A 115,343-nucleotide genomic window follows, 5' to 3' on the forward strand; every position below is an offset into this window, starting at 1 on the left:
GCCGGGTCTGTTGACAATAGGTTTTCCATTGGTTATTGCTTTTGCTCCATTATTGTTCGGAATGAACAAATTGGCCATTGCGGAAATGTTGGGAGGCTACATGGCCGGTGTAACAGTTTCCGGAGTGTTATGGGCAATTTTTCAGAACAATGCTGGTGGTGCCTGGGACAATGCTAAGAAGTCTTTTGAAGCCGGTGTTGAAATTAATGGGGAAATGACCTATAAAGGTTCAGAAGCTCATAAGGCAGCTGTAACTGGTGATACTGTCGGTGATCCATTTAAAGATACTTCTGGACCGTCAATGAATATCTTGATTAAATTAACCTGTTTGATCGGCTTGGTCATTGCGCCAATCTTAGGCGGACATACAGAAGATGGAGTTGCTATGGTGAACAATACAAAAGAAGTGACAATAGAAATGAATGTTGAAAGTGAACAATTGGCAGAGGCCATTGTGACTTATGCTACAACTGTTGATGGGGAATTGGTTACGGAAGAAGTTGTTTACAACGGAACTAAGAGCGAAGTCGAAGAAAAGCTGAAGGCATTTGAAAAGGCTGCCATTGAGAAGAAGGGTACGGCAACCGAAGTAACTATTGAAAAAGTGGAGGTCAATAAACGATAATTTACCGCTTTATATATAAAACCATCAGCCTAGCTGATGGTTTTTTTGTTTTTAAAACTATTCTAGTTTAAATGTAATTGGTATGGCAAATGAAACCTTTACGGCAGAGCCTCTTTGTTTACCTGGTGTCATTTTAGGTAGTTTAGATAAAATTCTTACGGCTTCTTTTTCTAGTACATCGTGCGGACCTCTTTTTTGAATGGCGCCAATACTACCGTCATTGTTGATCAAGAATTGAGTATTCACCCTGCCTTGAATTCCCATTTCTTGAGCTAGCTCTGGGTAGCGGAAGTTTTTACGAATGTGTTTTTGCATCATTTCATTGAAGCAGGCGCGTTTGTCTTCTGCGCTTTCACAACCAGGAAATATAGGAACCTCTTCAATAGTTGTCCAAATTACTTTTACTTCTTCTGGTTCTTCAATAACTTCAAAATCAGAGGGGTCTACAATTTCCGTGTCGGTATCAACTTCACTTGCAATAACCTCAGTTTCGATTATGGGTTCATCATCTTCTATGATCTCTATTTCAATAGGTAATACCTTTGGTTTTGGCGGTGGGGCTGCCTTTAATTCAAAAATAGGAGCATCTTCATCAATAGAATCGTCAACCTTGTTTAAGGCTACATCTATAGTGTTGATAGGGTCAAATGTTCTCCATTCTAAGGCGGTGTATACCATGGCTAGCACTAATAAGAGTCCTATTACGAAGAATGTTCCGCTTTTTTTGTTTAGATCTTTTTGTGGATTCTTTTTTGGTCTCATAATCTTTCATTTTTTTTTGACTTGTGTGAACAAGACAGGTTATTTTTCCTTTTACTTGTTTAAAAGTATAGCATAGGTGTTGCCGCTAAAATGAGCAATGAGCTAACCCTTGTTTTGAATGAGTGAACGGTCTAAAAAAAATATTTTCAAAAGTTTAATGGCTTTGATTGGCTGGTAAATTGATAATTCTTGAAATAAATATTTTAAAGGTTGTTGAAAGACCGTAATTTTAACGCCATGGGTATTTTTAAGAAAGATAAACTTCAGATCATCAACTTTCAGTCGTATGGGAGTGCTACTCGTTTGTATGTAAGGGGTAGAGCGATTGAAGATGAAAATATCGATTTGGATCAGAAAGGGATTTTCAATTTAATGAAGAATACCTGGAAACGTTTTGAGACCGATGAAATTAAAAATGCACCAATAAAGATTACTTTTTCAAATGGTAACACGGTGCAAGGTATTACTGATAATGATGGGTATTATTTAATTGATGAGAATATTGAAGGACTGCAAAATTTGGCAAATGAAGAAGGTTGGGTCAAATTTGAGTTGTCATTTAGTAATACCAAATTAAAAAGGGAGATTCTTTTACAGAACAGGTTTCCTGGAGAAATGCTAATACCCAGTGCTAATGCAAAATTTGGGGTAATCAGTGATATAGATGATACCATTTTGCATACCGGTGTAGTATCTTCTTTAAAATGGAAGGTTATTATAAATACCATGTTCAAAAGGGCTACAAAACGTTCTCAATTGGAAGGAGCTTCGGATTTTTATACAAAATTGCATTTAGGCAAATCTGGAGATGAAGCCAACCCTATTTTTTACGTAAGCCATAGCCCATGGAACTTATACAGGTATTTGGAACTCTTTTTAAAGACTAACAATTTCCCTAAAGGTCCGGTTCTTTTACGAAGTATGGCAAGTTTTAAAATGCGAAAGAAGAGTGATGAAAAACCGCAAAAACAAAAGGAAATCAGCAATTTGCTCATGTCTTATCCCAATTTGCCATTTATTTTAATTGGTGATAGTGGTGAAAAAGATGGTGATATCTATCAAGAAATATCAACTCTATTTCCGGGCAGGATAAAAGCTATTTATTTGCGTAGCGTAAATCATTCCAAACGTATGGCACGAATAGAAAATCTCTTTGCGGATTTTAAGGATATTCCATTTTTAATGGTCAATAAAACCGAGGAAGCTATACAGCACGCCAAGAAAAACGGATTTATATAAGGTTTAATTCTTTATATTCTTGATCGGGTTCCATCTGGTGTCATCAAAATCATTTAGAGCATTGATCAATTGAAAGCTTTTAAAATGTTGTAAATCGGCCGTTGAAATTCTTTTTTCCGTTATTTTATTTTCATCTAATAACCTAGCTCTACAAGTGCCTTCAAGTAAAGGGGTAGAAGGGGTTACAATATGTTCGCCATCGGTCAGTAGAATGTTAGCGTAAGAGGCATCGGTAATAAATCCGTTTTTAACGATCAAAACATCATCACATTGGTCACGTAGCTTAAAAAGGTTGTTCAATTTTTTACGATTGTTTCTTTTAACGGCGTATGAAATAGTATCATCATTAACCAATTGAAGAGAGGTGGCTATGCTATTTTCATATTCGGAAATAGAAAAACGGGTACCGTGCTGTTTATAGCCAATACGTAACTTGTATTTTAATGTATTGTCTAAGTTGGTAAGGTGAATACCATCAAATAAAGAATAGGTAGGGTGGGTTTTATATTGTTGCATGTAAGAAGCTCTAAATCTAGCTTCGTGGTATTGTTCGTTTTTAATTTCACTATTTTCTATACAAACAGATTCAAATAATGGGTACATATATTTTTTCTAAAAGTTCGTGATATTCTTCTTCCATTTCGCTAAGGTGGGTTATACCGCCACCACTTTTGTAGAAAAGCGTATCGTTAATTTTTTCAATAAATCGAATGCTGACCGCACTATCGATTTGCTGTCCGTCGAAAACCCCAAAAATTCCCGTGTAAAATCCACGTGGTGTTATTTCTGCCTTTGAGATAATTTCCAAAGTTTTCTTTTTAGGAGCTCCACTAATTGATCCTGCGGGTAATGTTTTTAATAGTAATGTGGCAAATTCGTCTTTCCAGTGTTTAGGGAGCTCTCCCTGTATTTCCGTGCTGGTCTGTAGTAGTTCTTGATCTCCTTTTTTAATTTTATCTACATACCTAAATTTATTTACCCTAACCTTTTTTGCGATCATAGAAAGATCGTTTCTAATTAGATCAACAATGGTGTTATGCTCGTACAGCTCTTTTTTATTGGATAACAACAACTCTTTGGCATTGGATATATTGCTGTTGATCGTACCTTTCATTGGATAAGAGAATATGTTGTCCTCCTTTATTTTAAGATAACACTCAGGTGAAAAAACAACAAATTTATCTTTATATAAAAGCTTATATGGCGCATGCGCTTTTTGGTAAATCTCCTTTAATTCTAACGGGGTGTCAAGCGCCGTTGGAAAGGTAAGGTTTAATAAAAAGCTATTACCTGTTTTTAACTCATGTTTTACTGATGAAAAAGCATGCTTGTAAATTTCTTCTGAAACCAATGTTGGTTTTAGGTCAAAATTTAATTTTTCTAAAGATGAAGTAGCTAGATTTACATCATTACCGTTACCCTTTATATTGAAAATGATATTTTCGTTAGCAGCTTCTTCATACGTAAAAACCTGTTTCGTTGTTTTGTCAAAATCTATGATAAATAAAAAGGGAACTCCATCTTGAAGAAAGCGGGTAACTTTATGTTCAAAATTTTCCAATGGTTTCGGGCTTTGCAAAAATGAACCTAAAATAGACCGTTGATTTGAGCGTCAATTTTATTGAGAATACTTCCTAAATCTTCAGGGTTGTCCACAAAATCCAAATCATCTACATCAATGATCAATAAATTGCCTTTGTTGTAGCCATGTATCCAAGCTTCGTAACGTTCGTTCAACCTGCTCAAATAGTCAATGGAAATGGTATTTTCATATTCCCTGCCTCTCTTATGAATTTGTTTTACCAAATTAGGTATAGAGCTGCGTAGGTAAATTAGAAGGTCTGGTGGGTCTACCAGGCTTTCCATTAGATCAAATAAACTAGAGTAATTTTGAAAATCCCTATTGGTCATAAGGCCCATAGCGTGTAAGTTGGGCGCAAAAATATGTGCATCCTCGTAAATGGTCCTATCCTGTATAATTTCTTTACCGCTTTCCTTGATCTGTAAAATTTGGCGGTATCTACTATTTAAAAAGTAAATCTGGAGGTTAAAGCTCCAACGTTCCATTTGATTATAAAAATCATCTAAATAAGGGTTCTCTACTACATCTTCAAAATGAGCTTCCCAATTATAATGTTTTGCAAGTAATCTGGTTAGGGTCGTTTTTCCTGCACCGATATTTCCGGCAACTGCTATGTGCATAGAATTAAATTGATTAATGGTTGTGTTCTTGTTCCCAAGAAGAATTCGATGGTACAAGATACAAGATAACAACAGGAAGTAAAAACATATTTGTTGTATGGCATAAAAAAAATGAAAGCAACGTAATTATTAACATACTTCAATTAAACCAAAAGCCAAAATTGGTGTCATACAAGCATTCTAATACGTACACATGAAGATATATAAGTGGTTTTTGAGTTTTATAATTCTTTGTATGGGCATAAACTTGCATGCACAGGATTTTCAAGGAAAAGCGGTATACCAGAGTAAAACTCAGGTAAATTTTGATTTTGGAAACCGAAATATACCAGAGGACCGAAAAAAGGAGATGATGGAGCGTATTAAAAAGGCAAACGAGAAAACCTTTATACTCAGCTTTGATAAAACAGCATCTATTTATAAAGAAGAGGAGAAATTAGAGCAACCTGGAGAAAGAGGTGGTGGTCGTGGACCGCGGTTTGGAGCTATGGCCGGTACAGATGGCGATTTATATAAAAATATAAAAGAGCAAAGGTATTTGATAAAGAACGAGCTTTTAGGAAAGATTTTCTTGATCGATGATGAGTTAGAGACCTTGGAGTGGAAAATGGGTAGCGAGTCTAGAAAAATAGGAAATTATACGGCGTTCAAGGCAACGGCAACAAAGACTATAAAGCGACCCAATATGAGTGCCATTTTTAGAAGACCGGGTAGAGGTGGGCAAGATAATGAAGAGAAGGAGAAAGAAGCTGAATTTACCATTAAAGAAGTAGAGATCGTTGCGTGGTATACTCCTGAAATCCCTATAAATCAAGGTCCTGGCCTGTATTGGGGTTTGCCGGGGTTAATATTGGCGGTGAACGATGATATCACCACAATTGTGTGTTCGGAGATTACAATGAATCCTTCTGAGAAAATGGAAATAAAAGCACCTAGCAAAGGAAAAAAGGTCAGCCAGGCAGAGTATGATGAAATTTCTCAAGAAAAGATGAAAGAAATGCGAGAGAATTTCAGGAATAGAGGTGGTCGTGGTGGCGGTAGGCCAAACTAATAAAAGTGCTTTTTAATTCATTTCAATTTATACCTTTTACATGAGAAACAAAGTGCTTTTAACACTAGTGCTAGTGGTGACGTCTACTGTTGCCTTGGCCCAAGAAATTTCATTGTCCGGTACGGTTAAGGATAGTTTAGGGGTTGGTGTAGATATGGCCAACGTCATTGCGATCAACACGGCTACACAGGGTTTGGAGTCTTACGGCATAACCAACCATGCAGGGCTGTTTAAATTGAAGTTGAAAACTGGTGAGCAATACACGGTTAAAGTGAGTTATCTTGGTTTTAAACCGGAGTCGTTTACTTTTACCGCTGGGCAGAATGATGCGATAAAGGATATTGTTTTACAAGAGCAAGCGGCACAATTAGATGAGGTAGATGTTACTTATGAAATGCCGGTTTCGGTAAAAGGGGATACTATTGTGTATGATACGGATGCCTTCGTATCCGGTACCGAAAAAAAATTAAAAGATGTACTTGAGAACCTTCCCGGTATTGAAATTAACGATGACGGCCAAATTGAGGTAGAAGGTAAGACCGTGAGCAAGGTCATGGTAGAGGGCAAAGACTTTTTTGATGGCGATAGTAAATTGGCGGTAGAAAATATTCCAGCCAATGCTTTGAGTAAGGTAGAGGTGTTGCGTAATTTTAATGAGGTTTCACAAATGAAGGGACTCACCAATGACGATGATAATGTGGCCTTGAATATTAAACTAAAAGAAGGGAAGAAGAATTTTTGGTTTGGGGAGTTAACTGCCGGTTATGGTCCAGATGATAGGTATTTGGCCCATCCGAAATTGTTTTATTACAGTCCTAAATACAGTATCAATATTATCACAGACCTTAATAATATTGGTGAAGTACCTTTTACCCGTAATGATTATAGGAATTTTACCGGAGGATTCAGAAATCTAAATTCAAGAGGAGGTAGTTCTATTTCTACGGGGGCAGATGGCTTAGGGCTTTCGTCTACCCAGAATAATAGGGCAAATGATATTGACACAAAATTTGCCGCCGCAAATTTTAGCTATGCACCCATGGAGGGTTTAGATTTAAGTGGCTTCGGTATTTATTCGTACACCGGTACCATTTTAAAATCAGAAGGAGTTACATCTTACATAGCCAGTAATGATGTGGAAAGTACTACATCAAATACAGATCAAACAATACATTTGGGTCTGGCTAAATTAAGTGCCAAATATCAGCCAAATGATAGTTTTCAGTTAGATTATGACGCATTATTAAAACAATCTTATGATACTGAAGAAGTAAACGTTCTGTCTATTTCATCTATAACGGATGAGATCGCAGAGGTGAAGAAACAAAAACCGTTATCGGTAAATCAAAATCTGAACATTTACTATACTTTGAGCGATAAGAATATTTTTGCCGTAGAGGCGCAATATTTGTATCAAGATGAAGATCCATTTTATGAAGCAATTAGAAATGAGTTTGCTTTTGTAGATATTTTTCCGGTAGATGAGAACCAAGAGTTGTATAACATTAATCAGGCAAAACAAGTAGTCACCAATAAGGTAGACGCAAAAGTGGATTATTACAGGGTTCTGGGTAGTAAAAGTAATATTAATTTGACTTTGGGTACCACACAGAGCAATCAAAACTTTAATTCGAACATATTTCAGATTTTAGATAATGAAGATGTTTTAAATTTGAATGGCAATGATTTTGGTAATGACGTTGCCTTTCATGTTTCAGATGTTTATGCCGGCTTACACTATAAAGTTATTTCTGGAATTTTCACGTTTAACCCGGGTATTACCTTACATCAGTTTAATGTAAAAAATGAGCAATTGGGTAGTGTGGTCAAGGATAATTTAACGTCATTGTTGCCAGATGTATATATAAACGCCCAGCTTAAAAAGTCAGAAAACTTACGATTTAATTATCAAGTAACCCGTTCGTTTACAGATGTCAGCAATTTTGCTCAGGGTTATGTGTTGAACAACTATAATTCCCTGTACAGTGGTAACCGGGATCTGGAAAGTGCGTTGAATCATAATGTGTCGTTGAATTTTTTCAGTTTCAATATGTTCAACTTCACAAATATTTTTGCCAACGTGGCATACACTAAACGAATAGACGCCTTAAAAAGCGGAGTGAACATTGTTGGTATCAACAGGGTCAGTAGTACCATCAACTCTAATTTCGATGATGAATCTTTTACGGCAAACGGAAAATATGAGCGTACTTTTGGTAAGATAAAGGCATCTGTACAAGGTAATTTAGGTTGGTCTACCACCAATAACCTTGTTGATGATGAGCAGCGAACCTCAAATTCTTTGACACAGAATTATACGGGCGCGCTTTCCACGAATTTTAAAAATGCCACTAACTTGGAGTTGGGGTATAGGTACACCGTAAATAATTATGAAAATGGTGATTTGGAAACTACGTTTTATACCAGCAGACCCTATGCCCGTTTTGATGCCAGTTTTTTAAAGAACTTTATTTTCACCGTAGATTATGATTATTATAATTATACGGATAAGGAAGATACCATAACCAATACCTATAGTTTTTTAGAGTCTAATTTAACCTATCAAAAGAAAGATAGCCGTTGGGAATATGGTATTAAGGGAACCAATTTATTGAATACCACTACATTGAATAGGGATAGTACCAATGAACTTTACTTTAGTACACAGGCGTATTTTGTACAACCTAGGTATGTGCTATTTTCTGTAAAATATGATATATAATATTTGATGATTCTAGCAGGATAAAGAGCCTTAATTTTAATTGGGTCAATAAATAACATCATATTAAGATAAGGAACAGAACATTTTTTCTATTTTTGCATCTGAATTAAAAAAAAGAGGAGGGATTTGACTGATTGCAACCTCTGTTTTAGCCTTAGGGTATAAAGCGAAAAAAATGCTAAAGCAGTTGATGTAGATACCTATCGCATCATACTTCTTTTCGGCATTCATACAAATCCCTCCATAGAATAAAAAGTTTGTTATGCCATATTTATTTACATCAGAATCTGTTAGTGAAGGCCATCCGGATAAAGTTGCGGATCAGATCAGTGACGCCTTATTAGATCATTTTCTTGCTTTTGACCCAGAAAGTAAAGTTGCTTGTGAGACCTTGGTAACTACCGGCCAGGTAGTTTTAGCGGGAGAGGTAAAAAGTGATACCTATTTAGATGTACAGAACATTGCCCGTGAAGTCATCAATAAAATAGGATATACCAAGGGTGAATACCAGTTTAGCGGAGATTCTTGTGGAGTTATTTCATTGATCCATGAGCAGTCTCAAGACATTAACCAAGGTGTAGACCGTGGAGCAAAGGAAGAGCAAGGGGCTGGTGATCAAGGTATGATGTTTGGCTATGCAACCAGTGAGACCGAAAATTACATGCCTTTGGCGTTAGATATTTCACACAAGATTCTGCATACCCTGGCAGAACTGCGTAGAGAGGGTAAAGAGATTTCATATTTAAGGCCAGATGCTAAAGCTCAGGTTACTTTGGAATATTCAGATGCCAATGAGCCACAGCGTATAGATACTATTGTAGTTTCCACACAGCATGATGCTTTTGATGCCGATGATGAAAAAATGTTAGCGAAAATAAAGTCTGATATTATATCAATTCTTATTCCAAGGGTGAAGGCACAATTGCCGGTAGAGACCCAAAAATTGTTCGATGATCAGATCAAATATCATATTAACCCAACAGGTAAATTCGTAATTGGTGGACCGCATGGTGATACCGGATTAACGGGCCGTAAAATTATTGTTGATACCTACGGAGGTAAAGGAGCTCATGGTGGTGGTGCTTTTAGCGGTAAAGATCCAAGTAAAGTGGACCGTAGTGCGGCATATGCGGCACGTCATGTGGCAAAAAATTTGGTTGCTGCAGGTGTTGCGGATGAAATTTTGGTACAAGTGAGTTATGCGATCGGTGTTGTTGAACCCACATCTATTTATGTAGATACCTACGGTACTTCTAAAGTTGGGTTAAGTGATGGTGCTATTGCTAGAAAGGTGGCTGAGTTGTTTGATATGAGACCTTTTGCCATTGAAGAAAGATTGAAGTTGAGAAATCCTATTTATTTAGAAACGGCCGCTTACGGTCATATGGGTAAACAACCAAGAACTATTACCAAGGTTTTTGAATCGCCATATAATGGTCGTATTGAAAAAGAAGTGGAATTGTTCACTTGGGAAAAACTAGACAAAGTAGCAGAGATAAAATCTGCGTTTAGCATATAAGAGTAAAGTGAAACCGTTTTGCACGGTTAGTACTTACACATCTAATGAATATAAAATGCCTCGTATTTTACGGGGCATTTTTTTGTACACTGATTTATGGAGCGATTGTAAAAACATCAAGAATATTTGGGCTGCTTTTAAGGATTGTTTTTACAGTTGTTTTTGGTGCTCAATAATTCATACAAGCCAATTAACACCTCTTCACAACAAGATTATATGGTTTTACCACAAAATCTATTTTGTAGGAAAAGTATTACATATATTTATATGGTAATTATTGGTGAATCCCCAAGTTTTGCCAAGTTAAAAGATAAAGAATATGTTAGTACTGTAAAAAAAATTATCCATGTAAATACCGGTTGAAGTCCCAAATGTCTGCTTGTATTCCGCATTGTTAAAAAGAGTCTTTGTCTTTAAAAAACCTATAAAATATAAACTTAACCTATGAATGCCATGCTTAAAATGCCCAGATTTCTATTAGCGCTTTTCATTGGTATATGCCTGCAATCGTGTGCAAAAGATACAGACCTTATTTCTGAATATGTAGTTTTAGATACCTCAAAATACGAATATCGTTCCGTAGAAATGAATCCGGAATTTAAAATTGAAAAATCTATAGAAAATTTAGAAACAGTTGTATTAATTCCTTTTTCTAATTAAATTTAGATCCAACTAAACACTATTTTAATGAAAGACCAACTACTAAAAGAGACCACCATTGAAGAATATAAAAGCGATTTTTTCACCGGCATTGTTATGCTAATGAGAAAGTTGTTTATGATTTAAATGCGTTTGCTTTTCTCAATTTCCAATGAGAAAAGTACAGTGCCTATCCACCTATCTAAACTTTATTTTAATTTTTCGTTCCCCGTAAATGTAATATTGCGGTCCAATTCGTCTTGACTTGTTCTCATTTAAAAATGATTGACAGACAGCTAAAGTTAAATTAGCAATTTTCGGTTCAATTTTATTCCGTACAGTAGTAAACTTTCTTAGTTTTAAGATTTCAAACCTTTAAGACATGTCAAAGTTTACCATCAAACAGTTTTTTACGTTCATTTTACTAGCTACAGTTCTTATTTCCTGTAGAAAAACAACACAAAAAGTAGCCGATGCCGAGGTTTCTGATACCTACGTAGAGGATAACTACACTAAAAAGGAAGTGGATATTGCCATGCGAGACGGTGTTACGTTACATACCACTATTTATTCGCCAAAAGATACTTCAAAAGAGTACCCAATTATAATGCAAAGAACCCCGTATAGTTCTCAGCCTTACGGAGCGGGTAATTTTAAAACAAAGATCGCGCCCAACATTCATATGATGCAAGACGGCTATATAGTGGTCTATCAAGATGTGCGCGGCCGTTGGTTAAGTGAAGGGCATTATGAAAATATGCGCGCCTATAATCCCAACAAAAAAACGGAGCAGGATATTGATGAAAGTTCAGATACTTATGATACTATTGAGTGGTTGGTCAATAATGTAGAGAATAATAACGGTAATGTAGGTATTTGGGGAATTTCGTATCCTGGCTTTTATTCTACCTATGCCGTGGTAGATGCGCATCCGGCTTTAAAGGCAGCATCTCCACAGGCGAGTATTGCCGATTTCTTTTTTGATGATTTCCACCATAATGGCGCCTATTTATTGAGTTATTTTAGGGCTACTTCATTGTTTGGTACACCAAGACCAGATGGGGATAAACCTATAGATACGGCATGGTATACATTGCCAGATTTACCAACTGAAGATCAGTATCAATTCTTTTTAGATGAAGGACCGTTAAAGAACTTAGATCGATTTTTTGAATACGAAACAGCCGATACCCCACGTATGGCAAAGGAGGGTGTTACCGATGATTATTTTTGGAACGAACTTAAAGAGCATCCAAATTATGATGAAATGTGGCAGAGCAAGGGCTTGATCCAGCATTTAAAAGATGTAAAGCCAACAGTGGCCACAATGGTAGTTGCGGGCGAATTTGATGCGGAAGATTTATATGGACCGTTAGAAACCTATAAGAATATAGAAAAGTACAATGCCGATAATTATAATACCTTGGTTTTTGGACCATGGGATCACGGCGGATGGGCACGTAGAAAAGGTCAGAATACTGTGGGCAATTATTATTTTGGCGATGGAATTTCTGAATTTTTCCAAGAACATATAGAAACCAAATTCTTTGATCATTTCTTAAAAGGTAATGGCGATAAGAATAGCGGTTTGCCGGAAGCCTATGTTTTTGATACCGGTAGAAAAGATTGGAAAACCTATGATACCTGGCCACCGGCAGGTGTTGTAAAAAAAGATATGTATTTATCTCCAAATCAAGAACTGACTACAGCGCCGAAAGAAGTGGAAGAAGTAAAGTTTATCAGTGATATTAAAAAGCCGGTACCTTATTCAGAAGATATTAAAACGGTATTTACACCTAGAAAATATATGACCGATGATCAGCGTTTTGCAGCTCGCCGTGGTGATGTCTTGGTGTTTGAAACTGACGTTATGCAAGAAGATTTGACCTTGGCGGGTGATATTTTGGCGAAGCTAAAAGTAGCTACTACGGGTACTGCTGCAGATTGGATCGTAAAAATCATTGACGTGCACCCAGCAGATGAACCTGCTTATGAAGGCATGCAAGACCACTTAAAAATGAGCAATTATCATTTAATGGTACGTAGTGAAGTATTGCGTGGTCGTTTTAGAAATAGTTTTGCCAACCCAGAACCGTTTGTGCCAAATGAAAAAACAGATGTAACCATTAAGTTGCAAGATGTATTCCATACCATTAAGAAAGGTCACAAATTACAGGTGCAAGTACAGAGTACTTGGTTTCCTTTAATAGATTTAAATCCGCAGACCTATGTAGATAATATTTTTGAAGCTGAGGAGTCGGACTTTAAAACCCAAACACATTCGGTGTTTACGGATTCAAGTATAGAGTTTTCTGTGTTAGAGTAGTTGTAAAGTTAATTGTTATTAAAGTGTAATTTCATATTCAATTTGGAGAATCTGGAGGAGGTAATTAAAAAATTTATTACAGAAAAGGTTAATTCTAAGTTGGATTTTGATCTTAAGGAGGTAGCAAAAATAAAGCCCTTTTTTGAAGATGAACTAACTATATTAGATAACTTAAAGGAGGTTCGTACTGAAATATGCTATTGTTTATTCTTTGGTCTGCATCAGGCGGCAATTACTTTGACTAACCATTTATTAGAAGATACTTTAAAAACTGGTTTGTTATATTCTGAATATGGAGTTAAGCTATTAGATGATCTAGCTGAAATGGATACATATTATAAAGAAGGACTCGATAAATACAGCAGTTTGGATTTAAGTAGTACCATTAATAGGTCTTGCAGTAAAGGCTTAATAACAAAATTAGAAAAAAAAATATTACACGAATTTAGAGAGCGTTTAAGAAACGGTTTTTCACACTCAGACTCTAGAAAAATTTTTAAGGATATTAAGGTGCCATTTTATTTTGGAAGTTTTGGAAAAATAGAAGAAGAACCTCTTAATTTTAAAGAGTTTAGTATTTCAGATATTCCACAATTTCAAGGACTTGCAAAATCTGAATTAGCTAAAAATCATTCCTTTGATTATTTTAATTACGTTTATGGGATTTTGAAAAGAATTGAGGATAAATTAAATACATAGGAGAAAATTACTGTAAATGTCTCCAATTGAATGAATTAAAAGCCTTGTTATTTAACTAGTTTTAATACAATAACCGATAACTAACAAAACAACAACCAAAATGAAAAAGCTAATCGTCGCAATTGCGGGTGTATTATTCCTACTGCCATTGAGTGCTACAGCTCAAAAAAACAAAAAGGAAGTTTTAAAAGATTTAGATGCAGAATTTAATACCTATAAAGCCATAGCAAATGAGCTTTGGGAAAATCCGGAGTTAGGGTATTTGGAAGAAAATAGTTCTGCTCTATTGCAAGAAACACTTGGTGCGGCAGGTTTTAAAGTAGAGAAAGGTGTAGCAGGTATACCAACGGCATTTACTGCTACTTATGGATCAGGTTCACCTGTTATAGGAATATTGGGCGAGTTTGATGCTTTGCCTGGGATGTCGCAATCTGCGGAGCCTATTAAAAAATCTAGGGTAGTAGATGCACCTGGTCAGGCTTGTGGACATCATTTATTTGGTACGGGTTCTATGGCGGCCGCTATTTCTGTTAAGAATTGGTTAGATGCTACCAAAAAATCGGGAACCATTCGGTTTTATGGAACGCCGGCAGAAGAAGGTGGATCAGGAAAAGTTTATATGGTAAGAGCGGGACTTTTTAATAATGTAGATGCTATAGTTTCTTGGCATCCGGGAGACCAAAACACCTCTAACCCAAGTACAAATTTGGCAACAATATCAGGTAAATTTACATTTAAAGGTGTTTCCTCACATGCTGCTGCCGCTCCGGAATTGGGGCGTTCGGCTTTAGATGGTGTAGAGGGAATGAATGATTTGGTGAATATGTTACGAGAGCATACTACAGAATCTACACGTATTCATTACGTAATAACCAAAGGTGGAGATGCGCCTAATATTGTACCGGAAGAAGCTCAGGTATATTACGTAGTACGCCATGCTAATAGAAAAGAAGTTAAAGCAGTTTGGGATAGAGTAGTAAAAGCGGCTGAAGGTTCTGCCATTGGTACAGAAACAGAAATGTCTTATGAAATTATAGGCGGTACGTATGACCGTTTGCCAAATGAAGTATTAGCTACTTTAATGCATAAGAATATGGAGATTGTTGGTGGAGTAAATTATACCCCAGAAGAAATTGATTTTGCCAAGGAAATTCAGAAAACATTAAAAACCCCAAAGGAAATAGAAAGTGCTGGTGAAATCAAACCAATGGTTTTTACCTACGGTAAAGCATCTGCCGATACAGGCGATGTAAGTTGGAACGCACCTTTAGCTGCAGTAAGAACGGCAACTTGGGTGCCGGGCACTCCGCCACATAGTTGGCAAGCTGTTGCAGCTGGCGGAACAGATATTGGTTATAAAGGTATGATGGTCGCAGCCAAAACTATGGCATTGACCGCAATAGATATTTTTGAAAAACCGGCTGTACTAACTAAGATAAAGGCTGAATTTAATGAAAGGAGAGGAGCCGATTTTAAATATGTAGCGTTATTAGGGGATAGAGAGCCGGCGTTAGATTATAGAAAATGATACGGACATTTTTTAAATTGTAGTTATACATTATCCTTACTTTTATTAACAGTCAAAACCAACAACCAACAACCAACAACCAACAACCAAGAACAACAACAACCAAAATGAAAAAAATAATCCTAACTGTTGCAGTCCTGCTTTTCTTGCTGCCATTTAAAACTAGGGCGCAAAAAAGCAATGCTAAAAAGCCCAATATCATTTTCATCATGTCAGATGATCATGCGTATCAGGCCATAAGCGCATATGATGATAAATTACTGCAAACACCCAATATTGATCGCTTGGCAAAAGAGGGTATGCTTTTTACCAATGCCAGCGTTACCAACTCTATTTGTGCGCCTTCTCGTGCAACCATATTAACAGGCAAGCATACACATATCAACGGGAAAGTGGATAATTATTTTCCGTTCGATACTACACAGGTGACCTTTCCTCAAATTTTTAAAAAGAACGGTTATAAAACGGCGATGTTCGGTAAGCTTCACTTTGGCAATAATCCAAAAGGGGTAGATGAGTTTATGATCTTGCCGGGTCAAGGGCACTATATTAATCCAGATTTTATAGTCACCAATGGTGATACCATAACCAAGCAAGGCTATGTTACCGATATCATAACAGATGTATCACTAGATTGGTTGAAAGAAGAAGCGTCCAATGACGAACCTTTTATGATGATGTACTTGCACAAGGCACCGCACAGACCGTGGTGGCCAAGACCGGATAAGTTTAAGGAGTTCACGAAAAAGACCTTCCCGGAGCCTGAAACGTTATTTGATGATTACAGCAATAGAGGATCGGCGGCAAAGACGGCAGAAATGAATTTGTTGACACACATGATGTATAGTCATGATAGTAAGATCAGACCGGAAACCTTAGCTAAAATGGAGGGTAAGGTTTTACCGGTAGTGGAAGAATTTCCCAATAGTTTTTACGGTCCGTATAACCGTGCAACGGCAGAACAAAAAGCATTGTATGATCCGGTGTTAGATTCCATCAACGATTTTTTCTATAACAATTGGCCAAAAATGAACGATACCGAGAAAATGAAATGGAAGTACCAGCGCTATATGCAAGATTATTTGGGTAGTATTTCTTCGGTAGATGATAATGTAGGTCGCTTGTTAGATTATTTGGATGAAAGCGGATTGGCGGAAAACACCATAGTGATCTATACCTCTGATCAAGGATTTTATTTAGGGGAGCACGGTTGGTTTGATAAGCGATTTATTTATGACGAATCGTTCAAAACTCCGTTATTAGTGCGTTGGCCCAATGTGGTTGAACCGGGAGCTGTAGAAAATGAAATGGTACAGAATTTAGACTTTGCACAGACCATGTTAGAAGCTGTAGGCATCACGCCGCCAAGTGATATGCAAGGTGAAAGTTTAATGCCCTTGTTGAAAGGCGAAAAAGAAAAATGGACTAGAGATGCCGTGTATTATCAATACTATGAATATCCATCTGTTCATATGGTAAAGCGTCACTATGGTATTGTGAATAAAGAATTTAAATTGGTGCATTTCTACTATGATGTTGATGAGTGGGAGCTGTATGACAGATTGAAGGACCCAAAGGAAATGAATAACGTCTACAACGACCCTGCCTACGCAGATACCGTTAAAAAATTAAAGAAAGATTTAATTGCACTTCGTAAAAAATATAAAGACTCCCCGGAGCAAGATCAGATGTATATAGATAAATATAAGAGCGCAGGGATGATTGAGTAGTTTTTCGTTGATTGTTTCTCGTTGTTCGTTTATAGTAAAATGTCAGTTCGAGTGCTCTTAAACTAATTTTTCTTTAGGTTAAGAGTGTATCGAGAACAGGTTTGGGACACGTGTGCTTCTCGCTACAATTTTTCCTCCCAAAAAAGGTCGTAAAAACCACTCGAAGTGACATTCGTTTTAAGGCGAAAAGGAGTTGATTTCATACTGTACTTTGTCAGTTCGAGTGCTCTTAAGCTAATTTTTCTTTAGGTTAAGAGTGTATCGAGAACAGGTTTGGGACACGTGTGCTTCTCGATACAATTTTCCTCCCAAAAAAGGTCGTAAAAACCGCTCAGAGTGACATTCGTTTTAAGGCGAAAAGGAATTGATTCCATGAAGTGCTTTGTCAGTTCGAGTGTTTTGGGCGTAGAATATCTGAGTCCTAAAAAGTATCGGTAATATTGTAATTAAACAAGTGTTCTATTGCTTTTAAGCCTTCAGAAAACTAACAACAAGACCAAGAATTATATATTTTTCATAAAATACTAGGTTTTTAAATTTTTCTGCCTTTATATTTGTAGCTCAAAGTTCACACACGTATTGAATAGTTATCAAGAAAGGTGGAGGGATTAGACCCTTTGAAACCTTAGCAACCCTTTGTTCCATACAAAGAAGGTGCTACATTCTACCCCTAGGGGAAGGATAACAGTAATCGATTTTCTCGATATTACTTTCTTATAACTTTTTGATTTTACTTACTCACATTTTTATGTGTTTAAGTTGGGCTTTTTAATTATTAAAATAATTTTTAAAAACAACAAAATCATGAGTAATCACAAATTAGCAACAAACGCATTACACGCAGGTCACGACACCACTACAAATGGAGGTACAAGGGCAGTGCCTATTTATCAAACATCATCGTATGTATTTAATGATACCGATCATGCGGCAAACTTATTTTCACTTAAAGAACTAGGGTTTATTTACACACGTTTAAACAATCCTACCAATCAAATTTTACAAGATAGATTAGCCGCTGTTGAAGGTGGTGTTGGTGCTGTGGTCTTTGCATCTGGTACTGCTGCCATTTCTACAGGTTTATTGACCTTGTTAAAAGCGGGAGATCATATTGTGGCGTCCAGCAGTTTATACGGTGGTACCTTTAATTTATTGAATGTTACACTACCAAGATTCGGTATTACGACCACCTTTGTAGATGCATCTGATCCTGAAAATTTTGGAAAAGCGGTACAGGATAATACAAGGGCTTTCTTTGTGGAATCTTTAGGTAACCCTAAATTGGATGTGTTAGATCTGAAAGCGATTTCTAAAGAATCGAAAGCAGCGGGAGTACCTTTTATAGTTGATAATACGGTAGCTACTCCTTCATTGTTAAACCCCATTGAGCACGGTGCCAACTTGGTCATTCATTCATTGACAAAATATATTGGCGGTCAAGGAACGTCCTTAGGTGGCGCAATTATAGATGCCGGTACGTTTGATTGGACCAACGGAAAATTCCCTGAATTTACGGAACCATCTGCAGGTTATCACGGTTTGGTTTATAGTGAGGCATTAGGTGCGGCAGCATTTACCTTTAAATTGATACTGGAAGGTTTACGTGATTTTGGTGGGGCATTGAGTCCGTATAACGCCTTTCAAATTATACAAGGTTTAGAGACTTTGCCGGTACGTATAAAACAACACAGTGCGAATGCATTGGAATTGGCTACTTGGTTAGAAGGAAGGAAAGAAGTGGCTTGGGTAAATTACCCAGGATTAAAGAGCAATAAATACTATGACTTGGCACAAGAATACTTGCCAAAAGGTCAAAGCGGATTGGTTACCTTTGGTATCAAAGGCGGTTTTGAAGCAGCTAAAAAGGTTACCGATGCCACTAAGATCTTTTCTTTGTTGGCCAACATTGGTGACACCAAATCATTGATCATTCACCCGGCAAGTACTACCCACCAGCAATTAACCGCAGAGCAGCAAGAAGGTGCAGGTGTAGGGCAAGATTTAATTCGTTTGTCGGTAGGTCTTGAAGATATAGAAGATTTAAAAGCAGATTTAGAGCAGGCATTTGCCAGCCTTTAATATAGTTTGCTATATAGTCAACAACCGGTCACTGAGCGTAGTCGAAGTGATCGGTGGTTTAAGAAAAAAAGAATATTGGTGGCGGCTGAGCCTAGCCGAAGTCATAGAATGTTCAAGAATATATTATTTACATGAGGTGGCTGAGCGCAGTCGAAGCTCAGCCACAAATTGATTTTGAAATAGATGTTACATCAACTACAGATTAAAAAATACAAGGCCCTAAGCGGTAGTGTTCAAGATATTCAATTATCGTATCAGGTATTTGGGAAAGCTCTTCATACAGCTCCAATAATTTTGGTGAACCATGCATTAACGGGCAATTCTAATGTTACCGGAGAAAATGGTTGGTGGTCTGCCTTGATCGGGGAAGAGAAGTGTATAGATACCAACAAGTACACTATTTTGGCATTCAACATTCCGGGCAATGGTCATGACAAGTTTGTAATAGAGAACTATAAGGATTTTGTAGCCGGTGATGTAGCTAGAATATTTTTATTGGGTCTACAACAGTTAAAGGTAGAGCGTTTGTTTGCATTGATCGGTGGATCTTTGGGTGGCGGTATCGCTTGGGAAATGGCAGCATTGCACCCAACGCTGACAGAACATTTGATTCCTGTGGCATCTGATTGGAAATCGACCGATTGGTTAATAGCCAATTGCCAAATACAGGAACAGTTTTTAGTGAATTCTAAACAACCTGTGCATGATGCCCGTATGCATGCCATGTTATGTTATAGGACTCCGGCTTCCTTTAAAGAACGGTTTAAACGAAGTACTAATGAGGAGCTTAAGGTTTTTAATGTAGAAAGTTGGTTAATGCACCATGGCGATAAGTTACAAGAGCGTTTTCAATTGTCTGCGTATAAGTTGATGAATCAATTATTAAAGACCATTGATGTTACTAGGGATGGTGATGAGAATTTTGTTAAGCTACAAAATAGCGATACCAATATTCATATTATCGGGGTAGATTCGGATATGTTCTTTACTGCCCAAGAAAACAAAGATACCTTTAAGCAATTGGCGCAGGCAAAGAGTAATGTGACCTATGGAGAAGTACAATCGTTACATGGGCATGATGCCTTTTTGATCGAGTTTGATCAGATGGAAAAATTGCTGACCGGTATTTTTAATACCAACGGTAATATCAAGAAGATCAAAATCTTAAAATTTGGTGGTAAATCGTTGAGTAATGGCGAGGGACTTGAGCGTGTATTGGATATCGTTACACAAAAGGTCAAGAACAATGAGAATATAGCCATGGTGGTTTCCGCTAGGGAAAAGGCTACGGATCAGCTAGAGGATATGCTAGAGAAAGCAGCCAAGGGAAAAGATTATAGGTCGGATTTTGAAGCGCTGGAGAAGTATCAAAAACATACCTATTCCAACGTAAATCTATCTGCCGAATTCAAGGGCTTGGCAAAGCTGTATGAAGGAGTTTCCCTGTTGGGAGATTACAGTGCCAAAATAAAAGATGAGGTGTTGGCGTATGGCGAGTTGATCTCTGCCAAACTGGTAACCAAACTATTGATCGGTAAAGGGATCAATGCCAAACTTGTAGATACTCGTGAAGTCATTAAGACCGATGATACCTTTGGTGACGCCAAGGTGCTTGAAAATGAATCCAAAGAATTGGTGCTTTTAAAATTCGCTGAAATTCCGAGTGATACGGTAGCGGTAGTTACAGGTTTCATAGCCTCTACAGTGGAGAACGAGACAACGACTTTGGGTAGGAATGGTAGTAACTATTCCGCCGCATTATTGGCTAATTTTTTAGATGCCGAAGAATTACAGAATTACACCCACGTTGATGGTATTTATACGGCAAATCCTGATTATGTGCCAGAGGCGAAAAGACTGGCGAACCTGTCTTATGAAGAAGCAAATGAGCTCGCCAATTTTGGAGCAACCATTCTACATGCCAAAACCATAATTCCCTTAATTGAGAAGAACATTCCGTTACGTATTTTAAATACCTACAATGATGATAATGAGGGTACTTTAATAAGTGCCAAATCCAGTAAAGAAGGTATAAAGTCGCTCTCGGTTATAGAAGATGTTGCCATGATTAATATAGAAGGTCGTGGCTTGTTAGGGAAAGTAGGGGTAGATGCCCGTATTTTTAAAGCCTTACAATCTAGCAATATTAGTGTGAGCATTATTTCCCAAGGATCATCCGAAAGGGGAATAGGACTTGTGGTGAAAAAGGATAAGGCAAAAAGGGCAAAGCTGGCACTGGAAAATGAGTTTAGCAACGACTTTGAATCAAAAGATGTAAATATGATTACGGTGATGGATGATGTGTCTATCATATCTATCGTAGGCCAAGATTTAAGCACTTTTCACAATCCGTTCAATGCATTGATCAAAAACCAGATCGTGCCGTTGTTGTTCAATAATACGGTATCTGGCAAGAACGTAAGTTTGGTGGTAAAGAAATCAGATTTGCATAAGGCTGTCAATGTTATGCACGGTCAGGTGTTCGGCATCAGTAAGAAAATTAATATTCTGATTTTCGGTCACGGTAATGTAGGCGGTACTTTGATAGAACAGATTTTAAAATCGGCTAAGTCCATTAAAGAGCGCAAGAAATTAGACCTAAGGGTTTTTGGAATTGCAAACTCTAAAAAGATATTGTTGAATGAAAAGGGTATTGCCAAGAATTGGAAAACACATCTGGAGCAGAAAGGAAAACCGTATAAGGTTGATGATGTCTTTGAATTTGCAAAGCGTCACCATTTGGAGAATCTTATTGTAATAGATAATACGGCAAGTAAAGATTTTGTTGCCAACTATTTTGAATTTGTAGAGCATGGTTTTGATATTGTGTCATCTAACAAAATTGCCAATACCTTGCGTTACGATTTTTATCAGTTACTGAGGGAAGAATTGCAAAAAAATCAAAAGCAATATCTGTACGAAACCAATGTAGGGGCAGGATTGCCATTGATTGATACCATTAAGTTATTACATTTGTCCGGAGAGAATATAACAAGGATAAAAGGCGTGTTCTCAGGTTCTTTAAGTTATATTTTCAATACATTCTCAGAAGTGGATGTACCTTTTTCATCGATATTGAAAGATGCAATGCAAAAAGGATTTACGGAACCAGATCCACGTGAAGATCTTTCAGGAAATGATGTTGGGCGTAAATTATTGATTTTAGCACGTGAGCTAGATTTGCATAATGAGTTTGCAGATATCAATATTGAAAACCTGATACCTAAAAAACTGCAAGATGGTGAGGTAGATTTCTTCTTACAGCATTTAGAAGTGTTGGATACCAAGTTCAATGAAATTAAGAAAAACCAAAAGCCAGATCATGTATTGCGTTATGTAGGTGATCTGCATGGCAATCTTCAGAAAGAAAAAGGAGTGTTAGATGTTAAATTGGTCTCCGTACCAAAAGAAAGTGCCCTAGGGCAAGTAAAAGGGTCGGATTCCATAATAGAGATCTATACGGAATCTTACGGTGAAAATCCGTTAGTAATACAAGGTGCAGGTGCTGGCGCAGCAGTAACCGCAAGAGGTGTCTTTGGTGATATATTGCGAATTGCGGAGAAAGGATGACTTCGGCTCCGCTCAGTCACCGCGTACCAATATTTGTTAGGTAAAAGGCTGGCAGCTGAGATAGCTGAATCCAAATTATAGTAATAAAAATAAGAAAGTTTAATGTTGGTGGCTGAGTGTATATTTGTTAGGTAAAATATTTGTGCCTGAGATACTGAATCCAAATAATAGTAATAAAAATAAGTAAGTTTAATGTTGCTGGCTGAGCGTATATTTTTTAGGTGAAAGATTTGTGCTTGAGATAGCTGAATCCAAATAATAGTAATAAAAATAAGTAATTTTAATGTTGGTGGCTGAGCGTAGCCGAAGCCAATAAATGATAATTGTATGTCAGGATTCATGTATATTTTGGAATGTTCAGACGGAAGTTATTATACTGGTAGTACAAAAGACTTAGATAAAAGAATAGTAGAGCACCAAGAAGGTAAAGGGGCTAATCATACAAGATTAAGATTACCTGTGAAGTTGGTTTATGTAGAAGAGTATTTAAGAATTGATTCTGCATTTTATAGAGAGAAACAAATACAAGGTTGGAGAAGAGAAAAGAAAGAAGCATTAATTAATGGGGAATTAGGTAAGTTGCCAGGTTTGGCAGAATGCCAAAATGATACACATTATAGATATTTTAAAGAATAATAAAATGTCAATTCGGCGGAGCTTGACGGTCAGCATAATAAAAAAGGTGGTATGTTTAAAATAGGTGGCTGAGCGTAGCCGAAGCCAAAATGGTTGAATAAAAGTAAGTAAATTGAAATAAGGTGGCTGAGCGTAGCCGAGATTAGGTGGCTGAGCGTAGCCGAAGCCAAAAAGTAAAGAAATGAAAAAGAACAACAATAAATTTGAAACGAACGCAATACGTACACAATTAAAACGAAGCGAAAATTTGGAGCATTCCGTTCCATTATATTTGACCTCTAGTTTTGTATTTGAAGACGCTGAAGATATGCGTGCTTCGTTTGCCGAGGAAAAAGATCGTAATATATACTCAAGATATTCTAACCCAAATTCATCTGAATTTATTGATAAGGTTTGTCAAATGGAAGGTGCGGAGAACGGATTTGCTTTTGCATCGGGTATGGCAGCTGTATTTTCTACATTGGCAGCATTGTTAGATAGCGGTGATCATGTGCTATCGGCAAGAAGTATTTTTGGTTCTACGCATTCGTTATTTACCAACTTTTTTCCAAAGTGGAATATTGATCACACATATTTTAAAATAGATGCCTTAGAAGAAATAGAGCGTTTAATTACTCCGAAAACAAAAATCATCTATGCGGAAACACCTACCAATCCAGGTGTTGATGTGTTGGATTTGGAGGAATTGGGTAAAATTGCCAAAAAGAATAATCTAATTTTAATCATAGATAATTGTTTTGCATCACCTTACTTACAACAGCCCATTAAATTTGGGGCGGACTTGGTCATACATTCCGGTACCAAACTAATGGATGGTCAAGGCAGGGTTTTGGCTGGTATTACCGTAGGTAGTGCAGATTTGATGGATAAGGTATATCGTTTCTCACGAATTACTGGTCCGGCACTTTCACCTTTCAATGCGTGGGTACTTTCTAAAAGTTTAGAAACACTGGCAATAAGAGTTGATAGGCATTGTGATAATGCTTTAAAGTTAGCCGAATATTTAGAAGCGAGCGATAAGGTAAATTGGGTAAAATATCCATTTTTAAAATCGCACCCTAAATATGAAATTGCAAAAAAGCAAATGAAAGCGGGTGGTTGTGTAGTAGCCTTTGAAGTTAAAGGCGGTTTAGAAGCGGGTAGGGAATTTTTCGATTCCATTAAACTATTGTCCCTTTCTGCCAATTTAGGAGATTCAAGAACTATCGTTACGCATCCGGCATCTACAACACATAGTAAATTAAGCGTAGAGGAACGTGCTGCAGTGGGCATATCAGATGGTACGGTCAGAATTTCTGTAGGTCTGGAACATATAGACGATATCATAGCGGATATTGCTCAAGCTTTAGGCTAAAGGATATTGTGATTAAAACAAAAAGCCCGGTACGTACCGGGCTTTTTGTTTGTTTTATATAAGGTGGGTTATTTTGTTAATGTCATATTATAAGTTGCACTAACGCTAGTTGTAGCACCAAAGAAATCTACAGTTTCATCCACTTCATATCGTAATGACATTTTACCATCTGTAAGTTCTGTAATGGTAAAGCCTACTTCTTCATCACCAGTGCCAAAATACAGGGTACTGCCATCTAGTCTCCATTCATCACTTTCAAAAAAGTCTTCACCGGTTTCTTCTTCAGTTGATGTTTCTCCCATAACCGTAGTGGTAATCACTGTGGTGTAAGAACCTTCACTGGTTACTATGTTAGGGTTTTCTGAAAAAGTAACTACGGTATCAAAATCTTTACCAACTGCGGTGAAAGTAGTGGGTATAGAAGTGCCGTCAAAATTAGTATCTGATCTACCATCTTTTGTTTCTAGGGCGGTCAGGTTCCAGGTACCCGTAATTTGAGATTCACTGGCGTTGGTAACAGCATCTTCATCATTAGAGCATGATAAGAACACCAAAGTAAATGCACTTAAAAGTGTAGATAATAATATTTTTTTCATGATTTGGATTTTTAGGTTGCCCAGTATTAACGCTAAAATTGTCGTCTTAAGTATTTCTTCGATATTTTATTATTTGGCTATCTTAGCATCATGCTCTCGAAAAAGACAAAATATGGTTTAAAAGCGCTTTCTTATTTAGCGGCGCAAACAGACAAGCAACCTGTTCAAATTTCAGAAATTGCTGAGAAGGAGAATATCTCCCAGAAATTCTTGGAAAGCATTTTGCTAAGTTTAAGAAAAACAGGTTTTTTAGGCTCTAAAAAAGGTAAAGGGGGCGGCTATTATCTTTTAAGGTCACCCGAAGAGATTTCAATGACCGATGTTATGAGAGTGCTTGAAGGTCCTATAGCGATGGTGCCATGTGTTAGCCTTAATTTTTATGAGACCTGCGATGATTGTCCCGATGAAAACACATGCTCCGTACATAAATTAATGTTACAAGTGCGTGATAGTGCCTTAGAGGTATATAGAAGCAATACTTTAAAGGATATCATTTCTTAGCGTTCAAAATTCATTCATTTTTTAGTTTACTGTAATTCAATATGTTGCGAAATATTAAATTTTTGCGTCCATTTGTTAATAATCTACTAAATCTATAGGGTAATGGAAATTTATCTGAATTTTTGGCGACTACTTTGAAAATATATACTATTTTTGAAAACTCTATTAAATTAGTAGGGTAATAAAAATTAAGTAAAAGATGATTGCAGATCAACTTGTTTTGAACAAAAAAGAGTCAAAGACTACCTATAAAGAAGATAAAACTTCAGAGAAGCCGCTACGTAGTATTGCAAAAGCGTTTAGTTGGAGAGTAATTGGTACGTTAGATACTTTGGTGATATCCTATATATTAACAGGTGAAATTTCTATTGCGGCTTCTATTGCCTCTATAGATTTTGTAACAAAAATGGTTCTGTATTTTTTTCACGAAAGAATCTGGAATTTAGTAAAGTGGGGTAAATAGAAAAGAAAAGGATTATGGCATTGACAGAAGCACAAGTTCAACAATTGAACGTTCAGTTTAAAGGGATACCACCTCAAGAAATTATTTCTTGGGCAGTAAAACATGCTCAGGTTCCTGTAGTAACTACTAATTTTAGACCGTACGAAGTAGCTATTTTGCATGCTGTTTCAGAGGTGAGAAAAGATATTCCTGTGGTTTGGTGCGATACGGGGTATAATACTCCTAAAACCTATAAACATGCAGAAGAGTTGACGGAAAGGTTGAATTTGAACATAAAATTATATGTACCAAAACAGACTACCGCACATAGAGATGCCGTAATGGGTATACCACAAATAGATGATCCTAGGCATGCAGAGTTTACCGAGCAGGTGAAATTGGAGCCTTTTAAAAGGGCAATGGCAGATTTTAAACCGGATGTTTGGTTTACTAACCTAAGAAAAGGGCAGACCGCACATAGGGATAGTTTGGATATATTAAGCCTAAGTAAAGATGGTGTATTAAAAGTGAGTCCGTTTTATCATTGGAACGATACTCAGCTAGATGCCTATTTGAAAAAATATGACCTACCTAACGAGCATAACTATTTTGATCCAACCAAAGTGTTGGCAAATAGGGAGTGCGGGTTACACAGTTAATCATAGGTAGTAGAAAAAATAAAGATAATTGATCTAAAAAAGTATAATGAGTAATACAAGCACGGAATTGGAGGCAACCCCTTCTTTAGACCTTTTAAAAGATACTTCTCATATAAATGCCCTTGAAAATGAGGCTATTTATATCATTAGGGAGGTTGCAGCTCAGTTTGAGAAGCCGGTACTTTTGTTTTCGGGAGGAAAAGACTCGATCACATTGGTACGTTTAGCACAGAAGGCATTTTGGCCATCAAAAATTCCTTTCCCTTTAATGCATATTGATACAGGTCATAACTTTCCTGAAACCATAGAATTTAGAGATAGATTGGTAGAGGAGTTGGGTCTGGAATTAATTGTACGTAATGTACAGGATTCTATTGATCAAGGTAAGGTGAAAGAAGAATCTGGTAGGTATTCAAGTAGAAATAGCTTGCAGACAACAACGTTGTTAGATGCCATTGAAGAATTTAAGTTCGACGCTTGTATTGGTGGAGCTCGTAGAGATGAAGAAAAGGCACGTGCAAAAGAACGTATATTTTCTGTTCGTGATGATTTTGGTCAGTGGGATGAGCGTAATCAGCGCCCAGAGTTGTTCGATATGTTGAACGGGCAAATAGAATTGGGGCAGAACGTAAGAGTGTTCCCTATTTCTAACTGGACGGAGCTAGATGTTTGGTCGTATATCAAAGAGGAGCAAATTGAAATTCCTTCCATCTATTTTGCACATAAGCGTAAAACCTTCTTAAGGGACGGTATGATCTGGTCTGCAGAAGATGGTATCGTTTTTAGGGAAGAAGATGAGGTAGTGGAAGAGCGTTTGGTGCGTTTTCGTACCGTAGGCGACATGTCTTGTACGGCAGCCGTTCTTTCAGATGCAGAAACGATCGATAAGGTAGTAGAGGAAATTAGGGATTCATCCATTTCAGAGCGTGGCGCGCGTATAGACGATAAGCGTTCAGAAGCGGCAATGGAAAAAAGAAAACAACAAGGATATTTTTAATCTGGTTGATAGTTGTTAGTTGTTCGTTGATGGTAGATCACGAATAAAACTAACAACCAACAACCGACAACGAACAACGAAATTGGAAGTACTAAAAATAGCAACAGCAGGTAGTGTAGATGACGGTAAAAGTACCTTGATTGGGAGAATATTGTATGATACAAAGTCACTGACCAGCGATAAATTAGAGGCAATAGAAAAGACCAGTAAGCAAAAGGGATATGATTATTTGGATTTCTCTTTGGCAACAGATGGTCTGGTAGCGGAACGTGAGCAAGGTATCACGATAGATGTAGCCCATATCTATTTCTCAACGGCAAAGAAAAGTTACATTATAGCAGATACACCTGGGCACGTAGAATATACGCGTAACATGGTAACTGGAGCTTCAACTTCACAAGCGGCGATCATTTTGATCGATGCACGTAAAGGGGTAATAGAGCAAACTAATAGACACTTTTTTATCAATAACCTATTACGCATAAAAGATGTAGTGGTAGCTATTAATAAGATGGATCTGGTAGACTATTCTGAAGAAACCTACAATGCAATTAAAGCTGATTTTGAGGCATTGATGGCAAAGAGAGATTATCAAGATCAGAAAATTACTTTTATTCCTGTAAGCGCGTTGAAAGGGGATAACGTAGTAAACTTGTCGGACAAGACCCCTTGGTATAAAGGGCAGTCTTTGTTAGAACATTTTGAAGCATTGGATAGAAAGGATATTTTCAATGTGGGTACACCACGTTTCCCGGTGCAATATGTTATCCGTCCAAAAACGGATGAACACCATGATTTTAGAGGATTTGCCGGTAAAGTATATGGTGGTGAATTAAGCGTAGGCGATGAGGTAGTGGCGCTTCCATCACAGACACGTTCTAAAATAAAGGATATTTATTTTCATGACAAGAAATATAAAACGGCATCAAGGAGATCATCGGTAACCATAACATTGGAAGATGAAATTAATTTGAGTCGCGGAGATATGTTAGTGAAAGCGGGTGACCTGCCAACGGTAGACAAGCAATTTACGGCAACAATTTCTTGGATGGATTCATTGCCTTTGGCAGCCGGTAATAAATATATTGTTCAACATGGTATCAATAAAGTATTGGCTAAGGTAGAGCAAGTGCACCATAAGATTGCTCCGGATTATTCTGGTATAGATGAAAAAACGGAGTCTTTGGGCATGAATGATATTGCTCAAGTGAGTTTCCGTTTAAATAAACCAATATTCTATGATCAATTTAAAAATCACAGAACAAACGGTTCATTTATATTGATCGATACAAAATCCAACAGTACCGTAGGTGCAGGATTCATAAGTTAATAAAAACATGTCAATTTTATATTGACTGTTTTTATTAAGTCTATAAAATCTATAGGCAAAATATAGTAATAATTTACATCGGTATTTATACTGAACATTTAATACTAAGCAATGCAAAGTTTTAGAACAGAATTAGAAAATCAGGTAGTTGAAAAGGATATTCTTGAATTGGAACGTAAAATTCATGAGTTTCATGGTGGCAAGCTAGATGAAGAAAAATTTAGAAGTCTTCGATTGGCACGTGGTGTTTACGGACAGCGTCAAGAAGGGGTTCAAATGATTCGTATAAAGTTGCCTTATGGTAAGGTGACCTCTAAGCAGTTGCTTCGTATTTGTGATGTATCGGACGAATATTCTACAGGTAGATTGCATATTACCACACGCCAAGATATTCAGATCCACTATGTGGATTTGAATAGAACGCCGCAGTTGTGGGCAGAATTAGAGAAAGATGAAATTACCTTAAGGGAAGCCTGTGGTAACACGGTACGTAACGTAACCGCAAGTGAAACGGCTGGTATTGATGTTGATGAACCTTTTGATGTTTCACCATATGCACACGCATTATTTCAGTATTTCCTTAGAAATCCTGTAAGTCAAGAAATGGGACGTAAGTTCAAAGTTTCTTTTTCCGCAAGTGATTCAGATACCGGTTTGTCTTATATGCATGATTTGGGCTTTATAGCCAAAATACAAAATGGTGAAATAGGTTTTAAAGTAATGCTTGGTGGCGGATTGGGTTCCCAACCACGACATGCGGATGAGTTGTATAGCTTTTTGCCTGCGGATCAAATAATTCCTTTAATGGAAACCGTGGTTCGTGTTTTTGACCGTTACGGTGAACGTAAAAGTAGAGCTAAAGCTAGAATGAAATTCTTGTTGAAAGATTTAGGTCTTGACGGATTTAAGGAGCTTTTGGCGGCAGAGAAAACGGCTGTACCTTTTGATACTTTTCCAATAGACCCAGAGGCATATCCTAAGGTAAAGGTGTCAGAATTAGAGGTTCCGGCAGTAGAGATTAGTGACGTAAAAGCTTTTGAACAGTGGAAATCTACCAACGTAATACCACAAAAACAACCAGGTTATGTTGCTTTGGGTATTAAAGTGTTATTGGGTGATTTCTATACGGATAAAGCACGTTTATTGGCAAACTTGGTGCAGAAATATGCAGCGGGTGAGTTAAGATTATCATTACGTCAAAACATTTTGATTCCTTTCGTAAAAGAAGAGAACGTAGCATTCTTTTATACTGAATTGGAAAAGTTAGGTTTTGTAGAGGCTGGTTATAATAAGGCTCTTGATATCACCGCTTGTCCAGGTACGGATACCTGTAACCTAGGAATTGCAAGTAGTACAGGAATTGCAGAGGAACTGGAAAGAGTGATAAAAACAGAATACCCAGATTATATTAATAACGATGATGTTGTTATAAAAATCAGTGGTTGTATGAATGCCTGTGGGCAGCACAATATGGCAAATATTGGTTTTCAGGGCATGTCCGTTCGTACAAAGGATAAATTGGTAGCTCCTGCGCTTCAGGTATTGTTGGGCGGTAGCAATGATGGTAACGGTAATGGTCGTTTTGCGGACAAGGTGGTAAAAGTGCCAAGTAAAAGAGGTCCGGAAGCATTGCGTTTGATCTTAAATGATTTTGATGCCAACGGTGGAGATCTATCGTTCCCGGATTATTATGCCGAAAAAGGACAAATGTATTTCTATGATTTTCTTACCCCATTATCATCAATAGATGATTTAACGCCAGAAGACTTTATAGATTGGGGTAATACGGAGCGTTATGAAAAAGCTATAGGTGTAGGTGAGTGTGCCGGTGTTGTTATCGACTTGATCGCAACATTACTTTTTGAAAGTGAAGAGAAAATTCAGAATGCACAAGAAATGTTCGATGCCGAAAAATGGTCTGCCAGTATCTATCACGCATATTCTTCTATGGTAAACTCGGCTAAGGCGATGTTGACCGCAGAAAATACAAAAGTGAATACCCACGTAAGTATCATTAAGGATTTTGATGAGAAATTTGTTGCCGATGGCAGAATTGCCGTAGCTGGCGGATTTGAAAAATTGGTACTTCAATTAAATCAGAACGAACCAACAAAAGAATTTGCACAATCTTACATAAAGGATGCGAAAGAATTTTTGGAAACTGTTGAAAAGTTCAGACAGCAAGAATTGGCAGAAGCATAGATAATGGCAAATCATTTACAACATATAAAGAAACCTAAATTGACCGTAGTTGGTGCAGGACCAGGTGATGTGGAGCTGATTACGTTAAAAGCGATCAGAACGCTGGAAAATGCCGATGTGGTTTTGTACGATGCTTTGGTGAACGAGGAGTTGCTGGATTATGCCAAGAATGCGGAATTGATTTTTGTAGGTAAACGCAAAGGATGCTATGCATATCAACAAGAGCAAATTAATGAGCTTATTGTAAGTAGGGCAAAATCTAACGGACATGTGGTGCGGTTAAAAGGAGGGGATCCTTTTGTATTTGGTCGTGGTTCGGAAGAAATGGAATATGCCGCTTCCCATGGGTTGCAAGTAGCCATGGTACCAGGCATATCGTCAAGTTTAAGTGTGCCTGCATATCAAAATATTCCGGTAACAAAAAGAGGTTCTTCAGAAAGTTTTTGGGTAATTACAGGAACTACAAAAGAGCATAAACTATCAACAGATGTTGCCTTAGCTGCAAAAAGTAGTGCTACGGTAGTCATATTGATGGGGATGTCAAAACTCCCTCAGATAGTAGAATTATTTAAGTCTGAAGGTAAATCGGAATTACCTATAGCTATAATTCAGAACGGAACACGAAAGAATGAAAAAATAGGAGTTGCGACTATAGATACCATAGTTGATGTGGTGGAGAAAGAAAAGCTTTCTAATCCTGCTATCATTATCATAGGAGAAGTAGTTAGACATCGTGAAGCGTTAGCGGAGGCAACTCATAAGTTTGCTGAAGAAAATGTCAGTTTTGTTGAAGTAAATAAAGCATAGCATATTTAGTAAAGGATAAGTATATAGAATAAGTGAAATTAAAAGAAGCTAAAAAGTAGTTGTATAGAATGATGTCAACTTTGTAGAATTACTTTTTACTAAAAAGAGAATTATGATTAAAACAGATATGCTCATTATAGGAGCGGGACCTACCGGATTGTTCACGGTATTTGAAGCAGGATTATTAAAGTTAAAAACGCATTTAATAGATGCATTGCCACAACCAGGTGGTCAGTGTTCAGAGATATATCCTAAAAAGCCTATCTATGATATTCCTGCATTTCCAGAAATTTTGGCAGGTACTTTGGTAGACAACCTTATGGAACAGATAAAGCCTTTTGAACCAGGATTTACCTTGGGAGAAAGAGCGGAAACGCTAGATAAGTTAGAAGATGGTTCTTTTGTGGTAACTACCAATAAAGGAACAAAGCACAATGCACCTGTAGTGGTAATTGCAGGTGGTCTGGGTTCTTTTGAGCCAAGAAAACCACCTATTTCTAATATTGTAAACTTTGAAGATACAGGTGTTTCCTATATGATCAAAGATCCAGAAGTATATCGCGATAAAAAAGTGGTTATTGCCGGTGGAGGTGATTCTGCCTTGGACTGGGCTATATTTTTGACCGATGTAGCGGCAGAAGTAACCTTGGTACACAGAAGGGATGAATTTAGAGGGGCATTGGATTCCGTTGAAAAAGCATCTGAACTGGCGAAATTGGGTAAAATCAAGTTGATTACCAAAGCTGAGGTAAAAGAGCTGCACGGTGAAAATGAACTTAAGGCAGTGGTTATTAAGCACACGGACAAGGAAAAAGAAGATACTTATTTAGAAGTGGATAATTTTATTCCTTTATTCGGTCTGTCTCCTAAATTAGGTCCTATAGGTGATTGGGGCTTGGAAATTCAGAAAAATGCCATTAAGGTAAATAACGCAAAAGATTACCAGACCAATATACCGGGAGTATATGCCATTGGTGATGTTAATACTTACGAAGGTAAGTTGAAATTGATACTTTCAGGTTTCCATGAAGCAGCCGTTATGTGTCAATATGCATACCAGCAGATCAATCCAGGTAAGCGCTTTGTAATGAAATATACTACTGTTGGTGGTGTTGAAGGTTTTGATGGTTCTAAGAAAGAAGCAAAGAAAGAAGTAGTGCAGAGTATCGCATAAATTATATTATTTGAGTAGTACGGCCTCCGGATGCTTTAGACGTGCGGGGGCTTTTTTTGTGACATTTTTTAAGAATTTCGTTGGCTAAAAAAACCATTGAAGTCTTGGTAAAGAGCGAGTAGTGCCGTTACTTTGCAATTCGTTCCTAATTAAATTGTATTGTTATCAAGAAAGGCGGAGGGACTAGACCCTGTGAAACCTTGGCAACCCTTTCCGTAATGGAAAAGAAGGTGCTACATTCTATCCTAATTCAAAAGGACAGATAACTAAAGAAAGAACATAATTACCTTCCTTTCCTTACTTGATATCATATATTTTAAAGCGAACAAATAATTTGTTAAGCGTAAAATGAAGGATATAAAAGAAATTTTAAAAGAGCGTATTTTAATACTGGATGGTGCCATGGGTACTATGCTTCAACGTTATAAGTTTACTGAAGAAGATTTTAGGGGAGAACGCTTTAAGGATTGGGAACATCCGTTGCAAGGTAACAATGATTTGTTGTCGTTAACGCAACCCGATGCTATAGCAGATGTTCACCGTCAGTATTTTGATGCTGGGGCAGATATTGTAGAGACCAATACCTTTTCCGGAACTACGATTGCTATGGCAGATTATTTTATGGAAGATTTGGTGTATGAGCTTAACTATGAATCTGCGCGTATTGCCAAAATGGTAGCAGATGAGTTCACTGCAAAAGAACCAAATAAACCTCGTTTTGTAGCCGGTAGTATTGGACCCACCAATAAAACGGCAAGTATGTCACCAGATGTAAATGATCCAGGTTACAGGGCTATTTCTTTTGATGAGCTACGTATTGCATATAAACAACAGGTAGAAGCTTTATTAGATGGTGGGTCGGATATTTTATTGGTAGAAACCATTTTTGACACCCTCAATGCCAAGGCGGCATTATTTGCCATAGAAGAAGTTAAAGAAGAACGAAATATAGATGTTCCCATAATGGTTAGTGGTACTATTACCGATGCATCCGGTAGAACGTTATCGGGTCAAACGGCCGAGGCATTTTTAATATCCATATCCCACATTCCTATTTTATCGGTTGGGTTTAATTGTGCTTTAGGTGCAAACCAGTTGGTACCTCATTTAGAGGTGTTGTCCACCAAAAGTGAACATGCGGTCTCAGCGCACCCCAATGCCGGTTTGCCAAATGCATTTGGAGAGTACGACGAAACTCCTGAGCAAATGGCGGAACAGATCAAAGAATACGCGGAAAAAGGATTGGTAAATATAGTTGGCGGTTGTTGCGGAACCACTCCGGAACATATTACTGCGATTGCTGAGGTGGTAGCCAAGTATGAACCTAGAAAGTTGACAGTTGTCGGTAAATAAATCGTTTTTCGTTGCTCGTTAATGGTTTATCGTGGTTTTTTAAATATGATATGGATTATAAAGAATTAGATATTTGGGTGCAGGCTAGGATGTTGGTGAAAACAGTATATGTTTTGACGAAGTCCTTTCCACAAGATGAGCAATTTTCTTTAACCTCACAGGTGAGAAGATGTGTTATATCTGTTCCTTCAAATATTGCTGAAGGTTGTGGAAGACAATCCAATAAAGAAACAATTCATTTTTTACATATTGCTAGAGGCTCCTTATTCGAGTTGGAAACCCAGTTGATTTTAGCAGGAGATTTAAATTATATTTCAGATACAGATATCGTTTTGAAAGAAATAGAAAGAGTGAAAAAGTTGTTGAACGGATTCATAAATTATCACAAGAAGTTATGAGTAAAGAGAACGAACAACGAACAACGAATAACGAACAACGTTTTCTAAAGCTTAGCGGCCTAGAACCCCTAATTGTTACCCCAGAAACGAACTTCATAAACGTTGGTGAGCGAACAAACGTTGCGGGTTCAAAAAAGTTTCTTCGTTTAGTAAAAGAGGAAAAGTTTGAAGAGGCGTTGGCAGTGGCTAGGGAGCAGGTTGAAAATGGTGCCCAGGTTATTGATATTAACATGGATGACGGATTGATCGATGGTAAACAGGCCATGGTGAAATTTTTAAACCTTGTTATATCGGAGCCGGATATTTCTCGTGTGCCAATTATGATCGACAGTTCTAAATGGGAAATCATTGAAGCTGGTCTGCAAGTTGTTCAAGGTAAATGTGTGGTAAACTCCATTAGCTTAAAAGAGGGCGAAGAGCAATTTATACACCACGCCAAACTCATAAAAAGATATGGTGCCGCGGTAATTGTTATGGCTTTTGATGAGGTAGGTCAGGCAGATAATTATGACCGTAGAATTGAAATAGCAAAACGTTCGTATGATGTTTTGGTGAACAAGGTAAATTTTGCACCAGAGGATATTATTTTTGACTTAAATATTTTTCCGGTAGCAACGGGTATGGATGAGCATAAATTAAATGCTGTCGATTTTATTGAAGCTACAAGATGGGTCCGTGAAAACTTGCCACATGCCAGTGTAAGTGGTGGCGTTAGTAATGTTTCGTTTTCATTTAGGGGCAATAACCCGGTGCGTGAGGCTATGCACTCGGTCTTCTTGTTCCACGCTATAAAAGCGGGTATGAACATGGGTATTGTAAATCCGAGTATGCTAGAGGTGTATGATGATATTCCTAAAGACTTATTGGAATATGTAGAAGATGTTATTCTAAATAGGAGGGATGATGCAACGGAGCGCTTGCTAGATTTTGCCGAATCTGTAGTTGGTAAAACCAAGGAAAGTAAAATAGATCTATCGTGGCGAGAAGAACCTTTACAAGAGCGTATTACCCGTGCCTTGGTAAAAGGTATTGATCAATATATTATTGAAGATGTTGAAGAAGCCAGGTTGGCTGCCAATAAGCCAATTGAAGTTATTGAGGGCAACTTAATGACGGGTATGAACGTGGTGGGCGATTTATTCGGTAGCGGAAAAATGTTCTTGCCGCAAGTGGTAAAATCTGCCCGAGTGATGAAGAAGGCGGTAGCTTATTTATTACCCTATATTGAAGAAGAAAAGTTATTGAATCCGCAAGTTGGAGATTCTGATAATGCCGGAAAGATTTTAATGGCAACCGTAAAGGGCGATGTTCATGATATTGGTAAAAATATTGTGGGTGTAGTATTGGCCTGTAACAATTATGAGATTGTTGATTTAGGCGTAATGGTGCCACCGGAAAAAATTATTGCGGCAGCTATTGAGCATAATGTAGATATTATAGGGCTTAGCGGATTAATTACCCCATCATTGGATGAGATGGTGCATTTGGCAAAGGAAATGGAACGTAAAGATTTCAGCATTCCGTTGTTGATCGGTGGTGCAACCACCAGTAAGGCACATACCGCGGTAAAGATTGATCCACAATATAAAGAGGCAGTAGTTCATGTAAACGATGCTTCTAGAGCGGTAACCGTGGTGGGTGATTTGTTGCAAAAAGAAACATCTACGAGCTATAAGAAAAGTATAAAAGATGATTATGATGTGTTTAGGGAAAAGTTCTTGAACCGTTCATCTAGTAAAACATATAAGCCAATTTCTGCGGCACGGAGAAATAAGTTTAAAATAGATTGGAAAACTTCTGAAATTGTAAAGCCGAACAAATTGGGTATTCAGGTGATCGAAGATTTGGATCTGAATGTTTTGGTACCCTATATAGATTGGACTCCATTTTTTAGAAGTTGGGAACTACATGGTAAATATCCTGCAATATTGACCGATGAGGTTGTTGGGGAACAAGCAACCGATTTATTCGCAGACGCTCAAGAGATGCTGAACAAGATAATTTCCGAAAAGAAATTAAAGGCTAAAGGTGTATTTGGACTGTTTCCTGCGAATTCCATTAATGACGATGATATTTTAGTCGATACTAGTTCAAGTTTAGAAGGGAATACAGGGTCGCCTAGCGGAGCCAAAACAGATGGGAACTATGCTTTCCGTACCCTTCGCCAACAATTGGAGCGTAGGGAAGGAGTCGCAGATTATGCCTTGGCGGATTTTATTGCTCCAAAAGAATCTGGGAAACAAGACTACATGGGTTGTTTCTGTGTATCCACAGGTTTTGGTACGGCAGAAATGGCGGCGCAATATGAGAAAGACCTAGATGACTATAACTCCATCATGGTAAAGGCATTGGCGGATCGTTTAGCCGAAGCATTTGCTGAATACTTGCATAAAGAAGTGAGAACAGCGCATTGGGGTTATGCCGCCAATGAAGATCTGAGCAATGAAGATTTAATCAAGGAATCTTATAAAGGTATTCGTCCTGCGCCTGGTTATCCTGCTTGTCCCGATCACTTGGAAAAATTGACCATTTGGGATGTTCTGAAAGTAAAGGAAACCATAGGTGTGGAGTTAACAGATAGTCTTGCCATGTGGCCGGCCGCATCTGTAAGCGGATATTATTTTGGTAACCCGGAAGCCCGTTACTTTGGTCTTGGTAAAATAAAACTGGATCAAGTAAAGGATTTTGCGGAACGAAAGGGGATTTCGTTTGAAGAAGCCGAGAAATGGCTTGCACCAAATATAGTGGACTAATGCGTTAGGGATTGCAGCGGCATCTTTTTCTATTTCTGAACTGTGCCAATGTTAAGTAAAAAGAGTTGATGAAATAGAAAAAATATAGCGAAAAGCCCGCCCGAACGCCCAAAGAAGAATTAAAGTAAATAAGCCTCTTGAAGGTTTGCTCATAACCAAGAGTAAAAGAATATAAAATGAAAGTTACAGACCATATCACCAATGCAAAGGGAAAAACACTTTTCTCTTTTGAGATCGTACCGCCGGTAAAGGGGAAAAATATTCAGGAATTGTACAATAATATTGATCCTTTAATGGAGTTTAACCCTCCGTTCATTGATGTGACTACATCGCGTGAAGAAACTATCTATATTAAAAAAGAAGGGCTTTTAGATAAGAAAACAACACGTATGAGACCTGGTACTGTGGGTATTTGTGCATCTATTCAACATAAATATAATGTAGATACGGTGCCTCATGTGCTTTGTGGCGGTTTCACCAAGGAGGAGACGGAATACTTGTTGGTTGATTGTCATTATTTAGGCATACAGAATGTAATGGCTTTACGTGGTGATGCCCGAAGTGAGCAAAAATATTTTGAGCCTACTGATGGAGGACACCCGTTTGCTATAGATTTGGTAAAGCAGATCCAGGATTTGAATAAAGGTAAATATTTACATGAAACCGTGGAGAGCGAGCACAGTAGTGAGTTCTGTATAGGGGTGGCGGGTTATCCGGAAAAACATTTAGAATCTCCATCATTACAATCGGACCTAAAGCGATTAAAGGAAAAGGTAGATGCCGGTGCGGATTATGTGGTTACGCAAATGTTCTTTGATAATAAAAAGTATTTTGAATTTGTAGAAGCTGCAAAGGAAATTGGAATTACCGTACCTATTATACCGGGCATTAAGCCTATTGCCGTAAAGAGGCACATGCAATTATTGCCGCAGGTGTTTAGAATAGATATGCCGCAAGATTTAATAGAAGCTGTTGATGCTTGCGCCACCAACAAAGATGTACGTAAAGTAGGTATAGAATGGGCAATTCAACAATCTAAGGAATTGAAGGCGGCAGGTGTTCCTGTATTGCATTACTATTCTATGGGGAAATCCGATAATATTAAGGCAATAGCGGAAGCACTATTTTAAAGGTTTAAAAAGTATTTAGTAGAGCGTATTACGTACAAAATGTCCGATAATGATAATACTTTGTACATAATACTTCGTACTTGATACTTATAACTATTTTTGCCTACAATGAATTTTAAGTTTCTAACCATTGTAATGCTATCGGTAAGTTTTTGCTTTGCGCAAGAAGGTACCAAGAAAAAGAAGTACACGCTTGATGCCAACCAATTCTATGGTTCCATCATACTGCACAATCCAGATATTTCGCATTTGATCACATCGCACCCGGCAGGGGTTATTTTAAGTTATAACCGCAAAACGTACGGGGAAGAAGAATGGGAAGAGTTGTATAATTATCCGGATCTGGGTTACTCTTTTATTTATCAGAATACGAACAACAGCACGTTGGGCGATAATTATGGTTTGTATGCGCACTACAATTTTTACTTTTTTAGGCGGAACATGCAATTACGCGTAGGGCAAGGTATTGCATACGCTACTAACCCGTACGATAAAGAGACCAATTTTAGAAATAATGCCTACGGCTCGGATTTTTTAAGTTCAACCTACTTAATGCTGAACTATCATAAAGAGAATATTATAAAAGGATTGGGTTTTAAGGCAGGTGTGTCCGTAATTCATTATTCCAACGCCAATTTTAGGGCACCGAATACGTCTACTAATACCTTGGCATTTAATGCCGGTTTTGTATATGATCTAGATGGTGGTGCTGAAATTGATTATGTACACAGGGGAAAAGAAAAATTGACTGAGCCATTGCGTTACAATATTGCGTTGAGAGCTGGTTTAAACGAGAGTGATGTTATTGATTCCGGTCAATATGGCTTTGTAGTGCTTTCTGCCTATGCCGATAAAAGGGTTGGAAGAAAAAGTGCTCTTCAAGTGGGAACAGATGTATACTTTTCTAATTTTTTGAAAGAGTTGATCAGGTATCAAAGTATTGCTTTTCCAGAGAATAATGTGGATGCAGATGATGATTATAAAAGGGTAGGTGTATTTGCGGGTCATGAACTGTTCATTAATGAAATGTCCGTCATTTCACAATTTGGCTACTACGTGTATTATCCGTTCGATTTTGAAGGTCGCACCTATTTGCGTGTGGGATTAAAGCGCTATTTTGGAGATAGGGTTTTTGGGGCGGTAACCTTAAAGTCTCACGGCGCAAAAGCGGAAGCGGTAGAATTTGGGATAGGAATACGATTGTAGAAATATGATGTTAGAAAATAGAAAACATAAAATAGACATTTGGACAAAAGGGATGTGCCAAACATTTTTGACCTTCACTACTATGTTTGTTTTGCTGCTCATAGGTAATTCTTGCGACTCCGAAAACGCTTCAGATTGTTTTCAGAGTACAGGTGATATGATACGAGAAGAAGTTACAGTAGCTGAATTTACGAGTATTACCGTATTTGAAAATGTGACTTTAGTTATAAAACAAGGCGACACCCAAAAAGTAGAAATAGAAACCGGTGAAAATCTTAGAAATGAGGTTTCTGCTGTTGTAGAAGATGGTCAATTATTACTGACGGATACGAACGATTGTAATTATGTAAGAGATTATGCTACCACTACGATCTACGTAACTACCCCTAATTTGACCAGTATACGTAGCAGTACAGGTTTTCCTATTAAAAGTGACGGAGTTTTGGCTTTTGATAGCTTAAGATTGTTGTCCGAAAGTTTTACGAATCCGGAAGCAGAAACAACAGATGGGGAATTTGATTTAGATTTAGAAGTGGCTTCGTTAAGTTTAACGGTTAACGGCATTGCCTATTTTAAGTTGAAAGGAACAGCGGAAAGTATGAGTATTACCATAGCTGCGGGTGATTCTAGAATTGAGGCTGAAGCATTGATCACTGATCGTGTTACCATAAACCATAGAGGTTCAAATGATATTTTAGTGAATCCGCAAGAAAGTCTTACCGGAGTATTAAGGGGTACTGGCGATTTACAAAGCTATAACCGACCAGCAACTGTTGAAGTGGAAGAATTGTATAATGGAAGATTGATTTTTGTGGAATGAATCCCATTTTAAAATATCTGAAAAATGTATTCGCTACTAAACGAGTGTTGGGAGATGACCCGACTTTGACCGGATTGGTAAAAGCAGATGCTATTTTACAAGATATGTATGCCGATAACAAATTTCCAGGATTGGCAATTACGGTTTTAAAAGAAGGAAAAACCATTTTCCAAAAAGGGTATGGGTATGCGGATTTAAATACCAAAAAATATGTAGACCCAAAATCCTCAATTTTTAGAATTGCAAGTGTATCCAAGCCTATAGCGGCTACCGCATTGGCACATATGGTGCAAGAAGGGTTGATCTCATTAGACGAATCTTTCTATACCTATCTGCCAGATTACCCCAAGAAAAAGTGGGATTTCACTATTCGTCAATTGGCTAGCCACACTGCAGGTATACGCGTGTATAAAGGCAAGGAATTCGCCTTGAACGAACCTTTTGGCATAAAGGACGGTTTGTCAATCTTTAAAAACGATCCGTTGGTATTTGAACCAGATACCGAATATTTGTACAATAGTTTTGATTGGGTAATGATTTCGGCGGCCATGCAAGAAGCAAGTGGTATTCCGTTTGAAGCATATGTGCAGGAGAAAGTATTGGATCCCTTGGGAATGAAAAACACATACATACCAAGAAGGCATCCTGATGATAACCTTAAGCAATCGGATATAGATGTGAATGCTATTGCAACATCCGAAGCACAGAACAATGTAACTGCATTTTATACCAAAAGCTTGTCCGGGTTTAGAAAAGCGACTCCCGTAGATATCTTTTATAAGCTTGCTGGTGGAGGTTATTTATCAACTTCAGAAGATATTGCAAAATTCGGGCAAGCATTTTTAGATGAGAAAATAGAAATCGAAAAAGATATTTTGAATCAATTTTTAACTGCTCAGCTAGTAAACGGTAATTCTACATACTACGGTTTAGGTTGGCAGGTAAGTGAAGATGCCAAAGGGCGTAAGTTTTTTGGGCATGTGGGTAGTGGGGTAGGTGGGTATTCCAATTTTTTCGTGTATCCAAAAGAGCAATTGGTGTTTTCAATTCTGATCAATAGTACAGACCCTAAAGTACAAGAAGATCTTAATGTTGTGATAGATTCTTTTTTTGATGAGCTTGATTCCAACTGATTTAATGTTTTTTAAAATTTAAAGAAAGGGTATATTAGTCTCGCTAACCGTGAGATTTTTAATATAGAATGAGCTTACCACCAGAAACCACCCCAGTTGAAGAGAAAAAAAAGAACATAAAATGGCTTCAACGACTTAAAGAAGAAAGTTGGGAAGCAGAATTGCTAGTTTCTGCAATTGCCATTTTTGGAACGTTTCAACTATTTGGTTTAATAGAATGGGCTACAAATAAATACATTGATCTATTACCCGTTGAGCAATACATTTATGGGTATATGATTGTTTTTTTAGGCTTGTTGGCTATTAGTATTCTGGTCTCTATGTTCGTAATTCATTTCGTTTTACGAGCGTATTGGATTGGATTAGTAGGGTTGAATTCTGTTTTTCCAGATTATAGTATTGAAGATAGTGTATACTCTAAAATTTATACCGAGAAGATTTTGTCCATACTCCCAAAGCAACAAGATACTATTCAAAAGGTAGATGAATTATGCAGTGTAATTTTTTCTTCAGCATTTACTATTCTATTGATTTACTCTTACATGTCTTTGTTTTTAAGTATTTATATGCTGATATATAATTTGTTGTTGGATTATGTGCCAAGTTATATACTGTTAATACCTTTATTTATAATTTCAGGTCTTCTTGTATTACAAATGATTTTTAGTGTCATCGGAAATTTAAAAAAGTACAAGTCTAATGTATTGGTACAAACTTGGATGTTTAAATTGGTCAAATTTACATCAATGGTTACCTATGGTCCTTTATACCGTAATTTACTGCAGGTTTCAATGGTTTTTGGGTCTAATTTTAAGAAGAAAAAGTCTTTAGTTTATCTCGTGCTATCGTTTTTTGCATCAGGCATATTTTTGACATTAGTGAAATTTCAAGATACCAACATTCCTCATTTGATTTTTCCAAAAGATCATGATGTAAATCTAATGTACTTGAGTTATTATAGTGATCAAAACCCTGATGAATCATTTTTGTTGACTCCACAAATACAGTCTGATATTATAACGGGTGAGACTGTAAAGCTGTTTATTCCCGTATTTCATCATGAACGTAATTATCAAGCTGCTACTTGCGGCGAATATCAAGAAGACGATAGTTTGTCCAATGAACAGGAAAGAGTTAAATCAAGAAAATTTTATCTTGATTGTTATGAAAAATATCATAAGGTTACCCTCAATGGTACTTTGTTAAATATTGATTTCCTAAAGAAAGACCATGCCGTTTCAGAACAATTTGGTATTGTAGGTTTTATTGACAAAGAGTTATTGAAAAAAGGTTATAATACCCTGTTGGTCACTAAAACGTTAGGTGATGTTAAAGAATTTAAATGGTCTATTCCCTTCTATTATCAGCCCAATGCACAATTAAAGTAACTTTTTAACGCTATGAGATTATCAAATTTAAATTTATTGACATGAAGGTAAAGTGTTTTTTAATTGTATTGTTTGCAATGGCCATAAACGTTTCTGCACAAGAAATTACGACGTTTACGGGCATATGGGGAATGGAGTATTATCAAGACGATAAGGAAATTACCAAGAAGGAAGTAAAAGAATTATTTTCTAGTAATGATGAAATTTATAGCGACTGGAAAAAAGCTGACACAAAAAAGAGTATCGCTACCATTGCTTTAGTCGGCGAAATAGTTGGAGTAACCTGGGGCTCGGTAGAATTATTTAACAATGACCCTTTTGTAAGTGACAGGGATAAAGCGAGAAAGGCAATTGGGCCATTGTTGGGTGGTATTGGCTCTGGTATAATTGCTATTATATTTTTGAATGGTTCTAATAAGGCAAGAAAACAAGCTATACTTGCTTATAATAAGCAATTTGATGATAAAACGGCTTTTAAACTTAGACCGGTATCTAATGAGAATGGACTAGGTATTGCACTTAGATGGTAAGAGGTTTAAAGATTTAACACAAAACCTTCACTTTTTGAGAAAGAAATTGATTTTTATAAAAAAATAAAATCCAAAACAGCCATTTTTAAATATAATTACTACATTAGCCACAGATTACAAAAGTGATGACAAAACAATATTTCTGGAACGGTTTTTATTTTTACTTCTTTTTTAAGAGAGGTACGGGACTGTTGTAGTATATTTTAAATATAAAATAGAATCTAAGTTCCGATGTACATCGGAACTTTTTTTTTGAATAAAACGGAGCAAAAGTGAGTCTAAAAATAGCCATACAGGGAATAAAGGGCAGTAACCACCATCAAGTGGCAAAAGATTGTTATGGTGATGATATTGAGTTGGTAGAATGCCTTTCTTTTGATGCTTTGGTAGATAAGTTGTTGACCAAAGAAGCGGATCAGGGTGTTATGGCCATTGAAAATTCCATTGCAGGATCTATCATTCCTAATTATGCTTTGGTAAACCATAATGACCTACACATCATTGGGGAGTATTATTTAAACATCCATCACAATTTAATGGTATTAAAAGGCCAGAAGATTGAGGATATAACAGAAGTAAGTTCACACCCAATGGCACTATTGCAGTGTAAGGAATATTTTAGACAATATCCGCATATAAAATTGGTGGAAGACGTAGATACGGCAGAGACAGCAAAGCGAATTCAAAAAGAAAAACTTAAGCATGTAGCGGCTATTGCTCCTAACGTTGCAGCAGAATTATATGGGTTGGACATCGTAGCGAACGACATACAAACCATTCAAAATAATGCTACGCGTTTTATCATTGTAAAAACAAAAAATGATGCACTGCCAGAGGCAGAGATCAGTAAGGCGTCTTTACGGTTTTTAACCGACCATAAAAGGGGTAGTTTAGCGGCAGTGCTTAATGTCATGAGCGATTGTAGATTGAATTTAACCAAAATACAGTCGTTACCGGTGATAGAAACACCTTGGAAATATGCTTTTTTTGTTGATGTAACTTTTAATGATTATGCAGATTTTACGAAGGCTAAAAGTCTATTGAACATCATGGCAGAAGACTTTAAGATTTTGGGTGAATATAAAAATGTAAGACAATGATACGTACTGCCAAAAGGTTAGATACCATACAGGAATACTACTTCTCAAAAAAATTGAGAGAAGTTCGTGGTTTAATGGCACAAGGTAAACCTATCATTAATATGGGTATTGGTAGTCCTGATCTGGCTCCGTCCCAAGAGGTTTTAAAAGCCATACAAGCAGCAGTGTTAGAGAACGGTGCGCACCAATACCAAAGTTACCAAGGCTTGCCTCAGTTAAGAGATGCCATAGCCAATTTTTATAAGAATAAATTTGGTGTTACCGCAGACCCAAATACCGAAATTTTACCTTTAATGGGGTCAAAAGAAGGTATTATGCATATAAGCCTGGCTTTTTTGAACGAGGGTGATGAGGTATTGATACCAAATCCCGGGTACCCAACATACACCTCTGTAACCAATTTGGTAGGGGCCGTGCCAAAATACTATGATTTAACCGCTGATAATGGTTGGTTTCCAGATTTGGAGGCATTGGCAAAGCAAGATTTATCAAGGGTAAAGGTAATGTGGTTAAGCTATCCTCATATGCCAACAGGTGCTACGGCAACCAAAGAGCAGTTTATAAAGATGGTGGCATTTGCCCAAGAACATGATATTTTATTGGTGAACGATAATCCATATAGTTTTGTTTTGAATGACGAACCTGCCAGTATTTTAAGCTTGCCCAATGCAAAAAAGGTGTGTTTAGAATTGAATTCTTTGAGTAAGACGTTCAACATGGCCGGTTGGCGTGTAGGTTTTGTTTTAGGTAGCGAAGAGCATATCAATGCTATTTTAAAGGTGAAGAGCAATATGGACTCCGGTATGTTCTACGGCATACAAAAAGGGGCAATTGCCGCCTTGAATAGCAGTGATGACTGGTTTAAGGAACTAAATGAAATTTATGGTAAGCGAAGAGAATTGATCTATAAGTTGGTAGACAAGCTTGGCTGTTCATATGATCGTAACGCTGTAGGCATGTTCGTTTGGGCTAAATTGCCGGCAGGTAGTGTATCATCGGAAGAGTTCATAGATGATATTTTATATAAGAAAGATCTATTTATTACGCCAGGAACCATTTTTGGGAGTAATGGTGAAGGCTATATTCGTTTTTCACTATGTATAACGGAGAATAAGATAGAAGAGGCAATTAAAAGATTTGAATAATAGGTCTTAAGACTAAAGCGTAGCTTTAAAATGAATGTATTTGTAATAGGTATCGGTTTAATAGGAGGTTCTTTGGCGAAAGACATAAAGTCGGCATTCGACAATGTTACCGTCTATGGCATAGAATCTAATGAAGCAAACTTAGCTGAAGCATTGTCTTTGGGTATTATAGATAAGAAAGCTACCTATCAAGATTTACAATTGGCAGATATGGTCATTGTAAGTATACCGGTAGATGTTATGGTTACCGAGCTTCCTGTTATATTGAATGCCGTTCATGAAGATTGTGTTGTTTTTGATGTTGGGTCTACCAAATCCATGATTTGCAAGGTGTTGGAAAATCATCCTAAGAGAAGAAATTTTTTGGCATGCCATCCCATTGCAGGAACGGAGTTTTCGGGTCCGTCTGCAGCGATCAACAATTTATTCAAAGACAAAACAAATATTATTTGTGAGGTAGAATTAACGGCATTTAAGCTCCAAGAAAGAGCGTTAAAAGTTTTTCAAGCTATTGGCATGAGAATACGTTATATGAACCCTGTTGCTCATGATAAGCATATTGCTTACGTATCGCATTTATCGCACATAAGTTCGTTCATGTTGGGTAAAACAGTGATCGAGAAAGAGAAGAACGAGCGTGATATTTTTGACATGGCCGGTAGTGGGTTTGAAAGCACGGTGCGTTTGGCAAAGAGTTCTCCTGCCATGTGGACACCTATTTTTAAACAGAATAAAGAGAATGTGGTTGAGACTTTGGAGGAGTACATTCAAAATCTAACCGCTTTTAAGGAACTGTTGTTGAAAGATGATTATGAGGGCATTTATAATGAAATGAATAATACGAATAAGATTAAAGGAATATTAAAAAGAAATACCGTTAAACAAGAAATAGAATAAGTAAAAATGGAAAATTCAAAACAAATGAGAACATGGTTGGATGATTTAAACCTTGACCATCCACTAGTAATAGCAGGGCCATGTAGTGCGGAAACCGAGGAGCAAGTGTTAGGTATAGCACACTCCCTAAAAGATACCGATGTAAACTATTACAGAGCAGGTATATGGAAACCACGTACTCGCCCAGGAAATTTTGAAGGTGTAGGAGCTTTGGGGCTTAAGTGGCTTCAAAAGGTAAAAGCTGAAACAGGTATGAAAACGGCTACCGAGGTGGCTAACCGCGCTCATGTAGAATTAGCTTTAGAGCATGATATAGATTTATTATGGATAGGGGCAAGATCAACTGTTAGTCCGTTCATCATGCAAGAATTGGCAGATGCACTTGAAGGTACAGATAAGATTGTATTGGTGAAGAATCCTGTAAATCCAGATTTAGCTTTATGGTTAGGCGGTATTGAAAGGCTACATACGGCAGGTATTAAAAAGTTGGGTGCAATTCATAGAGGATTCTCTACATATGAGAAAACCAAGTATAGAAATATACCGGAATGGCAAATGGCGATCGAATTTCAGAACAGATTTCCAGATTTACCTTTGATCAACGATCCATCTCATATCACAGGTAAAAGAGATATGATCTTTGATGTTTCTCAGACTGCTTTAGATTTGAATTTCGACGGATTAATGATCGAAACGCACCATGATCCTGATAATGCATGGAGTGATGCCGCTCAACAGGTAACTCCAGAGAAATTGGTTCAGATTATGAGAGACCTAAAAATTAGAAAAGAGAGCGATCCAGAGGCGGAATACAATTCTCAATTAAGTAACCTTAGAGCACAGATCGATGTTATTGATAACCAATTGATCGAGACTCTAGGTAAAAGAATGAAAGTTTCTGATAGTATAGGTGAACTTAAAAAGCAAAAGAACGTTGCCGTACTACAATCTAATAGATGGAACCAAATTCTGGGAGCAATGATTCTTGAAGGAGAAAGTAAGGGACTTAGTGAAGAATTTGTTCTTCGTATGTTCAAGGCTATTCACCAAGAGTCTATCAACCACCAAGAAAAGATAGTGAACGGTTAAGGTTTACATAACTTTATAAATACAAAACATCCGTAATATGCGGATGTTTTTTTATGTCTTAATTTTAATAAGTAAGAAAAATAATACATTTTAACAATATCCTTAATTATGAACCGTTAGGGGTCTAAAGAACCATTTTAACCAATCAAAAAGTATGAAGAAAGTAGTATTGTTTACGTTCATGTTAATGGCATCATTTGCTGTAAAAGCCCAATCGTATATAGGCTTTTTAACAGATAATTACAGTGTTGTCAATAGTGTGATCTCTAACCCTGCAAATATTGCAGATTCACGTTTTAAAACAGATATTAATTTAATAGGAGCTAGTGGTTTTTTAGCTAATGACTATGTAGGTGTTGGGTATTCTGATTTGGTTTCCAGTGATTTTGACTATGATACAGATGCATTATTGACCCTTTCGGATAACAATAATTTTTCTGGTAATGTAGATGTGTTAGGTCCTTCGTTTATGTTTAATGTTGGTAGAAAATCTTCTATTGCCATATTTACAAGAGCAAGAAGTTTTGTGACGGGAAATGAATTTAATGGAGAAAGTATAGATGACCTTGACGATAGTATTGATGAAAGTCAAGACTTTTTGGTAAACGAAGGTGATTTCTTTGCCGCCGGTCATGGTTGGGCAGAAGTGGGGATCACGTATGCACAAGAATTAATGAATAAAGAAGAGCATTTCTTAAAAGGTGGTCTGTCATTTAAATATTTGAAAGGATTTGGTAATGCCTATGTGGCCGGTAGAAATGTAACTATTGATTATGATGCGGATGGTGCTACATTACCGGATAATTCTACTATTGGAACTTTAGCATCTACAGGAGATCTAATTTATGGGCGTGCCGATCAGTATGATGTGGAAGACTACGATTATGAAGTGCCCGATGCTAACGGATTTGGGTTTGACCTGGGATTCGTTTATGAATGGAGACCAGATTATGAAGATTATGTGGTAACGGGTGCTGATGGAGAAAAAACCGTCATGAAAGATAAAAATAAGTATAAACTAAAATTTGGTTTGTCACTTACTGATGTTGGTGCGGTAAACTATAAAGGTAGTTTGGTAGATACCTATAATATCAATAATACCATTACACAAGACGATTATGATAATATAGAAGATTCAGATGATCTTCAAAATTTATATACGTTTACACAGACAACAGAAGATTTAAAGGCGGGTTTGCCAACGGCATTACACTTTAATGCAGATTGGAATATTAAAAATCATTTCTATTTAAATTTTAATACCGATTTATCTATGCGTTCTACTGGTGAAAACAACCTAAGAACAGCAAATGTATTTTCATTGACGCCTCGTTTTGAAAGTAAATGGTTCAGCTTCTATTTGCCTGTAAGTAGCTATCAATATAGTGGTTTACAAGTAGGGGCAGGCTTACGTGCCGGTCCTCTTTATCTTGGGTCGGGATCATTGATCTCTACATTTACAAAAAATGAAATACAAGGGGCAGATGTATATGCAGGGTTGAAAATTCCGGTATACTATGGTCAGCCAAAAGATTCAGATGGTGATGGTATTCCAAATAAAGAAGATGGTTGCCCAAAAAAGGCAGGACCAATAGAAAATAATGGTTGCCCATGGGGAGATACTGATGGCGATTCGGTATTGGATAATGAGGACCAATGTCCAGATGAGGCAGGTCCTGTAGAAAACAATGGTTGTCCTTGGGTAGATACGGATGGAGATACCTTGTTGGATAATGAAGATCAATGTGTAGATGTAGCCGGACCTGTAGAGAATAATGGATGTCCTTGGCCAGATAGTGACGGAGATTCAGTTTTTGATAAAGATGATAATTGTCCTGATGAAATGGGTACGGTAGCGAATAACGGTTGTCCAGAACCGGTTGTTACGGCTGAGGTTCAAAAGTCGTTGAACGAGTATGCAAAAACTATTTTGTTCAACACAGGAAAATCAACATTAAAGGATGAGTCAACACCTGTATTGGTTGATATCATCGGTATTTTAAACGAATATCCCAATGCAAATTTCACTATTGAAGGGCATACGGATAGTATAGGTTCAGAAGCTACCAATCAAAAATTATCAGAGAAGAGGGCACAAGCCGTATTGCAATTTTTAATTAATGGTGGTATTTCGCCATCTCGATTAACAGCAATAGGGTATGGAGAAAGCAAGCCAATTGCCACGAACATGTATAAAGATGGCAGACAGAAAAATAGACGTGTAGAAATTAACTTAGCACAGTAGTCTTAAGAAAATTAAAATGGAAAGCCCGGCATGCACCGGGCTTTTTTTATGACTATTAGTTTTATCTTTTAAAGATGTATCGGGTAATGAAAATACCTTGTCCGTCCGTATTACCGGCATCTGCTTCAACACCGCTGGTAACAAAAACGAGCTCCCATCCATTTTGTGCCATATCACTTAGTTTGGAAGAGATGAGCGCATCATTGGCTGCAATGTTTTGAAAACGAATTCCTGCAATATTATAAAAGTTAAGCAATTTGGTTTCTTCAAAGTCCTTAACTCTAATATCTCCACGTTTAGATTTGTTTCTGGTATTGTCCTCCTCGGTTTGCTCTGATGTAAACTCCTTGAAATTCCTATCTGCATTGGCATCTATAATTCGTGATCTTCCTAGTCCGCTAGGTACTATAGATTCTACACTGGTAACAACTTTGTATTCCTGTGCCGTAGATGTGGTAATAGCAGTAAAGGCAAATAGGGCAAGTAAAATGATTTTTTTCATGATGATGGTTTTTTACGTTGATTTAAAGATTGTACGGTGAAAATATAAGGTATAATGAAGAATGCAAAGAATACTACTTTATATCATTGTAAATTGATGCTTTACCATTACAATAGCTTAAAAAAAAAGACCCGATACTAAAAGCATCGGGTCTTATGATAAATACAGTTTTGTTCTATTGAATAGAGAAATCAAAAACAGATTGGTTTTCTCTACCTTGTGGAACCTGACCTTGGTAAATAAAGCAATATTCCCCTGGTTCTAACGTATCTGGAGTAACTTTAAACTTGTTACCTTCAATTTCCTCTATAGCGAAGTTAAGAGCATATTTAGGGTCAATACCACTACTGCTAGTGATCCAGCTACTTTTTCCTGTAATTACCTCTCTAAGGTTCTTCTTCTCTTTAACGGTAAGTTTAACTAAAACAAACTCGTTAGGGTTACTTGCCATTCTAAACCACCAGTTAAAAATACCGGTATCTCCACCTTGGTTGTTCTGCATATTATCAACTTCTGTAACACTTGGGTCAAAGATGAACGTAAATTCTGGTCTGCTTTGGCGAATTACATTGTTGGATTGTGTTTTAGGTAACTGAGCTTTCTTTTTAGAATTGATCAATCCAGATACTAATTTCTGCGCCACTTGGTTAGAATTTGAACCAGAGAATACACTTGGTTGTATTAATTTATCTTCACCGCTAGCATCGGCATAGTAAATACCAGTTTTAGATTTTGTGTTTTGTTTTGATTTATCCATGATCAAGGATAATATTTCAGAAGAAACCCCTGCATTTTTCATAGCGCCTAGAGCGGAAATAGAAGCATCAAATTTAACATCCGAAGTGTTTATTTTATCTATGATCATATAATCGTCGAAACCTAGTTCAACCATTTGTACTACAGATTCGTTTGTAATAGTTTCTTGGGCAGTTCCAAAAGTAATGGCTGATAAAGCTAACATCAGCAATGATTTTTTAATGAATTTCATTTTCTTGATTTTGGTTGTTATTTAATGTTATAGTTCTAAATTCAAATTTATGTTAATTTTTATATTTAAAGCAGTTACTTTGTATAAATGGAAGGATTTTTGGGTAAATGGTAGGAATTGTTTATAAATCTACGGGTAGTTGGTACACTGTTAAGGCAGAAAATGGTGATTTCTATGAATGTAGAATAAAAGGTAAGTTTAGGATCAAGGGTATAAAAAGTACGAACCCTGTTGCGGTTGGTGATCAAGTACGCTTTGAGGTGGAGACTATTGGAGATGATACCATTGGTATTATCAATGAAATAGAAGATCGTAAAAATTATATAATTCGTAAATCTGTAAACCTGTCCAAACAGACACATATCATTGCTGCCAATTTGGATCAGGTCTTTTTATTGGTGACATTGAACAATCCGCCTACATACCCAGTTTTCATAGATCGATTTCTGATCACTGCAGAAGCATATGAAATTCCGGTTGTTCTACTTTTCAATAAGGTAGATACTTATGCCCCGGAAGAATTAGATGAGATAAAGTTTTTGGCGGCCCTTTACCGCAATATTGGGTATACTTGTTTGGGTATTTCTGCGGCAACGGGCAAGAACGTTGATAAGGTGAAAGAAATGATGATCGGTAAAACATCAATGTTCTCGGGTCATTCTGGTGTTGGTAAATCTACCTTGGTCAATGCTTTGGAGCCAGAGTTGGATATTAAGACCAAACAAATTTCTCAACAACACGCACAAGGGCAACATACCACCACTTTTGCGGAAATGTTCGATTTAAGTTTTAATGCTAGAATTATAGATACGCCCGGTATTAAAGGTTTTGGTATTGTAGATATGGAAAAGGAGGAGATAGGCGATTATTTTCCAGAATTTTTTGAACTAAAACAAGATTGTAAATTCAATAATTGTATTCATGTAGACGAGCCAAAATGTGCCGTTAAAGATGCCTTGGAAACTGGTGATATAGCTTGGAGCAGGTATAACAGTTATCTGCAGATGATCAAAGGTGAAGATGAGAATTACAGGGTAGATATACACGACGATAAAAAATGAGAACAGTTATACAACGTGTTACCAAAGCTAGCGTAACGGTCAATGGCGAAAAGATAAGTGCTATTGACAATGGGCTTTTAATTTTAGTGGGTATAGAAAATGCAGATGCTCAAGATGATATTGATTGGCTTACGAACAAAATAGCAAACCTTCGTATTTTTAATGATGAAGATGGTATAATGAACAAATCGCTTGTAGATGTAAATGGTGATGTCATTGTGGTTAGCCAGTTTACTTTACATGCAAGTACTAAAAAAGGGAATCGACCTTCTTATATAAAAGCGGCAAGACCAGATGTTGCCATACCCCTGTATGAAGCCTTTATTGCTACTTTGGAATCTAAATTGGGTAAGAAAGTCGGTACCGGAGAATTCGGTGCGGATATGAAGGTTGAATTGTTGAATGATGGTCCTGTGACCATAATGATTGATACAAAAGATAAAAATTAGAATTCAATAGATTTTCTGTATTTTTTGTAAGAAATCTACTGTTTTTGTCGTTAAGGTAAAAACCAGCCTACCAAATTATATGCGCTTATCTTTTTTAATACTAATGTTCGTGGTAACTCTTGCCATGAATGCACAAGAGTACAGTTTTACGAAAATAGAGGCCTCCCTTTTAAAGAATGCAGATGCAGTTGTTCGCTTAGATGAAAGCACTGTTTTACTTAAATCTTCTGATTTTATGGAAGTTAAGTCTAAAAGGGTGGTTACCGTTTTGAATGAAAGTGGATCTAAACATATAAATGCGACAGTATTTTACGATAAAGAGAAATGGATAAAAAATCTTGAAGCCATAATACTTGATGCTAATGGTAAGGAAATAGAAAAGTTTAAAGAAAAAGATTTTATTGATCAAACGGCTACAGGTGAAGGAACTTTGTATTCTGACTCTAGAGTCAAATACCTAAAATACACACCTGTTAAATATCCATACACGGTTATTTTAACCGAAAAATACACGACATCTGACACCGCATTTATACCACGTTGGTTTTTTCTGGACGGTTATAGGCTTAGTGTCGAAAAAAGTGAATTTAAGTTGAATTTACCTTCAACCATGAAATATAGGTATAAGGAGAATAACCTAGATTCTTTTAATGTGAAACGAACGGAAAATGAGTCTGGCGTAATGTATAGTGCCGTAAATTTAAAAGCGCTAGAGTCTGAAGATTTTGATCCTGAGTTTAGAGATTTTATACCTAATGTCCAATTCGCACTAGAAAATTTTCATTTAAAAGGGGTGGACGGTCATGCTACTTCATGGAAAGAATTCGGAGGTTGGATATACAATTCTCTATTAAAGGGTCGGGGAGAACTTAGTGCTGCAACCATTCAAAAAGTACAAACTTTAGTAAGGGGAATAGATGACCCAAAAGAAAAGATAAAAATAGTATATCAATTTGTTCAAGATAACACCCGGTATATCAGTGTACAAATGGGTATAGGCGGTTGGGAGCCTATTAGTGCCATTGAAGTAGATAGGGTAAAGTATGGTGATTGTAAAGGTCTAACGAATTATACCAAGGCATTGTTAAATGTTGTTGGTGTGGAATCTTATTACACCATAGTTTATGCCGACCGTAGCATGCGAAGTTTAGATGCTGATTTTCCTTCTTTACAAGGAAATCATGTGTTCTTAAATGTGCCCTTAGAGGGTGAGGAATTGTGGTTGGAGTGCACTAGTCAAATTGTTCCCGCAAACTTTTTAGGAACTTTTACAGATAACAGAAATGTGTTAAAAGTTGGTCCAAATGGTGGTGAGATGGTAAAGTCCAGACAGTATTCGCCAGAACAAAGTAAGCAAATTACAAGCGCTAAAATTACAATTAGCGAAAGTGAGATTAAAGCACAAGTTGAAATAAAAAGTACAGGGATACAGTATAACCAAAAATACGGGTTGTCAAGTGAAAGTAAAGAAGATGTAGAGAAATATTACAAAGACTATTGGGGTTATGTTAATGATGTTCATATTCTAAACCATAATATCTTAAATAACAGGGATAATATTATCACAACAGAAAATGTTGATATTATAACATCTGGTTATTTGTCAAGGGCAGGTGACCGTCTACTTTTTGCGCCAAACATGCTAAATAGAAATGAATATGTTCCCAAAAGGAGTAAAGATAGAAAACGTGATGTTGTAATTAAAAGAGGGTATTTAGATGAAGATGAGTTCCTAATAGATTTACCGGACAACTACGGGTTAGAATCTGGTTTAACGGCAATAGACTTAAAAAATAATTTTGGAGAGTATTCAGTTAGTTTAACTAAGGTTTCAGAAAGTCAGTTCAAATACAAAAGAAGATTATTGATTAAACCTGGAGTTTTTTCAAAAACAACTTATAACGACTATCGTAATTTCAGAAAAGAAATAGCAAAATCAGATAAAAACAAGATTGTCCTACTGAAAAATAACACCAATTAAAACCATTCGATTTTTATGACTATTGACAATAATTTTAAATCCAACAAAAAAAACTATATACTGATTTCCCTAATTTTTATATCTACCTTTTTAGTAGCTCAAAACAATGATTACGGTAAGGTTTCAAAAGAAGAATTGTTACAAGACTTTAGTTCAATAGATAGCACAGCATCTGCAGCGTATTTGTATAAATACAGAAAAACGTATTTCAACTATGTTTCAGGTGTCGGTTTCAGTTTAATTACCGATGTGCATGAACGAATTAAGATTTATAATAAAGAAGGATTTGAGTATGCCACCCAAAAGATACGATTATATAAAGATGGTAATGAAATTGAGGATTTAAATAAGCTTAAGGCTAAAACATACAATCTAATAGATGATAAAATAGAGGAGACTCCATTAAAAAAAGACGGGAAATTCAAAAATGAAATATCGGAGAATATTAATGAGGAATCATTTACAATGCCAAATATAAAAGAAGGGTCCATAATAGAATATAAGTACAGTATAACTTCTCCCTTCATATACAACGTAGATGAATTTATCTTTCAGCATGATATTCCAGTGAATAAAATAGAAGCTTTTTTCGAAACTCCAGAATATTTTGTTTTTAGAATGAATGTTAAGGGATTTTTGAATGTAATGCCTAAACGAGAGCAATTTAATAAGTCGTTAGATTATACTCAGCGTGTTGCATCTGGGGGTACAACTAATGCAGGAGCTGGTCAAGGTCTTGGTAGGACTACTCAAGTAAGAGGTAATGTGAAATATGTTAGCAATGTAATTAGCTTTGATTTAAATAATATTGAACCACTTAAAGAAGAACCATTTGTAAATGAACTTAGTAACTATAGGTCAGGGGTTAAGTATGAGTTGTCTTACACACAGTTTCCTAATTCAAGTAAAGAGTTTTATTCACGTACGTGGGAAGATGTAGTTGAAACAGTATATAAGAATCCAAGTTTTGGAGATGAATTGAGAAAGACTAATTATTTTAAAGAAGATTTAGATGCAATAATTAAAAATTTAACTGATGAACAAGAGAAAATAAATACAATATTTTCATTTGTGAAATCTAAAGTTAAATGGGATCAGAGTTATGGTAAGTATACTAGAAAAGGTGTTAAACAAGCATATCAGAAGGGGGTAGGAAATACAGCAGAGATTAATTTAATGCTAACAGCTATGTTAGATTATGCAAATCTAGAAGCTAATCCTGTATTAGTGAGTACAAGGTCTAACGGGATGCCGCTTTTTCCTACTAGAGAAGGTTATAATTATATAGTGAGTAGCGTTAGCATAAATGGAGGTATTATTTTGTTAGATGCTACAAGTCAAAATAGCTTGCCTGGTGTTTTGCCAATTAGGGCTTTAAATTGGGAAGGTCGCATGATGTCAAAAAATGGTAAGTCTACAATTATAAATCTTTACCCGACCAATAAGGGATCAATTCAAACTTTTCAAAATATTATTTTAAGTGGAAATGGAACGGCTGTAGGCAAAATTAGAAATGTTTATAAGGGACATCAAGCTCTGTCTTTTAGGGATGAATACGGTAAGGATAAACAAAAATCATATTTGAATCAGTTGGTAAATAACAATGATGGAATTGAAATAAACAATTTTGAAGTAAAGAATAACAATGAACTGGATAAACTGCCCATAGAGTCTTTTGATTTTACTACGGAAAGTGAAATCGATGTAGTTTCAGATAAGATATATTTTTCACCATTGTTATTTTTAGCCACAAAAGAAAATCCTTTTAAACAAGAGAAAAGAGAATTTCCAATAGATTTTAGTTTTCCGTTTGAAAATATATCAACTACTATAATTAATCTACCAGAAGGATATAGGGTAGAATCAATTCCAGAAGCTATGGCAATAGCTTTGCCTAATGATATGGGTAATTTTAGTTATGCGATTAATAATGTTGGCAATGTTTTACAATTAAAAGTATCGAAGAAAATTAATTATCCAGTTGTACCTGCGGAATTCTACCCTAGTCTAAAAGAATATTATAGTAAAATGGTAGGGAAATTAAATGAAAAGGTAGTATTAACTAAAATATAGATTAAAACTGCTTTTAAGATGCAATTAGAATAGGTCTAATTCTTATTAAGCGAACTTTTTCCTAGAAAAATAAATCAATCTAAATGTATAAAATTATTTATTTATCACTCTTTGTTGTTACCACGTTCTTTTCTGTTAACCAGATTTTAGCTCAAGAAAAACCAGAGTTTGGAACCATTTTAAAATCAGAAAGTGAATTTACCTTTTATGAAAAAGATCCAGAGGCAACAGGTATCTATTTATCGGAATATGGTCACAATTTTTTTGATGTAAGAGATAATTACATTTGGCTAATTACCAAATACCATGCAAAAGTGAAGGTTTTAAATATGGAAGGCTTTAAAAATACGGACATTGAAATACCTTTATATCATTCAAAAAAAAGTAAGGAAAAAATAGTAAATATTAGGGCCATTACTCATTATAATGGCATGCGTATTCCCGTCAAAGCTGAAGAATTTTATGAAGAAGAGGTAAATGAAAAATGGACCCAACTAAAATTTACTTTTCCAAATGTACAAGAAGGGGCAATACTGGAGTATGAATACGAAATGCAGTCACCTTTTCATTTTAATTTTCAGGGTTGGGAGTTTCAGACCGACATTCCTAAGTTATATTCTGAATTTTATGCGGAAATACCGGGTAATTGGCTGTATAACAGAAGTATAATAGGGTCTTTGAAACTTTCAGTGGATGAATCTAGAATAATAAGTTCTTGTTTTAAGTTTCCAGGATTGAAGCAAGATAGTGATTGTGAAGCGCTAAGATATGCCATGAAAGATATACCCGCCTTTATGGATTCAGAAAAGTACATGCTTTCGGCAAATAATTACAGATCTAGAATTGAGTTTGAACTTTCTGAATATAAAAGTTTTTATGGGGGCACAGATAAATATACGAAAACATGGAAAGCGGTAGATAGGGAATTTAAAACAGATGGAGATTTAGGTGTTCAGCTTAAAAAGAAAAATTTTTTTTCAAAAAGTGTTGATCCGGTTCTTTTGACTCAAGGTGATGATTTGACCAGGGCTAAGAATATTTATGAGTTTGTAAAGAATCATTTTACTTGGAATGAAGAATATGGGGTATGGAATGACAATAAAGTGAAAAATGCTTTTGATCAGAAAAAGGGTAGTGCCGCTGAAATTAATATCTCATTGATCAATTTACTAAATGCTGCGGGTATAAATGTTAATATGATGTTATTGGCAACAAGAAACAAGGGGCTACCTAAGAAAACTCATCCGGTAATGACCGACTTCAATTATCTTGTAGCTAAAGTGGATATTGGTGAAAAATCTTATTTGTTAGATGCGACCAATAAGTACATGCCTTTTGGTATGTTACCTTATCATAGCTTAAATTATTATGGTCGTGTAATGGATTTTGATAATAATAGTTATTGGTACGATATTGTACCTGAAAAGTCAAATGCCATTATGTTGCGAGCTCAAATGACAATCGATGCAAGCGAAAAAAAATTAACTGGAGTATTTGACCTTATAAATACAGGATATAAAAAAGTTGTTCAAGATGAAGTGTTGTCAACAACAAAAGAAGATAGTTATATTGAAAGATTAGAAGAAGAAATTTCAGATGATTTTCATATCATGTCTCATGAAAAACAACTTAAATATTCTGATGAAAAGAAGTTGACAGAAAGATTCAATTTTGAAATGGAAAACTTGTTTCAAGGGGATAATATTTACTTAAATCCCTTTGTGATTAAATTTTTTGATAACAATCCGTTTACAGCTTCGGAAAGAAATTATCCGGTTGATTTTGGTTATCCAATGAAATATCAGTACGTTTTAAATGTTAAAATACCGGATGGGTATAATGTAAAGTCGATACCTGAAAATAAGAATTTTTCCTTACCAGATAATGGTGGCGTATTAAAACTAAATGTATCAGATAATAAAAGTGATACCCTTAATTTATTTTTTACTTTTGATTTGAATTCTGCGCATTACAGTAACGCATACTATGCAGGTTTGAAACAATTTTTTAATGAAGCGGTAAAAAGTCAAAGTCAATCTTTAATTGTTTTTGAAAAAATTTAGAATTAATATGAACATTGAAAACGCACAAAAAGCAGTTGATGACTGGATCAAGGAGCACGGAGTTCGCTACTTTAACGAATTAACCAATATGGCACAGCTTACCGAAGAAGTGGGCGAGGTGGCTAGAATTATCGCTAGACGCTATGGTGAACAAAGTGAAAAAGAGTCTGATAAGAACAAAGATCTGGGCGAAGAATTGGCAGATGTAATGTTCGTAGTGCTATGTTTGGCCAATCAAACAGGTGTTGATTTGCAACAAGCTTTTGATAAAAAGTTAGATTTAAAAACAAAGCGAGATCATGACCGTCATCACAACAATAAAAAGTTGAAATAGGCTTATATTTGTTGTTCTATTTTAAAAAGATACGCATTGAAACTTCACTTGACAGGTCCGTCCAATACAACGCTTAACGATACGATTACCATAACAGGTTCAAAGAGTGAATCTAACCGTAGTTTATTATTGGCTGCATTGTTTTCTGATATAACCATTGAGAACATTTCCAATTCTGATGATGCCCAGGTAATGGCAAAAGGATTGAAAATTTCAGAAGGTACGGTTGATATTCATCATGCAGGTACCGCCATGCGTTTTTTAACCGGATATTTTGCATCACAGGCAGGTAAGGAAGTAGTGCTTACCGGTTCTAAAAGAATGACGGAGCGACCCATAAAAATCTTGGTAGAAGCTTTAAAAACCTTGGGAGCGGAAATATCTTATGTTCAAGATGAAGGGTATCCTCCCATAAAAATTAAAGGACAGCATATTGTAAAAGATAAAGTGAGTTTGCCGGCAAATGTAAGTAGCCAATATATTTCTTCGTTATTGTTGATTGCTCCAAGTTTGGAGAACGGACTTCAATTAGAGTTAATCGGTAAAATTACCTCAGTACCGTATATAAAAATGACCTTGGCGTTGTTAGAGGAAATTGGAGTGGAAACTTCTTTTGAGGGTAACCTGATTAAAGTTTCGCCAAAGGCAAAAGTAGCACCAACGACATTGGTGGTAGAATCAGATTGGAGTTCTGCCTCATATTTTTATGGTATTTGTGCACTGGCAGCACCAGGAACGCAAATTACTTTATCGGCATATAAAAAAGAAAGTCTTCAAGGAGATAGCGTACTTGCCAGTATTTATACTTCATTTGGTGTGGAGACTACTTTTGACAATAATACGGTTACTTTAAAAAAGACCGATAAAAAGATAGAAGCTAAGAATGAGTTTGATCTGGCAAATGCTCCAGATATAGCCCAAACAATTGCGGTTACCTGCTTTGGTTTGGGGGTAGGTTGTTATTTAACCGGACTGCACACGTTAAAGATCAAAGAAACGGATCGTTTAGAGGCTTTGCATACAGAACTGTCCAAATTAGGGGCAAACATATCCGTAACAGATAAAACGTTGACCATAATACCATCTGTAGGTATTCTAGAAGATATTGCTATAGACACATATAATGATCACAGAATGGCAATGGCTTTTGCTCCATTGGCCATGAAAACTACACTTATTGTTAATGATGCAGAGGTGGTATCTAAGTCATATCCAGATTTTTGGAACGACCTAAAACAATTGGATTTCGGTATAAAGGAATTATAATTAAGGATTTACTTGACAAGGCCTATCTGCAGATTGTATATTTGCAGCCGCAATTTGCTACATTAAATATAATAGCTACATGAAATTATCAAATTTTAATTTTGAGCTTCCTAAAGAATTATTGGCGGAGCATCCATCTGAAAATAGAGATGAGTCTAAGTTAATGGTCATCCACAGAGATACCGGAAAAATTGAACACAAAATGTTCAAGGACATGATCGACTATTTTGATGAAGGTGATGTCATGGTTCTTAACAATACAAAAGTATTTCCTGCCCGTTTGTACGGTAACAAGGAAAAAACAGGAGCTCGTATTGAGGTTTTTCTTTTACGTGAGTTAAACGAAGAGCAACGCCTTTGGGATGTTCTTGTAGATCCTGCACGTAAAATACGTATTGGTAACAAACTATATTTTGGTGATGATGAAACCTTGGTAGCAGAAGTTATTGATAATACTACTTCTAGAGGTAGAACGTTACGTTTTTTATATGATGGTGCTTACCTTGATTTCAGAAGAAAATTAAGGGAATTAGGAGAAACTCCGTTACCAAAATATATAAAGAGAGATGTTGAGCCAGAAGATGAAAATCGTTACCAAACGATCTATGCCAAGCATGAAGGTGCTGTGGCTGCTCCAACTGCTGGTTTGCACTTTTCTAAACATTTGTTGAAGCGTTTAGAAATTAAGGGTGTAGATTTTGCCGAGTTGACTTTGCACGTAGGTTTAGGTACATTCAACCCAGTTGAGGTAGAAGATCTTTCTAAGCATAAAATGGATAGTGAGGAAATGTTCATTGATGAAAAAGCTGCAGAGATCGTAAACAATGCAAAAGCGAAAAAACGTCGTATTTGTGCAGTAGGTACTACGGCAATGCGTGGCTTGGAAAGTGCAGTGTCGTCTAAGCAGACATTGAATACCTATGAGGGTTGGACAAATAAGTTCATATTCCCTCCATATGATTTTAGTATTGCAAATGCCATGATTACAAACTTCCATTTGCCAAAATCAACATTGTTGATGATGGTATCTGCATTTATGGGTCATGATCTAATGAACAAAGCATATAAAGAAGCAATATTGGAAAGCTATAAGTTCTACTCTTATGGTGATGCCATGTTGATCATATAAGTTGATATAATCCTTTTTAAAAAGGAAAATTTTTTAATCCCGCTTTATCTACATATTGACAAAGCGGGATTTTTATCACCAGTAATACCTACCTTTAATAGATGGAAGAAATAAAGAAAAAAGATATCCGGGCACTAACGAGAGAGCAGCTTAGGGAGTTCTTTGTTTCTAATGGTGACAAAGCTTTTCGTGGCAACCAGGTCTACGAGTGGTTATGGCAAAAAGCTGCGTATTCTTTTGATGTAATGACCAATTTATCAAAAGAGACCAGGGAAATGTTAGAAGCCAATTTTGTCATTAACCATATTAAGGTAGATCAAATGCAGCGCAGCAGTGACGGTACTATAAAAAATGCCGTACGCTTGCATGACGATTTAATTGTAGAGTCTGTTTTAATACCTACAAAATCAAGAACAACTGCTTGTGTGTCCAGTCAAGTAGGGTGTAGTTTAGATTGTAGGTTCTGTGCAACGGCACGTTTAAAACGAATGCGAAATTTAAATCCCGATGAAATATATGATCAGGTTGTCGCTATTGATAATGAAAGCAGATTGTATTTTGACAGACCTTTAAGCAATATTGTTTTTATGGGCATGGGAGAGCCTTTAATGAACTACAATAACGTATTAAAGGCTATTGATAAAATCACCTCTTCAGATGGGCTGGGCATGTCTCCAAAGAGAATTACGGTCTCCACCTCTGGTGTGCCTAAATTGATCCGAAAAATGGCCGATGACGAAGTTAAATTTAAATTGGCGGTTTCTTTACATTCAGCTGTTGATGAAATTCGTACGTCAATAATGCCCTTTAACGCTAAGTTTACCTTGAGCGATTTAAGGGAGTCTCTACAGTACTGGTACCAAAAGACAAAAAGTAGAATTACGTATGAGTATGTGGTTTGGGAAGGCATCAACGATACTCAAAAAGATGTAGATGCATTAGTGGAGTTTTGCCGTTTTGCGCCTTCTAAAGTAAATCTTATAGAATACAACCCTATTGATGACGGTGAATTTAAGCAAGCATCTAATGCAGCAATAGATCGCTATGTAAATTCATTGGAGCGTAATAATATCACCGTAACCGTTCGTCGTTCTAGAGGAAAGGATATTGATGCCGCATGTGGGCAATTGGCGAATAAAAGTTAGAAGTATAAAGTAGTAAGTACGAGGTACAAAGTGAAAAGCACTAAGTATTAAGTTAGAAGAGAGAAAATAGAGTATAGAAAATAGACTTGTTAGAAGATAAATTATTTAGCACAACTAAGCTTTAGAAATGAAAGGTATTAAGTAATACGAATTACTAGAGCAATTGCTGATATAATATCTTTATTCTACATAACGCGAAGCGTTATAGCCAAAAGCATTTTTGAACTTGAACTTGAACTTGAGTTTATTTTTTCCATCAACCAATAATCTTAAAATTCCTTCCGGCTACTGTTATTTCCTAGCTTTTGCCTAATTTAGGCCTTCTAAGAAGGAGCACCTGAAAATTGTAGCACAAATAAAGGAACCTGTCTATCAGGAAATGGAGTTGTTTGAGTCTAAGTTTAGAGATTCAATGACCTCTAAGGTTGCGTTACTCAATAGAATTACCCATTACATCGTAAATAGAAAAGGGAAGCAAATGCGCCCTATGTTCGTATTTTTAACGGCAAAGCTGTTAAATAATGGCGAAGTAAATGAGCGTACCTATCGTGGTGCATCGGTAATCGAGTTGATACATACGGCTACATTGGTGCATGATGATGTAGTAGATGAGAGTAATAAACGACGGGGCTTCTTCTCTATAAACGCCCTATGGAAAAATAAGATTGCCGTTTTAGTGGGAGACTACCTGCTTTCAAAAGGCTTGTTGCTTTCTATTGATAATGGAGATTTTGATCTGCTGAAAATAATTTCTGTTGCCGTTCGTGAAATGAGTGAGGGCGAGTTGCTGCAGATAGAAAAAGCTAGACGTTTAGATATTACTGAAGAGGTGTATTATGATATCATTAGACAGAAGACCGCCACTTTAATAGCGGCATGTTGTTCGTTGGGTGCATGTTCTGTAAAGCCCGAAAGCATAGATGTGGAAACGTTTAGAAAATTTGGGGAGTTGTGTGGTATGGCCTTCCAGATTAAAGATGATCTTTTTGATTATGGTGGTCAAAAAATAGGTAAGCCAACCGGTATAGATATCAAAGAACAGAAAATGACCTTGCCATTGATCTACGCGCTTAACCATTGTTCTAAAAAAGAGAAAAGTTGGGTAATCAATTCCATCAAGAATCATAATAAGGACAAAAAGCGGGTAAAAGAGGTCATAGCCTTTGTAAAGGAAAAAGGTGGCTTGGATTATGCGGTAAGTAAAATGCTACAGTATAGAAATGAAGCCCTCGAGCTTTTGGACACCTACCCAGAATCCGATTATAAAAGTGCTTTGCAGCTCATGGTCAACTATGTGGTTGATCGTAAAAAGTAATTTTTTTACAAATCAAACAACTGGTAATCAGTATATTGAAAAATAATTTTGAATTTTTTTATTTTTCAGGCAACTATATTTCATTCTTCGGCGTCTATGTAAATAGAAGACCAAACCAATATTTTGAAAATTATACCTTTTTATAAAAACGAGAGCCAACTCATAAAAAAAGCGTCATCGGGCAACCGCGATGCGCAAGAGCATTTGTATAAAAAGCATGCGCCAAAAATGTTAAGCGTTTGTCGTCAGTATATAAAAGATGTTCATTTTGCGGAAGATGTAATGGTGCAGGGTTTTTTAAAAATGTTCAACAAGTTAGATACGTTTAAGTTTGAAGGTAGTTTTGAAGGGTGGTTACGTAGGATCATGATCAGGGAAAGCATATCCTATTTAAGAAAACAACAATTTGTCGTGTATGATGATGAGGTGTACGAGAAAAATCAGTCGGAAGAGATTTCGCAGAGTACTGATTTAGATACAGAGCATATTCAACAATTGATAGACAAGTTGCCCCAAGGTTATAAAATGGTCTTTGTATTGTATACCGTAGATGGGTATAAGCATAAAGAAATTGCAGAAATGCTATCGATTACCGAGAGCACTTCAAAAACACAATTATTAAAAGCCCGAAAATTGCTTCAAGATCAATTAAGGCAACAAAATATTATAGGGTATGGAAACCGATAAATTTGAAAAACATATTAAGACCATGTTGAAAGAGCGCGAAATTCAGCCATCGGCGAATGCGTGGTCAAAAATTGCATCAGAATTAAATGATGATGATGCTAAAAAGAAACCCGTATATCTATGGATGGGTATTGCGGCAAGTATTGTTGTGTTGATCGGTATTGCAATGTTCTACTTTAATGGCAATACTGCAGCTACCAAAATGCCAACAGAAATTGTAGACATTGAGAAAGAACGTACGTTAAAAGAAGTTCTTGTAAAAGATGTTTTGCCTGTAGGTAAAGAGGAAGTAGAGGTGGTTGCACATTCGGAAACTGAAACTAGCATTGAGAAGGTGGTTGAGGAAGAAAATATACTAATTAAAGAACAAGAGCCTTTAGTATTAAAAGATGAAATTGAAGTCGCGGTAAACCAAGTACCAACTAGTACATCTGTTGAGAAATTAGTGGTGACCGATGATATTATAAATTCTAAAGTGGCCGATGTTATTGCGCAAGTAACCGTTCTGGAACAAAACAGTACAGTGACCGATGCCGAGGTAGATTCATTATTGAAACGTGCCCAAGATGAAATTTTAAGAGATAAAATATTTAATAAAGATAAATCTGTTGATGCTATGGCTTTGTTGACAGAGGTTGAGGATGAACTTGATCAATCCTTCCGAGACCAAATTTTTGATTCCCTAAAAGCCGGTTTTATAAAAGTGCGTACTGCTGTAGCAGACCGCAATAATTAATCAATCACAAATCGTTTTTCCTTATCTCTATAAAATACTATGAGGACAGGGAGCGGAGTTTATTCATCAAAAAAATCAAAATAGAAATGAGAACAATTACCATGTATTTAGTAGCCATTTTGACACTTTTATTAATGCAAAGTGTAGTGGCTCAAGATAATTATATAGAAAAAGTAGAAATTTTAAAAGAGCAAAAGCTTAGTATAACTAGACAAGAAAAGGAAGCCTTAAAATTCGAAATTGCTGAAATAGTTAAACAATTGGAAAATGGTGAAATTACTGAACAAGAGTCCAATGCCTTAAAGATGAAGGCTGCAGAAAAAAGAGCACTTAATATAGAGGAGAGAATCGCTATTATCGATAATAAAATATCCCTTTTGGAAAGAAATAACGGCGAGGTCAAAGAATTGGATACCTTAAATTATAAGTTCGCTTTTGAACTGGGAATAGGGGATGATGATGACAAACTGTTTGGAATACGTATCAATGAAAATAGGCATAGAAAAGAACCGGTCTATGATAGAAGAACCTATTCTGATATTGTTTTGGCCGTTGGTTTAAATAATGCAATTATAGAAGGGCAGTCCTTAAATGATTCTCCTTATAAAATTGGTGGAAGTAGATTTTTTGAAATGGGATGGCAATGGCGCACCAGGGTGTTTAAGAATACAAATTTCCTAAGGTTCAACTATGGGTTTTCATTTCAATTTAATGGCTTAAAACCAAAGGATAATCAGTACTTGGTGTCATTGGATAACGGTCAGTCTGAGCTTCAAGAATTTGAATATGATTTGGATAAATCGAAATTTAGAATGGATAATTTAGTATTTCCTATGCATTTTGAATTTGGTCCGTCAAAGCTAACTACCACAGATAAGACCATGCGGTACTCGTTACATAATAAATTTAGAGTTGGTTTGGGTGGTTATGCAGGGTTCAATTTAGGAACGCGTCAAAAATTAAAATATACCATTGATGGCGAAAAGGTAAAAGACAAATTAAAGCGTAGTTATAATACCAATGATCTTGTGTATGGTTTAAGTGCCTATGCTGGTGTAGATGGGGTGCTATTATATGTAAAGTATGATCTTAATCCCATATTCAAAGATGCGGCGGTAGATCAACGTAACATCTCTCTAGGTCTTAGGTTTGATCTTTAATTAAGAAATTCATCAATCAAATTAGCTGTAGTACTTCAATTTAAAAAAGGTGCTACAGCTTTTTTAATTCTCTAGATTGGCTTTCATTTCTTCGGTGAACTCGTGCTCATAATATCCACGTTTGCAGTGGCTACATTCTACGGTAGTGGTACTGGAAATTTTAAAAAGCTTGATCCAAAATATATGGAAGTAATTCTTTTGGGTAAACGCTGTTAACGTTCCTTTTTGTTGGCAATAAGGACAAGTGCTATGAAAAAGATTTTTAGTTACCGGCTTTCCTGGTCTGGTGCCAAAGAATAGAATCATTTTGCTATTTTTGATGTTCTAATTTACGTAAAATTATTTCCAGCTTTTAGCAAGATTTTCATGATAGCAAAAACAACCATAGATCAAGTTTACGAAACTGCTCGCCTAGAGGAGGTTATTGGTGATTTTGTACAGTTAAAGAAATCGGGTTCCAACTTTAAAGGCTTAAGTCCGTTTAGTGATGAGCGTACACCTAGCTTTATGGTATCTCCCGTAAAGCAAATTTGGAAAGACTTTAGTAGCGGCAAAGGCGGTAATGTAGTTGCTTTTTTAATGGAGCATGAACATTTTACCTATCCAGAGGCTATTAAGTATTTAGCTAAGAAATATAATATTGAGGTAGAAGAGACAGAGCAATCCAATGAGCAAAAAGAGCAGGCAAATGAGCGTGAAAGCATGTATTTGGTGTCAGAATTTGCTCAAGGCCATTTTAAGGAAATGCTTTGGGAGAGCGAGCTCGGTAAGGCTATTGGGCTAACGTATTTTAAAGAACGTGGTTTTACGAATGAGACCATCAAAAAATTTGAATTAGGGTATTGTTTAGATCAATGGGACGGCTTTACAACGGCCGCATTGGATAAAGGATATAAGTTAGATTACCTGCAAAAAACCGGACTTACCATTGTAAAGGATGATCCCAACAACCCAAACGGAGCTAGAAAATTTGATCGATTCAAGGGCAGGGTCATGTTTCCTATACATTCCTTAAGCGGACGTGTTTTAGGTTTTGGTGGGCGTATTTTAACGAACGATAAAAAAGCGGCCAAATACCTGAACTCGCCCGAAAGTGACATCTATCATAAGAGTAAGGTGTTGTATGGTATTTATTATGCCAAGCAAGCCATAGCAAAAGAAGATAATTGCTTTTTGGTTGAAGGCTATACGGATGTTATTCAATTTGCACAACGAGGTATAGAGAATGTGGTGTCTTCTAGTGGTACGGCTTTAACGCCAGAGCAGATTAGGCTCATAAATAGGTTGACCAAGAATATTACGGTATTGTTTGATGGCGATGCGGCTGGTCTACGGGCATCGTTAAGGGGTATTGACCTTATTTTGGAACAGGGTATGAACGTAAGGGTCTGTACGTTTCCAGAAGGTGAAGACCCAGATAGCTTTGCAAAGAATAATGAGTTAGATGATGTGTTGGCTTACTTAAGTGATAATGCCAAAGATTTTATTCAGTTCAAGGCTTCGCTTTTGGTAAAGGAAGCGGATAATGATCCTATTAAAAGAGCAGATACTGTTAGGGATATCGTAAACAGTATTTCCAAGATCCCGGATCGCATACAAAAGGAAATTTATATTCAAGAGTGTGCACAGATCATGAATATCTCAGAAGCTGTCTTGTTCAATACCTTGGCGCAGATAGATAAAAAGGGAGAGAAAGATTTTAAGAAGCAGCAGAAAGAAGAGCCTAAGGCTTTTGATGTAGTACGCAATACAGATGAGCAAAAACCGGAAAAAGTTGATGTACAGTATGTGTTAGAGCGCAAAATTATAGAGTCCCTAATGTTGTACGGTAGCAATATAGAAGAGTTTGAAGATTTGGTGTTAAAGGAAAACGACGCCGGAGACTTGGAATTGGAGCCAGAATCAATGGAGATAAAGGTGTACGAGAAAATATATCTAGATCTACAAGAAGATGAAATAGAGTTGGCCAATGAAGATTTTAGAAAGATGTATGGCAAATTGATTGAAGCCTTGAATGAAGAGGGCGATTTTTCGATCACCACTTTTGTTAACGGATTAGATCAAGAAATGGCAAATCAAATATCTTCTATTTTAATGGAAGAAGAGCGTTATGCCCTGCATAACTGGGAGCGTAAAGATATTTATCCAAAAAAGAAAGAAATAGGCGTGTCTCAATTAGTGAGTGAAACCATTTTGACCTTGCGCTGTTTTTTGATCAAAAAGAGGATGACGGCCTTGCAGCATACCACGGAACAAGCAGATAAGGACAATAGGGAAGCGCTAGAGGAAATTATGAACTATATTCAGTTGAACAAGTTATTGAATCAGAAATTAAATAGGGTTTTGTCATAAAACTTAAATGATAGCATAAAAAAAAGACCTGTTTAAAACAGGTCTTTTTTATTTTATTCAGTTGTAAGAATTTAGTACAATTCCAATGCTTTCGCTTGTTGTAATAAATCTACCATATTATCTACGTTCAATTTTTTCATTAAACGAGCTTTGTAGGTACTAACTGTTTTTTCGTTTAGGTTTAAACCTAAAGCAACTTCTTTGTTGCGCTTACCACTAGCTAAAAGCTTTAACACTTCAATTTCTCTAGTAGATAGTTTTCTAAAGAACCTTCTTGGTTTTTTAGTTCCTTCATCAAAAGCAAGTCTTTGTGCAAGTTCATTTGTAATGAACATGCTTCCTTCGCTTACTTTGGTCACTGCTGCAGTAATATATTCTACACCAGATGATTTGGATAAATATCCAAAAGCACCGGCTCTAATGGCACTTAGGGCATATACATCTTCAGATTGACCGCTGTACATAAGGACTTTTACGTCCGCGTAATCTTTCTTGATTCTGCGTAATGCCGCTATTCCGTTAATTTCCGGAATATCCATTTCTAACATGACCACATCGGGGGTTGTGTCTTTGAGTTTTTCGAACAGCTCTTCGGTAGTAGCTACCTCATCGATCAGTTCAAAGCCCTCAGCGGATTCTAGAACCTTCCTAACTCCCATTCTTATGATAGGATGATTGTCCGCTATTAAAACTTTGATCATTAATTTGTTTTTTTATAGATTTCAAAACCTATTTTGTCTGAAAAGACAACATGCAATGTAAGGCTTAAAATTCTAAATTAGAAGCCAAAGTTGCATTTTTTTATTATTAACGTATAATTTTCATCTTTATTTTCGATTTAATACATTGATTCTTAGTTGAGTTGTTATTTTAACTCTGTAGGAATCTCACAAACAGGTATAGGTGACATTTTGTGTTGGTTCATAGTATTCAACCTCGTAAAAATCGTATATACTTCTTTTTGTCTACCCTCAAAATCGGCTATGGTCTTTCCTTCGTCTTTCATGTTCATGGCCCACTCTAGCTCAGGGTAAGATGCGCCGATCTGATCCTCGTCGGTTCTATCATCTCCCCAAAGTCCGTCCGTAGGTGCGGCATCAATAATTTCTTTATTAACGCCCAAAGTCTTAGCAATATCGTACACTTCGGTTTTCATTAAATCCGCTATAGGGCTAAGGTCTACACCGCCATCACCGTATTTGGTATAAAAACCAACACCAAAATCTTCTACTTTATTTCCGGTTCCTGCTACAAGATAGCGCTCAAGCGCGGCAAAATAATACAAACTGGTCATTCGCAATCTTGCTCTTGTATTTGCCAATGACATAAACCTATCCTCTTCATTATCTACTGCAGGCAGTGCGGCCACCAAACTATCAAATACCGGGGTAAGGTTTACGGGTTGTCTTCTAACATTGGGAAAATTTTCTATTAACCAATCAATATGTCTAGAAGCACGGTCACTTTGGTTCTCGGCTTGGTGAATGGGCATTTCTAGGCAAAGCAGGTCTAAACCTGTTTTTGCGCATAGGGTAGAAGTAACCGCAGAATCAATTCCGCCGGATACTCCAATGACAAAACCTTTCTGTTTTGCATTTACAGCATAATCTTTTAACCACTTTACAATGTGTTCAATTACCTTTTCAGTTTGCATACCGCTCTAATTATTTAGTAAAATCAATTAACTTTGCCTTAAAAATAAGTTGAACACTGTGAATAATAAAATGTATTGTAAAATACTTGCCAAGGTCAAACCTATTTTTATACTATTATCAGTTTTTGTCATTCTTTCTAGTTGTAATGATAGCGATAAGGTGGCCAAAGAGATTGCAGCCGTACCTATGGACCTTAAAATAGCACGTTTTGATCGTGAATTTGCGTCTTCGGGAGAAGAGGGTTTACCAGGTTTGCGTAAAATGTATCCGTATTTATTTCCGGCTCCCGATAGTGTTTGGATCGCCAAAATGAATGATTCCCTTCAAATTGAATTATTTCAAGAAGTGGGTAACGCCTTTCGTAGTTTTGAAGATGAGGAAGAAGGTTTGGTACAGTTGTTTAAACATATCAAATATTATTTTCCGGAATATACAGTGCCAAAGGTAATTACGGTTACCAATGATGTCGATTACAACAACAGGATTATTTTGACCGATAGTTTGTTGTTCATAAGCCTTGATAATTATTTAGGACCAGAGCATAAGTATTACGGCGGTTTTCAGCGCTATATAGCGCATACCTTGGATCGCAACTTTTTGGTGAGCGATGTGGCAAGTTCCTTTGCAAAACAGGTAGTGCCAAGACCCAGGGAGCGAACATTTCTTGCCCGTATAATCTATTTTGGTAAAGAACTGTATTTAAAGGATGTGCTTATGCCCAATGTAGATGATCGCAAGAAAATTGGCTATTCACAAGAGGATTTGGATTGGGCTTTTGCCAATGAAGAACCTATGTGGAGAAATTTTATAGAGAATGAATACCTGTACAGTACAGATAATAAATTGAACCAACGGTTTTTAGAGCCCGCCCCTTTCTCAAAATTTGGATTGGAACTGGACAATGAATCGCCAGGTAAATTAGGAAGATTTGTAGGATGGCAAATTGTACGTGCCTTTATGGAGAATAATGATGTAGATGTAAAACAACTGATGACCATGCCTGCAGAAGAGATATTTAAGAAATCAAATTACAAACCAAGAAATTAAATGGCAGATTTACATACTTCAGAAATTACGTTGCGCGTAGGATTGGATGAGAATAGAGTTCCTGAAAAATTAAACTGGTCTGCACAAGACGGTGGTATTGAGAATGAAGAGGCAAAGGCAATGTTGTTATCCGTTTGGGATAGTAAAAACCAAGAATCTTTAAAGATCGATTTATGGACCAAGGATATGCCGGTAGATGAAATGAAAACATTCTTTCATCAAACATTGGTTTCGTTATCGGAAACTTTCTTAAAAGCAACGCAAGACGAGAAAATGACGGCTACCATGAAGGATTTCTGTGATTATTTCGCAGAGAACCTTAATTTAAAAGACCAAGGTTAAGCGGACTTCAATTTCTTTTTTCCCTTTGTTTTTTTGATCCAGTAGATAATATAGGCAGTTCCTAAAACGGACGGTGTTATCCACGCCCAAAGGGTATCTTGGTGCATACCGGCTACAATAAATGCTGTTACCGATGCAATAAGTGCACCCAGCATTCTGCTTAAATGGTTTATGAGCCAAAGCTTCCTGTTTTCTAATGTGGTGCTATACAATTTAAAATCTCCATAAGGCATAAATAGTCCAAAGCAACCAAAGAACAAGAACAAGATACTTTGGTTATACCCTTGTATAAGTCCTATAATTCCAAATGCTATCATCAGCATTGCAGATAGGATCATAATTCCTGAAACCAACTTATCGGTATAATTGGCTTTTGTTTTTTTGGTCGATTTAAAGGTTAGTGCCCTATTACCGGCCAGGACCATGTAAATGGTGAAAATACCGATCAAGAATAAAAAGGTGTTCATGTGGTTGGGCATGCGGGCTACTACTAGAGAAATGGCGGAGCTAATGATCATAGACCAAGAAAACCATTTGCCCAATAGTTTATGGTTCTTTTGCCCTTTTTTGACTATAATACTTGCAATACCGGTTATAAGGCCTATACCGCCAAAAAAGGCGTGAATGAAGATGAAGATGCTAATGATGTTTTCCATGGTCGGTCGGTTTTTCGTTACCCAAAGATGGAGTAATTAGTGTTGCTGAGATAAATATAACTACTCAATTGTGGTATTTGAGTGCTGAGTTGAAGTTGGGAAGAGTAGAGTACTTAGTCTTAAGTAAAGGGTATTAAGTAAAAAGTAGGAGGTAGAAAGTACAGAGTAATAAGTACAAAGTCTTAAGTAAGAGGTGCGTAGTTAGATGTATTAAATATAAAGTCTTAAGTCAATGTAAATGTCATTACGAGGAGCTCTTGCGACATGGTAAGCTGTTGAAATTATCAATGTCAGTTCGAGTGTTTTCTGAAAGAAAATGTATCGAGAACAGGTTTGGAACACGCGAGGGTTCTCGATACAAATTCCTCGTGCCTCGAAATCCACTCGAACTGACAGGAAGGTGTAATGTGAGATATACTGAGTATTAGGTTTTAAGTAAATGTAAATGGTATTGCTAGGAGCTCTCGCGACATGGTAAGCTGTTGAAATTATCTATCTATGTCAGTTCGAGTATTTTCTAAAAGAAAATGTATCGAGAACAGGTTTGGAACACGCAAAGAATCCCGATAACAGTTTTACAACTTAGTACTATGTACTTAATACTTAGTACAAAAAACGCGCAGCGTTTAAACAACCATCAACGGACAACCATCAACTACTTCCTGTTTTTCTTGGGCTTACAGGTCATACAGAAGTCAGAGAGTTGGTTTATGCCATCTATGACTTTGTTGTGTTCTTTTAAAAGGAGCTCTGCATCTTTTCCAAAATCGGTTGCTTTAAAGACTTGTGCACTTACCGTATTCATTTCTTCCTGTAGCTCGTTAAAAATAGGTTGAAATAATTTGGAGTCGCTAAAAGCACCTTTTTCCTCGTATATCTTTTTCCTTATTTTTCTTGCATATAGCTCTACTAGGTCAAAATCGTAGCGTCCAAATTGTAATAGCTGATTGGCGGTCAAGGTGTCCGGGGCTACTAAAACAGCAAGGTTTTTTTGAAAAATGGCCTTTACCTTGTCATTAAAGTTCTTGGTGAACATAAACGAGACCGAATTCATGTTAAAGCTGAAGTCTATTTTGGCACCTGAATATATGGAATAGGAGGTGAGGTTAGCATTAATTTCGGATTCTGCAGATTGATAATCGGTCAGTTGCAGCTCATAATCCGGGTTCCAAACCATGGGTTCTTGCGCCATCATAGTCGCCGATAAAAAGAGTAGAGTCAGTAGTAAAGTGATGTTCTTCAAAGTGTACAAAATTTGAAATCGAATGTACTACAAATAGTAATTCGTTGTTGATACCGTTAGGTCCTTAAGTATTAAAGTTTGTTAAACTTACAATTGAAACTCGGTCTGGTTGGTACCGTTATCAAATATTTTGGGGTAGTGTTCACGGGCATTTTGTGCCATAAATGTTACGGGTACATCTTCAAAATGACCATAATCTTCCAAATATTCCATAAACTGGGTACCCTCTTTATTGAAAGCCTGTAGAATGGCATCATTTTCGCCATCAAAATCTAAAGGGGAAACATGCAGCATTTCGCATAAAGAGGCATTGAAAGTGGGGGAGAGTTTAAGCCATTTGTTTGCTATAAAAGCATCTACCATACCGTGGGGAGTTAATTCGTTGGATCCAAATTTTTCAATTAAGCGGTCCACCGCAATATGGTTTTTAACTTTCGCCAAATGTATTCTTGCCGGTATGCCCATGGCACGTAAACAAGCAATTAATATGATCGATTTGTCAACGCAGTGCCCTTTGCTGCGTTTCGCAATTTCACTGGCTCTGTATTTCTCCTTGTTAAAGCTTAAGTTGTAGGGGTCATAGCGCCAATGGTCTCTCACCTTGGTGTATAAGGCTATGGCTATTTCTTTTTGTGACAAAGAAGCATCTTTAAATTCTGAAATAATCGCCTGAATTTCTTCACTCTCAAAATCAAAGAAGTAAGTAGGGGAAAGGTAATCCATAGCATTTAGCATTTGTAGTATACATCCATTTATACGCCAAAGACTAAGGTAAGAAATTTTTAAGCGTTAAGGGTAAATCGCCATACGCCGAACGCAAAGCGCTCAAAGCTAGTGTTAAGTACAAAGTATTAAGTGAGAATATTAAAATTGGAATAGAGAAAATAGAATATAGAGAATAGACTTGTTATATCAGAAGCTTGGAATCAGTATTAAGTAATAAGTACAAAGTATTAAGTAGGAATTTTAAAATTGGAATAGAGAACATAGAATATAGAGAATAGACTTGTTTTATCAGAAGCTTGGAATCGGTATTAAGTAATAAGTACAAAGTATTAAGTGCGAAGTTTAAAGTTAGAATAGAGAAAATAGAATATAGAGAATAGACTTATTTTGATTGAATCGTATTTAGCTGCTAAAATTTTGATATTTAAGTAGCCCGTAGCAACTATTCACTATTTCACTATCAAACTAATTCACTAAAACACTGAGAACTATTCCCTCGGTCTATTTTGCCAAATATGAATATACTGCCCTGTAGACATACGGCGTGCCATTTCTTTAGCTCTGTCCGCTAATTCACCTTCAAAGAGTTCGTTGATAGTTTCGAACCAAAGTTGTAACCACTGTGCGAAATGATTTTGAGAAATTGTATGGTTTAGATTTTTGTCAACATTCACATGAGCTTTGGAGGGGCTTCCTCTAAAGGTGCGTACCCCAAATAAGTTAGATTCCCAAAAATTGGTGAGTTTGCTGAGGTGTGCCGGCCATTGTTCTTCGGTAATATGTCCGTTGAAAATAGGTCCCAGCAATTCGTGCTGTCTTATTTTATCATAAAACGTATGCACTAGCAGGCTAACATCATCTCTATTTGTAATTTTGGTCATATACGATACTTAAGAATCCTTAGTAATTTAGATACTCCTTACTAAATCCTCAAAGTTAGAAAAGTAAAGCCGAACATGGTTAACCTATTTTTACCGAAAATAATGCAGCAAGTGGGTCGATAATATAATCTAATAACTTCAGGTGGTGTAGCAAACTGTCAATACCTAAAATACATGTAATCGATTCACTTTTAAAAGGAACTTCAAGACTAAGTTATGATAATGGCATGCCCTAAATTGTCTTTAAAAAACCATCTATTGTTTATCATTGTTTTATCCTAGGATAGATGTGTGGAAATGGTACTTCTATATCATTTTGTTTGAAATAAACTAATTAAAGAAAGTGCTTTGGGTAAGCAGGTAACAAGAACAGCTTAAGAATAAGAAACAAAAATGCGTACTGCAGATACACCAATGGCAATAGCTTGTTGGTTATCTGCAATACACAAAATTATTATTAATGTTACTTATGTTTAGGTTCCCAGATTAGCCTTAAAAAAGAACTAAGGCGCTCATTTTCTCTACTTACTGGAATACCGCCTACAATACCGATCATTAGATTATCTACGATACCCACTCGCATTTGAGGTCTCATAGTCATATCAAAATCTCCATCATCAAAAGTTTTATTGAATTCAATACCTATAAAATTACGGGTATTGGGTATCATGTAATGAAAACTAGTATTGACGTCATAGGTCGTATGGAATTTATCGGTAATAAAATTCTGTTCGATCATGGGGCCTGTATATACTAAACTGTGAAAATTATCTCCCCAACGTTTGGCAACTACCAAAAACGGATTATATACATTGCCTTTAATCAATGGGTCTCCAAAATTTTTAAAGTCAGACAGTTCAAACTCGTTAATGTATCCTAAGGCCATAGAGGTCTTGGCACGTTCATTTACAAAAAAGGACCATTGAGCGGCAACTTTAATACTGTTTAATTGATTGGATGGAACCAACGCTTTAGCTGTACCGTTTATAGGAGTATAAAATGTAAAAGGTAGTTCAACCTCTAAACCTAACCTATCCATGGGGGCCCATTCGTATTCGATTAAGGCTTCATAAGAATCAAAGCTTAAGTTGTCAGTAAGTCCTAAACCTAAATTCCATTCTTTTTCACCTTTTCGGGCTCCAAGATCTCGTATTAAATCTATATATAGAGGTTCGGCATGTAATACTTTTGCCGGTTTTTTACTGTCGTCTTTTTGTATTATGAAAAGGCTATCCTTTTCAGTTATATTAGTTTGTGCAATTGAATATGCAGGTGATGCCAATAGTAATATTAGCATCAAATATTTTATAATTTTCATTTTTAATTTGATTTTAATGTATAGTAAAGTGCTCCTATCACCACAAATGCGATAGGATTATGTCTATATGAAAAACAAATTAAATTTTGGGTGGCGGAATATCAAGGTCGTAGAAACCCTTTAAAATAGCATTGTTACGGTCATTAAAATTATTGCCGGAACGTTTAAGAAATCCAATAGCAAGATGATCAACTTTAGATAAATGATTGATCAAATCTATTTTTAAATTGGGCTTTTTGGTATTATGATCCTCGGTATCATTATCATCATATTCTTGTATGGCATTCTCATAGCCAAGAATTTGTTCCAAGATAACTTCAATAATACTTTCTTGGTCGTTAAAAGTCAAATCTTCAGGAATGTGTTGTGGGTTGGGGTCGGCTGTATCCACACTTATATTAAGCATATATAAACCCATGAAGAGCCAAAAGAATTTGCTAAAAAAGTTATTTCTCAATATAGATAACACGATGCAAAAATAATATTATTTTATTCTTGGGTGTATTAATAACGCTGGATTGTTCAATAAAATATATTTCGAAATTCCAATTATATTAATTTTCTCGATTTTTAGATTTAAAGGTTTTCAGATAGTATTAATCTGAAGTTTTACGGAAATATGAAAATCACTCCCCCAAAGTATTTAAATATAGCGCCAAAACCAAACCTATGGCCGTAGCCAAACCTGTCCAATACTTATCTTCTTTAAACGCTTTTGGAAAAACCTCTAAAGCTAAAGATGCCGCTACGGCACCACCGGCAAAGCATTTAATGTAGTTCAAATATTCGGTAGGTAGGTTGGCAAGTAGATAGTGCCCAAGTAGGGCTGCTACCGATAAAATCAGTGCAGTGCCGATCCATAGCCAAAGAATCTTCTTTTTAGAATCGGTATTTTCAGCCATTTCCTTTGCGCCGCCTGCCGCCTCGGGTAAATTGGACAATAATATAGATCCCGATAATGCCGCGATGGATAACGGACTTGCGCCAATTAAAGACACGCCCAATGCCAAGTTTTCAGGTATGCCGTCTAAGGTAATGGCAGCAAGTAAGCCGCCGCCACTTTGTGAGTTCCATTTTTCCTTCACCCAATAATCTAAAATGGTAAAGGTTATGGCACCTACAAAAACCGTGGATAGTGCAATGGGTACGGAGTTTTTCTCAAGTGCGGGATAAATTAATTCCAACAAGGCGGACACCAATAACGCCCCACCGGCAAGCGCCACTAAAAAGCCTTCTAAACGTTTGGATAAATTTCCGTACAGACCCCAAAGCGCACCTATGATAAGGGCTCCAGATACAATGAGAACAACAATGGCGGTCATCATGACGATTACGAGTAAGGTTGAATTTTGCGGTGTAGCGGCAAATTAAGAACCTTTAGGGGTAATCTATACTTTGATAAAAAGATTTTTTAACGCAAAATATTACCTATTGGCAATTTTTGCCTGTTGTTCTAAATCGGCAAGATTTTCGAATTTTTGAAGTGTTATGTTCTTTTTTCTCGCTTTTATTTCAGCTACCAGGTCAAGGAGTAAATCTAAAGGTTTGGCTTCATAGCCGAACATTTTTTGGTCAAACCCAATACCGGCTAGTATACCGTCATTTTCCATGCCTACGCCCCAGGTTTCAATAAATTCGGTTAAGGAAATTTCGGTAATGCGGTAGTCTGCCCATTGGTTAATAATGCAAGAATTTGCCCTGCCGTGTATGGCCCAAAAACATAGAATGCCCACAGGTTGATCAAACTCGTCACCATATTGCACAGAACTTGCCATGGCAAAGCCTTCATGGTTTTGCAGCGCATAAACAATGTTTGTTTCACAAACGGTTTTAATAAAGTTTCTGTACCTGTTTGCAATAATATCTGAGCCTTGTGTCATGTGATGGGTTAGTGTGGAAATTTGCGAATTTAACTAAACTAAATGGGATGTTATTTTATTGAGTTGATTTTCGGTTAAAATAGGGTCAAAGTAATTTATATAATCATTTAATTCATTAAGTAGTTTGATGCTAACATACTTAAATTGAGCTTTTGGTTTGTTGTTGATCATTACTATGAGGTTGCGAATCGGAATTTTTTGTTCTCCCCAATGATGGTCAGCTAATGATATATTTTCTGAGATGTATATGTAAAGAGCAAAATTAGATCTTCTGATTTGCTCAATTGGTGATCTTAAACTAATAGAGTTGACTGACTTTTTGCTCCAGTTTTTTGTTTCTATTATAAAAATTCCAGCTTTTGAGATTAAAAGATGGTCTATTTGTATGGAGGAAATTATCTCATTTTGTTGTTTGTAAAATATCGGTGGATAAAAATCTAATTTGAAGTCATTGATTAAAACAAAATCGTCAGAAAGTTTTTTAATTTCTTTTACCACCAAGTTTTCCCCTATGGCTCCAGAAATAAGGTTTTTACAATCTTCTAAAACATTCTTAGTGTACTCTAATTCTTCAATTTTAAGTTTAGCTCTTTTTTCGATCAGCAATTGCTTATCATTTTCGTATTCATTTAAAAAACGTTGGTCAATTTTAATTTTCTGGGCTATTGGTTGAACAACTTTAAAGAGCAATTTGAATTTTCTGTCATTAAGTACAATGAATTGTTTTTTTAAATTGTAAAGTTTTATGCTTGATAGTATTTTATTTAAAAAACTAAAACTGCTCTTTTTTTGAATTAAATCAATTTTTGCTTGTAAATTTGTAAGTTTTCTATCTATTTTTTCTGTCGCTAAGCTGCTTAATTCAACTTTTTGTTGGGTATTTTCTTTAAGACGAAGACAGGTATTATGGTATTCTTGTTCTAATTCGTTTTTAGTGTCATTAAGAACTTTTAGTTTTTCAGAATCAAATTTTTGTAAAAATTCTTTAATTTCTTTAACAGATTTAAATCTAGTAATACCTCTACTTTCTAACTCATATTTAAGAGAATTTAATGATTCTATGGTTCTATGTATTCTTGCCATTTAGGAAAATTCTTAAATATGCGATAACGTAATTACAATTGATTAATTGTTTATTAAATAAACTGAATATACTTGAAATAGTTAAGCTCTAGAATCTGATTTTAGAATTTATGAGCTTAGAAAATATTATCTCAGATTAAAGAAGGATTTGTTTGGTTTTCACCTCAGTTCTTTGTTGCCAATAGTTTTTTATCTAATTAATGAATACTTCAATAATTCAAATTTAAAAGGAGCAAGTTCTTTAAATTCATAAGTCAAAAGGTCTTTTTCTTTCAAAATTTTATTAATCTCTTGATTTTTAAAATCGAACTTGCTTGTATATTTTTTATTTATTATTTCGCTAACCACGTCTTCGATATACATATTCTCACCAAAGTACAAAAAGTCATCACCTAGTTCTTTATTCTCGTATTTCCAGTAGTCTGAAATAGACTCAGGAATATTCAAATTATCATCACTTATATTAGCTCCGTCTTTTCTTATTTCATCTATTTCTATATGAATATTATAATCTCTGTTGAACGTTTCTAAGGTTTTACTTTTAAGAATTTTTTCATTACTATAGCTCGCTTCCCAATATCTCACAATAGGTTTTGAAAATGGACTTGTCGTTAAACACCAAGATTTATCTAATGCTGAATAAATTGATGTATATCGGTCTTCTTCGTCTTTTTCATTAATTTTTGCCTCAATTTTGTATCCAAACCTTATTTGGTCAATTTTACCTTTTAAAGGTGTTAGTTTGAATCCGAGATTTACACTTCTTATTCCAACTGAGTAGCTGTAATATTCTTTATCAATTTTTGCAAGTTCAACTTTGACGTATTGGTCTAAAGAGTTTTCTTCCTTATATTTTTTCCAATAATTTGAAATTGAGTCAACTTTTTGTTCGTAAATACCATATTTTTCTTTCCATTCTCTTTCAATACGCTCATTTATGGGTTTAAAGTATACTGTGTCTGAAGAAAATTTTGCAAAGTCAGACACTTCTTTGTAAGTTAAATCAGCAAATTTTACTTTTTCCATATCCGTTTTTAAGATTGTGTCTCTGACATAAACAATATATTCATATGTGTTTTTGAATAACGAATCTTTATCTATTGATTTTTTAAGTTCATTAACAGTCAAAGGTTCAAAAATCGATTTGTCAAGATGAGAGTTACAGCTAATAAGACTAATTACTGTAAACAGAAGTATTAATTTTTTCATTCTTTTTGTTGGTTGGTTTTTATTTCGTTCAAATTAGTGGCAACGGCTTAGGTTCTAAACAGTTGGGCGTGGTGTCACGGATTTTGGAAGTAAACAGCAAGCTGAAAACTCGAAAGGATTTTTAGAAGTAGGCGAGAACAAGCAGTTACTTATATCTATTTTTGGCAGTAGCATTTTATTTTGTTGTCATTATAAAATTCAAAACTCCTTGATACATTAAATCAACTTGTTCTATTGAATATTCTCCATATTTTCCGTGAGCTGCTCGATTCCTTAAATCTAGCCAAGCGGTCACGTTTTTTTGTTCGAGAACACCATATGCTTCGGCTTTTACTAGATTAGCATTCAATAAGTTGGCTTTTTTTGGAAATAAATCTCCGTTTTTTTCAAATGTAGTATCAACAGAATGCTTATTGCAAAGTTGTCTCAAATGTTCTTCTAATGTTGAGCCTATCATTACAGCTGCAGGGTCTTTATATTTGAGGTCTAAAAAGTGCTTACTCATTTCTAAAAAGTCTGCAAATATTTCAGAAGTAACTAATTCCTTAATTGATAGTAACCAATCGTTTTCGATTTCAACCTTTATAGAGTTCAAAATATTAATTCCACTTTTAGATTCTGATAATCCATCGCCTTTAACTTTTTGGTCAAAATCTTTGTAATAGTTGTGTTTTGAACCATAAAGGTTTTCGATAAACGAAAGTGAAGCTGAACGAAATCCCATCTGTAATCCGTGGTCAACATAATTACCAACGAATTCTCCATATTTTTGAGTTCTAATTACATTTTGTCCCTGATTGATTAAATGTTCTACTCTCTTTATTAAATTTTCTTTTGTCATATTCTTATATTATTGCAACGGACTTGTGTATGGAACGTAGCATACAAAAAGACACTAACTTTTCGGGTTAACACAGAGCTAAATTTTTTAAATAAGTCTAAGGCATTATGTTTGGTATTACTATCCTATTATAGTTGGTATTATTTGTATTTTATTTTTTTGTGTAATGACGGTCAATTTCATGAACTATATTAGGATTGTACCATTCCTGTTTTGACCCTTTTTTTGTTCTTGTGTTTAAGTACCGGACTCTGCAAAATTTTGGGTTTTGTTTTAATTGTTTTAGAAGGTTCCAAAATTCTATATTGAGTTTAAAATCGGAGTATCTTTTTTTAAGTGCAGGTACTAAGTTTTCTTTACATGCCCAAGTATAGGTTTTTTTGAAAACATCTTCTTCATCTATAATAACCGATATAGCCTCTGGATCATTAGGGTCTATTTGCATTTTGCTTTTTACAAATTTGGTTTCTAATCTTAAGCTAATACTATGTTGTGATAGTGGGTCGTGGGGGAATTTTTTTTCTTTACGTCCAATATATCTCAGTAAATTTTGATTCTGAATACTTTCGTTGTTTACGGAGTAACTTTGGAGTTCATGGGGATGAAAAAAAGACATTGGCATTATGTAAAAGTTATATTTGCTCAAATCTTTCTTGAACCATTCCTTACACATTTCTAGATAACTCAAAAGGCTTGCTGTGCCTACTTCTAGAAGCTTTGTGTTTAATATCGGACTCTCATTTCGAAAATGAATTGCATTGTCTCGTAATTCAATAAGTACGAAAAGATTCGCTTTTAGAGTGTCATCAATATCAACTGTATTTATAGCTTTACCAATGGAAATAGTTCGGAAATTTCCTGATCTGGATTTCACAAATCCTCCCTCTATATTCTTGTCTATAATATAGAGGGATTCTATTTTTTCTAAACCGTCTCTTACGATTTTGGCTTTTAGTAAGATTTCCCAAGCATTGATTAAAAGAATTGAGAAGGTTTCTTCCCGATATCCAAAATCAGGCTTATTGTAAATCTCAATTGCAGCAAGTACTGCTTGTATGCTTTTGTCAACAAGTGTATCCGATAACTTAAAAGATGAACTCGAAGTTGAGTGCTTAACAGGGTTAGCATGTCTATATTTTGAGCTAACTTTTAGCACATATTCATCTAAACTGATCCCTATAGTATTCTGGGATTTAAATAGACCGTTTGGTTGTTTAATTATAAATTCCCCAAATTCATTTCTGCTTAATTTTGCTTTTAGGGAAGCGCCAAGTGGGTATGTTGAAGCTTTAGCAAGCTGAATATCACTAAATTCTTTACCTTCTTTCTCCATTTTTTGAAGAAACAAAAGTGTCAGTCTCTGCTTTGTATTTGCTTTAGATACCATCTGTTCTTTATATCAATTTTATATTCTCATATAAATATCACCTTACACATAAATAAGGGTAGGTCCATTCCTTGTTTTGATTTGTAAAGCCTAGCTATGTAATATATCACTAAAGAATAAACCTACAATTTAGAATTTAGACTGCATTACGGGAAACCATAACTGGTCAAAAATTATGTATGTTTTGGGTATTTTTACGACCAAATGATTATGTCAAAGAAAATTTTGTTTATCTATAATGCCAATAGTGATACCGGTAGTAAAATGTTGGACTTTGCCCATAAAATCGTAAGTCCCACAACCTATAACTGTAATCTGTGCTCACTGACACACGGGAATTTCACCGAGAAAAAGCAATGGAAAACGTTTAGGGAACGTTTAATGGCAGAAGGCTACGAACTGGAGTTCTTTCATAAAGATGAATTCCAAGAAAGCTATAAAAGCAAATTTGGACATGCATTTACCTATCCTATTATATTAGTAGAGACAGCACATGATCTAGAGGTGCTCGTCACAACAGAACAACTAAATGCTTTTGAGGGAGTGGAAGAGTTGATCGCTTCGCTTGGTTGATGGTTGTTCGTTGTTGGTTGTTGGTCTCACTCGATCGTAGAGCTTACTCGGTCGCTGAGCGTAGCCGAGGTTAAATTGCAATTACTTAAGAAGAAAGGATCAGTTGGTACTGACGTATTTTAGTGGATGAATACCACAGTCAGTTCGAGTGGATTTCGAGGTACGAGGAATTTGTATCGAGAACAGGTTTGGAACACGCTATGGTTCTCGATACGGATTTTTTACTTCCTCTTTACTTCAGTCAAAAATCCACTCGAACTGACATTTCGTTTTTTAGGTCGCTGAGCGTAGCCGAAGTGATACTTGTTCCGGTCCCTTCGACTGCGCTCAATATGTAATGTTGGTTTCAGTAGGCAGTTTCAGTTTTCAGTTGTTTTCGTTATAAGTTCCCACTGTCAGTTCGAGTGGATTTCGAGGCACGAGGAATTTGTATCGAGAACAGGTTCGGAACACGCTATGGTTCTCGATACGGATTTTTTACTTCCGCTTTGCTTCAGTCAAAAATCCACTCGAACTGACATTTCGTTTTTTAGGTCACTGAGCGTAGCCGAAGTGATGCTTGTTCCGGTCCCTTCGACTGCGCTCAAGTTGTAATGTTGGTTTCAGTAGGCAGTTTCAGTTTTCAGTTGTTTTCGTTATAAGTTCCCATTGTCTGTTCGAGTGGATTTCGAGGTACGAGGAATTTGTATCGAGAACAGGTTTGGAACACGCTATGGTTCTCGATACGGATTTTTTACTTCCGCTTTACTTCAGTCAAAAATCCACTCGAACTGACAATTCGTTTTTTAGGTCACTGAGCGTAGCCGAAATGACATGTCGGTTGCGAGATGGTTGCCATGTTCCAAACAACCAGATAGCCGCGCTTTGCTCGCTATGATGTTAATAAAGAAGTACTTAGTATTAAGTCGTAAGTAATAAGTATTAGGTAAAAAGTACAAAGTATTAAGTAGTGCGTGTGAACTCTTATATGTTAAATATGAAGCAAACAGCCCAGAGTACGAAGTACTAAAAAATAGCACGAAGAGCTAAATACTTAATACAAAAAACGCGCAGCGTTAAGAAAACTGTCAACTGAATACTAGAATAAGTACTTAATACAAAAAAACGCGCAGCGTTAAAAAACCAACAACCAACAACCAACAACCAACAACCAACAACCAACAACTACTTCCTCGTTGCCTCAAAAAACTTGTCGTTAATGTCGTCTATGAAAGCTAATAATTCATCGCGGCCGCTGCGGTGGCTAGAGCTGGTGATAAAGTGCGGCGGAGCTTCTTCCCACATATCTGTAGTGAGTTTGTTTAAATACAAATTTACTTGTCGCTCAATGGCTTTTGGCTTCAATTTATCAGCCTTTGTGAAAATGATGGCAAAAGGTACTCCGTTTTCACCCATCCATTGCATGAACTCCATATCTATGGGTTGTGGATCGTGCCTAATATCTACAAGTACAAATGAGCATACCAGTTGCTCTCGTTGTAAAAAGTAATTGGTAATATATTTTTGAAAGGTATTTTTATCTTTTTTGGAAACACGCGCATAACCATACCCCGGTAAATCTACCAGAAACCAATTCTCATTGATCTTAAAGTGGTTAATAAGTTGGGTTTTACCTGGTCTGCCAGATGTTTTTGCCAAGCTTTTACGCTCGGTCAACATATTGATCAATGAAGACTTACCTACATTGGAACGTCCTATAAAGGCATATTCGGGCAAAGGCTCCTTGGGGCACTTGGTAACATCGGAGTTGCTCATTACAAAGTCGGCCGACTTTATTTTCATCCGTAGGGTATTTAAAAATTATTTTTTGTCAACCAGTCATCCAAAATGGTGTTGAACTGGTCCGGGTGCTCCATCATGGGTGCGTGTCCACATTTATCCAACCAAAATAAATCAGAATTCGGTAAAAGCTCATCAAACAGTTCTGCAACATCTGGCGGAGTAACCGTATCGTCCTTACCCCAAATAATACAAGTAGGGGTTTGCATGCTGGGTAGATCCTGTGCCATATTATGACGAATGGCACTTTTGGCGATCGCCAAGGTCTTCACCAATTTCACACGATCGTTCACGGTGGCAAAAACTTCATCTACAATTTCTTTGGTGGCAACCTCAGGGTCATAGAAAACATCTTGGGCTTTCTTTTTAATAAACTCATAGTCACCACGTTTAGGGTAACCATCTCCCATGGCGCTTTCGTAAAGTCCAGAGCTGCCGGTAATCACCAGTGCTTTTACTTTTGAGGGATATAATTTGGTATGTAAAAGACCAATATGGCCACCTAAAGAGTTCCCTAAAAGAATAACATCATCTAGCCCTTTATGGTCTATAAATTTTTTAAGGTATTTGGCGAAATTCTTTACCGTGGTCTTCAACATTGGCATAGAATATAGCGGAAGTTCAGGTATAAGCACTTTATATCCTTTAGGAGGAAAATAAGAAGTTACCCCTTCAAAATTACTGAGTCCGCCCATAAGTCCGTGAAGAATAATTATGGGTTTTCCTTCACCTTTTTCTATATACTTAAAGCCACCTTCGTTAATCAATTCGTTTTCCATGCGCACTACTCATCATAATTGCCCAAATATAGGTAATTACAGAGAATAGCAAACAACTCTTTTCGATTAGGTGCTTTTGCGATCCAGTCAACTTTCAAATTCCCCCAAAATAAAGGTCGAGTGGTAAAATTGTTCCAAAAAAATCCGATGAGTGGCAAAAATGGTTCACAAAAGTGGTAATTTATTAACAAAGTGGTTTTTAGTGGTAAAATGTGGTAATAATATTTATATATTTGAGTTATATAAATAAAACCTATCCATTTTGGACATTTATTTCTTTGGGACATTTAACTGCAAGGCCGATGCCAAGGGGCGTATCATGCTTCCTGTTGCGCTGCGCAATCAAATGACTCCGATCTTAAATGAAGGTTTTTTTATCAAGAAGTCGTATTACAATGAATGCCTTGAATTATATCCTGCACAAGAATGGTATAAAATCATGGCAGAAATGGACCAGAATAACAGATTTGATGAAGAAAGCCAACTTTTTCAAAGAATTTTCATGGATGGTCTAAGACCGGTAGAAGTAGATGGTACCGGAAGACTTTTGTTGGCAAAAGACGTGATTTCCTTAGCGGGAATTACAAAAGAGGTGAAGATAGTGCCTATGCGGAAGCATTTGGAGATCTGGGATGTTAAGGAGTACGAGGCTACCATATCTATATCTAAGGAAGAGAAGAAGAATTTGGTAAAGCGCGTAATGCTGAACAAAAAAGACGATAAAGATGTATCATAATCCGGTATTGCTGAAAGAGACAGTAAATGGGTTGGACATCAAGGAAGACGGTATATATGTAGACGTGACATTTGGTGGTGGCGGTCACTCTAAAGAAATATTGAAAAGATTGGGGGCGGAAGGCAAATTATATGCCTTTGATCAAGACGAAGATGCGCAGGCAAACGCGTTAGGTGATCCAAGATTTACGCTGATCGCGGAAAATTTTAGATACATCACCCAGTTTTTAAAGTTCTATGGCATTAGAAAGGTAGATGGAATCTTGGCAGATTTTGGCGTTTCATCGCATCAGTTCGATCAAGCGGAACGTGGTTTTTCAACCCGTTTTGATGCAGATCTGGATATGCGAATGAGCAAGCGCAATACATTGTCTGCTTTTGATGTGGTCAACAAATATTCTTATGACGACTTAAGAAAAGTGTTGTTTGAATATGGTGATATCAGAAATGCGAACGCCATGGCAAAAGTAATTGTTGCCAATAGGGAAGAAGAGCAGATCCAAACTACCGATGCTTTGAAAGTGGCATTAAAGCAGTTTTTGCCGGAGCACAGGCAGCATAAAATTTTGGCACAGATCTATCAGGCCATTCGCATAGAGGTGAATCAAGAGATAGCGGTGATCAAGGAGTTTTTGGAGCAGGTGCCGGGGTTGTTGAAAGAGAAAGGAAGGTTAAGTGTAATTAGTTACCACTCATTAGAAGATAGATTGGTAAAAAGATTCATAAGGGCCGGACAGTTTGAGGGGGAGCCCGAAAAAGATTTTTACGGGAATATAGATGTACCGTTAAAAAAGGTTGGTGGATTGATAGTGCCAACAAGAGAAGAGATAAAAGAGAATAACAGAGCACGTAGTGCTAAATTGAGAATAGCGGAACGCAATGGCGAAAAGTAAAGTGAAAACGGGTGTATTTGACCTTTTGAAGGGAAAATTTTTGGTGAGCGGCGACGCCCCTAAAAATTGGCTGTTCATTATTTTCATTTCTTTTTTGGCAACGGTAATGATCAGTAGCTCCCATAGCGCCGATCAAAAAGTGCACCGTATTGCATTGTTGAACGAAGAGGTGAAAGAATTGCGTAACGAATTTGTAGATATGCGATCAGATGTGCAGCAGTTGAAGCTAGAATCGAATATTACCGGTAAAATATCGGAAAAAGGATTATTTCCTTCAGAAACTCCCCCACAGAAAATTAAAGTGAAATCTTTAAATGAAGAGGAGTAATGGCGGTAACGGATAAAAGCATATTAAAAAGGCTCTACATAGTGGCGGGCTGCATGGTGCTCTTTGCGGGCGCTGTGTTGTTTAAGCTGGTTTCCATACAAATTGTAGATGGTGAAAAATACCAGGCCCTTGCCGATACGCGTACCGAGCGTATGTTCACGATCCAGCCCAATAGGGGGAATCTATATTCGGATGACGGTAGTCTTTTGGCAACTTCGGTTTCTAAATACACCATCCGTTTTGATGCCGTAACCGTAAGCAACGAAGATTTCAAGGAAAACGTAAAACCTTTGGCCGATGCCTTGGCAAAGCAGTTTGGTAAAACATCTTCTCACTACCAGCAAATTTTAAGAAAGGCAAGAGAGAATAAAAATAGGTATGCGTTGATCGTACGCAACTTGGATTATTCAGATTACATGGCGGTTAAAAAAATGCCGCTATTCAATAAGGGTGCTTATAAAGGCGGATTGATCATTGAGCAGAAAACCAAAAGAGAGCATCCGTTGGGTAAAATTGCCGAGCGTAGTGTTGGGTATGAGCGTGTAGATGAAAATGGATATTATACCCGTGTGGGTATGGAAGGTGCTTTTGGTGAATACCTAAGGGGTATTTCTGGCAAGCGCTTAAAACAGAAAATCGCAAAAGGCCAATGGAAGCCTATTGGTAATGATAACATCGTAGAGCCAAAAGACGGTTATGATGTGTACTCTACCATTGATATCAATATACAGGATATAGCGCACCATGCATTATTGGGACAGTTAGAGAAATACCAAGCAGATCATGGAACGGTAATCGTAATGGAGGTAAAGACCGGTGAGGTAAAGGCAATTTCAAACTTGGGTCAGACTTCAGAAGGTAAATACTACGAGCGTTTAAATTATGCGATAGGTGAATCTCACGAGCCGGGTTCAACCTTTAAGTTGGTGAATTTGGTAGCGGCCTTGGAAGATAAAATTATTGATACCAGTACGGTGATCGATACCGAGAAGGGACGTTGGAAAATTTATAGACACTGGGTAAAAGATACCAAGCGTGGCGGTCATGGTAAAATAACCATGTCCAAGGCATTTGAAGTTTCTTCTAACGTAGCGTTTGCCAAAATGATCAATGACGGATATAAAAGCGATCCGGAAAAATATGTAAACAGGCTAATGGCCATGGGTGTGCATAAAGAACTGGGCTTACCGGTTGTAGGTGAGGGTAAACCGGTGTTGCGTTACCCTGGAGATAAAGGTTGGTCTGGACTGTCATTGGCACAAATGGCTTATGGTTACGAGGTTTCTATGACTCCCTTACAGACTTTGGCATTTTACAACGCTATTGCCAATGATGGTGAAATGGTGAAGCCAAGGCTGTTAAAAGAGGTCAAGGAGTGGGACAAGACTATTGAGAAGTTCGATAAAAAAGTATTGAACCCTGCTATATGTTCAAAAGAAACCGTGAAAAAGGTACAGCAGATATTAAAGAATGTAGTGGAAAAAGAGCATGGAACGGGTCACGGTATGTATTCCAAGAATTTTTCCATGGCAGGGAAAACAGGTACTACGCAAACCAACTATGTGTCAAAAGACCGATCAAAATACGAGTATATCTCATCTTTTGCAGGTTATTTTCCGGCAGACGAACCAAAATACTCATGTATAGTGGTAATTCATAAGCCAGATAAAAGTGTAGGGTATTATGGTGCAGATGTATCCGGGCCGGTATTTAAGTCCGTAGCACAGAAAGTCTATGCAACATCGCCATTAACCAGTGAGGTGGATGTCAAAGATGTGTTGGTGGCGGATAATGAGGATTCTCATAATGGCTACTATAAGAAGGCACAGCAGAAATATGCTGAGGTGCCCAATGTAAAGGGAATGTGCGGAATGGATGCCGTTGCCATTTTAGAGAATTTAGGAATTGAAGTAGAGGTGAAAGGGAACGGAAAGGTAAAGCGCCAATCGATCTCTAAGGGAACAGACTTGAAATCAGTGAAAAAAATAGTGTTGGAGTTGATATGATGCAATTGAAAGACATATTATATGGGGTGCGTATTACTGCTGTTAGCGGTACTACCACTTGTGATATAGCTTCGGTACAGTTCGATTCCCGTGAAGTGCAAAAATCCGATGCCTTTGTTGCTATAAAAGGTACCATTACCGATGGACATAAATATATAGATGCCGTAGTAAAAGCTGGTGCAAGAGCGATCATATGCGAAGAGTTGCCCGCAGCTATGGTAGATGATGTGACGTATGTACAGGTAGAAAGCGGAAATCAAGCATTGGCATTGATGGCTTCTAACTATTACGGTACGCCATCAAAAAATTTAAAACTGGTAGGTGTTACGGGTACCAATGGTAAAACAACGGTATCTAGTTTGTTGTATCAATTGTTTAAAAAGGCAGGGTATAAAGTGGGGCTGTTGTCCACCATAAAAATTATGGTAGATGATACCGAGTTTCCTACAAAACATACCACGCCCGACGCATTGGTGATCAACAAGCATTTAAAATTAATGAACGATGCCGGTGTGGAATATTGCTTTATGGAAGTGAGTTCTCATGGTATTCATCAAAAAAGAACGGAAGGTTTGGCTTTTGCGGGAGCAATTTTCACCAATCTTTCCCATGATCACCTAGACTATCATAAGACCTTCGCAGAATATCGTGATACCAAGAAAATATTGTTCGATCAGTTGCCAAAGACAGCTTTTGCATTGACCAATTTAGATGATAAGAACGGCTTGATCATGTTGCAGAATACCAAAGCTAGAAAAGCCACGTACGCGCTAAAGAACTATGCCGATTATAGGGCGCAGATTTTAGAGAACCAGTTTGATGGTCAGTTGTTGAAAATCAATGACAACGAGCTGTGGTCAAAATTAATAGGTCATTTCAATGCTTATAATATGCTGGCAATTTATGCAACCGCAGATTTATTGGGCATGGATCAATTGGAAACCCTTCGCTTAATAAGTGAGTTGGAGAATGTAGACGGAAGGTTTCAATATTATATATCAAAAAATAGAATTACGGCAATAGTTGATTATGCCCATACGCCGGACGCCCTAAAAAATGTGCTTGAGACAATCAACACGTTGAGAACTGGAAATGAAAACGTCATCACCGTTGTGGGGTGTGGTGGCGATAGAGACAGATCAAAGCGTCCGGTAATGGGTAATATCGCAACGGAAATGAGCAATAAGGTCATTTTTACATCGGACAACCCTAGAACGGAATCGCCCACGGAAATCATCACCGAAATGGAAGCTGGGGTAGAGCCACAAAACGTAAAAAAGATGCTTTCCATTGAAAATAGGGAGCAGGCCATAAAGACAGCGTGTCAATTGGCGGCTGATAACGATATCATTTTAGTTGCAGGAAAAGGGCATGAAACCTACCAGGAAACCAACGGTGTTCGTGTTGAATTCGATGATTTTAAAATAGTAAAAGAGCTGTTGAGCAGCCTAGATAAATAACCAAAGCTTAAAAGCAAGAATAAAGATTTTATGTTAACCTACCTGTTTGAATATTTAGAAAAACAATACCAGTTGCCCGGGGCTACGCTGTTTCAGTTTAGTACGTTTCGTGCCGCAATGGCTATTCTTTTTTCGTTGACGATCGCAACAGTGTACGGTAAGCGTGTAATTCTGTTCTTGCAGAAACAACAAGTAGGTGAAACTATTCGTGATCTAGGTCTTGATGGGCAAAAGCAAAAAGCGGGCACACCAACTATGGGCGGTGTGATCATTATTATGTCTACCCTGATCCCGGTGTTGTTGTTCGCAAGGTTGGAGAACATTTACATTATACTATTGACCTTTACCATGTTGTGGATGGGTGCAATTGGCTTTTTGGATGATTACATCAAAGTATTTAAAAAGAACAAAGAAGGTTTAAAAGGCAGGTTTAAGGTTTTGGGTCAGGTAACATTGGGGCTTATAGTTGGTGCAGTATTATACTTTCACCCAGAAGTGACCATGCGTGATCATGATAAGACCATAATTACACAAGAGTATACCGTAGAGCAGGTAAAGGGAGAGGAAATTAAATCTACCATGACCACGGTGCCGTTCTTTAAGAATAACGAATTTGACTATAGCAATTTAATTTCTTGGGCTGGAGAAGGGGCAAAAGAATATGCTTGGTTGCTGTTCATCCCTATCATCATATTGATCGTAACCGCAGTATCCAACGGTGCTAATTTAACCGATGGTATAGATGGTCTTGCCGCAGGTACATCGGCAATTATAGTATTTACGTTGGGCATATTTGCCCTGGTATCGGGTAACATTATTTTCTCTGATTATTTGGATATCATGTACATACCAAGAGTTGGTGAGTTGTTGATATTCATTACCGCTTTTGTAGGGGCGTTGATCGGGTTTTTATGGTATAACGCATTTCCGGCACAAGTATTTATGGGAGATACGGGAAGTTTGACCATAGGTGGGGTTATTGCCGTGATCGCAATTATTGTGCGAAAAGAATTGTTGATTCCCGTGTTATGTGGAATCTTCTTTGCAGAGTCACTCTCAGTTATGATGCAGGTAGGGTATTTCAAATACACAAAAAAGAAATTTGGCGAGGGTAGACGTATATTTTTAATGTCGCCCTTACATCATCACTATCAGAAAAAAGGGTATCACGAGAGTAAGATCGTAACCCGTTTTTGGATTGTAGGTATTCTATTGGCAATTGTAACTATAGTGACCTTAAAAATTAGATAATGGCACTTTTAGTAGTACTAGGCGGAGGGGAAAGTGGAGTAGGAACAGCCATTTTAGGATTGAAAAAAGGGTACGATGTATTTGTATCCGATAAAGGAAAAATAAAAGAAAAGTATAAAAACGTTCTTGAACATTTTGAGATTGATTGGGAAGAAGAACAGCATTCTGAAGACCGCATACTAAAAGCCGATTTGGTCATGAAGAGTCCGGGTATTCCGGATAAAGTACCCTTGGTAAAGCAGTTGGTGGGCAAAGGTGTTCCTGTAATATCAGAAATAGAATTTGCATCAAAATATACAGATGCCAAAATCATTGGTATAACGGGAAGCAACGGTAAAACCACCACAACCATGTTAACCAACCATATTCTGGCAAATGCCGGATTACATGTAGGTATGGCGGGTAACATTGGTGATAGTTATGCAAAAATGGTTGCGGAAAATGATTTTGAGTACTGCGTACTTGAGATCAGTAGTTTTCAATTGGACGGCATTATAGATTTTAAACCACACATTGCCGTGATTACGAATATTACACCGGATCATTTAGATCGGTATGAGTATGAGTTTGAAAATTACATCGCATCAAAATTCAGAATAGCGGAAAACCAGGACGAAAACGATTATTTGATTTATGACGCAGATGATACGGTTTTGGTGGATTGGCTGAACAAGCACCCGGTTAAATCAAAATTAATGCCCTTTTCATTGAAAAAAGTAGTTGAACAAGGTGCATTTATAGAACAAAACGAGATAATAATAAAAACAACAACAGACACTATTAGCATGACGAAGAACACTTTGGCCTTAGAAGGTCAGCACAATGTAAAGAACACTATGGCAGCGGCAACAATTGCAAAATTGGTCGGCATTCGTAAAGAGACCATAAGAGCCTGTGTTTCTAATTTTCAAGGGGCTCCCCACCGTTTGGAAAAGGTGTTGAAAATACATCATGTGGAGTATATAAACGACTCAAAGGCAACTAATGTAAACGCTGCCTATTACGCATTGGATAGTATGAAAACACCTACTGTGTGGATCGTAGGTGGGGTAGACAAAGGAAATGAGTATATGGAGCTAATGCCATTGGTACGTGAAAAGGTAAAGGCGATTATTTGCTTGGGCGAGAATAATGAAAAGATCAAGCACGTATTCGGTAAGGCTGTTGACCTTTTAGTGGAAACCTATGCTATGGAAGAAGCAGTAAAGGTTGCCTATAAAATTGCGGAACGTGGAGATACCGTATTGTTATCACCTGCGTGTGCAAGTTTTGATCTATTTAAAAATTATGAAGATCGCGGAGATCAATTTAAGAACTGTGTAAAAAACCTATAAGGTGTTGAATATATTCCAAAATATAAAAGGAGATAAAGCCATTTGGGCCATTGCGGCGCTTTTGGCCTTGTTCTCATTTTTGCCCGTGTACAGTGCCAGTAGTAATTTGGTATATGTAGTGGGCAATGGTACACCGGTTGGTCACTTGGTAAAACATGCCATACTGTTGTTTTTAGGTTTTGGAATTATTTATGGGGTACATAAAATACCCACGCATTTCTTCAAAGGGCTTTCTATGATAGCACTGCCCATTGTATTGGTGTTGCTCATTTTTGTTTTGGCGCAAGGCACTTCTAGTGGTGGTACCAATGATAGTCGTTGGATCCGATTGCCTTTGGTAGGCTTTGGTTTTCAGCCTTCGAATTTAGCAGCGGTAGTATTGATGATCTATGTAGCACGCTATTTTTCAAAGGTGAGGGATATTAAAATAACCTTTAAGGAAAGTATACTGCCATTATGGTTACCGGTTTTCTTAGTGGTGGCATTAATATTGCCCGCTAACTTTTCAACGGCGGCCATTGTATTCTCTATGGTGATGGTATTGTGTTTTTTAGGAGGATATCCAATGAGATATTTATTGGGGATCGTGGGTACGGGAATACTGTTTTTATCCATTTTCATATTAACGGCGAAAGCTTTTCCGGATCTATTCCCGAATAGGGTAGATACATGGATGAGCCGTATAGATAGTTTCTCTAATCCGGATGATACTGAGGGCACATATCAAATAGAGCGTGCCAAGATTGCGATAGCAACCGGTGGTATTGTAGGTAAAGGAGCAGGTAAGAGTGTACAAAAGAACTTTTTGCCACAGAGTTCATCGGATTTTATTTATGCGATAATCGTAGAAGAATATGGTTTGGTGGGCGGATTCATTTTAATGCTTTTTTACATGTTCTTGTTGTTTAGGATAGTGGTAGTGGCAAATGGCTGTGCAACCATATTCAGCAAATTGTTGGTGTTGGGTGTTGGGTTGCCTATAGTATTTCAGGCATTAATAAATATGGCGGTAGCGGTAGAGCTGTTTCCGGTAACGGGGCAAAATTTACCATTGATCAGTAGTGGTGGTACCTCTAGTTGGATGACCTGTTTGGCAATAGGTATTATACTTAGTGCAAGTAATAAAAGTATAGCCCAGGAGAGTGCTTCTGGCAATGATGTTGATATAGACGAAACTAACCCTTTAGAGATTTTAAGTGGGCAGTTATAGGTTTATTTTGTCGGGCGGAGGTACCGGAGGACATATTTATCCGGCGATAGCCATAGCGAACGAGTTGAAAAGGAGGTATCCAGATGCTGAATTTTTGTTCGTAGGGGCAAAGGATAGAATGGAGATGGAAAAAGTACCGCAAGCGGGGTACAAAATAGAGGGATTGTGGATTACGGGAATTCAGCGAAAACTGACCCTTAAAAATCTACTATTTCCAATAAAATTGATAAGTAGTTTAATGAGAGCAAATAGCATCGTATCGAAGTTTAAGCCCCATGCCGTAATTGGTACAGGTGGTTTTGCTAGTGGTCCGTTGTTAAAAATGGCGACGACGAAGGGTATTCCTTGTGTTTTGCAAGAGCAGAATTCCTTTGCGGGTATTACCAATAAACTATTAAAGGATAAAGTGGAGAAAATCTGTGTGGCCTATGAGGGTATGGAGAAGTTTTTTCCAAAAGACAAAATAGTATTGACAGGTAACCCTGTTAGGTCAGATTTGGTGGAATTGAAAGCTACCAAAGAAGAAGCTTTAGATTATTTTGAATTGACCACCAATAAGAAAGTGCTGTTGGTGTTGGGTGGCAGTTTAGGAGCTAGGCGCATAAATCAATTAGTAGCGGATCATTTAGCATACTTTGAAGATTTGGGATTACAGGTAATCTGGCAATGTGGTAAAGGGTACTATGAAACCTATAAAGATCATCAGTCGGCTAATATAAAAGTACATGCCTTTTTGAATTCTATGGATAAAGCATATGTAGCGGCAGATTTCATTATTTCAAGGGCAGGTGCAGGTGCGGTTTCAGAACTGTGTTTGGTAGGAAAGCCTACATTTTTTATTCCGTCACCTGTGGTGGCAGAAGATCATCAGACCATGAATGCATTGGCATTGGTAAAACAGAATGCGGCAGTAATGATCAGGGAAAAAGAGCTTGATGAGCAATTTAAGATGCAGTTTGAATCGGTCTTTAATACATCGGAAAAGCAAGAGGAATTATCAAGGAATATCAAGGCAATGGCATTACCGAATGCTACGGCTGATATTTGTGATGAAATAGAAAAATTAATACAATAAAATGAACGTAGCGCAAATACATAGAGTGTATTTTATTGGCATAGGAGGCATTGGTATGTCTGCTTTGGCGCGTTATTTTGCGTTCATAGATAAAACGGTTGCCGGATACGATAAGACCGAGAGTCCGTTGACCCAGGAACTGGCAGCTTCTGGTATGGATATTCACTATAAGGACAGTATTGACCTAGTGGCAGAAGTGTATAAGAATGACCCGGAACATACCTTGGTGGTGTATACGCCTGCGGTATCATCAAACCATACGGAATATCAGTTCTTTTTACAGAATGGATTTACCATTAAAAAACGATCAGAAGTATTGGGTCTAATAACCAAAGACTCTTTTTGTTTGGCAGTTGCAGGAACACATGGTAAAACGACCACCTCTAGTATTCTGGCGCATTTGTTAAAAGAAACAGGTGTAAAAATGACCGCTTTCTTAGGTGGCATATCAGAAGATTTCAATAGTAATTTCTTGTTGGAAGGAACGGAATATTCTGTTGTTGAGGCAGATGAATTTGATCGTTCATTTATGCAATTAACACCAAATGTAGCCTGTGTGACCTCTATGGATGCAGATCATTTGGATATTTATGGAGATGCCCAGGAGCTGGAAAAAACATTTAAGGATTTTACCGAGCGGTTGAAGCCGGGCGGCACCTTATTTGTGCGTAACGGGTTGCCTTTAAAAGGGTTGACCTATGGTATAGAAGACGATTCGGATTATTGCATCCGAAACATAAAAATAGAACATGGCACCTACATATTCGATTTGGAGACCCCCGACCTCAAACTAGAAGGGGTTGAATTTAACAAGCCAGGAAGGCATAACCTGCTCAATGGTTTAGTGGCTTTTGCGATGGCGATGCAAGCAGGTCCCCCACCGCATCGCCTTGCACAGGCACTGTCTACCTTTAAGGGAGTACAAAGAAGATTCTCATATCAGATAAAAAATGATGATTTCATTTATATCGACGATTATGCGCATCATCCTACTGAGATCAATGCGGTTTTTGAAGCTGTCTCGGAAATGCATCCCAATAAAAAAGTGTTGGCAATTTTTCAACCGCACCTGTTTTCAAGAACACGTGATTTTGCGAACGAGTTTGCACAAAGCTTGTCACGTTTTGAAAATGTGCTGTTGTTAGATATATACCCTGCTAGGGAAGAGCCTATTACAGGGGTAGATTCAGAATGGTTGTTAGGTAAAATGACAAACGGTAATAGAAAATTAATTTCAAAGGAACAAATGCTTTCTGAGGTAAAAAATCAAAATCCAGAAGTATTGATAACAATGGGAGCCGGAGATATAGGCTTGGAAGTAGTGAAAATAAAAAAAGAAATGTCTTATGCGGGTTAATTTGGGCTTTATAAAATTAGCGGCGTTGATACTTGTAATCACTGGGCTGTACGCTTTTTCTAACGAAAGAAATAGTGCAAAACAGGTGGCCGGTATGAAGGTAGAATTCATTGGTGACCAAAATTTGTACCTCACTGAAGGGACGGTTAATAAATTGTTAATACAAAATTGCGGAGGGCTCAAAAATGTGCCTAAAGAAAATATAGTTTTGAATACTGTAGAAAAGGCCCTTGAGGCCAATGAAATGGTGAAAAGTGCCCAGGTCTATCTTACAATAGATGGCGAGCTTACGTCGAAAATAGTACAACGGAAACCAATCGGACGCATAGAAGGGGATAAAAAGTTCTATTTAGATGATGAAGGAAAGAGAATGCCGCTTTCCAATAATCATTCAGCTAGAGTTCCCATTATAACAGGCAATATCAGTGGTAAAAGCCTTGAGGATGTCTATGTCATATTGGAACATATAAATAAGGACGATTTTTTTCGAAAATCGGTAATAGGTATTCACGTTCAAGGTGATAGTGAATATCAATTACGGTTAAGGCTTAATAATTTTGTTGTAAACATAGGCGGTATTGAAGACTTAGAGGCCAAGTTCAGCAATTTTAAGGCATTTTATGCCAAAGCGAACAAGGATGAAACCTTGGAGGATTATGCGGTAGTAAGTTTAGAATTCAATAACCAGGTGGTGTGCACTAAAATATAATTAAAATGGAACAAACTAAATATTCAGTCGGGTTAGACATAGGAACAACGAAAATCGTTGCCATAATCGGTAAGCAAAACGAATATGGTAAAATTGAGATTTTGGGTATAGGTAAGTCCAAAAGTTTAGGTGTGCACAGAGGTGTGGTTAATAATATAACACAGACCATAAAATCTATACAGCAAGCGGTAGAGGAAGCAGAGGCAAACTCAGGGCTTAAGATCGGTTCTGTAGTCGTTGGTATTGCCGGGCAACATATAAGAAGTCTGCAACATAGCGATTATATCACGAGAAAAGATTCTGAGGAAGTCATAGGTGAAGATGATGTGGATATGTTATGTGGTCAAGTGCACAAGTTGATCATGCTTCCTGGTGAGGAGATTATTCATGTATTGCCACAGGAATACAAAGTTGATGGACAAGCGGAAATCCGTGAGCCTATTGGTATGTACGGTGGTAGGTTAGAAGCTAATTTCCATGTAGTAGTTGGTCAGGTGGTTTCTATAAAGAACGTTGGGCGTTGCATTAAGAGTGCAGGTTTAGATCTAGGTAACATTACGTTAGAGCCTTTAGCTTCATCTGATGCCGTTCTAAGTCAAGAAGAAAAAGAGGCAGGTGTAGCATTGATCGATATAGGAGGTGGTACAACTGATCTGGCTATTTTCAAAGATGGCATTATTAGGCATACCGCAGTAATACCTTTTGGTGGTGGTGTTATTACCGAAGATATTAAAGAAGGCTGTTCCATTATTGAAAAACAGGCAGAATTATTAAAAACAAGATTTGGTTCTGCATGGCCGGGTGAAAATAGGGATAATGAAATTGTATCTATACCAGGATTACGTGGTAGAGAGCCAAAAGAGATTTCTTTAAAGAACCTTTCTAAGATCATACATGCACGAGTTGTTGAAATTATTGAGCAAGTGTATGTAGAGATCAAAAACTACGGTCACGAAGAGCAAAAGAAAAAACTGATTGCCGGTATAGTGCTTACAGGTGGTGGAAGCCAATTAAAGCATTTAAAGCAATTGGTAGAATATATTACAGGAATGGATACTCGTATTGGGTACCCTAACGAGCATTTGGCGGGCGATTCTGATGAAGAAGTTGCTAGTCCGTTGTACGCAACCGCTGTTGGTCTTTTAATGAATGCCATTAAGAACCAAGAGAAGTTGAAATTAACACAGGAAGAAATTATACAAGAGCAGGAAGAAGAAGAATTGGTGTATGCAGAGCATAAAACGGAGACCGTAAAACGCCCTGATATACATAAGGAAAGAAAATCTGTTTTTGATAAATGGACTGAAAAGTTAAAAGAATTTTTAGATAACGCAGAGTAATAAGCATAGCATAAGAATACATAACCAGTAATAATTAGAATATGAGTAAGAACAGCGAATTTGATAATATCTCCTTTGATCTGCCAAAGAATCAAAGCAACGTCATAAAAGTCATTGGTGTAGGTGGTGGTGGTAGTAATGCCATAAACCACATGTTCCAGGCGGGTATCAACGGAGTTGATTTTGTAATCTGTAATACTGATTCACAGGCCTTGGATAATAGTCCGGTGCCTAACAAAATACAGTTAGGTGTATCATTGACAGAAGGTTTGGGTGCTGGTGCCAATCCTGAAGTGGGTGAGCAAGCGGCCATGGAAAGTATGGAAGACATAAAAGGTATGTTGGATACGACTACCAAAATGATTTTCATTACTGCTGGTATGGGCGGGGGAACAGGAACTGGTGCTGCTCCCGTAATTGCCAAGTTTGCAAAGGAAATGGATGTTCTTACTGTAGGTATCGTTACAATGCCTTTTCAATTCGAAGGTAAAATGCGAGTTGAACAGGCACAATTGGGTATTGAAAAATTACGTAAAAATGTAGATTCGCTAATCGTAATTAACAATAACAAATTAAGGGAAGTGTATGGTAACCTAGGTTTTAAGGCCGGGTTCTCAAAAGCGGATGAAGTATTGGCAACTGCAGCTAGAGGTATAGCAGAGGTTATTACACATCACTACACTCAAAACATAGATTTACGTGATGCTAAAACGGTATTGTCCAATAGTGGTACCGCAATCATGGGATCGGCAATTTCATCTGGTTCTGCAAGAGCCAATGAGGCTATTATGAAAGCATTGGATTCACCGTTATTGAACGATAATAAGATCCAAGGAGCTAAGAATGTATTGTTATTGATCGTTTCCGGTGCACAGGAAATTACTATTGATGAGATTGGTGAAATCAACGATCATATTCAAATAGAAGCTGGCTACGGAGCAAACATTATTATGGGTGTAGGTGAAGATGAAAGCTTAGGAGAAGCTATAGCCGTAACCGTAATTGCAACGGGGTTTAACATTGAACAGCAAGATGATATTGTAAATACCGAATCAAAGAAAATTATTCATACGTTAGAAGACGGCCAACGTGCAGAGGCAATGTTGTTATCTAACCAAAAAACAGTTCATACTTTAGAGATGGACGATGAGGAAGAGGAGGTAAAAGAAGTCAAACCCGTAAAAAAGTATGAGTTCGTTGAGGAAGATGATTTTGATTTGATTCCTACAACGAACTACATCAGGAATTTTAATGTTTTTTATGAGGAAGTATTAGCGGAGAATGTCTCTGAAGAAGACTTTGTAATAGTGGACGCTCCAACTTCATTGAGAGATATAGAAGTTGTAGACCCACAGGAATTAAAAGTTGAGGATGAAGATGATAGATTTGCTACCAACTTTCAATATTCTAAGAGAGAGGAAGAGGAGAAGGAAAACGTAATCATGTTTGACCTCCATGATGAAGTTAAGGATATTGATGTCAATGATAGCATTGAAATTGTTCCTGTGTTGGAGTATAATAAAAACGGGGAAAAAAGATATAGTTTAGATGACTATATGAAATTGGAAAGTAAGCTTACCGGGGCAAAATCCAAAGCTGAGGAATTTGAGCCAAAAGTTGTGGAAGATGAGCTTATTTTTGAAAAGAAGACCGTAGCTCCAAGAAGAGAGGTGCAACCGGAAGAGGAGTTAGATCCTTTAGATACCCCTATTGAAGAATTATTGAGGGAAAGAGCTGATGAACGTAGACGTAAGTTGAAGGATTTTAATTATAAGTTCAAGAACAACGCACCAACAAGTTATGATGAGAAGAAACCTGCTTATCAAAGACAAGGTGTTAATTTAGAGGATAGTCCGCGCGAAAAAAAAATCTCTAGAACCTCGTTAAGTGGAGATAGCAACGATGATATTCAATTAAGATCTAATAACTCTTTTTTACATGATAATGTAGACTAACACTGCATTTTTAGTAATGTATTAAACCCGAAAACTAAGTCAGTTTTCGGGTTTTATTTTTTATCTTCGCAGACCAAAATATAGAAGAAATGGGTTTACAGCAAAGAGTAATGGAGCAGTTGAAATTAGCTATGAAAGCAAAGGATTCAGTAGCGCTAGAATCGCTTAGAGCTATTAAATCTGCGTTATTGGTAGCGAGTACTAGTGGCGGATCAGAAGTAACTGAAGAAGATGAAATACAGATTGTTCAGAAACTGGTAAAGCAGAGAAAAGACAGTGCTGCAATTTTTATAGAGCAGGGTAGACAAGACCTTGCTGATCCTGAGTTGGCACAGATTGCTGTAATTGAGCAATTTTTACCAGAACAACTTTCTGAAGAAGAAGTTGAGAAAGTAGTTGTACAGACAATTGATGCTATTGGCGCTTCTGGAATGAAGGATATGGGTAAAGTAATGGGCATAGTGTCTAAAGAACTTGCCGGCCAAGCAGAAGGTAAATTAATTTCTACGATTGTAAAGAAGAAATTGGCATAATATAGAATTAGCAGAATTTTAGTTTTGCTAATTATAAATGTATAATGGGCCTCGTGGCGCAACTGAATAGCGCATCAGATTTCGGCTCTGAGGGTTGGGGGTTTGAATCCCTCCGGGGTCACTTAAATGTAAGGTCTTGCTTTTTGCAGGACCTTTTTGATTTATATTATGTACTACGTTTATGTTTTAAAAAGTGAAGTAGATGGTCGTTTATATAAAGGAATGACTAATAATCTTCAAAAAAGAATAGTGGAACATAATTCGGGAAAGAACAAATCGACCAAGGGGTTTTTACCTTGGGTTTTAGTTTATAAAGAGGAGTTTAAAACTAGTGTTGAAGCAAGAGCTAGAGAAAAATATTATAAATCGGGTATCGGTCGTGAGTTCTTGAAAAGTATTCTTAAGAATTAATTTAGCGCATCAGACCTGCCTGCCGGCAGGCAGGTTTCGGCTCTGAGGGTTTGGGGTTTGAATCCCTCCGGGGTCACAAGTAAAAAGCCACATCTGAAAAGATGTGGCTTTTAAATTATATATATTTAATAGATTTAATCTCTATTAATATCGAAAACAATGCCTTCTTTGTGCATTTGAATCATTTCACTTTTAGAATATCCATAAGTGATTTCAGAATAATTTTCGTCCTTATCAATTTTATAGATTCTGGACTTTTTTGATATTTCAAAATCGTTCAAGGAAAGAAATAAACTATCTGTTGTTACTTTTTCAAGTCGCATGGTAGAAAAGCTGCCATTATTTGCTTCATACTCATAAATATCACCAACGGCGGGCTGTGTTAGGTATAATTGTGTATCCTCTTTATTCTTGCCGCTAGAGTAAATAGCAAACACTATTAACAGAGCAAAAATCAATAGACCCGAGAACTGCCAAATTGGACCTTTAGCCTCTCCTTTGATATTTTTATACTGCATTTTAAGAGCTTCGGGCATCTGCTTAGGACTTAAAGTCTCTTTGCAATGTGTGCAGTAAGTACTACCACTTTTACCCAATGGAAAAACAGGGATCCAAAAAACATGTGCGTGCCTTCTGTAAATATTAATGTAAATAGTATCTTGATTATTGCAATGTTGACAAGTAATGTTTCTTGTTTTTACCGAATCAAGACTAGCTGATCCAGTGCCAAAAAATATCATAATGGTAGGTTTAGTAGTTAAGTACTCTACATAACGTCCATATATGTTACCTATTGTTTAGAGCGATTGTTATCTGTTAAAAGTCAATGGATTATGTAGTTACAGAGCTTAGAACAATATTTTTTACAATCATTTTAGCATGTATTCTTGAGTTTTCAATAAACCATTTATGAGTTTCCATACCACCACATATTACCCCGGCCAAGTATAACCCAGACACGTTGGTTTCCATGGTTTCTGGATTGTATTCAGGGAGTTTTTTATCATCTTCACTAATGTTTACGCCTAATTTTTCTAAGAAACTAAAATTGGGTCTATATCCGGTAAGCGCTAAAACAAAATCATTTTCAATTTCTTCCTCGCCCGTATCAGTGTTCAAAAGGATACTGTCATTGGTAATGGCTTTAACCGTTGTGTTGAAATAGGCTTTAATACTTCCTTCCTCTATACGGTTAATGATATCTGGTCTTACCCAATATTTTACACGTTGACCAACTTCTTGACCTCTAATGATCAGTGTAACTTCTGCACCTTTTCTGTAACATTCCAAGGCAGCATCAATTGCAGAATTGCTTGCTCCTATAACTGCAACTTTTTGTCCGGCATAGTAATGTGGATTATCGTAATAGTGAACAACCTTTTTCAAGTCTTCTCCCGGTACGTTCAGTAAGTTGGGTAAGTCATAGAAACCGGTTGCTACCACAATTTGCTTTGAGGTGTATGTATTTTTGTTGGATGTAATAGTGAATATTTCTCCCTTTTTTTGAACGTTCTCAACCTTTTCGAACAAATTTATATGCAACTTATTTGAAGTAACAATTCGTCTGTAGTATTCTAATGCCTCGTCTCTTTTAGGTTTCGCTTCTTTACTGATAAATGGTATTTCATCTATCTCCAATTTTTCCGATGAAGAGAAAAATTGCATATTGCTAGGGTAGTGGAAAAGGGAATTTACAATAGGGCCCTTTTCAATGATCAGATAAGAAAGTCCGTTTTTTTTAGCCTCTAATCCGCATGCTATACCAATTGGTCCTCCGCCAACGATGACAATATCAAATTCAGTTTTCATCCCTTTAAATCTTTAATAGTAGTTGTTGGGTCTTCGCTTTTAAAAACAAAACTACCGGCAACCAAAATATCTGCGCCGGCATCAACTAATTTTTGAGAGTTGGCCGTGGTAACACCACCATCAATTTCAATCAAAGCAGACGAATTTTTTCTGGTAATCATCGCCTTTACAGCTTTTATTTTATCATAAGTGTTTTCAATGAACGATTGTCCACCAAAGCCGGGGTTAACGCTCATGATCAAAACCACATCAATATCTTGAATAATATCTTCTAAAAGAGATACGTTGGTATGCGGATTTAACGCTACACCTGCTTTCATGCCCAAAGCTTTAATGGCTTGTATGGTTCTATGTAAATGAGTGCAGGCTTCATAATGAACGGTTAGAATATGTGCTCCAAGTTTGGCAAATTCTTCCAAATACCTATCTGGGTCAACAATCATTAAATGCACATCTAAAGGAATTGTAGCATGTTTTTGAATAGCTTTAACTACGGGCATACCATAAGATATGTTTGGAACAAAAACGCCGTCCATGACATCTATATGGTGATACGTTGCTTCACTGGCGTTCACCATTTCTACATCGCGTTGTAAATTACCAAAATCTGCAGCTAAAAGAGATGGCGCTATGCTTGCCTTTTTCATTTTATAAAACCTTTATTGTTCAGTACAAAAATACGGATTTGTAATTCGTTCTACAGTTGTTTTAGATTTGCTTTAACTACGATCAATCAATTGCCGTACCGCCACTTTTTATGAGAATAGGATTTATCTTTGACTTGTATTTGTCAAAAATTCCGTTCAATTTGTTTAGCTCAATAGTGAGTTCTGCCGATAACTCTTCATATACTTTGTAGGCACCGTTTGTTGGTCTTGCTTCTCCAGATTCTACACTTCGGCGTAAAGATGCCAATCTGTTGTTGAGTTTAATGGGGAAGTTCAAAGGATCTTGACCTGATTGATTTTTAACTTGGTAAAGAGCTTCTTCAACTTCAGTGATCTCACTTAGAAATGGCGATACGATTGTTTCATAGTCAGTAGCGTCAATATCTTCTTTAGCATCGTGAATTTGCTTTTTGATATCACGTATTTTGATTACCGTTTCATTTGCAGAAGAGGTTTTTTCCATAATTTTATTGGAAAGCTCAAATTGCTCATCCAAATCTTCTTTTGTAATGCCTTTTAGATTTGGGTCCATTTCTATATTGAATGAATAGGTTTGCTCATAATTTCCGGATTTCATTTTAACCTTGTAAGTACCTATGGGTGCTTTTGGACCTCTGGCAGGTCTTGCGCTCCAAATGATCATTCCGTCAAATGTTGTAGCTCCTGTGTATCTCATATCCCAGGTGAACGTGTTTATCCCTTTTGCGGTGGTTGGCTTTGTAGAGCCTCCTTTAAGCCAATAGGGTAAATTAGGGTCTACTTCGTATTTTGGTTTGCTACCAGTAAAGGTGTTGATCAATTTGTCATTTGCGTCAAAAATTTCAAAGGTGATGGTATCTTTTTCTTCTTTAAGATAATACTGAATAGAAGCATCGGTAACACCTCTAATAGCGTTGGTAGGTTTAAAAAGAATAGCTTCTTGTTCAACCATTTCCGAGGAATACTGTCTTAGCGGTTGAATATCATCTAAAATCCAGAAGCCTCTTCCGTGAGTACCAAGAACAACATCATTGTCTTTAACTACCAAATCTCTTACCGGTGTATCTGGTAATTTAAGTTGAAGGCTTTGCCAAAGTTCGCCATCGTTCATAGAGAAATATACGCCATGTTCCGTTGCTAAAAATAAAAGTCCCTCCCTTACTGGATCTTCACGAACAGCTCTTGCAAAATGCCCGTCTGCAATACCATTAATAATTTTAGTCCAAGTTTTACCATAATCATGGGTTTTAAATACATAGGGTTGCCTGTCGTCTACTTGGTATCTATTGGCGGCTACGTAAAGGGTGCCAGGATTGTGAAGAGATTCATCAATAATACTTACCCTTGAAAATTTAGGTAATTCTTTTGGAGTAATATCTGACCAATTTTTGCCACCGTCTCTTGTAATATGTATTTTTCCATCATCTGATCCTGCCCATATGGTATTAATGTCATGATTAGATGGGGCAAGCGCAAAAACGGTTGCGTAAATTTCAGGACCATTCATATCCATAGTAATGATACCTCCGGTCTTTCCCAAAGTAGATGGGTCTGCATAGGTAAGATCAGGACTTATTTTTTCCCAAGATTGACCATCATCGGTAGTTTTCCAAACATGTTGGGAGCAGGTATACATTACGTTTTCATCTTGTGGTGCAAACATAATAGGGAAGGTCCATTGCCAACGTTCTGGCAAAGCGCTTGCCGGTTCACCAGAGAAAAACCGTGGATACACCTGTATATCCCTAGATTGGCCGTTACTACGATCATACCTGGTTAAGAGTGCACCTTGGCTACCTGCATAAAATATATCCAAGTTGGTAGGGTGTTGGGTGATCCACCCGCTTTCACCACCTCCTACGGCATATGCCCAACCATCCCCTTGACCTCTTGCCTGCATATGGCCCCAGCCATCACTTGGTACGGCAATGGTACTATTATCTTGTTGAGCACCAGCCACATGGTAAGGTACATCGTTTGTGGTCATTACATGATATAACTGTGTTGTGGTGTAATCTTCCTCTGTCCATGATTTACCACCGTTGATACTTACCACGCCACCGCCATCGTTTGATGAGATCATTCTGTTAGGATCGTTAGGGTCTATCCAAAGATCATGATTGTCACCATGTGGAACTTTAATTTCAGTATCAAAAGTTACCCCACCATCCGTAGACTTCCAAAAATCAACATTTAGTCCGTATACGGTTTCTTTATCAACAGGGTCGGCGTAAATTCTAGAATAGTAAAATGCGCGTTGTCTTAGTTTTCTTTCGTTATTGGTTTTGGTCCATGTTTTACCGGCATCGTCCGATCTAAAAACACCACCTTCATTAGCTTCTACAATGGCCCATACTCTGTTAGAATCCGCAGGGGATACCGTTACACCAATTTTACCTAACGGTCCTGCGGGCATACCTGGGTTATTAGACAGATCACTCCAGGTTTCTCCGCCATCGGTAGATTTCCATAGTTTACAATCCGGACCACCGCCCCACATTTTCCATGCTTTACGTTGAACTTGCCAAGTGCTGGCGTATAAAACATTTGGGTTGTTACGGTCTATAATTAAATCTACAGCACCCGCCTTATCGCTAACATATAAAGTTTTCTTCCATGTTTTTCCACCATCAATACTTTTAAAAACGCCCCTTTCTTCATTGTCGCCATACGGATGACCCAATGCTGCTACATAAACAATATTCTCATTTGTGGGGTGTATTCTGATTCTTGAAACAGCTTGGGTTTCTTCAAGACCTAAGTGTTCCCAAGTTTTACCGGCATCAGTAGATTTGTAAACACCATCACCTTGAGTAATACTTCCGCGCAATTGAACTTCTCCCATGCCTATATAAACAATATCTGGGTTGGTTTCGGCAACTGCAACCGCACCAACGGAAGAGCTGGTTATTTGCCCGTCTGTAACAGGTTCCCATTCGTTACCACCATCAGTGGTTTTCCATAATCCACCGCCCGTTGCTCCAAAATAATACTCATTAGGTCTGCTAGGGCTACCCGTGGAACCAAGCGATCGACCTCCACGTACGGGGCCAATATTTCGCCATTCCAAATTTTCATAGAAAGCTTTGTCGATTACAACATCTTGAGTATTATTTTTTGCTTTCTTTTTCTGCGCAAATACAGTAGAGGTAAAGGAAAAAAATAGAAGGACAACAATTGCCGAAATTTTCGAGTTCATAAGAGTCGTTGTTTGGTGGATAATTTGAATAATTGGTTGCTTGAAAATAAGCATTTAATCTGCGAATAATTGGGTAAAGGAAAATTTTAACGACTTGTGAATCCTATTAATGCGATAAGCGATTATTACGCCGTTTTGCTTTAGAATATTCTAAAAATGAAGTGCTTATTTTATCAAATGTATATGCAGGGAATATGATGCAATTTTTATAAAATCAGCTCTGAAAAGTAAAGTCAAGCGGGCTTTAGCTGATTTGTCTTAAACCTTCATAAATAGAAATAGCAACAGCATTTGCCAAATTAAGACTTCTAATATGTGTACTGTATAATGGTATCTTAACCGTGTTTTCTTGATGTTTGTTTAATAAGGTCTTAGGTAGCCCAACAGATTCTTTTCCAAAAACTAAGAACATGTCATCTTCAAAATCAATTTCCCAATGATTTTTGGTTGCGGTAGCAGAGAAGAAAATCATTTTTTTGTCATCATGTTCTTTGAAAAACGCATCTACGTTTTCATACATGACCACATTAAGATGTTGCCAATAATCTAGCCCCGCTCTTTTTAATCGTTTATCGCTTAGCTCAAAACCAAAAGGTTTAACCAAATGTAAGGTAGAACCAGTGCCAAGTGCCAATCTGCCAATGTTACCAGTGTTGTTAGGAATTTCAGGTTCTATAAGTACAATATGAAAGCCCATTATTTTTTAAAGGATTGTAAGTATAAATGTTCTACTTTTTCTCTGGCCCATGGAGTTCTACGTAAAAACTTTAAACTTGATTTTATAGAAGGGTTACTTTTAAAACAATTGATATTTACTTGTCCTGCTAAATCTTCCCAAGAGTATTTCTCCGTAAGTTCTTCTAAAATGGTCACGAGCTTTACACCGTGAAGCGGGTTATTTGGCTGAGAATCTGAACTCATATGATTGGATTATATTATAAATAATACTCATTTTTGAAAGGCAACGTACATGGAAAGTGCAGGAACCTTAATGGTATCTTTTACTAATTGTAAACCTTCAAAGTCAAAGGTACTACCTGAAACGGCTTTATGCCAAATGCCTTCAATTTTATAATCTATTTTTTTGTTTGATGCGTTATAAATGACCAGTATTTTCTGCCAATTGTCATTGTTTGCATTGTGATCAATAATGAAAGAAACAAAGCTATCATTGGTCTGTTGGAATTTTACTTTTTCGCGAACTTCTTTTGCATTAGTAATATGAAATGCAGGATGTTCTTTTCGTAAGCGAATTAAGTTTTTGTAGTATTTGAACACTTTCTTATACTCAATTTTCCAATTCCAGTTGATCTGATTAATGCTATCTGGCAGGTTATAGGAATTATGTTCCCCATTTTTAGTACGTAGCATTTCTACACCGGCATGTAGAAACGGAGTGCCTTGTGAGGTCAGTACAATGGCATTCGCTAATTTATCCATTGCTATTAACGTTTCTACGTCAGCATCTGGTCTTGAAATTTTCAGTTTATCAAAAAGTGTGTGGTTGTCATGGCAAGAGACATAATTTATAGATTGGCAAGGTTCATTGGTCCAAGGGGTATTGGAATAATTAACACTGTTGTAGTTGACATCAGGATGCTGAATAGCTCCTACAATTCCAAATTTTATGGACTCTTGTTTATTCTTGGCGCCACTTACGAAACCTAAACTCTGGTCATCAAAAACAGACCCTTTTAGTCCATCACGTAAATCGTCATTAAAAGCTGCAATTTTTGGTAATTGTTGCATGTGTTTTTTAAGAGCACGCTTTTCTTCCGGTAAAGGGGAATCTCCTGCGGTCCACCCTTCACCGTAAAGTAATGCATCAGGGTTTAATTTTAGAACGGCATCTGCAACATTATTCATGGTCTCAATGTCATGAATACCCATTAAATCGAACCTAAAACCATCAATATGATATTCTTTGGTCCAATAGGTGGTAGATTCTATCATGAATTTGCGCATCATACTACGTTCAGAAGCAGTTTCATTACCGCAGGCAGCGGCATCTGAATAAGATCCGTCTTGCCAATGTCTGTAATAATAACCGGGAACTTCAAGATTAAAATTAGAAGTGTCGGTTCTGCCCGTATGGTTGTAAACAACGTCCATTATTACACCTATGCCATTGTTATGAAAAGCTTGGATCATTTGTTTAAATTCCCTAATACGTACTTCCGCATTAAATGGATCTGTTGAAAATGAACCTTCTGGAACGTTATAATTGTTAGGGTCGTACCCCCAATTAAATTGCGGTGCATTTAAATTGGTCTCGTCAATAGCGTAGTGATCAAAAGTGGGTAAAAGATGCACATGTGTAATACCCAGTTCCTTTAAATGGTCAATTCCTGTGGATACATTATTATTTCCAGTGGTACCTTTTTCGGTTAACCCTAAATATTTACCTGGATAGAATGAACCAGATTGTGGGTGTATGGTCATATCACGCACATGTAGCTCATAAATAATGGCTTCATTTGGTTGTTTTAACAGAGGAGAACGATCATTGTGCCACCCAATAGGATTAGTGGATTCCATATTTGTCACCATGGCTCTATTGCCGTTAACGCCTACTGCTTTCGCATATATACCGGGAGTTTCATTTAACCATTTATTGTTGTGCTTTACCTGGTAAGTGTAGTATGTTCCATTCAAATCTCCTTGAACTGCTATGTGCCATACGCCAGTGGTTGACTTTTTAAGGGGATATATCTCAAAAGCTTCAACATCATTACCTTTTTTAAATAATCTTAATATTACTTCTTCTGCATTTGGAGACCATAGTTTAAATGAAGTGGAATTTTTACCATAGGTAATCCAGAGATTTTCATCAACAGGCGTAGGGTAGCTGTTAAATTCTTTGGTGTTATCAGATATTTTACACGAATTAAACAATAGTAGAATTATTAGAATTAGTGATATGTACCTCATTAGCATGGTAGTAAGCTCCTAAGATAGGCAAAGATCGTTAAGAATTTAACAAGGGGTACTTTTTAGAAGACGAATTATAGTAACCTTTATAAATGAAAAAACTCCGGTAATCAGCCGGAGTTTATTCATCAATCAAAAAACGAACAGTCATGATAAACTGTTGTTACCGTTAAAATTACAACTAATATGCCAATATTGCCAATTTAAGGAAAGATTAACGTGTAATTTTATAACTTTATCGCATTGAATTCTTAACCCAAATACGTTTTCAATATTTTACTTCTAGAAGTATGCTTTAATCTTCTTATCGCTTTTTCTTTAATTTGACGAACTCTTTCTCTTGTAAGATCAAAAGTTTCACCAATTTCTTCCAATGTCATAGAATGCTGACCTGCAAGACCAAAGTATAAACGGATAACATCTGCCTCACGAGGAGTCAAAGTTTCCAAAGCACGCTCAATTTCTGTACGTAAAGACTCATGTAACAATTCTCTATCTGGGTTTGGCGACTCACCACTACGAAGTACATCATAAAGGTTAGAATCTTCACCATCGATAAGAGGAGCATCCATAGATACGTGTCTACCTGAGTTTTTCAATGATTGTTTTACATCATCAACGGTCATATCCAATTCTTTCGCAATTTCTTCTGGAGAAGGCATTCTTTCATGCGCTTGCTCTAAAAAGGCAAAAGTTTTGTTGATCTTATTGATAGAACCAATTTTGTTCAATGGCAAACGAACGATACGAGATTGTTCTGCCAAAGCTTGTAATATAGATTGACGGATCCACCATACGGCGTATGAGATAAATTTAAAACCTCGCGTTTCGTCAAAACGCTGTGCAGCTTTGATAAGACCAAGGTTTCCCTCGTTAATCAAATCCGGTAAAGTAAGTCCTTGGTTTTGGTACTGCTTGGCAACTGACACCACGAATCTGAGGTTGGCTTTGGTAAGTTTTTCAAGAGCGATCTGGTCGCCTGCCTTGATGCGTTGTGCCAACTCTACTTCTTCATCAGCGGTAATCAAGTCCACTTTTCCAATTTCTTGTAAGTACTTGTCCAAAGATGCGGTCTCTCTATTGGTGACCTGTTTTGTAATCTTAAGCTGTCTCATTAAAATAAATTAAGTTCAATTTGCATAGACTGCATATACTTATACGTAAAAATCTTCCGAATGTTACAATTCAATAAAAAAAAGTTCATTTTTCCGTTGAACGGCACAAAAAAAGCCTCAACTGATTAGTCGAGGCTTTAAGAATAAACTTACAAAGAGTTAATCTCTTCTAGGTTTTCTATCGCGATTACGATCGTTTCCACGACGATCATCTCTACGTTTATCATCACGTGGTGGTCTTTCAACAAAGCCTTCTGGTTTTGGTAAAAGTGCTTTACGAGATACTTTCTCTTTACGGGTACGTTTGTCTATACCAAAGTACTTTACATCGAATACGTCTCCCATGTTCACAACATCGGTTACATTTTCTGTACGTTCCCATGCCAATTCAGATACATGCAACAATACTTCATTACCTGGAGCATCTGTGTATTCTACAACAGCACCAAAGTCCAACATTTTAATAACCTTTACTTCGTAAACGCTACCAACTTCTGGCTTAAATAATAAAGAATCTATTTTTGCCATAACAGCATCAATACCTTTGCTACCAACACCTAGTACTTCAACAATACCTTCTTCGGTAACAGGGTCTTCGTTAATAACGATAGTAGTCTCGGTTTCTTTTTGTAATTCTTGAATTACTTTTCCACCAGGACCGATCAATGCTCCAATAAACTCATTAGGTATACGTCTAGTAACCATTGTAGGTGCGTGATCCTTAACCTCTGCATTTGGTGTTTCAATAGTTTCGGTTATTTTACCTAAAATGTGTAAACGACCGTCACGAGCTTGTTTTAAAGCATTTACAAGAATTTCATAAGACAATCCTTTTACTTTAATATCCATTTGGCAAGCGGTAATACCATCGGCAGTACCGGTTACTTTAAAGTCCATATCACCTAAGTGATCTTCATCACCTAAAATATCGGAAAGAACAGCATATTTTCCAGATTCAGTATCTGTAATCAATCCCATTGCAATACCTGAAACTGGTTTTTTCAATTGAACACCGGCATCCATCATTGCCATAGTACCAGCACAAACAGTAGCCATAGAAGAAGAACCGTTAGATTCTAAAATCTCAGATACTACACGTACTGTGTAAGGACAATCTTCAGGAACCATTCCTTTTAATGCACGTTGAGCCAAGTTACCGTGACCAACTTCTCTACGAGATGTTCCACGAATAGGTCTTGCTTCACCTGTTGAAAAAGGAGGGAAGTTATAGTGTAAATAGAAACGCTCTTCACCTTCGTAAGATGGCATGTCTATTTGGTTTGCTTCTCTACTTGTACCTAAGGTAACCGTAGCTAAAGCTTGAGTTTCTCCACGTGTGAAAATAGATGATCCATGAGTAGAAGGTAAATAGTTTACCTCACACCAAATAGGTCTAATCTCATCTGTCTTACGACCATCTAAACGCAAACCTTCATTCAATGTTAAATCTCTAACAGCAGCTTTTTCAGCTTTGCTGTAGTATTTAGAAATTAATCCGCCGAAATCTGCTTGCTCTTCTTCAGAAAAAGAAGCGATAATTTCTTCCTTGATTTCACCAAATGCAGCACTACGTTCATGTTTGGCAGAACCTGCTTGTGCAACAGCATATACTTTATCATATGCCATGTCGTGAATTTTCTGAGCTAAATCAGCATCTTCTCTTTCTGGCTCGTACTCACGTGTTTCTTTTTTACCAAAAGCTTCTGCTAATTTAACTTGAGCAGCACACTGTACTTTAATGGCTTCATGAGCAAACTTAATTGCTTCGGTCATTTCTTCTTCAGAAATCTCATCCATTTCACCTTCAACCATCATAACAGAATCCGCAG

101 protein-coding genes, 1 tRNA gene and 2 riboswitches (2 of these 104 cut by a window edge) are annotated in these 115,343 nt (G+C 36.9%); of the genes, 69 read left to right on the plus strand and 33 right to left on the minus strand.

The genetic code is table 11. The features are described from left to right. Positions 1-625, plus strand: the 3' end of a protein-coding gene (locus VBZ51_RS15160; RefSeq protein ID WP_416577479.1) for a sodium-translocating pyrophosphatase. It extends 1,802 nt beyond the left edge of the window; the window shows 625 of its 2,427 coding nt (coding positions 1,803-2,427); its start codon lies off the left edge, out of view; it ends in the stop codon at positions 623-625. 57 nt (positions 626-682) lie between these two features. Here VBZ51_RS15160 and VBZ51_RS15165 read toward each other — a convergent pair whose 3' ends face one another. After that, positions 683-1,387 carry an energy transducer TonB gene (locus tag VBZ51_RS15165; RefSeq protein WP_416577480.1) on the minus strand — a complete coding sequence of 235 codons (705 nt, stop codon included), beginning with the start codon at positions 1,385-1,387 and terminating at the stop codon, positions 683-685. Between the two features lie 213 nt (positions 1,388-1,600). Here VBZ51_RS15165 and VBZ51_RS15170 point away from each other — a divergent pair, with 213 nt between their 5' ends. Next, entirely contained in the window at positions 1,601-2,626 is a 1,026-nt protein-coding gene (locus VBZ51_RS15170; RefSeq protein WP_339633102.1) for an App1 family protein, read from the plus strand. Between the two features lie 3 nt (positions 2,627-2,629). On the opposite strand, the gene VBZ51_RS15175 is transcribed toward VBZ51_RS15170, so the two are convergent. The 3 genes from VBZ51_RS15175 to VBZ51_RS15185 are packed head-to-tail and all read right to left on the minus strand — an operon-like array spanning position 2,630 to position 4,828. After that, complete coding sequence (locus VBZ51_RS15175) at positions 2,630-3,229, minus strand: aminotransferase class IV (protein WP_416577481.1); 600 nt, start codon at positions 3,227-3,229, stop codon at positions 2,630-2,632. Continuing rightward, positions 3,213-4,187, minus strand: coding sequence for an aminodeoxychorismate synthase component I (locus VBZ51_RS15180; protein ID WP_416577482.1), 975 nt, complete (start codon positions 4,185-4,187; stop codon positions 3,213-3,215). The genes VBZ51_RS15175 and VBZ51_RS15180 overlap by 17 nt, the downstream gene beginning before the upstream one ends. A gap of 26 nt (positions 4,188-4,213) precedes the next feature. Beyond that, positions 4,214-4,828, minus strand: a complete 615-nt coding sequence (locus VBZ51_RS15185; protein ID WP_058105302.1) for a deoxynucleoside kinase — start codon at positions 4,826-4,828, stop codon at positions 4,214-4,216. A 193-nt stretch (positions 4,829-5,021) separates the two neighbouring features. On the opposite strand from VBZ51_RS15185, the gene VBZ51_RS15190 reads away from it, so the two are divergent. The 12 genes from VBZ51_RS15190 to VBZ51_RS15245 all read left to right on the plus strand — a co-directional run bounded on the left by VBZ51_RS15190 (position 5,022) and on the right by VBZ51_RS15245 (position 24,681). Next, positions 5,022-5,879, plus strand: a complete 858-nt coding sequence (locus VBZ51_RS15190) for a GLPGLI family protein (protein ID WP_416577483.1) — start codon at positions 5,022-5,024, stop codon at positions 5,877-5,879. A 40-nt stretch (positions 5,880-5,919) separates the two neighbouring features. Beyond that, a complete protein-coding gene (locus tag VBZ51_RS15195) occupies positions 5,920-8,601 on the plus strand; it encodes a carboxypeptidase regulatory-like domain-containing protein (protein WP_416577484.1) in 2,682 nt (893 codons plus the stop codon). Between the two features lie 262 nt (positions 8,602-8,863). Then, complete coding sequence (gene metK / locus VBZ51_RS15200; RefSeq protein WP_416577485.1) at positions 8,864-10,120, plus strand: methionine adenosyltransferase; 1,257 nt, start codon at positions 8,864-8,866, stop codon at positions 10,118-10,120. Positions 10,121-10,564: 444 nt separating this feature from the next. Continuing rightward, positions 10,565-10,780 (plus strand): hypothetical protein, encoded by a 216-nt coding sequence (locus VBZ51_RS15205; protein WP_416577486.1) that lies wholly within the window; start codon positions 10,565-10,567, stop codon positions 10,778-10,780. 361 nt (positions 10,781-11,141) lie between these two features. Continuing rightward, the gene (locus tag VBZ51_RS15210) at positions 11,142-13,085 is read left to right on the plus strand and encodes a CocE/NonD family hydrolase (RefSeq protein ID WP_416577487.1); all 1,944 of its coding nucleotides are present in this window, start codon (positions 11,142-11,144) and stop codon (positions 13,083-13,085) included. 42 nt (positions 13,086-13,127) lie between these two features. Beyond that, the gene (locus VBZ51_RS15215) at positions 13,128-13,784 is read left to right on the plus strand and encodes a hypothetical protein (protein WP_416577488.1); all 657 of its coding nucleotides are present in this window, start codon (positions 13,128-13,130) and stop codon (positions 13,782-13,784) included. 100 nt (positions 13,785-13,884) lie between these two features. Then, on the plus strand, positions 13,885-15,312 hold the full coding sequence (locus VBZ51_RS15220; protein ID WP_416577489.1) for an amidohydrolase: 1,428 nt from the start codon (positions 13,885-13,887) through the stop codon (positions 15,310-15,312). A gap of 107 nt (positions 15,313-15,419) precedes the next feature. Further along, positions 15,420-17,042 carry a sulfatase gene (locus VBZ51_RS15225; protein ID WP_416577490.1) on the plus strand — a complete coding sequence of 541 codons (1,623 nt, stop codon included), beginning with the start codon at positions 15,420-15,422 and terminating at the stop codon, positions 17,040-17,042. A gap of 584 nt (positions 17,043-17,626) precedes the next feature. Further along, positions 17,627-17,730, plus strand: a riboswitch (SAM riboswitch). A 116-nt stretch (positions 17,731-17,846) separates the two neighbouring features. Beyond that, positions 17,847-19,121, plus strand: a complete 1,275-nt coding sequence (locus VBZ51_RS15230) for an O-acetylhomoserine aminocarboxypropyltransferase/cysteine synthase family protein (RefSeq protein ID WP_058105310.1) — start codon at positions 17,847-17,849, stop codon at positions 19,119-19,121. A 183-nt stretch (positions 19,122-19,304) separates the two neighbouring features. Beyond that, on the plus strand, positions 19,305-22,691 hold the full coding sequence (gene thrA, locus VBZ51_RS15235) for a bifunctional aspartate kinase/homoserine dehydrogenase I (RefSeq protein ID WP_416577491.1): 3,387 nt from the start codon (positions 19,305-19,307) through the stop codon (positions 22,689-22,691). Positions 22,692-23,018: 327 nt separating this feature from the next. Further along, positions 23,019-23,327 (plus strand): GIY-YIG nuclease family protein, encoded by a 309-nt coding sequence (locus tag VBZ51_RS15240; protein ID WP_091602059.1) that lies wholly within the window; start codon positions 23,019-23,021, stop codon positions 23,325-23,327. Between the two features lie 181 nt (positions 23,328-23,508). Next, a complete protein-coding gene (locus VBZ51_RS15245; RefSeq protein ID WP_416577492.1) occupies positions 23,509-24,681 on the plus strand; it encodes a trans-sulfuration enzyme family protein in 1,173 nt (390 codons plus the stop codon). A gap of 68 nt (positions 24,682-24,749) precedes the next feature. On the opposite strand, the gene VBZ51_RS15250 is transcribed toward VBZ51_RS15245, so the two are convergent. Next, the gene (locus tag VBZ51_RS15250; RefSeq protein ID WP_058105313.1) at positions 24,750-25,277 is read right to left on the minus strand and encodes a hypothetical protein; all 528 of its coding nucleotides are present in this window, start codon (positions 25,275-25,277) and stop codon (positions 24,750-24,752) included. A gap of 90 nt (positions 25,278-25,367) precedes the next feature. On the opposite strand from VBZ51_RS15250, the gene VBZ51_RS15255 reads away from it, so the two are divergent. From VBZ51_RS15255 to VBZ51_RS15360, 22 genes are all read left to right on the plus strand, one after another. Beyond that, positions 25,368-25,778: an RrF2 family transcriptional regulator gene (locus tag VBZ51_RS15255; protein WP_058105314.1), complete on the plus strand. Its 411-nt coding sequence runs from the start codon at positions 25,368-25,370 to the stop codon at positions 25,776-25,778. A gap of 199 nt (positions 25,779-25,977) precedes the next feature. Then, positions 25,978-26,241, plus strand: coding sequence for a DUF2061 domain-containing protein (locus VBZ51_RS15260; RefSeq protein WP_058105315.1), 264 nt, complete (start codon positions 25,978-25,980; stop codon positions 26,239-26,241). Positions 26,242-26,255: 14 nt separating this feature from the next. Continuing rightward, complete coding sequence (locus VBZ51_RS15265) at positions 26,256-26,879, plus strand: phosphoadenosine phosphosulfate reductase family protein (RefSeq protein ID WP_291967024.1); 624 nt, start codon at positions 26,256-26,258, stop codon at positions 26,877-26,879. 46 nt (positions 26,880-26,925) lie between these two features. Beyond that, entirely contained in the window at positions 26,926-27,876 is a 951-nt protein-coding gene (cysD, locus tag VBZ51_RS15270; RefSeq protein WP_058105317.1) for a sulfate adenylyltransferase subunit CysD, read from the plus strand. A gap of 82 nt (positions 27,877-27,958) precedes the next feature. Further along, complete coding sequence (locus VBZ51_RS15275; RefSeq protein ID WP_416577493.1) at positions 27,959-29,206, plus strand: sulfate adenylyltransferase subunit 1; 1,248 nt, start codon at positions 27,959-27,961, stop codon at positions 29,204-29,206. Between the two features lie 111 nt (positions 29,207-29,317). After that, the gene (locus tag VBZ51_RS15280; protein WP_416577494.1) at positions 29,318-31,408 is read left to right on the plus strand and encodes a HEPN domain-containing protein; all 2,091 of its coding nucleotides are present in this window, start codon (positions 29,318-29,320) and stop codon (positions 31,406-31,408) included. Positions 31,409-31,411: 3 nt separating this feature from the next. Next, the gene (cobA, locus tag VBZ51_RS15285) at positions 31,412-32,215 is read left to right on the plus strand and encodes a uroporphyrinogen-III C-methyltransferase (protein WP_416577495.1); all 804 of its coding nucleotides are present in this window, start codon (positions 31,412-31,414) and stop codon (positions 32,213-32,215) included. A 112-nt stretch (positions 32,216-32,327) separates the two neighbouring features. After that, entirely contained in the window at positions 32,328-33,389 is a 1,062-nt protein-coding gene (locus tag VBZ51_RS15290) for an NAD(P)/FAD-dependent oxidoreductase (protein ID WP_071340185.1), read from the plus strand. A gap of 159 nt (positions 33,390-33,548) precedes the next feature. Further along, positions 33,549-33,658, plus strand: a riboswitch (SAM riboswitch). A 79-nt stretch (positions 33,659-33,737) separates the two neighbouring features. Further along, positions 33,738-34,742, plus strand: a complete 1,005-nt coding sequence (locus tag VBZ51_RS15295) for a homocysteine S-methyltransferase family protein (RefSeq protein WP_305522912.1) — start codon at positions 33,738-33,740, stop codon at positions 34,740-34,742. Between the two features lie 50 nt (positions 34,743-34,792). Next, positions 34,793-35,140 (plus strand): four helix bundle protein, encoded by a 348-nt coding sequence (locus tag VBZ51_RS15300; RefSeq protein ID WP_058105322.1) that lies wholly within the window; start codon positions 34,793-34,795, stop codon positions 35,138-35,140. Then, positions 35,137-37,893, plus strand: coding sequence for a methionine synthase (gene metH, locus VBZ51_RS15305; protein WP_416577496.1), 2,757 nt, complete (start codon positions 35,137-35,139; stop codon positions 37,891-37,893). The genes VBZ51_RS15300 and metH overlap by 4 nt, the downstream gene beginning before the upstream one ends. Before the next feature lie 176 nt (positions 37,894-38,069). Continuing rightward, entirely contained in the window at positions 38,070-39,023 is a 954-nt protein-coding gene (gene metF, locus VBZ51_RS15310) for a methylenetetrahydrofolate reductase [NAD(P)H] (RefSeq protein ID WP_099193460.1), read from the plus strand. Positions 39,024-39,131: 108 nt separating this feature from the next. Continuing rightward, positions 39,132-40,229, plus strand: coding sequence for an acyloxyacyl hydrolase (locus tag VBZ51_RS15315; protein ID WP_416577497.1), 1,098 nt, complete (start codon positions 39,132-39,134; stop codon positions 40,227-40,229). A 4-nt stretch (positions 40,230-40,233) separates the two neighbouring features. Further along, the gene (locus VBZ51_RS15320) at positions 40,234-41,049 is read left to right on the plus strand and encodes a head GIN domain-containing protein (RefSeq protein ID WP_416577498.1); all 816 of its coding nucleotides are present in this window, start codon (positions 40,234-40,236) and stop codon (positions 41,047-41,049) included. After that, positions 41,046-42,182: a serine hydrolase domain-containing protein gene (locus tag VBZ51_RS15325; RefSeq protein WP_416577499.1), complete on the plus strand. Its 1,137-nt coding sequence runs from the start codon at positions 41,046-41,048 to the stop codon at positions 42,180-42,182. The genes VBZ51_RS15320 and VBZ51_RS15325 overlap by 4 nt, the downstream gene beginning before the upstream one ends. A gap of 68 nt (positions 42,183-42,250) precedes the next feature. Further along, complete coding sequence (locus VBZ51_RS15330) at positions 42,251-43,570, plus strand: hypothetical protein (RefSeq protein ID WP_416577500.1); 1,320 nt, start codon at positions 42,251-42,253, stop codon at positions 43,568-43,570. Positions 43,571-43,611: 41 nt separating this feature from the next. Continuing rightward, complete coding sequence (locus VBZ51_RS15335; protein WP_416577501.1) at positions 43,612-44,100, plus strand: hypothetical protein; 489 nt, start codon at positions 43,612-43,614, stop codon at positions 44,098-44,100. 272 nt (positions 44,101-44,372) lie between these two features. Beyond that, entirely contained in the window at positions 44,373-45,200 is an 828-nt protein-coding gene (locus tag VBZ51_RS15340) for a prephenate dehydratase (RefSeq protein ID WP_058105328.1), read from the plus strand. Then, positions 45,197-46,345: a pyridoxal phosphate-dependent aminotransferase gene (locus tag VBZ51_RS15345; RefSeq protein ID WP_416577502.1), complete on the plus strand. Its 1,149-nt coding sequence runs from the start codon at positions 45,197-45,199 to the stop codon at positions 46,343-46,345. Before VBZ51_RS15340 ends, VBZ51_RS15345 begins: the two co-directional genes overlap by 4 nt. Positions 46,346-46,375: 30 nt before the next feature. Next, positions 46,376-47,242 carry a prephenate dehydrogenase gene (locus VBZ51_RS15350; protein WP_074669866.1) on the plus strand — a complete coding sequence of 289 codons (867 nt, stop codon included), beginning with the start codon at positions 46,376-46,378 and terminating at the stop codon, positions 47,240-47,242. Positions 47,243-47,248: 6 nt separating this feature from the next. Then, positions 47,249-48,331: a bifunctional 3-deoxy-7-phosphoheptulonate synthase/chorismate mutase type II gene (locus VBZ51_RS15355; RefSeq protein WP_071340176.1), complete on the plus strand. Its 1,083-nt coding sequence runs from the start codon at positions 47,249-47,251 to the stop codon at positions 48,329-48,331. 154 nt (positions 48,332-48,485) lie between these two features. Further along, positions 48,486-50,576 carry a DUF5723 family protein gene (locus VBZ51_RS15360; protein WP_416577503.1) on the plus strand — a complete coding sequence of 697 codons (2,091 nt, stop codon included), beginning with the start codon at positions 48,486-48,488 and terminating at the stop codon, positions 50,574-50,576. Between the two features lie 61 nt (positions 50,577-50,637). On the opposite strand, the gene VBZ51_RS15365 is transcribed toward VBZ51_RS15360, so the two are convergent. Together VBZ51_RS15365 and VBZ51_RS15370 are read right to left on the minus strand one after the other, a co-directional pair. Then, positions 50,638-51,078 carry a hypothetical protein gene (locus VBZ51_RS15365; RefSeq protein WP_416577504.1) on the minus strand — a complete coding sequence of 147 codons (441 nt, stop codon included), beginning with the start codon at positions 51,076-51,078 and terminating at the stop codon, positions 50,638-50,640. A 175-nt stretch (positions 51,079-51,253) separates the two neighbouring features. Then, a complete protein-coding gene (locus tag VBZ51_RS15370; protein WP_058105334.1) occupies positions 51,254-52,066 on the minus strand; it encodes a hypothetical protein in 813 nt (270 codons plus the stop codon). A 107-nt stretch (positions 52,067-52,173) separates the two neighbouring features. Between VBZ51_RS15370 and rsgA the strand changes: the two genes are divergently transcribed. From rsgA to VBZ51_RS15435, 13 genes are all read left to right on the plus strand, one after another. Beyond that, positions 52,174-53,127, plus strand: a complete 954-nt coding sequence (gene rsgA, locus VBZ51_RS15375) for a ribosome small subunit-dependent GTPase A (RefSeq protein ID WP_071340173.1) — start codon at positions 52,174-52,176, stop codon at positions 53,125-53,127. Then, entirely contained in the window at positions 53,124-53,576 is a 453-nt protein-coding gene (gene dtd, locus VBZ51_RS15380) for a D-aminoacyl-tRNA deacylase (protein WP_416577505.1), read from the plus strand. Before rsgA ends, dtd begins: the two co-directional genes overlap by 4 nt. 79 nt (positions 53,577-53,655) lie before the next feature. After that, a complete protein-coding gene (locus VBZ51_RS15385; RefSeq protein ID WP_416577506.1) occupies positions 53,656-55,557 on the plus strand; it encodes a DUF3857 domain-containing protein in 1,902 nt (633 codons plus the stop codon). 15 nt (positions 55,558-55,572) lie between these two features. Beyond that, on the plus strand, positions 55,573-57,630 hold the full coding sequence (locus VBZ51_RS15390) for a transglutaminase (protein WP_416577507.1): 2,058 nt from the start codon (positions 55,573-55,575) through the stop codon (positions 57,628-57,630). 83 nt (positions 57,631-57,713) lie between these two features. Then, positions 57,714-59,693 carry a transglutaminase domain-containing protein gene (locus tag VBZ51_RS15395; protein ID WP_416577508.1) on the plus strand — a complete coding sequence of 660 codons (1,980 nt, stop codon included), beginning with the start codon at positions 57,714-57,716 and terminating at the stop codon, positions 59,691-59,693. A 7-nt stretch (positions 59,694-59,700) separates the two neighbouring features. Then, the gene (locus VBZ51_RS15400; protein WP_071340171.1) at positions 59,701-60,027 is read left to right on the plus strand and encodes a nucleotide pyrophosphohydrolase; all 327 of its coding nucleotides are present in this window, start codon (positions 59,701-59,703) and stop codon (positions 60,025-60,027) included. 36 nt (positions 60,028-60,063) lie between these two features. Continuing rightward, positions 60,064-61,293 (plus strand): 3-phosphoshikimate 1-carboxyvinyltransferase, encoded by a 1,230-nt coding sequence (gene aroA / locus VBZ51_RS15405; protein ID WP_416577509.1) that lies wholly within the window; start codon positions 60,064-60,066, stop codon positions 61,291-61,293. A gap of 79 nt (positions 61,294-61,372) precedes the next feature. Further along, positions 61,373-62,422 carry a tRNA preQ1(34) S-adenosylmethionine ribosyltransferase-isomerase QueA gene (gene queA, locus VBZ51_RS15410; protein WP_058105341.1) on the plus strand — a complete coding sequence of 350 codons (1,050 nt, stop codon included), beginning with the start codon at positions 61,373-61,375 and terminating at the stop codon, positions 62,420-62,422. A 101-nt stretch (positions 62,423-62,523) separates the two neighbouring features. After that, a complete protein-coding gene (gene rlmN, locus VBZ51_RS15415; protein WP_058105342.1) occupies positions 62,524-63,567 on the plus strand; it encodes a 23S rRNA (adenine(2503)-C(2))-methyltransferase RlmN in 1,044 nt (347 codons plus the stop codon). 337 nt (positions 63,568-63,904) lie between these two features. Then, positions 63,905-64,882 (plus strand): polyprenyl synthetase family protein, encoded by a 978-nt coding sequence (locus VBZ51_RS15420; protein WP_058105343.1) that lies wholly within the window; start codon positions 63,905-63,907, stop codon positions 64,880-64,882. Between the two features lie 123 nt (positions 64,883-65,005). Beyond that, on the plus strand, positions 65,006-65,569 hold the full coding sequence (locus VBZ51_RS15425) for an RNA polymerase sigma factor (protein WP_416577510.1): 564 nt from the start codon (positions 65,006-65,008) through the stop codon (positions 65,567-65,569). Next, on the plus strand, positions 65,556-66,305 hold the full coding sequence (locus VBZ51_RS15430) for a hypothetical protein (protein WP_416577511.1): 750 nt from the start codon (positions 65,556-65,558) through the stop codon (positions 66,303-66,305). Before VBZ51_RS15425 ends, VBZ51_RS15430 begins: the two co-directional genes overlap by 14 nt. An 86-nt stretch (positions 66,306-66,391) precedes the next feature. Beyond that, positions 66,392-67,465 (plus strand): hypothetical protein, encoded by a 1,074-nt coding sequence (locus tag VBZ51_RS15435; protein WP_416577512.1) that lies wholly within the window; start codon positions 66,392-66,394, stop codon positions 67,463-67,465. 63 nt (positions 67,466-67,528) lie between these two features. Here the strand turns inward: VBZ51_RS15435 and VBZ51_RS15440 are convergent, their stop codons facing one another. Next, positions 67,529-67,771 carry a zinc-ribbon domain-containing protein gene (locus VBZ51_RS15440; protein WP_416577513.1) on the minus strand — a complete coding sequence of 81 codons (243 nt, stop codon included), beginning with the start codon at positions 67,769-67,771 and terminating at the stop codon, positions 67,529-67,531. 60 nt (positions 67,772-67,831) lie between these two features. On the opposite strand from VBZ51_RS15440, the gene dnaG reads away from it, so the two are divergent. After that, positions 67,832-69,817, plus strand: coding sequence for a DNA primase (gene dnaG, locus VBZ51_RS15445; protein WP_416577514.1), 1,986 nt, complete (start codon positions 67,832-67,834; stop codon positions 69,815-69,817). Between the two features lie 71 nt (positions 69,818-69,888). On the opposite strand, the gene VBZ51_RS15450 is transcribed toward dnaG, so the two are convergent. Beyond that, a complete protein-coding gene (locus VBZ51_RS15450; RefSeq protein WP_058105367.1) occupies positions 69,889-70,518 on the minus strand; it encodes a response regulator transcription factor in 630 nt (209 codons plus the stop codon). A gap of 164 nt (positions 70,519-70,682) precedes the next feature. Next, positions 70,683-71,471 carry an NAD(+) synthase gene (nadE, locus tag VBZ51_RS15455; RefSeq protein WP_416577515.1) on the minus strand — a complete coding sequence of 263 codons (789 nt, stop codon included), beginning with the start codon at positions 71,469-71,471 and terminating at the stop codon, positions 70,683-70,685. Between the two features lie 70 nt (positions 71,472-71,541). On the opposite strand from nadE, the gene gldB reads away from it, so the two are divergent. Then, positions 71,542-72,519, plus strand: a complete 978-nt coding sequence (gene gldB, locus VBZ51_RS15460; RefSeq protein ID WP_416577516.1) for a gliding motility lipoprotein GldB — start codon at positions 71,542-71,544, stop codon at positions 72,517-72,519. Beyond that, complete coding sequence (gldC, locus tag VBZ51_RS15465) at positions 72,520-72,861, plus strand: gliding motility protein GldC (RefSeq protein ID WP_058105349.1); 342 nt, start codon at positions 72,520-72,522, stop codon at positions 72,859-72,861. Here gldC and VBZ51_RS15470 read toward each other — a convergent pair. From VBZ51_RS15470 to VBZ51_RS15525, 12 genes are all read right to left on the minus strand, one after another. After that, positions 72,858-73,517: a hypothetical protein gene (locus VBZ51_RS15470; protein ID WP_416577517.1), complete on the minus strand. Its 660-nt coding sequence runs from the start codon at positions 73,515-73,517 to the stop codon at positions 72,858-72,860. The two genes, gldC and VBZ51_RS15470, sit on opposite strands and share 4 nt — an antisense overlap. A 655-nt stretch (positions 73,518-74,172) precedes the next feature. Continuing rightward, positions 74,173-74,712 (minus strand): hypothetical protein, encoded by a 540-nt coding sequence (locus VBZ51_RS15475; RefSeq protein WP_058106098.1) that lies wholly within the window; start codon positions 74,710-74,712, stop codon positions 74,173-74,175. A gap of 135 nt (positions 74,713-74,847) precedes the next feature. Continuing rightward, entirely contained in the window at positions 74,848-75,483 is a 636-nt protein-coding gene (locus VBZ51_RS15480) for a transglutaminase-like domain-containing protein (RefSeq protein ID WP_416577518.1), read from the minus strand. A 491-nt stretch (positions 75,484-75,974) separates the two neighbouring features. Next, on the minus strand, positions 75,975-76,367 hold the full coding sequence (locus VBZ51_RS15485; protein WP_416577519.1) for a group III truncated hemoglobin: 393 nt from the start codon (positions 76,365-76,367) through the stop codon (positions 75,975-75,977). 463 nt (positions 76,368-76,830) lie between these two features. After that, positions 76,831-77,685, minus strand: a complete 855-nt coding sequence (locus tag VBZ51_RS15490; protein ID WP_416577520.1) for an HAEPLYID family protein — start codon at positions 77,683-77,685, stop codon at positions 76,831-76,833. A gap of 79 nt (positions 77,686-77,764) precedes the next feature. Continuing rightward, positions 77,765-78,103, minus strand: coding sequence for a hypothetical protein (locus VBZ51_RS15495; RefSeq protein WP_416577521.1), 339 nt, complete (start codon positions 78,101-78,103; stop codon positions 77,765-77,767). Positions 78,104-78,311: 208 nt separating this feature from the next. Beyond that, complete coding sequence (locus VBZ51_RS15500) at positions 78,312-79,010, minus strand: ZIP family metal transporter (protein WP_416577522.1); 699 nt, start codon at positions 79,008-79,010, stop codon at positions 78,312-78,314. Positions 79,011-79,109: 99 nt separating this feature from the next. Beyond that, positions 79,110-79,565: a DUF2750 domain-containing protein gene (locus VBZ51_RS15505; protein ID WP_416577523.1), complete on the minus strand. Its 456-nt coding sequence runs from the start codon at positions 79,563-79,565 to the stop codon at positions 79,110-79,112. 33 nt (positions 79,566-79,598) lie between these two features. Then, a complete protein-coding gene (locus tag VBZ51_RS15510; protein ID WP_416577524.1) occupies positions 79,599-80,648 on the minus strand; it encodes an NERD domain-containing protein in 1,050 nt (349 codons plus the stop codon). A 189-nt stretch (positions 80,649-80,837) separates the two neighbouring features. Beyond that, positions 80,838-81,857 (minus strand): hypothetical protein, encoded by a 1,020-nt coding sequence (locus VBZ51_RS15515; protein WP_416577525.1) that lies wholly within the window; start codon positions 81,855-81,857, stop codon positions 80,838-80,840. A gap of 175 nt (positions 81,858-82,032) precedes the next feature. Then, a complete protein-coding gene (locus VBZ51_RS15520) occupies positions 82,033-82,698 on the minus strand; it encodes a hypothetical protein (RefSeq protein ID WP_416577526.1) in 666 nt (221 codons plus the stop codon). A gap of 151 nt (positions 82,699-82,849) precedes the next feature. Continuing rightward, entirely contained in the window at positions 82,850-84,031 is a 1,182-nt protein-coding gene (locus VBZ51_RS15525; RefSeq protein ID WP_416577527.1) for a DUF3644 domain-containing protein, read from the minus strand. 264 nt (positions 84,032-84,295) lie between these two features. On the opposite strand from VBZ51_RS15525, the gene VBZ51_RS15530 reads away from it, so the two are divergent. Beyond that, complete coding sequence (locus tag VBZ51_RS15530) at positions 84,296-84,658, plus strand: GTPase (protein ID WP_416577528.1); 363 nt, start codon at positions 84,296-84,298, stop codon at positions 84,656-84,658. Between the two features lie 1,164 nt (positions 84,659-85,822). On the opposite strand, the gene yihA is transcribed toward VBZ51_RS15530, so the two are convergent. Both yihA and VBZ51_RS15540 read right to left on the minus strand, forming a co-directional pair. Beyond that, a complete protein-coding gene (gene yihA / locus VBZ51_RS15535) occupies positions 85,823-86,440 on the minus strand; it encodes a ribosome biogenesis GTP-binding protein YihA/YsxC (RefSeq protein ID WP_058106019.1) in 618 nt (205 codons plus the stop codon). Between the two features lie 11 nt (positions 86,441-86,451). Then, on the minus strand, positions 86,452-87,216 hold the full coding sequence (locus VBZ51_RS15540; protein WP_416577529.1) for an alpha/beta fold hydrolase: 765 nt from the start codon (positions 87,214-87,216) through the stop codon (positions 86,452-86,454). Between the two features lie 262 nt (positions 87,217-87,478). Between VBZ51_RS15540 and VBZ51_RS15545 the strand changes: the two genes are divergently transcribed. From VBZ51_RS15545 to VBZ51_RS15620, 16 genes are all read left to right on the plus strand, one after another. Beyond that, positions 87,479-87,952: a division/cell wall cluster transcriptional repressor MraZ gene (locus VBZ51_RS15545; RefSeq protein WP_074669845.1), complete on the plus strand. Its 474-nt coding sequence runs from the start codon at positions 87,479-87,481 to the stop codon at positions 87,950-87,952. Next, entirely contained in the window at positions 87,942-88,844 is a 903-nt protein-coding gene (gene rsmH, locus VBZ51_RS15550; protein WP_416577530.1) for a 16S rRNA (cytosine(1402)-N(4))-methyltransferase RsmH, read from the plus strand. The genes VBZ51_RS15545 and rsmH overlap by 11 nt, the downstream gene beginning before the upstream one ends. Next, positions 88,831-89,172 (plus strand): FtsL-like putative cell division protein, encoded by a 342-nt coding sequence (locus VBZ51_RS15555; protein ID WP_252736298.1) that lies wholly within the window; start codon positions 88,831-88,833, stop codon positions 89,170-89,172. The genes rsmH and VBZ51_RS15555 overlap by 14 nt, the downstream gene beginning before the upstream one ends. Next, positions 89,172-91,178, plus strand: coding sequence for a penicillin-binding protein (locus VBZ51_RS15560; RefSeq protein WP_416577531.1), 2,007 nt, complete (start codon positions 89,172-89,174; stop codon positions 91,176-91,178). Before VBZ51_RS15555 ends, VBZ51_RS15560 begins: the two co-directional genes overlap by 1 nt. Beyond that, entirely contained in the window at positions 91,175-92,638 is a 1,464-nt protein-coding gene (locus VBZ51_RS15565) for a UDP-N-acetylmuramoyl-L-alanyl-D-glutamate--2,6-diaminopimelate ligase (RefSeq protein ID WP_416577532.1), read from the plus strand. The genes VBZ51_RS15560 and VBZ51_RS15565 overlap by 4 nt, the downstream gene beginning before the upstream one ends. A gap of 30 nt (positions 92,639-92,668) precedes the next feature. Continuing rightward, positions 92,669-93,889, plus strand: coding sequence for a phospho-N-acetylmuramoyl-pentapeptide-transferase (gene mraY / locus VBZ51_RS15570; RefSeq protein WP_074669841.1), 1,221 nt, complete (start codon positions 92,669-92,671; stop codon positions 93,887-93,889). Beyond that, positions 93,889-95,223, plus strand: a complete 1,335-nt coding sequence (murD, locus tag VBZ51_RS15575; protein WP_416577533.1) for a UDP-N-acetylmuramoyl-L-alanine--D-glutamate ligase — start codon at positions 93,889-93,891, stop codon at positions 95,221-95,223. Before mraY ends, murD begins: the two co-directional genes overlap by 1 nt. A 1-nt stretch (position 95,224) precedes the next feature. Next, entirely contained in the window at positions 95,225-96,433 is a 1,209-nt protein-coding gene (locus tag VBZ51_RS15580; protein WP_416577534.1) for an FtsW/RodA/SpoVE family cell cycle protein, read from the plus strand. Then, entirely contained in the window at positions 96,420-97,508 is a 1,089-nt protein-coding gene (gene murG, locus VBZ51_RS15585) for an undecaprenyldiphospho-muramoylpentapeptide beta-N-acetylglucosaminyltransferase (protein ID WP_416577535.1), read from the plus strand. The genes VBZ51_RS15580 and murG overlap by 14 nt, the downstream gene beginning before the upstream one ends. Before the next feature lies 1 nt (position 97,509). Then, complete coding sequence (murC, locus tag VBZ51_RS15590) at positions 97,510-98,865, plus strand: UDP-N-acetylmuramate--L-alanine ligase (RefSeq protein ID WP_416577536.1); 1,356 nt, start codon at positions 97,510-97,512, stop codon at positions 98,863-98,865. Beyond that, positions 98,855-99,574 carry a cell division protein FtsQ/DivIB gene (locus VBZ51_RS15595; protein ID WP_058106030.1) on the plus strand — a complete coding sequence of 240 codons (720 nt, stop codon included), beginning with the start codon at positions 98,855-98,857 and terminating at the stop codon, positions 99,572-99,574. The genes murC and VBZ51_RS15595 overlap by 11 nt, the downstream gene beginning before the upstream one ends. 5 nt (positions 99,575-99,579) lie before the next feature. Further along, a complete protein-coding gene (gene ftsA / locus VBZ51_RS15600) occupies positions 99,580-100,914 on the plus strand; it encodes a cell division protein FtsA (protein WP_058106031.1) in 1,335 nt (444 codons plus the stop codon). Between the two features lie 41 nt (positions 100,915-100,955). Beyond that, entirely contained in the window at positions 100,956-102,869 is a 1,914-nt protein-coding gene (gene ftsZ / locus VBZ51_RS15605; RefSeq protein WP_071340142.1) for a cell division protein FtsZ, read from the plus strand. 89 nt (positions 102,870-102,958) lie between these two features. Beyond that, positions 102,959-103,402 carry a GatB/YqeY domain-containing protein gene (locus VBZ51_RS15610; RefSeq protein ID WP_416577537.1) on the plus strand — a complete coding sequence of 148 codons (444 nt, stop codon included), beginning with the start codon at positions 102,959-102,961 and terminating at the stop codon, positions 103,400-103,402. Positions 103,403-103,449: 47 nt separating this feature from the next. Next, positions 103,450-103,523: transfer RNA gene (locus VBZ51_RS15615), tRNA-Arg, on the plus strand. Between the two features lie 47 nt (positions 103,524-103,570). Then, on the plus strand, positions 103,571-103,813 hold the full coding sequence (locus VBZ51_RS15620) for a GIY-YIG nuclease family protein (RefSeq protein WP_074669835.1): 243 nt from the start codon (positions 103,571-103,573) through the stop codon (positions 103,811-103,813). 134 nt (positions 103,814-103,947) lie between these two features. Here the strand turns inward: VBZ51_RS15620 and VBZ51_RS15625 are convergent, their stop codons facing one another. The 9 genes from VBZ51_RS15625 to VBZ51_RS15665 all read right to left on the minus strand — a co-directional run. Further along, positions 103,948-104,553 (minus strand): hypothetical protein, encoded by a 606-nt coding sequence (locus tag VBZ51_RS15625; RefSeq protein WP_348100154.1) that lies wholly within the window; start codon positions 104,551-104,553, stop codon positions 103,948-103,950. A 91-nt stretch (positions 104,554-104,644) separates the two neighbouring features. Further along, positions 104,645-105,622 (minus strand): YpdA family putative bacillithiol disulfide reductase, encoded by a 978-nt coding sequence (locus VBZ51_RS15630; RefSeq protein WP_416577538.1) that lies wholly within the window; start codon positions 105,620-105,622, stop codon positions 104,645-104,647. Next, positions 105,619-106,269 (minus strand): ribulose-phosphate 3-epimerase, encoded by a 651-nt coding sequence (rpe, locus tag VBZ51_RS15635; protein ID WP_416577539.1) that lies wholly within the window; start codon positions 106,267-106,269, stop codon positions 105,619-105,621. The genes VBZ51_RS15630 and rpe overlap by 4 nt, the downstream gene beginning before the upstream one ends. A gap of 82 nt (positions 106,270-106,351) precedes the next feature. Further along, positions 106,352-109,468: a WD40/YVTN/BNR-like repeat-containing protein gene (locus VBZ51_RS15640; RefSeq protein WP_416577540.1), complete on the minus strand. Its 3,117-nt coding sequence runs from the start codon at positions 109,466-109,468 to the stop codon at positions 106,352-106,354. A 244-nt stretch (positions 109,469-109,712) separates the two neighbouring features. After that, the gene (locus VBZ51_RS15645; protein WP_074669832.1) at positions 109,713-110,165 is read right to left on the minus strand and encodes a tRNA (cytidine(34)-2'-O)-methyltransferase; all 453 of its coding nucleotides are present in this window, start codon (positions 110,163-110,165) and stop codon (positions 109,713-109,715) included. Further along, complete coding sequence (locus VBZ51_RS15650) at positions 110,165-110,389, minus strand: VF530 family DNA-binding protein (protein ID WP_068482283.1); 225 nt, start codon at positions 110,387-110,389, stop codon at positions 110,165-110,167. The genes VBZ51_RS15645 and VBZ51_RS15650 overlap by 1 nt, the downstream gene beginning before the upstream one ends. A 27-nt stretch (positions 110,390-110,416) precedes the next feature. Beyond that, on the minus strand, positions 110,417-112,399 hold the full coding sequence (pulA, locus tag VBZ51_RS15655; protein WP_416577541.1) for a type I pullulanase: 1,983 nt from the start codon (positions 112,397-112,399) through the stop codon (positions 110,417-110,419). Positions 112,400-112,650: 251 nt separating this feature from the next. Continuing rightward, complete coding sequence (locus VBZ51_RS15660; RefSeq protein ID WP_058106041.1) at positions 112,651-113,514, minus strand: sigma-70 family RNA polymerase sigma factor; 864 nt, start codon at positions 113,512-113,514, stop codon at positions 112,651-112,653. A 159-nt stretch (positions 113,515-113,673) separates the two neighbouring features. Continuing rightward, positions 113,674-115,343 carry the 3' portion of a polyribonucleotide nucleotidyltransferase gene (locus VBZ51_RS15665; protein WP_305522955.1) on the minus strand. Its footprint extends 547 nt past the window's final position, so the window shows 1,670 of its 2,217 coding nt (coding positions 548-2,217); the start codon falls outside the window, past its right edge; it ends in the stop codon at positions 113,674-113,676.

Origin of the sequence: Maribacter sp. HS (genome assembly GCF_048059195.1) — a bacterium.
In the GTDB taxonomy this organism is placed as follows: Bacteria; Bacteroidota; Bacteroidia; order Flavobacteriales; family Flavobacteriaceae; genus Maribacter; species Maribacter dokdonensis.

Bases quoted from the DNA above. Each gene is read 5' to 3' on its own strand.
- VBZ51_RS15385 (WP_416577506.1), top strand. From the start codon at position 53,656: ATGCGCTTATCTTTTTTAATACTAATGTTCGTGGTAACTCTTGCCATG.
- VBZ51_RS15195 (WP_416577484.1), top strand. From the start codon at position 5,920: ATGAGAAACAAAGTGCTTTTAACACTAGTGCTAGTGGTGACGTCTACT.
- VBZ51_RS15355 (WP_071340176.1), top strand. From the start codon at position 47,249: ATGGAAAATTCAAAACAAATGAGAACATGGTTGGATGATTTAAACCTT.
- rsmH (WP_416577530.1), top strand. From the start codon at position 87,942: ATGTATCATAATCCGGTATTGCTGAAAGAGACAGTAAATGGGTTGGAC.
- VBZ51_RS15365 (WP_416577504.1), bottom strand. From the start codon at position 51,078: ATGAAAAAAATCATTTTACTTGCCCTATTTGCCTTTACTGCTATTACC.
- VBZ51_RS15525 (WP_416577527.1), bottom strand. From the start codon at position 84,031: ATGGAGAAAGAAGGTAAAGAATTTAGTGATATTCAGCTTGCTAAAGCT.
- rlmN (WP_058105342.1), top strand. From the start codon at position 62,524: ATGGAAGAAATAAAGAAAAAAGATATCCGGGCACTAACGAGAGAGCAG.
- VBZ51_RS15210 (WP_416577487.1), top strand. From the start codon at position 11,142: ATGTCAAAGTTTACCATCAAACAGTTTTTTACGTTCATTTTACTAGCT.
- VBZ51_RS15555 (WP_252736298.1), top strand. From the start codon at position 88,831: ATGGCGAAAAGTAAAGTGAAAACGGGTGTATTTGACCTTTTGAAGGGA.
- VBZ51_RS15335 (WP_416577501.1), top strand. From the start codon at position 43,612: ATGAAGGTAAAGTGTTTTTTAATTGTATTGTTTGCAATGGCCATAAAC.
- VBZ51_RS15645 (WP_074669832.1), bottom strand. From the start codon at position 110,165: ATGGGCTTTCATATTGTACTTATAGAACCTGAAATTCCTAACAACACT.
- VBZ51_RS15565 (WP_416577532.1), top strand. From the start codon at position 91,175: ATGATGCAATTGAAAGACATATTATATGGGGTGCGTATTACTGCTGTT.
- thrA (WP_416577491.1), top strand. From the start codon at position 19,305: ATGTTACATCAACTACAGATTAAAAAATACAAGGCCCTAAGCGGTAGT.
- gldB (WP_416577516.1), top strand. From the start codon at position 71,542: ATGTATTGTAAAATACTTGCCAAGGTCAAACCTATTTTTATACTATTA.
- VBZ51_RS15400 (WP_071340171.1), top strand. From the start codon at position 59,701: ATGAACATTGAAAACGCACAAAAAGCAGTTGATGACTGGATCAAGGAG.
- VBZ51_RS15295 (WP_305522912.1), top strand. From the start codon at position 33,738: ATGAAGGATATAAAAGAAATTTTAAAAGAGCGTATTTTAATACTGGAT.
- VBZ51_RS15320 (WP_416577498.1), top strand. From the start codon at position 40,234: ATGATGTTAGAAAATAGAAAACATAAAATAGACATTTGGACAAAAGGG.
- VBZ51_RS15260 (WP_058105315.1), top strand. From the start codon at position 25,978: ATGATTGCAGATCAACTTGTTTTGAACAAAAAAGAGTCAAAGACTACC.
- VBZ51_RS15175 (WP_416577481.1), bottom strand. From the start codon at position 3,229: ATGTACCCATTATTTGAATCTGTTTGTATAGAAAATAGTGAAATTAAA.
- VBZ51_RS15190 (WP_416577483.1), top strand. From the start codon at position 5,022: ATGAAGATATATAAGTGGTTTTTGAGTTTTATAATTCTTTGTATGGGC.
- VBZ51_RS15540 (WP_416577529.1), bottom strand. From the start codon at position 87,216: ATGGAAAACGAATTGATTAACGAAGGTGGCTTTAAGTATATAGAAAAA.
- VBZ51_RS15330 (WP_416577500.1), top strand. From the start codon at position 42,251: ATGAGCTTACCACCAGAAACCACCCCAGTTGAAGAGAAAAAAAAGAAC.
- VBZ51_RS15515 (WP_416577525.1), bottom strand. From the start codon at position 81,857: ATGAAAAAATTAATACTTCTGTTTACAGTAATTAGTCTTATTAGCTGT.
- pulA (WP_416577541.1), bottom strand. From the start codon at position 112,399: ATGAGGTACATATCACTAATTCTAATAATTCTACTATTGTTTAATTCG.
- metH (WP_416577496.1), top strand. From the start codon at position 35,137: ATGAGTAAAGAGAACGAACAACGAACAACGAATAACGAACAACGTTTT.
- VBZ51_RS15450 (WP_058105367.1), bottom strand. From the start codon at position 70,518: ATGATCAAAGTTTTAATAGCGGACAATCATCCTATCATAAGAATGGGA.
- VBZ51_RS15250 (WP_058105313.1), bottom strand. From the start codon at position 25,277: ATGAAAAAAATATTATTATCTACACTTTTAAGTGCATTTACTTTGGTG.
- VBZ51_RS15225 (WP_416577490.1), top strand. From the start codon at position 15,420: ATGAAAAAAATAATCCTAACTGTTGCAGTCCTGCTTTTCTTGCTGCCA.
- metF (WP_099193460.1), top strand. From the start codon at position 38,070: ATGAAAGTTACAGACCATATCACCAATGCAAAGGGAAAAACACTTTTC.
- VBZ51_RS15630 (WP_416577538.1), bottom strand. From the start codon at position 105,622: ATGAAAACTGAATTTGATATTGTCATCGTTGGCGGAGGACCAATTGGT.
- VBZ51_RS15290 (WP_071340185.1), top strand. From the start codon at position 32,328: ATGATTAAAACAGATATGCTCATTATAGGAGCGGGACCTACCGGATTG.
- VBZ51_RS15560 (WP_416577531.1), top strand. From the start codon at position 89,172: ATGGCGGTAACGGATAAAAGCATATTAAAAAGGCTCTACATAGTGGCG.
- VBZ51_RS15530 (WP_416577528.1), top strand. From the start codon at position 84,296: ATGTCAAAGAAAATTTTGTTTATCTATAATGCCAATAGTGATACCGGT.
- VBZ51_RS15485 (WP_416577519.1), bottom strand. From the start codon at position 76,367: ATGACCAAAATTACAAATAGAGATGATGTTAGCCTGCTAGTGCATACG.
- VBZ51_RS15245 (WP_416577492.1), top strand. From the start codon at position 23,509: ATGAAAAAGAACAACAATAAATTTGAAACGAACGCAATACGTACACAA.
- ftsA (WP_058106031.1), top strand. From the start codon at position 99,580: ATGGAACAAACTAAATATTCAGTCGGGTTAGACATAGGAACAACGAAA.
- mraY (WP_074669841.1), top strand. From the start codon at position 92,669: ATGTTAACCTACCTGTTTGAATATTTAGAAAAACAATACCAGTTGCCC.
- VBZ51_RS15595 (WP_058106030.1), top strand. From the start codon at position 98,855: ATGCGGGTTAATTTGGGCTTTATAAAATTAGCGGCGTTGATACTTGTA.
- VBZ51_RS15480 (WP_416577518.1), bottom strand. From the start codon at position 75,483: ATGGATTACCTTTCCCCTACTTACTTCTTTGATTTTGAGAGTGAAGAA.
- VBZ51_RS15520 (WP_416577526.1), bottom strand. From the start codon at position 82,698: ATGACAAAAGAAAATTTAATAAAGAGAGTAGAACATTTAATCAATCAG.
- VBZ51_RS15165 (WP_416577480.1), bottom strand. From the start codon at position 1,387: ATGAGACCAAAAAAGAATCCACAAAAAGATCTAAACAAAAAAAGCGGA.
- VBZ51_RS15660 (WP_058106041.1), bottom strand. From the start codon at position 113,514: ATGAGACAGCTTAAGATTACAAAACAGGTCACCAATAGAGAGACCGCA.
- VBZ51_RS15610 (WP_416577537.1), top strand. From the start codon at position 102,959: ATGGGTTTACAGCAAAGAGTAATGGAGCAGTTGAAATTAGCTATGAAA.
- queA (WP_058105341.1), top strand. From the start codon at position 61,373: ATGAAATTATCAAATTTTAATTTTGAGCTTCCTAAAGAATTATTGGCG.
- nadE (WP_416577515.1), bottom strand. From the start codon at position 71,471: ATGCAAACTGAAAAGGTAATTGAACACATTGTAAAGTGGTTAAAAGAT.
- VBZ51_RS15390 (WP_416577507.1), top strand. From the start codon at position 55,573: ATGACTATTGACAATAATTTTAAATCCAACAAAAAAAACTATATACTG.
- rsgA (WP_071340173.1), top strand. From the start codon at position 52,174: ATGGTAGGAATTGTTTATAAATCTACGGGTAGTTGGTACACTGTTAAG.
- VBZ51_RS15505 (WP_416577523.1), bottom strand. From the start codon at position 79,565: ATGACACAAGGCTCAGATATTATTGCAAACAGGTACAGAAACTTTATT.
- VBZ51_RS15440 (WP_416577513.1), bottom strand. From the start codon at position 67,771: ATGATTCTATTCTTTGGCACCAGACCAGGAAAGCCGGTAACTAAAAAT.
- VBZ51_RS15255 (WP_058105314.1), top strand. From the start codon at position 25,368: ATGCTCTCGAAAAAGACAAAATATGGTTTAAAAGCGCTTTCTTATTTA.
- rpe (WP_416577539.1), bottom strand. From the start codon at position 106,269: ATGAAAAAGGCAAGCATAGCGCCATCTCTTTTAGCTGCAGATTTTGGT.
- metK (WP_416577485.1), top strand. From the start codon at position 8,864: ATGCCATATTTATTTACATCAGAATCTGTTAGTGAAGGCCATCCGGAT.
- dtd (WP_416577505.1), top strand. From the start codon at position 53,124: ATGAGAACAGTTATACAACGTGTTACCAAAGCTAGCGTAACGGTCAAT.
- VBZ51_RS15620 (WP_074669835.1), top strand. From the start codon at position 103,571: ATGTACTACGTTTATGTTTTAAAAAGTGAAGTAGATGGTCGTTTATAT.
- VBZ51_RS15500 (WP_416577522.1), bottom strand. From the start codon at position 79,010: ATGATGACCGCCATTGTTGTTCTCATTGTATCTGGAGCCCTTATCATA.
- VBZ51_RS15205 (WP_416577486.1), top strand. From the start codon at position 10,565: ATGAATGCCATGCTTAAAATGCCCAGATTTCTATTAGCGCTTTTCATT.
- VBZ51_RS15395 (WP_416577508.1), top strand. From the start codon at position 57,714: ATGTATAAAATTATTTATTTATCACTCTTTGTTGTTACCACGTTCTTT.
- VBZ51_RS15220 (WP_416577489.1), top strand. From the start codon at position 13,885: ATGAAAAAGCTAATCGTCGCAATTGCGGGTGTATTATTCCTACTGCCA.
- VBZ51_RS15300 (WP_058105322.1), top strand. From the start codon at position 34,793: ATGGATTATAAAGAATTAGATATTTGGGTGCAGGCTAGGATGTTGGTG.
- VBZ51_RS15625 (WP_348100154.1), bottom strand. From the start codon at position 104,553: ATGATATTTTTTGGCACTGGATCAGCTAGTCTTGATTCGGTAAAAACA.
- VBZ51_RS15490 (WP_416577520.1), bottom strand. From the start codon at position 77,685: ATGAAAATTATAAAATATTTGATGCTAATATTACTATTGGCATCACCT.
- VBZ51_RS15650 (WP_068482283.1), bottom strand. From the start codon at position 110,389: ATGAGTTCAGATTCTCAGCCAAATAACCCGCTTCACGGTGTAAAGCTC.
- dnaG (WP_416577514.1), top strand. From the start codon at position 67,832: ATGATAGCAAAAACAACCATAGATCAAGTTTACGAAACTGCTCGCCTA.
- murC (WP_416577536.1), top strand. From the start codon at position 97,510: ATGAACGTAGCGCAAATACATAGAGTGTATTTTATTGGCATAGGAGGC.
- VBZ51_RS15230 (WP_058105310.1), top strand. From the start codon at position 17,847: ATGAGTAATCACAAATTAGCAACAAACGCATTACACGCAGGTCACGAC.
- VBZ51_RS15470 (WP_416577517.1), bottom strand. From the start codon at position 73,517: ATGGAAAACATCATTAGCATCTTCATCTTCATTCACGCCTTTTTTGGC.
- VBZ51_RS15265 (WP_291967024.1), top strand. From the start codon at position 26,256: ATGGCATTGACAGAAGCACAAGTTCAACAATTGAACGTTCAGTTTAAA.
- VBZ51_RS15430 (WP_416577511.1), top strand. From the start codon at position 65,556: ATGGAAACCGATAAATTTGAAAAACATATTAAGACCATGTTGAAAGAG.
- VBZ51_RS15435 (WP_416577512.1), top strand. From the start codon at position 66,392: ATGAGAACAATTACCATGTATTTAGTAGCCATTTTGACACTTTTATTA.
- gldC (WP_058105349.1), top strand. From the start codon at position 72,520: ATGGCAGATTTACATACTTCAGAAATTACGTTGCGCGTAGGATTGGAT.
- VBZ51_RS15370 (WP_058105334.1), bottom strand. From the start codon at position 52,066: ATGAAATTCATTAAAAAATCATTGCTGATGTTAGCTTTATCAGCCATT.
- VBZ51_RS15345 (WP_416577502.1), top strand. From the start codon at position 45,197: ATGATACGTACTGCCAAAAGGTTAGATACCATACAGGAATACTACTTC.
- cysD (WP_058105317.1), top strand. From the start codon at position 26,926: ATGAGTAATACAAGCACGGAATTGGAGGCAACCCCTTCTTTAGACCTT.
- VBZ51_RS15315 (WP_416577497.1), top strand. From the start codon at position 39,132: ATGAATTTTAAGTTTCTAACCATTGTAATGCTATCGGTAAGTTTTTGC.
- cobA (WP_416577495.1), top strand. From the start codon at position 31,412: ATGGCAAATCATTTACAACATATAAAGAAACCTAAATTGACCGTAGTT.
- VBZ51_RS15510 (WP_416577524.1), bottom strand. From the start codon at position 80,648: ATGGCAAGAATACATAGAACCATAGAATCATTAAATTCTCTTAAATAT.
- VBZ51_RS15240 (WP_091602059.1), top strand. From the start codon at position 23,019: ATGTCAGGATTCATGTATATTTTGGAATGTTCAGACGGAAGTTATTAT.
- ftsZ (WP_071340142.1), top strand. From the start codon at position 100,956: ATGAGTAAGAACAGCGAATTTGATAATATCTCCTTTGATCTGCCAAAG.
- VBZ51_RS15640 (WP_416577540.1), bottom strand. From the start codon at position 109,468: ATGAACTCGAAAATTTCGGCAATTGTTGTCCTTCTATTTTTTTCCTTT.
- VBZ51_RS15350 (WP_074669866.1), top strand. From the start codon at position 46,376: ATGAATGTATTTGTAATAGGTATCGGTTTAATAGGAGGTTCTTTGGCG.
- VBZ51_RS15360 (WP_416577503.1), top strand. From the start codon at position 48,486: ATGAAGAAAGTAGTATTGTTTACGTTCATGTTAATGGCATCATTTGCT.
- VBZ51_RS15280 (WP_416577494.1), top strand. From the start codon at position 29,318: ATGCAAAGTTTTAGAACAGAATTAGAAAATCAGGTAGTTGAAAAGGAT.
- VBZ51_RS15495 (WP_416577521.1), bottom strand. From the start codon at position 78,103: ATGGGTTTATATATGCTTAATATAAGTGTGGATACAGCCGACCCCAAC.
- VBZ51_RS15185 (WP_058105302.1), bottom strand. From the start codon at position 4,828: ATGCACATAGCAGTTGCCGGAAATATCGGTGCAGGAAAAACGACCCTA.
- VBZ51_RS15325 (WP_416577499.1), top strand. From the start codon at position 41,046: ATGAATCCCATTTTAAAATATCTGAAAAATGTATTCGCTACTAAACGA.
- yihA (WP_058106019.1), bottom strand. From the start codon at position 86,440: ATGAAAATAAAGTCGGCCGACTTTGTAATGAGCAACTCCGATGTTACC.
- VBZ51_RS15475 (WP_058106098.1), bottom strand. From the start codon at position 74,712: ATGATGGCGCAAGAACCCATGGTTTGGAACCCGGATTATGAGCTGCAA.
- murD (WP_416577533.1), top strand. From the start codon at position 93,889: ATGGCACTTTTAGTAGTACTAGGCGGAGGGGAAAGTGGAGTAGGAACA.